Source organism: Amycolatopsis panacis (genome assembly GCF_003600245.1).
GTDB lineage: Bacteria > Actinomycetota > Actinomycetes > Mycobacteriales > Pseudonocardiaceae > Amycolatopsis > Amycolatopsis sulphurea.
On the sequence record NZ_QZFV01000060.1, the window covers coordinates 1 to 114,218 of the forward strand.

At 68.9% G+C, this 114,218-nt stretch carries 102 protein-coding genes, 2 tRNA genes, 1 other RNA gene and 2 pseudogenes (1 of these 107 running past the window's edge); 44 read left to right on the forward strand and 63 right to left on the reverse strand.

The window, feature by feature from the left end; genetic code table 11:
* Window positions 1-123: 123 nt before the first annotated feature.
* On the reverse strand, window positions 124-309 hold the full coding sequence (locus D5S19_RS04490) for a hypothetical protein (RefSeq protein WP_233573714.1): 186 nt from the start codon (window positions 307-309) through the stop codon (window positions 124-126).
* Window positions 310-470: 161 nt separating this feature from the next.
* Window positions 471-1,097 carry a TetR/AcrR family transcriptional regulator gene (locus D5S19_RS04495; RefSeq protein ID WP_120022059.1) on the reverse strand — a complete coding sequence of 209 codons (627 nt, stop codon included), beginning with the start codon at window positions 1,095-1,097 and terminating at the stop codon, window positions 471-473.
* 114 nt (window positions 1,098-1,211) lie between these two features.
* Here D5S19_RS04495 and D5S19_RS04500 point away from each other — a divergent pair, with 114 nt between their 5' ends.
* Complete coding sequence (locus D5S19_RS04500) at window positions 1,212-1,658, forward strand: YbaB/EbfC family nucleoid-associated protein (RefSeq protein ID WP_233573715.1); 447 nt, start codon at window positions 1,212-1,214, stop codon at window positions 1,656-1,658.
* Window positions 1,659-1,797: 139 nt separating this feature from the next.
* A complete protein-coding gene (gene helR / locus D5S19_RS04505) occupies window positions 1,798-3,990 on the forward strand; it encodes an RNA polymerase recycling motor ATPase HelR (protein WP_199730345.1) in 2,193 nt (730 codons plus the stop codon).
* A gap of 50 nt (window positions 3,991-4,040) precedes the next feature.
* On the opposite strand, the gene D5S19_RS04510 is transcribed toward helR, so the two are convergent.
* Window positions 4,041-5,063 (reverse strand): LacI family DNA-binding transcriptional regulator, encoded by a 1,023-nt coding sequence (locus tag D5S19_RS04510; protein ID WP_120022149.1) that lies wholly within the window; start codon window positions 5,061-5,063, stop codon window positions 4,041-4,043.
* A gap of 182 nt (window positions 5,064-5,245) precedes the next feature.
* Here D5S19_RS04510 and D5S19_RS04515 point away from each other — a divergent pair, with 182 nt between their 5' ends.
* From D5S19_RS04515 to D5S19_RS04535, 5 genes are read left to right on the forward strand one after another with little or no spacing between them, the layout of a single operon-like run.
* A complete protein-coding gene (locus D5S19_RS04515) occupies window positions 5,246-6,322 on the forward strand; it encodes an ABC transporter substrate-binding protein (RefSeq protein WP_120022061.1) in 1,077 nt (358 codons plus the stop codon).
* The gene (locus D5S19_RS04520; protein ID WP_120022062.1) at window positions 6,312-7,904 is read left to right on the forward strand and encodes a sugar ABC transporter ATP-binding protein; all 1,593 of its coding nucleotides are present in this window, start codon (window positions 6,312-6,314) and stop codon (window positions 7,902-7,904) included. The genes D5S19_RS04515 and D5S19_RS04520 overlap by 11 nt, the downstream gene beginning before the upstream one ends.
* Window positions 7,876-8,835, forward strand: coding sequence for an ABC transporter permease (locus D5S19_RS04525; protein ID WP_120022063.1), 960 nt, complete (start codon window positions 7,876-7,878; stop codon window positions 8,833-8,835). The genes D5S19_RS04520 and D5S19_RS04525 overlap by 29 nt, the downstream gene beginning before the upstream one ends.
* Window positions 8,832-9,812 (forward strand): ABC transporter permease, encoded by a 981-nt coding sequence (locus tag D5S19_RS04530; RefSeq protein ID WP_120022064.1) that lies wholly within the window; start codon window positions 8,832-8,834, stop codon window positions 9,810-9,812. The genes D5S19_RS04525 and D5S19_RS04530 overlap by 4 nt, the downstream gene beginning before the upstream one ends.
* A 32-nt stretch (window positions 9,813-9,844) precedes the next feature.
* A complete protein-coding gene (locus D5S19_RS04535; RefSeq protein WP_120022065.1) occupies window positions 9,845-12,337 on the forward strand; it encodes a LamG-like jellyroll fold domain-containing protein in 2,493 nt (830 codons plus the stop codon).
* Between the two features lie 52 nt (window positions 12,338-12,389).
* Here D5S19_RS04535 and D5S19_RS04540 read toward each other — a convergent pair whose 3' ends face one another.
* The 3 genes from D5S19_RS04540 to D5S19_RS04550 all read right to left on the reverse strand — a co-directional run bounded on the left by D5S19_RS04540 (window position 12,390) and on the right by D5S19_RS04550 (window position 14,573).
* A complete protein-coding gene (locus tag D5S19_RS04540; RefSeq protein ID WP_120022066.1) occupies window positions 12,390-12,797 on the reverse strand; it encodes a PGPGW domain-containing protein in 408 nt (135 codons plus the stop codon).
* 67 nt (window positions 12,798-12,864) lie between these two features.
* Complete coding sequence (locus D5S19_RS04545) at window positions 12,865-13,452, reverse strand: FMN reductase (protein WP_120022067.1); 588 nt, start codon at window positions 13,450-13,452, stop codon at window positions 12,865-12,867.
* Window positions 13,453-13,484: 32 nt separating this feature from the next.
* Window positions 13,485-14,573, reverse strand: a complete 1,089-nt coding sequence (locus D5S19_RS04550) for an LLM class flavin-dependent oxidoreductase (protein WP_120022068.1) — start codon at window positions 14,571-14,573, stop codon at window positions 13,485-13,487.
* A 244-nt stretch (window positions 14,574-14,817) separates the two neighbouring features.
* Between D5S19_RS04550 and D5S19_RS04555 the strand changes: the two genes are divergently transcribed.
* The 3 genes from D5S19_RS04555 (at window position 14,818) to D5S19_RS04565 (ending at window position 21,268) form a co-directional block, all read left to right on the forward strand.
* Window positions 14,818-16,869 carry a DNA gyrase/topoisomerase IV subunit B gene (locus D5S19_RS04555; RefSeq protein ID WP_120022069.1) on the forward strand — a complete coding sequence of 684 codons (2,052 nt, stop codon included), beginning with the start codon at window positions 14,818-14,820 and terminating at the stop codon, window positions 16,867-16,869.
* 32 nt (window positions 16,870-16,901) lie between these two features.
* Window positions 16,902-20,402, forward strand: coding sequence for a DNA topoisomerase (ATP-hydrolyzing) (locus tag D5S19_RS04560; protein WP_120022070.1), 3,501 nt, complete (start codon window positions 16,902-16,904; stop codon window positions 20,400-20,402).
* 86 nt (window positions 20,403-20,488) lie between these two features.
* A complete protein-coding gene (locus tag D5S19_RS04565; protein ID WP_120022071.1) occupies window positions 20,489-21,268 on the forward strand; it encodes a class I SAM-dependent methyltransferase in 780 nt (259 codons plus the stop codon).
* A gap of 6 nt (window positions 21,269-21,274) precedes the next feature.
* Here the strand turns inward: D5S19_RS04565 and D5S19_RS04570 are convergent, their stop codons facing one another.
* From D5S19_RS04570 to D5S19_RS04605, 8 genes and pseudogenes are all read right to left on the reverse strand, one after another.
* Complete coding sequence (locus tag D5S19_RS04570) at window positions 21,275-22,465, reverse strand: cytochrome P450 (protein ID WP_120022150.1); 1,191 nt, start codon at window positions 22,463-22,465, stop codon at window positions 21,275-21,277.
* On the reverse strand, window positions 22,465-24,951 hold the full coding sequence (locus D5S19_RS04575; protein WP_120022072.1) for an AMP-binding protein: 2,487 nt from the start codon (window positions 24,949-24,951) through the stop codon (window positions 22,465-22,467). The genes D5S19_RS04570 and D5S19_RS04575 overlap by 1 nt, the downstream gene beginning before the upstream one ends.
* Window positions 24,952-25,555: 604 nt before the next feature.
* Window positions 25,556-25,957 (reverse strand): annotated as a pseudogene (locus tag D5S19_RS04580) (YbaB/EbfC family nucleoid-associated protein); the annotation flags it as partial.
* Window positions 25,954-26,346 carry a YbaB/EbfC family DNA-binding protein gene (locus D5S19_RS04585; protein ID WP_120022074.1) on the reverse strand — a complete coding sequence of 131 codons (393 nt, stop codon included), beginning with the start codon at window positions 26,344-26,346 and terminating at the stop codon, window positions 25,954-25,956. The gene D5S19_RS04585 and the pseudogene D5S19_RS04580, both read right to left, overlap by 4 nt.
* A 3-nt stretch (window positions 26,347-26,349) precedes the next feature.
* Window positions 26,350-27,456 (reverse strand): C40 family peptidase, encoded by a 1,107-nt coding sequence (locus D5S19_RS04590; protein ID WP_120022075.1) that lies wholly within the window; start codon window positions 27,454-27,456, stop codon window positions 26,350-26,352.
* Window positions 27,453-27,767, reverse strand: coding sequence for a hypothetical protein (locus D5S19_RS04595; protein ID WP_120022076.1), 315 nt, complete (start codon window positions 27,765-27,767; stop codon window positions 27,453-27,455). Before D5S19_RS04595 ends, D5S19_RS04590 begins: the two co-directional genes overlap by 4 nt.
* A gap of 77 nt (window positions 27,768-27,844) precedes the next feature.
* Window positions 27,845-28,654 (reverse strand): DsbA family protein, encoded by an 810-nt coding sequence (locus D5S19_RS04600; protein ID WP_120022077.1) that lies wholly within the window; start codon window positions 28,652-28,654, stop codon window positions 27,845-27,847.
* Between the two features lie 5 nt (window positions 28,655-28,659).
* Window positions 28,660-29,190 carry a MauE/DoxX family redox-associated membrane protein gene (locus D5S19_RS04605; RefSeq protein ID WP_120022078.1) on the reverse strand — a complete coding sequence of 177 codons (531 nt, stop codon included), beginning with the start codon at window positions 29,188-29,190 and terminating at the stop codon, window positions 28,660-28,662.
* A gap of 86 nt (window positions 29,191-29,276) precedes the next feature.
* Between D5S19_RS04605 and D5S19_RS04610 the strand changes: the two genes are divergently transcribed.
* The 4 genes from D5S19_RS04610 (at window position 29,277) to D5S19_RS04625 (ending at window position 34,271) form a co-directional block, all read left to right on the forward strand.
* Entirely contained in the window at window positions 29,277-30,107 is an 831-nt protein-coding gene (locus D5S19_RS04610; protein ID WP_120022079.1) for a glutamate ABC transporter substrate-binding protein, read from the forward strand.
* Window positions 30,104-32,524, forward strand: coding sequence for an ATP-dependent helicase HrpB (gene hrpB, locus D5S19_RS04615; RefSeq protein WP_120022080.1), 2,421 nt, complete (start codon window positions 30,104-30,106; stop codon window positions 32,522-32,524). Before D5S19_RS04610 ends, hrpB begins: the two co-directional genes overlap by 4 nt.
* A 77-nt stretch (window positions 32,525-32,601) precedes the next feature.
* Window positions 32,602-33,516: an ATP-binding cassette domain-containing protein gene (locus tag D5S19_RS04620; protein ID WP_120022081.1), complete on the forward strand. Its 915-nt coding sequence runs from the start codon at window positions 32,602-32,604 to the stop codon at window positions 33,514-33,516.
* Window positions 33,513-34,271 carry an ABC transporter permease gene (locus tag D5S19_RS04625; protein WP_120022082.1) on the forward strand — a complete coding sequence of 253 codons (759 nt, stop codon included), beginning with the start codon at window positions 33,513-33,515 and terminating at the stop codon, window positions 34,269-34,271. The genes D5S19_RS04620 and D5S19_RS04625 overlap by 4 nt, the downstream gene beginning before the upstream one ends.
* 2 nt (window positions 34,272-34,273) lie before the next feature.
* On the opposite strand, the gene D5S19_RS04630 is transcribed toward D5S19_RS04625, so the two are convergent.
* A complete protein-coding gene (locus tag D5S19_RS04630; protein ID WP_120022083.1) occupies window positions 34,274-34,825 on the reverse strand; it encodes a TetR/AcrR family transcriptional regulator in 552 nt (183 codons plus the stop codon).
* Between the two features lie 49 nt (window positions 34,826-34,874).
* On the opposite strand from D5S19_RS04630, the gene D5S19_RS04635 reads away from it, so the two are divergent.
* Window positions 34,875-35,999: an FAD-dependent monooxygenase gene (locus tag D5S19_RS04635; protein ID WP_120022084.1), complete on the forward strand. Its 1,125-nt coding sequence runs from the start codon at window positions 34,875-34,877 to the stop codon at window positions 35,997-35,999.
* Between the two features lie 190 nt (window positions 36,000-36,189).
* On the opposite strand, the pseudogene D5S19_RS04640 reads toward D5S19_RS04635, so the two are convergent.
* Together D5S19_RS04640 and D5S19_RS04645 are read right to left on the reverse strand one after the other, a co-directional pair.
* Window positions 36,190-36,840, reverse strand: a pseudogene (locus D5S19_RS04640) (response regulator); the annotation flags it as partial.
* Entirely contained in the window at window positions 36,837-38,384 is a 1,548-nt protein-coding gene (locus D5S19_RS04645) for a sensor histidine kinase (protein ID WP_233573716.1), read from the reverse strand. The gene D5S19_RS04645 and the pseudogene D5S19_RS04640, both read right to left, overlap by 4 nt.
* A gap of 81 nt (window positions 38,385-38,465) precedes the next feature.
* On the opposite strand from D5S19_RS04645, the gene D5S19_RS04650 reads away from it, so the two are divergent.
* Window positions 38,466-38,675, forward strand: coding sequence for a hypothetical protein (locus tag D5S19_RS04650; RefSeq protein ID WP_098511095.1), 210 nt, complete (start codon window positions 38,466-38,468; stop codon window positions 38,673-38,675).
* Window positions 38,672-39,400 carry a hypothetical protein gene (locus D5S19_RS04655; protein ID WP_120022085.1) on the forward strand — a complete coding sequence of 243 codons (729 nt, stop codon included), beginning with the start codon at window positions 38,672-38,674 and terminating at the stop codon, window positions 39,398-39,400. The genes D5S19_RS04650 and D5S19_RS04655 overlap by 4 nt, the downstream gene beginning before the upstream one ends.
* Before the next feature lie 163 nt (window positions 39,401-39,563).
* On the opposite strand, the gene hutI is transcribed toward D5S19_RS04655, so the two are convergent.
* The 5 genes from hutI to hutH are packed head-to-tail and all read right to left on the reverse strand — an operon-like array spanning window position 39,564 to window position 46,375.
* Window positions 39,564-40,709 carry an imidazolonepropionase gene (gene hutI, locus D5S19_RS04660; RefSeq protein WP_120022086.1) on the reverse strand — a complete coding sequence of 382 codons (1,146 nt, stop codon included), beginning with the start codon at window positions 40,707-40,709 and terminating at the stop codon, window positions 39,564-39,566.
* Window positions 40,697-42,001: a formimidoylglutamate deiminase gene (locus D5S19_RS04665; protein ID WP_120022087.1), complete on the reverse strand. Its 1,305-nt coding sequence runs from the start codon at window positions 41,999-42,001 to the stop codon at window positions 40,697-40,699. The genes hutI and D5S19_RS04665 overlap by 13 nt, the downstream gene beginning before the upstream one ends.
* The gene (locus tag D5S19_RS04670) at window positions 41,998-43,194 is read right to left on the reverse strand and encodes an allantoate amidohydrolase (RefSeq protein ID WP_120022088.1); all 1,197 of its coding nucleotides are present in this window, start codon (window positions 43,192-43,194) and stop codon (window positions 41,998-42,000) included. Before D5S19_RS04670 ends, D5S19_RS04665 begins: the two co-directional genes overlap by 4 nt.
* Window positions 43,191-44,849 carry a urocanate hydratase gene (gene hutU, locus D5S19_RS04675; protein WP_120022089.1) on the reverse strand — a complete coding sequence of 553 codons (1,659 nt, stop codon included), beginning with the start codon at window positions 44,847-44,849 and terminating at the stop codon, window positions 43,191-43,193. The genes D5S19_RS04670 and hutU overlap by 4 nt, the downstream gene beginning before the upstream one ends.
* A complete protein-coding gene (gene hutH, locus D5S19_RS04680) occupies window positions 44,849-46,375 on the reverse strand; it encodes a histidine ammonia-lyase (RefSeq protein ID WP_120022152.1) in 1,527 nt (508 codons plus the stop codon). Before hutH ends, hutU begins: the two co-directional genes overlap by 1 nt.
* Before the next feature lie 148 nt (window positions 46,376-46,523).
* Between hutH and D5S19_RS04685 the strand changes: the two genes are divergently transcribed.
* On the forward strand, window positions 46,524-47,306 hold the full coding sequence (locus D5S19_RS04685; RefSeq protein WP_120022090.1) for an IclR family transcriptional regulator: 783 nt from the start codon (window positions 46,524-46,526) through the stop codon (window positions 47,304-47,306).
* Window positions 47,307-47,360: 54 nt separating this feature from the next.
* On the opposite strand, the gene ggt is transcribed toward D5S19_RS04685, so the two are convergent.
* The 10 genes from ggt to D5S19_RS04735 all read right to left on the reverse strand — a co-directional run bounded on the left by ggt (window position 47,361) and on the right by D5S19_RS04735 (window position 58,874).
* Window positions 47,361-49,151 carry a gamma-glutamyltransferase gene (ggt, locus tag D5S19_RS04690; protein WP_120022091.1) on the reverse strand — a complete coding sequence of 597 codons (1,791 nt, stop codon included), beginning with the start codon at window positions 49,149-49,151 and terminating at the stop codon, window positions 47,361-47,363.
* A 264-nt stretch (window positions 49,152-49,415) separates the two neighbouring features.
* Window positions 49,416-49,967, reverse strand: coding sequence for a (2Fe-2S)-binding protein (locus tag D5S19_RS04695; protein WP_120022092.1), 552 nt, complete (start codon window positions 49,965-49,967; stop codon window positions 49,416-49,418).
* Window positions 49,968-49,973: 6 nt separating this feature from the next.
* Entirely contained in the window at window positions 49,974-50,792 is an 819-nt protein-coding gene (locus D5S19_RS04700; RefSeq protein WP_158605489.1) for an FAD binding domain-containing protein, read from the reverse strand.
* Window positions 50,789-53,164 carry a xanthine dehydrogenase family protein molybdopterin-binding subunit gene (locus D5S19_RS04705; RefSeq protein ID WP_158605490.1) on the reverse strand — a complete coding sequence of 792 codons (2,376 nt, stop codon included), beginning with the start codon at window positions 53,162-53,164 and terminating at the stop codon, window positions 50,789-50,791. The genes D5S19_RS04700 and D5S19_RS04705 overlap by 4 nt, the downstream gene beginning before the upstream one ends.
* A gap of 126 nt (window positions 53,165-53,290) precedes the next feature.
* Window positions 53,291-54,238, reverse strand: a complete 948-nt coding sequence (locus D5S19_RS04710) for a fumarylacetoacetate hydrolase family protein (RefSeq protein ID WP_120022095.1) — start codon at window positions 54,236-54,238, stop codon at window positions 53,291-53,293.
* Window positions 54,239-54,256: 18 nt separating this feature from the next.
* Window positions 54,257-55,054 (reverse strand): cyclase family protein, encoded by a 798-nt coding sequence (locus D5S19_RS04715; protein ID WP_120022096.1) that lies wholly within the window; start codon window positions 55,052-55,054, stop codon window positions 54,257-54,259.
* 26 nt (window positions 55,055-55,080) lie between these two features.
* Entirely contained in the window at window positions 55,081-55,887 is an 807-nt protein-coding gene (locus tag D5S19_RS04720) for an enoyl-CoA hydratase/isomerase family protein (protein ID WP_199730347.1), read from the reverse strand.
* The gene (locus tag D5S19_RS04725; RefSeq protein WP_120022098.1) at window positions 55,880-56,344 is read right to left on the reverse strand and encodes a nuclear transport factor 2 family protein; all 465 of its coding nucleotides are present in this window, start codon (window positions 56,342-56,344) and stop codon (window positions 55,880-55,882) included. The genes D5S19_RS04720 and D5S19_RS04725 overlap by 8 nt, the downstream gene beginning before the upstream one ends.
* Complete coding sequence (locus D5S19_RS04730; protein ID WP_120022099.1) at window positions 56,341-57,771, reverse strand: aldehyde dehydrogenase family protein; 1,431 nt, start codon at window positions 57,769-57,771, stop codon at window positions 56,341-56,343. The genes D5S19_RS04725 and D5S19_RS04730 overlap by 4 nt, the downstream gene beginning before the upstream one ends.
* Window positions 57,768-58,874 carry a 3-hydroxyacyl-CoA dehydrogenase family protein gene (locus D5S19_RS04735; RefSeq protein WP_120022100.1) on the reverse strand — a complete coding sequence of 369 codons (1,107 nt, stop codon included), beginning with the start codon at window positions 58,872-58,874 and terminating at the stop codon, window positions 57,768-57,770. The genes D5S19_RS04730 and D5S19_RS04735 overlap by 4 nt, the downstream gene beginning before the upstream one ends.
* 165 nt (window positions 58,875-59,039) lie before the next feature.
* On the opposite strand from D5S19_RS04735, the gene D5S19_RS04740 reads away from it, so the two are divergent.
* The 8 genes from D5S19_RS04740 (at window position 59,040) to D5S19_RS04775 (ending at window position 65,760) form a co-directional block, all read left to right on the forward strand.
* Entirely contained in the window at window positions 59,040-59,789 is a 750-nt protein-coding gene (locus D5S19_RS04740; RefSeq protein ID WP_120022101.1) for a CoA transferase subunit A, read from the forward strand.
* Complete coding sequence (locus D5S19_RS04745) at window positions 59,789-60,445, forward strand: CoA transferase subunit B (protein WP_120022102.1); 657 nt, start codon at window positions 59,789-59,791, stop codon at window positions 60,443-60,445. Before D5S19_RS04740 ends, D5S19_RS04745 begins: the two co-directional genes overlap by 1 nt.
* On the forward strand, window positions 60,442-61,062 hold the full coding sequence (locus D5S19_RS04750) for a carboxymuconolactone decarboxylase family protein (protein ID WP_120022153.1): 621 nt from the start codon (window positions 60,442-60,444) through the stop codon (window positions 61,060-61,062). Before D5S19_RS04745 ends, D5S19_RS04750 begins: the two co-directional genes overlap by 4 nt.
* Entirely contained in the window at window positions 61,049-61,642 is a 594-nt protein-coding gene (locus D5S19_RS04755) for a TetR/AcrR family transcriptional regulator (RefSeq protein ID WP_158605491.1), read from the forward strand. The genes D5S19_RS04750 and D5S19_RS04755 overlap by 14 nt, the downstream gene beginning before the upstream one ends.
* 183 nt (window positions 61,643-61,825) lie before the next feature.
* Window positions 61,826-63,370, forward strand: coding sequence for a sugar ABC transporter ATP-binding protein (locus D5S19_RS04760; RefSeq protein ID WP_147397339.1), 1,545 nt, complete (start codon window positions 61,826-61,828; stop codon window positions 63,368-63,370).
* A complete protein-coding gene (locus D5S19_RS04765) occupies window positions 63,360-64,346 on the forward strand; it encodes an ABC transporter permease (protein ID WP_158605492.1) in 987 nt (328 codons plus the stop codon). The genes D5S19_RS04760 and D5S19_RS04765 overlap by 11 nt, the downstream gene beginning before the upstream one ends.
* 8 nt (window positions 64,347-64,354) lie before the next feature.
* A complete protein-coding gene (locus D5S19_RS04770) occupies window positions 64,355-65,389 on the forward strand; it encodes a sugar ABC transporter substrate-binding protein (RefSeq protein WP_120022106.1) in 1,035 nt (344 codons plus the stop codon).
* Window positions 65,390-65,466: 77 nt separating this feature from the next.
* A complete protein-coding gene (locus tag D5S19_RS04775) occupies window positions 65,467-65,760 on the forward strand; it encodes an antibiotic biosynthesis monooxygenase family protein (protein WP_120022107.1) in 294 nt (97 codons plus the stop codon).
* A 182-nt stretch (window positions 65,761-65,942) separates the two neighbouring features.
* On the opposite strand, the gene ssrA is transcribed toward D5S19_RS04775, so the two are convergent.
* Window positions 65,943-66,314, reverse strand: a transfer-messenger RNA (tmRNA) gene (gene ssrA, locus D5S19_RS04780).
* A 170-nt stretch (window positions 66,315-66,484) separates the two neighbouring features.
* On the opposite strand from ssrA, the gene D5S19_RS04785 reads away from it, so the two are divergent.
* Both D5S19_RS04785 and D5S19_RS04790 read left to right on the forward strand, forming a co-directional pair.
* A complete protein-coding gene (locus D5S19_RS04785) occupies window positions 66,485-67,183 on the forward strand; it encodes a sensor domain-containing protein (RefSeq protein ID WP_120022108.1) in 699 nt (232 codons plus the stop codon).
* On the forward strand, window positions 67,180-68,313 hold the full coding sequence (locus D5S19_RS04790; RefSeq protein ID WP_120022109.1) for a sensor histidine kinase: 1,134 nt from the start codon (window positions 67,180-67,182) through the stop codon (window positions 68,311-68,313). The genes D5S19_RS04785 and D5S19_RS04790 overlap by 4 nt, the downstream gene beginning before the upstream one ends.
* Window positions 68,314-68,325: 12 nt before the next feature.
* Here D5S19_RS04790 and D5S19_RS04795 read toward each other — a convergent pair whose 3' ends face one another.
* The 4 genes from D5S19_RS04795 to D5S19_RS04810 form a co-directional block, all read right to left on the reverse strand.
* Window positions 68,326-69,027 carry an ESX secretion-associated protein EspG gene (locus D5S19_RS04795; RefSeq protein WP_158605493.1) on the reverse strand — a complete coding sequence of 234 codons (702 nt, stop codon included), beginning with the start codon at window positions 69,025-69,027 and terminating at the stop codon, window positions 68,326-68,328.
* Window positions 69,028-69,103: 76 nt separating this feature from the next.
* Window positions 69,104-70,345 (reverse strand): hypothetical protein, encoded by a 1,242-nt coding sequence (locus D5S19_RS04800; protein ID WP_120022111.1) that lies wholly within the window; start codon window positions 70,343-70,345, stop codon window positions 69,104-69,106.
* A complete protein-coding gene (locus D5S19_RS04805) occupies window positions 70,345-70,962 on the reverse strand; it encodes a DUF3558 domain-containing protein (RefSeq protein WP_147397340.1) in 618 nt (205 codons plus the stop codon). The genes D5S19_RS04800 and D5S19_RS04805 overlap by 1 nt, the downstream gene beginning before the upstream one ends.
* Before the next feature lie 11 nt (window positions 70,963-70,973).
* Window positions 70,974-71,369 (reverse strand): PE domain-containing protein, encoded by a 396-nt coding sequence (locus D5S19_RS04810; protein WP_147397341.1) that lies wholly within the window; start codon window positions 71,367-71,369, stop codon window positions 70,974-70,976.
* Between the two features lie 336 nt (window positions 71,370-71,705).
* Between D5S19_RS04810 and D5S19_RS04815 the strand changes: the two genes are divergently transcribed.
* The 3 genes from D5S19_RS04815 to D5S19_RS04825 all read left to right on the forward strand — a co-directional run bounded on the left by D5S19_RS04815 (window position 71,706) and on the right by D5S19_RS04825 (window position 74,064).
* Entirely contained in the window at window positions 71,706-72,347 is a 642-nt protein-coding gene (locus tag D5S19_RS04815) for a response regulator transcription factor (RefSeq protein ID WP_120022114.1), read from the forward strand.
* 58 nt (window positions 72,348-72,405) lie between these two features.
* Window positions 72,406-72,642 (forward strand): hypothetical protein, encoded by a 237-nt coding sequence (locus tag D5S19_RS04820; RefSeq protein ID WP_199730348.1) that lies wholly within the window; start codon window positions 72,406-72,408, stop codon window positions 72,640-72,642.
* Between the two features lie 123 nt (window positions 72,643-72,765).
* The gene (locus tag D5S19_RS04825; RefSeq protein ID WP_120022115.1) at window positions 72,766-74,064 is read left to right on the forward strand and encodes an acyltransferase family protein; all 1,299 of its coding nucleotides are present in this window, start codon (window positions 72,766-72,768) and stop codon (window positions 74,062-74,064) included.
* Here D5S19_RS04825 and D5S19_RS04830 read toward each other — a convergent pair.
* The 7 genes from D5S19_RS04830 to D5S19_RS04860 form a co-directional block, all read right to left on the reverse strand.
* Entirely contained in the window at window positions 74,054-74,950 is an 897-nt protein-coding gene (locus tag D5S19_RS04830) for an amidohydrolase family protein (RefSeq protein ID WP_120022116.1), read from the reverse strand. The two genes, D5S19_RS04825 and D5S19_RS04830, sit on opposite strands and share 11 nt — an antisense overlap.
* Window positions 74,947-75,429 carry an SsrA-binding protein SmpB gene (gene smpB / locus D5S19_RS04835; protein ID WP_098514782.1) on the reverse strand — a complete coding sequence of 161 codons (483 nt, stop codon included), beginning with the start codon at window positions 75,427-75,429 and terminating at the stop codon, window positions 74,947-74,949. Before smpB ends, D5S19_RS04830 begins: the two co-directional genes overlap by 4 nt.
* A 164-nt stretch (window positions 75,430-75,593) precedes the next feature.
* A complete protein-coding gene (gene ftsX / locus D5S19_RS04840) occupies window positions 75,594-76,487 on the reverse strand; it encodes a permease-like cell division protein FtsX (RefSeq protein ID WP_120022117.1) in 894 nt (297 codons plus the stop codon).
* Between the two features lie 48 nt (window positions 76,488-76,535).
* Window positions 76,536-77,225 carry a cell division ATP-binding protein FtsE gene (ftsE, locus tag D5S19_RS04845; protein ID WP_098511115.1) on the reverse strand — a complete coding sequence of 230 codons (690 nt, stop codon included), beginning with the start codon at window positions 77,223-77,225 and terminating at the stop codon, window positions 76,536-76,538.
* 111 nt (window positions 77,226-77,336) lie between these two features.
* The gene (gene prfB / locus D5S19_RS04850) at window positions 77,337-78,440 is read right to left on the reverse strand and encodes a peptide chain release factor 2 (protein ID WP_120022154.1); all 1,104 of its coding nucleotides are present in this window, start codon (window positions 78,438-78,440) and stop codon (window positions 77,337-77,339) included.
* Window positions 78,441-78,504: 64 nt separating this feature from the next.
* Window positions 78,505-79,005, reverse strand: coding sequence for a PadR family transcriptional regulator (locus tag D5S19_RS04855; protein ID WP_120022118.1), 501 nt, complete (start codon window positions 79,003-79,005; stop codon window positions 78,505-78,507).
* Window positions 79,006-79,266: 261 nt separating this feature from the next.
* Window positions 79,267-79,340, reverse strand: a tRNA-Met gene (locus tag D5S19_RS04860).
* Between the two features lie 223 nt (window positions 79,341-79,563).
* Here D5S19_RS04860 and D5S19_RS34050 point away from each other — a divergent pair.
* Both D5S19_RS34050 and D5S19_RS04870 read left to right on the forward strand, forming a co-directional pair.
* Window positions 79,564-79,728 (forward strand): TetR/AcrR family transcriptional regulator, encoded by a 165-nt coding sequence (locus D5S19_RS34050; RefSeq protein ID WP_147397342.1) that lies wholly within the window; start codon window positions 79,564-79,566, stop codon window positions 79,726-79,728.
* Window positions 79,683-79,931 (forward strand): hypothetical protein, encoded by a 249-nt coding sequence (locus tag D5S19_RS04870; RefSeq protein ID WP_120022120.1) that lies wholly within the window; start codon window positions 79,683-79,685, stop codon window positions 79,929-79,931. Before D5S19_RS34050 ends, D5S19_RS04870 begins: the two co-directional genes overlap by 46 nt.
* Before the next feature lie 10 nt (window positions 79,932-79,941).
* Here the strand turns inward: D5S19_RS04870 and D5S19_RS33515 are convergent, their stop codons facing one another.
* The 3 genes from D5S19_RS33515 to D5S19_RS04880 all read right to left on the reverse strand — a co-directional run bounded on the left by D5S19_RS33515 (window position 79,942) and on the right by D5S19_RS04880 (window position 83,722).
* A complete protein-coding gene (locus tag D5S19_RS33515) occupies window positions 79,942-80,064 on the reverse strand; it encodes a hypothetical protein (protein ID WP_267901066.1) in 123 nt (40 codons plus the stop codon).
* A gap of 543 nt (window positions 80,065-80,607) precedes the next feature.
* Window positions 80,608-80,681, reverse strand: a tRNA-Met gene (locus D5S19_RS04875).
* Between the two features lie 68 nt (window positions 80,682-80,749).
* On the reverse strand, window positions 80,750-83,722 hold the full coding sequence (locus D5S19_RS04880; protein ID WP_233573719.1) for a UPF0182 family protein: 2,973 nt from the start codon (window positions 83,720-83,722) through the stop codon (window positions 80,750-80,752).
* Window positions 83,723-83,904: 182 nt separating this feature from the next.
* Here D5S19_RS04880 and D5S19_RS04885 point away from each other — a divergent pair, with 182 nt between their 5' ends.
* The gene (locus D5S19_RS04885; protein WP_120022122.1) at window positions 83,905-84,456 is read left to right on the forward strand and encodes a PPA1309 family protein; all 552 of its coding nucleotides are present in this window, start codon (window positions 83,905-83,907) and stop codon (window positions 84,454-84,456) included.
* A 23-nt stretch (window positions 84,457-84,479) separates the two neighbouring features.
* Here D5S19_RS04885 and D5S19_RS04890 read toward each other — a convergent pair whose 3' ends face one another.
* Complete coding sequence (locus tag D5S19_RS04890) at window positions 84,480-85,601, reverse strand: YlbL family protein (RefSeq protein ID WP_233573718.1); 1,122 nt, start codon at window positions 85,599-85,601, stop codon at window positions 84,480-84,482.
* An 89-nt stretch (window positions 85,602-85,690) separates the two neighbouring features.
* Here D5S19_RS04890 and D5S19_RS04895 point away from each other — a divergent pair, with 89 nt between their 5' ends.
* Window positions 85,691-87,106 (forward strand): zinc-dependent metalloprotease, encoded by a 1,416-nt coding sequence (locus D5S19_RS04895; protein WP_120022123.1) that lies wholly within the window; start codon window positions 85,691-85,693, stop codon window positions 87,104-87,106.
* A gap of 1,236 nt (window positions 87,107-88,342) precedes the next feature.
* Here D5S19_RS04895 and D5S19_RS04900 read toward each other — a convergent pair.
* On the reverse strand, window positions 88,343-88,852 hold the full coding sequence (locus tag D5S19_RS04900) for a M48 metallopeptidase family protein (protein ID WP_120022124.1): 510 nt from the start codon (window positions 88,850-88,852) through the stop codon (window positions 88,343-88,345).
* Between the two features lie 218 nt (window positions 88,853-89,070).
* Here D5S19_RS04900 and D5S19_RS04905 point away from each other — a divergent pair, with 218 nt between their 5' ends.
* The 5 genes from D5S19_RS04905 (at window position 89,071) to D5S19_RS04925 (ending at window position 94,113) form a co-directional block, all read left to right on the forward strand.
* Window positions 89,071-90,144 (forward strand): ThiF family adenylyltransferase, encoded by a 1,074-nt coding sequence (locus tag D5S19_RS04905; protein ID WP_120022125.1) that lies wholly within the window; start codon window positions 89,071-89,073, stop codon window positions 90,142-90,144.
* 60 nt (window positions 90,145-90,204) lie between these two features.
* The gene (locus D5S19_RS04910; RefSeq protein ID WP_120022126.1) at window positions 90,205-91,548 is read left to right on the forward strand and encodes an ABC1 kinase family protein; all 1,344 of its coding nucleotides are present in this window, start codon (window positions 90,205-90,207) and stop codon (window positions 91,546-91,548) included.
* A gap of 101 nt (window positions 91,549-91,649) precedes the next feature.
* A complete protein-coding gene (locus D5S19_RS04915; RefSeq protein ID WP_120022127.1) occupies window positions 91,650-92,588 on the forward strand; it encodes a hypothetical protein in 939 nt (312 codons plus the stop codon).
* A gap of 36 nt (window positions 92,589-92,624) precedes the next feature.
* A complete protein-coding gene (locus D5S19_RS04920) occupies window positions 92,625-93,674 on the forward strand; it encodes an AraC-like ligand-binding domain-containing protein (protein ID WP_199730349.1) in 1,050 nt (349 codons plus the stop codon).
* A 4-nt stretch (window positions 93,675-93,678) separates the two neighbouring features.
* Complete coding sequence (locus D5S19_RS04925; protein ID WP_158605496.1) at window positions 93,679-94,113, forward strand: SgcJ/EcaC family oxidoreductase; 435 nt, start codon at window positions 93,679-93,681, stop codon at window positions 94,111-94,113.
* Between the two features lie 568 nt (window positions 94,114-94,681).
* On the opposite strand, the gene D5S19_RS04930 is transcribed toward D5S19_RS04925, so the two are convergent.
* From D5S19_RS04930 to D5S19_RS04955, 5 genes are all read right to left on the reverse strand, one after another.
* The gene (locus D5S19_RS04930; RefSeq protein ID WP_120022129.1) at window positions 94,682-94,864 is read right to left on the reverse strand and encodes a hypothetical protein; all 183 of its coding nucleotides are present in this window, start codon (window positions 94,862-94,864) and stop codon (window positions 94,682-94,684) included.
* Window positions 94,861-95,733, reverse strand: a complete 873-nt coding sequence (locus D5S19_RS04935) for a class I SAM-dependent methyltransferase (RefSeq protein ID WP_199730350.1) — start codon at window positions 95,731-95,733, stop codon at window positions 94,861-94,863. Before D5S19_RS04935 ends, D5S19_RS04930 begins: the two co-directional genes overlap by 4 nt.
* A 1,224-nt stretch (window positions 95,734-96,957) precedes the next feature.
* Window positions 96,958-97,221, reverse strand: coding sequence for a hypothetical protein (locus D5S19_RS04940; protein ID WP_120022131.1), 264 nt, complete (start codon window positions 97,219-97,221; stop codon window positions 96,958-96,960).
* Window positions 97,218-97,571 carry a WhiB family transcriptional regulator gene (locus D5S19_RS04945; RefSeq protein WP_098511127.1) on the reverse strand — a complete coding sequence of 118 codons (354 nt, stop codon included), beginning with the start codon at window positions 97,569-97,571 and terminating at the stop codon, window positions 97,218-97,220. The genes D5S19_RS04940 and D5S19_RS04945 overlap by 4 nt, the downstream gene beginning before the upstream one ends.
* A gap of 612 nt (window positions 97,572-98,183) precedes the next feature.
* Window positions 98,184-100,283, reverse strand: coding sequence for an ATP-dependent DNA helicase UvrD2 (locus D5S19_RS04955; protein WP_120022158.1), 2,100 nt, complete (start codon window positions 100,281-100,283; stop codon window positions 98,184-98,186).
* A gap of 64 nt (window positions 100,284-100,347) precedes the next feature.
* Here D5S19_RS04955 and D5S19_RS04960 point away from each other — a divergent pair, with 64 nt between their 5' ends.
* Window positions 100,348-101,076: a DUF4191 domain-containing protein gene (locus tag D5S19_RS04960; RefSeq protein WP_120022132.1), complete on the forward strand. Its 729-nt coding sequence runs from the start codon at window positions 100,348-100,350 to the stop codon at window positions 101,074-101,076.
* A 76-nt stretch (window positions 101,077-101,152) separates the two neighbouring features.
* On the opposite strand, the gene D5S19_RS04965 is transcribed toward D5S19_RS04960, so the two are convergent.
* Complete coding sequence (locus D5S19_RS04965) at window positions 101,153-101,632, reverse strand: RDD family protein (RefSeq protein ID WP_120022133.1); 480 nt, start codon at window positions 101,630-101,632, stop codon at window positions 101,153-101,155.
* Window positions 101,633-101,804: 172 nt separating this feature from the next.
* On the opposite strand from D5S19_RS04965, the gene glnA reads away from it, so the two are divergent.
* Entirely contained in the window at window positions 101,805-103,229 is a 1,425-nt protein-coding gene (glnA, locus tag D5S19_RS04970; protein WP_120022134.1) for a type I glutamate--ammonia ligase, read from the forward strand.
* A gap of 300 nt (window positions 103,230-103,529) precedes the next feature.
* Here the strand turns inward: glnA and D5S19_RS04975 are convergent, their stop codons facing one another.
* Window positions 103,530-105,776 carry a 2OG-Fe(II) oxygenase gene (locus D5S19_RS04975; RefSeq protein WP_120022135.1) on the reverse strand — a complete coding sequence of 749 codons (2,247 nt, stop codon included), beginning with the start codon at window positions 105,774-105,776 and terminating at the stop codon, window positions 103,530-103,532.
* 45 nt (window positions 105,777-105,821) lie between these two features.
* Complete coding sequence (locus D5S19_RS33520) at window positions 105,822-105,944, reverse strand: hypothetical protein (RefSeq protein ID WP_267901067.1); 123 nt, start codon at window positions 105,942-105,944, stop codon at window positions 105,822-105,824.
* Between the two features lie 660 nt (window positions 105,945-106,604).
* On the opposite strand from D5S19_RS33520, the gene D5S19_RS04985 reads away from it, so the two are divergent.
* The gene (locus D5S19_RS04985) at window positions 106,605-108,311 is read left to right on the forward strand and encodes a plasmid pRiA4b ORF-3 family protein (RefSeq protein WP_120022136.1); all 1,707 of its coding nucleotides are present in this window, start codon (window positions 106,605-106,607) and stop codon (window positions 108,309-108,311) included.
* Window positions 108,312-108,458: 147 nt separating this feature from the next.
* Here D5S19_RS04985 and D5S19_RS04990 read toward each other — a convergent pair whose 3' ends face one another.
* From D5S19_RS04990 to D5S19_RS05000, 3 genes are read right to left on the reverse strand one after another with little or no spacing between them, the layout of a single operon-like run.
* Window positions 108,459-108,860: an arsenate reductase ArsC gene (locus D5S19_RS04990; RefSeq protein ID WP_120022137.1), complete on the reverse strand. Its 402-nt coding sequence runs from the start codon at window positions 108,858-108,860 to the stop codon at window positions 108,459-108,461.
* Window positions 108,847-109,944, reverse strand: coding sequence for an ACR3 family arsenite efflux transporter (arsB, locus tag D5S19_RS04995; protein ID WP_120022138.1), 1,098 nt, complete (start codon window positions 109,942-109,944; stop codon window positions 108,847-108,849). Before arsB ends, D5S19_RS04990 begins: the two co-directional genes overlap by 14 nt.
* The gene (locus D5S19_RS05000) at window positions 109,941-110,303 is read right to left on the reverse strand and encodes an ArsR/SmtB family transcription factor (RefSeq protein ID WP_120022139.1); all 363 of its coding nucleotides are present in this window, start codon (window positions 110,301-110,303) and stop codon (window positions 109,941-109,943) included. Before D5S19_RS05000 ends, arsB begins: the two co-directional genes overlap by 4 nt.
* Before the next feature lie 81 nt (window positions 110,304-110,384).
* On the opposite strand from D5S19_RS05000, the gene D5S19_RS05005 reads away from it, so the two are divergent.
* Complete coding sequence (locus D5S19_RS05005; RefSeq protein WP_120022140.1) at window positions 110,385-110,828, forward strand: ArsI/CadI family heavy metal resistance metalloenzyme; 444 nt, start codon at window positions 110,385-110,387, stop codon at window positions 110,826-110,828.
* On the opposite strand, the gene D5S19_RS05010 is transcribed toward D5S19_RS05005, so the two are convergent.
* The 3 genes in view from D5S19_RS05010 to D5S19_RS05020 are tightly spaced (each overlapping or abutting the next) and all read right to left on the reverse strand, a layout consistent with a single transcriptional unit that may run on beyond the window.
* Entirely contained in the window at window positions 110,800-112,974 is a 2,175-nt protein-coding gene (locus D5S19_RS05010) for a xanthine dehydrogenase family protein molybdopterin-binding subunit (protein ID WP_120022141.1), read from the reverse strand. The two genes, D5S19_RS05005 and D5S19_RS05010, sit on opposite strands and share 29 nt — an antisense overlap.
* Window positions 112,971-113,933 carry an FAD binding domain-containing protein gene (locus tag D5S19_RS05015; protein ID WP_120022142.1) on the reverse strand — a complete coding sequence of 321 codons (963 nt, stop codon included), beginning with the start codon at window positions 113,931-113,933 and terminating at the stop codon, window positions 112,971-112,973. Before D5S19_RS05015 ends, D5S19_RS05010 begins: the two co-directional genes overlap by 4 nt.
* A protein-coding gene (locus tag D5S19_RS05020) for a (2Fe-2S)-binding protein (protein WP_120022143.1) crosses the window boundary here: on the reverse strand, window positions 113,920-114,218 show its 3' portion. The gene runs 154 nt beyond the window's last position; 299 of the gene's 453 nt are visible here — the last part of the coding sequence; its start codon lies beyond the right edge, outside the window; the stop codon is at window positions 113,920-113,922. The genes D5S19_RS05015 and D5S19_RS05020 overlap by 14 nt, the downstream gene beginning before the upstream one ends.

Sequence of the window (114,218 nt, forward strand, 5' to 3'; positions counted from 1 at the left end):
GACCCGGCAGTGGGCGATGCGGAGGTGTGTGCGACCGCCTCGTGGCGTGCGCCGGACCGGTTTCGGGTCTGTGAAGGGACCCTTCACAGACTCAGAGTCCGTGAAGGGTCCCTTCACAGACCTCTACACCGACTTTGCCGGAACCCTGTCGTCGTACCGGGTGAGCAGCCACGGTTCACTGCCGTCCCAGATCTTCACCCTCGACACCGGTTCGTCGTGCAGCCGGCGGGTGAGTTCCGGTGGCGGATCGAACGGGCAGCGTCCCCGCGCCATCGGGTAGTCCAGCGCGTCGGACAAGCTCTCCGACATCCCTTCCTCCCTACAGTATGTTACAGAAAGTCACCAAACGATTGTTCGGATACTTACTGAACACATGTTAGGCATGCTGGTGAACTTTTCGCCACCAGCCGGGTCAAGATCACCGGGACGGCCCAGTAAAGGCCGGGCGAATCGGGAGAAACGCCCGTGGCTCAGGCGAAAACGAGGTCGACGAGTTCGTCGGCGAAGGCCAGCACGGCGTCCGGGCCGGTGTGCGCGGCGGAGGTGTGGAAGAGCGCGACCCGGCCGTGCGCGCCGACGAAGGCGATCACCCCGGCCCGTTCGACGGGCACCCGCAGCGGGACCCCGGCCTCGCCGCAGCGGGCGAACGCGGCGTTGAGCAGATCGAGGATCTCGACCAGTGGCCCGACTGGCCGGGCGTCCGGCCACTGGCGGCTCGAACCGTTGGCGGTCATCAGCCGGTAATGACCCGGGTGGTCCATGGCGAACCGGCAGTAGGCGTGGATGAGCGCACGGACGCGGCCCACCACGTCCTCCGGGCCGACCTGGGCCTCGGCGGTCTCCATGAGCACACGCAGCCGGGCGAACTCGTGCCGGATCAGCCCCGCGACGAGCGCGGCCCGATCGGTGAAGTGCTGGTAGATACTGGCCGGCGCGATCCCGACCGCCCTGGCGACGCCGCGGATGGTGAGCCCGTCCTCGCCGTCGAGTTCGGACAGCAGCCGGCTGGCCGCGTCGAGGATCTCCCCCCGCAGCCGATCACCCTCGCCCCACCGGTTGCGTGTGCGCGGGGCACCGACCTCGACTTCTTCCGGCATCTCCCTATTCTTACCGCCCTGCCGCCACACCCGCGCCCCGGCCCGGCCGGTTTCGTCACCGGGCGGCCATCTCGGATTCACCGTCCGGGACCGCCCGATGGATAGCTTTTCCTGGTGAGCGAGGATTGGCTGGCCGATTTCCAGCGCCAGATCGAGGAATTGCAGGCGAAAAGCCTGGTACTGCAGGAGAAACTGGCCACCGCGGAAGGCGCGGCCACCTCCCCGGACGGCCTGATCACGGTCCGGGTGAGCCCGAATGGAGCCATGAGAGCCCTGCGCATCGACGACCGGGCCTTGCGCTCCCGCGGCGGCGCGGCCCGGCTGACCGCCGCCATCATGCAAACCTACGGCAGAGCCCGGCGCCAAGCCTCCCGTGACCTGGCCGATGCGCTGGAACCGCTGGCGGGCGACTCGGAGATGATGGACGTGGTCCGGTCCTTCCTGCCACCCCAGGAGGACGACCCGGCCGCCGGGCCGCCATCGGGCACGAACCCGGGGTCGCCGCTGCCGCCGGGGATCGTGGTCTCGTCCCGCTCCGCGGCTCCCGGCTCGCCGGCCTGATCACCCGGATTCCCCGTCCGGAAAACGACCGTGTCCCGGCCACTTGACATCGGGTGGACAATAAAAAATCGGCGTGTCTTCCTGTGAACAATAGGAATACCCGCCGAACTAAGTACAGTTTAACCACTGTGAGGGGCACGTGTCAAATCACGGGTACGAAACGGAACTGCGGTCCGAACAGGAGCACGTCGCCGGGCTGTATGCGCGGCTGGACGGGGAGCGGGTGCGGGCGCGGCGGGAGTACCAGGCCGCGTTGGGAGACAACGGGGAGTCGCCGCTGGAGCGGGATGTACGGGTGCGTTCGCTGGGGCGGGAGGTCCGCCGGCTGGACGTCGCGGACAACGGGCTGTGCTTCGGGCGGCTCGACGCGGTTTCCGGAGAGCATTCCTATCTCGGCCGGATCGGGCTTTTCGATCAAGAAAACGACTACGAACCGGTGCTGCTGGATTGGCGGGCGCCGGCCGCGCGGGCGTTCTACACCGCGACCGGGGCGACGCCGGAAGGGATGCGGCGGCGCCGGCAATTCCTCACCCGCGGGCGGGCCGTGCTCGATTTCACCGACGAGGTGTTCGGCAGGCCGGGCGCGGACGAGCGCGGCGACGCGGCGTTGCTCGCCGCGGTCAACGCGCCGCGGGGCGAGGGCATGCGGGACATCGTGGCGACGATCCAGGCCGAGCAGGACGAGATCATCCGGCTCGACCATCCTGGCGTACTGGTGATCGAAGGCGGTCCGGGCACCGGGAAGACCGTGGTCGCCTTGCATCGGGTCGCCTATCTGCTCTACACGCAGCGGGAGCGGATGGAACGCCACGGCGTGCTCGTCGTCGGGCCGAATCCGGCGTTCCTGCACCACATCGGCCGGGTGCTGCCGTCGCTGGGCGAGAGCGACGTGGTGTTCATGACGCCCGGCGACCTCGTGCCGGGACGACACGTCACCGCCGAGGACGCGGCAGCCGGCGCCAAGGGCTCGCTGAAGATGCTGGACGTGCTGGGCAAGGCGATCGCCGATCGGCAGCGGCTCCCGCGGACGCCGGTGCCGATCGGGCTCGGCGACGTGTCCGTGCGGATCGACGCCGAAACCGCCGAATGGGCGAGAGACGAGGCCCGCGCGAGTGGCCTGCCGCACAACGAGGCGCGCGCGGTGTTCGTCGATATCGTCACCTACGTGCTCACCGAACGCGCCATCGCGCGGATCGGCCGCGGCTGGCTGACCCGTGACGACCGCGAATCCTGGGAGGACATGCGCCGGAACCTGCTCGACCAGCTGCAGGGTGACGACGTGTTCACGGCCACGATCGACGAGTTGTGGCCCGTCCTCACCCCGGAATCCGTGCTGTCCGGGCTCTACACCTCCCCGGAACGACTGGCCGCAGCCGGCGCCGATCCGGCGTTGCTGCGCGCCGACGGCGAGGCCTGGACCGTGTCCGACGTCCCGCTGCTCGACGAACTGGTCGACCTGCTCGGCAGTGACCCGGCCGTGGACAAGGCTGCCGAAGGGGCCGCCGCACAGGAGCGCAAGGCCGCGGCCGACTACGCGGCCGGGGTCATGGACGTACTGAAACTCGACCGGGAGGAGCTGGACGAGGATGTCCTGCTGACCGCCGAAAACCTGCTCTACGCCGAGGATCTGGCCGGTCACTTCACCGAACGCGACACCCGCGAGCTGGCCGAACGCGCCGCCGCGGACCGGGACTGGACCTACCGGCACGTGGTGGTCGACGAAGCCCAGGAACTGTCCGAAATGGACTGGCGGGTGATCATGCGGCGCTGCCCCGGCCGGTCCTTCACGGTGGTCGGCGATCTAGCCCAGCGCCGGAGCGCGGCCGGCGCCCGGTCCTGGGGCGAGATGCTCGACCGGTACGTACCGGGCCGCTGGGTATACCGCTCGCTCACGGTGAACTACCGCACCCCGGCGGAGATCATGGCCATCGCCGCGGCTTTGCTGGCCGAGTTCTCCCCCGACGTGCAGCCGCCGGATTCGGTCCGTGCGTGCGGGGTCCGGCCGTGGTCGCGGCAGGTCGGCGAAGACGAGCTGGCCGCCGCGGTCGAGCAGTTCACCCGGGACGAGGACGGCCGTGAGGGAACCTGCGTGGTGATCGGGCCGCCGGACGTGCCGGGCGCGGTGCCGCCGTCGGAGACCAAGGGACTGGAGTACGACGCCGTGCTGATCGTGGACCCGGGGAAGATCCTCGCCGAAGGCCCGCGCGGCGCGTCCGACCTGTACGTCGCGCTCACCCGCGCCACGCAACGACTCGGCGTGCTACACCGCGACCCACTCCCGCCCGTCCTCCACGCCCTCGCCCCCCTCACCCCCGCCGCCGACGCGCCCTAGCAGGGCTGTGAAGGGACCCTTCACGGACGTTGCGACCGTGAAGGGTCCCTTCACAGCCTTCCCGGAACCGCTCCCCCGGCGGTGCTTTCCCGGATCTCCAGGGAGAACGGAGGTTGGACTTCGTGCGGCGGGGTCCGCTCGGCGCCGGTGATCCGGGCGTGCACCAGGTCGACGGCGGCGTCCGCGATGGCCGCCTTGTCCGGGGAGATGGTGGTGATCGAGGGCAGGCTGAACGCGCTCTCCTCGGTGTTGTCGAACCCGACGATCGCGACGTCATCGGGCACCCGCAGGCCGTGTTCGGCCACCGAGCGCAGCGCCCCGACGGCGAGCAGGTCGTTGAAGCAGAACACCGCGTCCGGCGGTTCCGGCAGGTCCAGCAGCCGGTTCATCGCGGCCGCCCCGTTCGCCCGGTGGTACTTGTCCGCGGGCTCCAGCAGGGAGTCCACAACGGACAGACCGGCGTCGGTGAGCGCCGCGGTGTAGCCGGCGACCCGCAGTGAAGCCGTGCCACGGCGCGGGTTCACCCCGATCGCGGCGATCCTGCGGCGGCCGAGGGAGACCAGGTGCGACACCGCGACGTGCGCGGCCCGCACGTTGTCGATGGCCACCCGGTCCAGCGCCACGTCCACCGCGTGCTCGCCGAGCAGCACCATCGGGATTCCCGTTCCGGGGTCGGGAAAATCCCCGGCCTCCAGAGCTTCCGGATGCACGAGAGCGCCGTCCACCAGATGCGACCCGAGAGAGTCCACAGTGGCCCGTTCCCGGGTTCGCGTCCCTTGTGTCTGTTCGATCAGCACACTCCAGCCGCGCCGCTGTGCCGCGGTGATCACCAGCCCGGCCAGCTCGCCGAAGTACGGGATGCTCAGCTCCGGCACCATCAGCGCGAGGAATCCGGTACGGCCACGGCGCAGGTTGCGCGCGCCGACGTTCGGCCGGTACCCGGTCGCGGCCAGCGCTTCCTCCACTCGGCGCCGGTTTTCCGGCTTCACGAACGCGTAGCCGTTGACGACGTTCGAGACGGTCTTCACCGAAACGCCCGCCAGCGTCGCGACGTCCTTGAGTGTCACGGCCACGCCGACTCCCTCCACTTGCCACCGGCGCCCACTACGAGCCCCGGCGGACACGAAGTGTAGCGACCTTGTCCCTGTTTACAACGTTGTTCCAACGATGTAAAAATAGCGCGAGCTCGCCGGGGAGTGACTGCGATCACGCCGGCGAGCGGGTCACCTTAGCCGTCCGCCGTGAGGAGTCCGCAGTGTCCCCGACCGCCACCGCTCGCCTGGTCCTCGTCACCGGTGCCGCCGCGGCCCTCGCGCTGGCCGGCTGCACCAGCCGCGAAGAAGCCTCCTCGGCACCCGGCAACGGCGCGGGTCCGGCCGCGTCCGCCGCGTCCGCCGCGCCGGTCGTGGACGGCTGCACGATCGCCAAGACCGGCTACCCCAAGGTGGACCCGAAGACCGCGATCGTCGGCTTCTCCCAGTCGGAGAAGGAGGCCAACCCGTTCCGGATCGCGGAGACCCAGTCCATCAAGGACGAAGCGAGGAAACTCGGCATTCCGGAAGACCACCTGCTGACCACGAACGCGCAGAGTGACCTCAACAAACAGGTCAGCGACATCAAGTCCCTGCTCGACCGGGGCGCGCAGCTGCTCATCGTGGCACCGCTGAACTCCGACGGCCTGCAGCCCGCGTTCGACGCGGCGAAGGCGAAGAAGGTCCCGGTGGTCACCATCGACCGCCAGGTGAGTTCGAAGCCGTGCACCGACTACCTGACCTTCATCGGCTCCAACTTCGTGGAACAGGGCCACCGCGCGGCCGCCGCGCTGGCGAAGTCCACCGGCGGCACCGGAAAGGTCGCGATCCTGCTCGGCTCCTCGGGCAACAACGTGACCACCGACCGTACCCAGGGTTTCAAGGACGAGCTGAAGAAGACGCCCGGCCTGTCCGTGGTCGCCGAGCAGACCGGCGAGTTCGACCGGTCCAAGGGCCAGCAGGTGACCGAGCAACTGATCCAGAGCCATCCCGATCTGACCGCGGTGTACGCCGAGAACGACGAGATGGGCATCGGTGCGGTGAACGCGCTCAAGACCGCGGGCAAGAACCCGGGCAAGGACGTCAAAGTCGTGTCCGTGGACGGCACCCGCAACGCGGTGCAGCTGATCGCGGACGGCAGCTACAACGCGGTGATCGAGTCCAATCCGCGGTTCGGGCAGCTGGCCTTCCAGACCTTGCAGCAATTCGAGGACGGCAAGGCGATCGCGCCGAGCATTGTGATCAGCGACGACGCCTACGACGAGTCGAACGCGGCGCAGAAGGTCGGGAATGCGTTCTGACCGGCAGACCCTGGCGGATACCGGCCGATCCGGCACCACCGCCGCACCGGTGCTGGACGTGGCCGGGGTGACCAAGCGGTTCCCCGGCACGGTGGCACTGGACGACGTCTCGTTCACGCTGCGGCGCGGCGAGGTGCACGCGCTGGTCGGGGAGAACGGAGCCGGCAAGTCCACATTGATCAAGGTGCTCACCGGGGTCTACCGGCCGGACGAGGGACAGGTGCGGCACCTCGGCGAGCCGGTGGACTTCCGGCGCCCGATCGACGCGCAGCGGGCCGGGATCTCCACCATCTACCAGGAAGTCAACCTCGTCCCGCTGATGAGCGTCGCGAGCAACGTCTTCCTGGGCCGGGAACCCCGTACCCGCAGCGGGCTCGTGGACTGGTCCGCGATGAACGAACAGGCCCGCGAACTGCTGGCCGGGTACGGCATCGAGACCGATGTACGCCGTCCGCTGCACACGCTCGCGGTGGGTGCGCAGCAGATGGTCGCGCTCGCCCGTGCAGTGTCCACAAAGGCCGGTGTGGTGGTGATGGACGAGCCCACGTCCTCATTGGAGCCACGCGAGGTGGACACCCTGTTCGAGGTGCTCGCCCGGCTGCACGCGCAGGACATCGCGGTGCTCTACGTGAGTCACCGGATGGACGAACTGTATCGCGTGTGCGACAGCGTCACCGTGCTGCGCGACGGCAGAGTTGTCCATAGTGGAGCATTGAAGCCGTTGCCGCGGATCGAGCTGGTGTCGATGATGCTCGGCCGGGAGATCCGCGAGATCCGGTCCGAGGGCGTGACCGCGTTCGGCGAGGAGCACCACGCCGGGAAGGAACCTTTGCTGCGAGCGGAGAATCTCACCGGCGGACGCAAGCTGCACGATGTGTCGGTCACCGTCGCGCCGGGCGAGGTGGTCGGGCTGGCCGGGCTGCTCGGATCCGGTCGCAGTGAGACCGCCCGCGCGGTGGTCGGTGCCTTCCCGCTGGAGCACGGCACGGTGATGCTGGCCGGAAAGCCGTTGAAGCGCGGGAAGATTGCCACCGCGGTGCGGTCCGGCGTGGCGCTGCTGGCCGAGGACCGCAAGTCCGACGGCATCATCCCGAACCTGTCCGTGCGGGAGAACATCGTGCTCGCCGCGCTCCCCCGCTTGTCCACCTTCGGTTTCGTCAACCGGGCCAAACAGGACCGGGTGGTCAGGACCTTCATGGAACGCCTGCGGATCAAGGCTTCCAGCCCGGAACAGAAGGTCTCCGAACTCTCCGGCGGCAACCAGCAGAAGGTGCTGCTCGCACGCTGGCTGGCCACCGGTCCGAAGGTCCTGCTGCTGGACGAGCCGACGCGAGGCATCGACGTCGGCGCCAAGGCCGAAGTGCAGGCGCTGATCGACGAGCTGGCCAAGGAAGGTCTGGGCGTGCTGCTGATCTCCTCCGAGCTGGAGGAGCTGCTCGACGGCGCGGACCGCGTAGTCGTGCTGCGCGACGGCGCGGTGGCCGGCGAGCTGAGCGGCTCCGCGGTGACCGAAGACAACGTACTGGCCGCGATCGCCGCTGGGGGTGACGACGATGACGACCGCGACGCTGACCAGACCTGACCGTGCCCGCGTCACGAGCTGGCTGCAGAACTACGGCGTATACCTGGCCGTCGTGGTGCTGCTGTTGTTCAACCTGACGTTCACGGAGAATTTCCTGTCCCTGGCCAACTTCCGCACCCAGCTGGTGCAGGCGGCGCCGGTGTGCATCGTCGCGCTCGGCATGGCGCTGGTGATCGGCACCGAGGGCATCGACCTCTCCGTCGGCTCGGTGATGTCGATCGCCGCCGCGCTAGTGCCGCTCTACCTCGGCGCCGGACCGGTGACGGCGGTGCTGGTCGCGCTCGCGGCCGGGGTGGTTTCCGGGCTGTTCAGCGGGTTCCTGGTGGCCCGGCTGGGCATTCAGCCAATCATCGCGACACTCGCGCTGCTGGTCGGCGGACGCGGGCTGGCTCTGGTGATCGCGCACGGCCAGCTCGTCGGGCTGCACAACGCGGACTTCCTCGCGCTGGGCACCGGCGAGGTGCTCGGCATCCCGGTGATGGTGCTGGTCGCCGCGGTGCTCGCGGTGCTGGCCGGATTGCTGGTGCGGCGCACCACGTTCGGCCGGCAGCTGGTCGCGGTCGGCGGCAACCGCCCGGCCGCGACGCTCGCCGGGCTGCCGGTCAAGCGCGTGCTGATCGGGGTGTACGTGATCTCCGGCGCGCTGGCCGCGATCGCCGGAGTGCTGGCCACGGCCCGGCTCAGCGCCAGTGACCCCAACCAAACGGGGCTGCTGATGGAGCTGTCCGCGATCACCGCGGTGGTGGTCGGCGGAACTCCGCTGACCGGCGGCCGGGTACGCGTACTCGGCACCGTGTTCGGCGCGCTACTGATGCAGCTGGTGCACGCCACGCTGATCAAGCACAACCTGCCCGATTCCGCGGCGCAGATGGTGCAGGCCGCCATCATCGTCGCCGCGGTGTACGTCGCCAGGGAACGGAGCACGCGATGACCGCGACCACCGCCGCGCCGTCGGAACGCGGGGCGAGCGTGGCCACTGTGCTGCAGCGCCAGGGCGCCGCGGTGGTACTGGTACTCGGCATCGTCGTGTCGTGGTTCGCCTTCCCGCACTTCGGTACGGTGGACAACCTGCGCAACCTGGTGCTGCAGGGCTCTTTCCTCGCGGTGATCGCGCTCGGTATGACGTTCGTGATCATCTCCGGCGGGATCGACCTGTCCGTCGGCTCGGTCTACGCGCTCGGCGGCGTGCTGGCCGCGTACGGCTCGCGCTACGGGCTGGTCATGGCGATCCTGCTGCCGATTGTCGTTTGTGGACTGATCGGGCTGATCAACGGTCTGCTCATCGCGCGGACGCGAATGGCGCCGTTCATCGTCACGCTCGCTTCGCTGTTGTTCGCCCGCGGTCTCCTGCTGGCGCTCACCAACGAAGGCGCGACAACGTACAAAGTGGAGCCCGGCTCGGCGTTCCTGTGGCTGGGGCAGGGCACCGTCTTCGGCGTCGGCGTGCCGGTGTATCTCGCGTTGCTCCTTTTCGGACTCGGCGGGGTGCTGTTGCGCCGCACCAGGTTCGGCCAGTCCGTGTTCGCCATCGGCGGTTCGGAGCAGTCCGCGCTGCTGATGGGGCTGCCGGTGGCCCGCACCAAGGTCGCGCTCTACACGCTCAGCAGCGTGCTGGCCGGGCTGGCCGGCGTGCTCACCGCGGCGTACCTGCAATCCGGCGTCACGGTGCTCGGCGTCGGCACCGAACTCGACGCGATCTCCGTGGTGGTGATCGGCGGCACGCTGCTCACCGGCGGCGCGGGCACGATCATCGGCACCCTCGTCGGCGTCGGACTCAAAACACTGATCCAGAACATGATCAACCAGGTAGGCACCCTCGACGCCAACTACCAGACGGTGGTCAGCGGGGCTTTCCTGCTGGTCGTCGTCGTGATCCAGCGGCTACTGGCCCGTTCTCGCAAGTCCTGACCGGCTCATCCCCGCACCAGGAGGTACGACGAATGTTCCGCCCTGCCCGCAGACCCGGCCGATGGGCCACGGCGTTCGCGGCACTCGCCGTGGTCGTCGCCGGGCTGTCGAACGCACCCGCCGCCTCGGCGGCCGGCCCACCGCGGTGGCACCGGCTCACCCCGCCGCTGACCACACCGTGGACCGGCCAGGTCTCCCCGGACAACGCGCTGCCGGACTATCCCCGGCCACAGCTGGCCCGCGACCAATGGCAGAACCTCAACGGAGTCTGGGAGTTCTCCGCGGCCAAGCCCGGCGACTCCCCGCCGGTCGGCCGTGATCTGGCCGAACGCGTCCTCGTCCCCTACCCGGTCGAATCCGCGCTGTCCGGGATCATGCGGCACGAGACCTCGATGTGGTACAAGCGCACCTTTCAGGTGCCGAAGAACTGGCAGGTGGGCGGCCGCGGCCAGCGGCTCCTGCTGCACTTCCAGGCGGTCGACTACGACACCACGGTATGGGTCAATGGCCATCAGGTCGCCCACCACACCGGCGGCTACGACGCGTTCTCCGCGGACGTCACCAACGCGTTGACCACGGCGAAGGACCAGCAGATCGTGGTCGGCGTGCAGGACCCGAACGACACCGGCGGCCAGCCGCTGGGCAAGCAGCGCAAGCCGGGCGACGGGATCTTCTACACCCCGGCCTCGGGCATCTGGCAGACCGTGTGGCTGGAACCGGTGAGCCCGGCGCACATCGACCGGGTGGACACCACGCCGGACCTGGCTTCCGGCTCGGTGCTGGTGAACGCGGCCGTCGGCGGCCCGGCCCGCCAGCGCGTCGACGCGGTCGCCTACGACCACGGCAAGGTGGTCGGCCAGGTGTCCGGTGAAGCGAACAAACCGTTGCGGCTCAAGCTGACCAAGCCGCACCTGTGGACGCCGGACGATCCGTTCCTGTACGACCTGCAGGTGCGACTGTCCTCAGGGGACAGTGTGCGCTCGTACTTCGGCATGCGTTCGGTCTCGGTCGGCAAGACCGCGGACGGCAAGCAGCGGATGCTGCTCAACGGCAAGTTCGTGATGCAGCTGGGTCCACTCGACCAGGGCTTCTGGCCGGACGGCATCTACACCGCGCCGACCGATTCGGCGCTGAAGTTCGATCTGGAGCAGGAAAAGGCGCTCGGCTTCAACATGGTGCGCAAGCACATCAAGGTGGAGCCGGACCGCTGGTACTACTACGCGGACAAGCTCGGCCTGCTGGTCTGGCAGGACATGCCGGCGATGAAGGACGACGTCGAGCCGAGCCCGGCCGCGCAGGCCAACTTCGAATCCGAGATGCACCGGATGATCGACCAGCACCGCAGCTTCCCGTCCATCGTCACCTGGGTGCCGTTCAACGAGGGCTGGGGCGACTACGCCGTGGGCCGGATCGCCGATCAGGTCAAGGCCTGGGATCCGACCCGGCTGGTGGACGCCGAATCCGGGGTGAACTGCTGCCGGTCCGAACCGGACAGTGGCAAGGGCGACCTCTACGACGACCACACCTACACAGGTCCGGGCACGCCCGTCCCGGACGCCTCCCGGGCCGCGGTGGACGGTGAGTACGGCGGGCTCGGCCTCAAGGTCGACGGGCACCAGTTCGACCCGGCGGGCAGCTTCGCCTACGAGATGGAGCCGGACAGCGCCACGCTCATCCGCCGGTACGGCGAACTGCAGCAGAAGCTCCTGCTCGCCGGCCGCCGGTGCGGGGTGTCGGCCGGGGTCTACACCCAGACCACCGACGTGGAGAAGGAGGTCAACGGCTTCTTCACCTACGACCGTCAGGTGAAGAAGATGGACTTCGCGGCCGTGCGTGCGGCGACTCAGGCCGTGATCAAGGGCGTGGACGGCTCCGCGCAGCAAGGCCCGGTGATCCCGCCCGGCACACCGGGAATCGACGGTATCGCCGCCTATCCCTTCGACGAAAACACCGGCACCACGGCCGCGGACTCGGTCGGCAACCACAACGCGACGCTCGTCGGCGGAGCCTCCTGGACCGCCGGGCACCAGGGCTCAGCGCTCGCGGTGAACGGTTCGGGCCAGTACGCGGACACCGGTGCGTCGCTGCTCAAGACCGACGTCGGCTACAGCGTTTCGGCCTGGGTGAAGTTCACTCAGCTCGGCGACGGTTTCCAGACCGTGGTGAGCCAGGACGGCGGCGACCACAGCGGGTTCTATCTGCAGTACTCGGGACAGGACCACAAGCTGGCGTTCAGTTTCGTCGGTACCCGGGCACTTGCCCCGATGACGCCGGAAGCGGGCAAGTGGTACCACCTGGTCGGTGTCCGTGATGCGGCGACGGGCAAGTTGTCGCTCTACGTGAACGGCCAGGAGGCCGCGAGCAAGAACGCCTGCCTCGGCGAGGCGAGCACCGGGCACACCGTGATCGGCCGCGGCCAGTACGGCGGCAAGCCGGTCGACTTCCTCAACGGAGCCGTGGACCAGGTGCACCTCTACGACCGCGCCCTGACCCCAGCCGAGGTGAAGACCCTCTACGCCTCCTGACCCAAAGCTGTGAAGGGACCCTTCACGGACGCTGAGTCCGTGAAGGGTCCCTTCACAGCTGTTCCTGGCGCGCCTGCACCCGGCGATAGCTCCAGATCAGCAGGGCGAAGATGATCAGCCCGGACAGGATCAGGCTGGTTCCGGCACTCCAGCTGCTGAACGGGAGGCTGCGGACCGTCCCCCAGACGATCCCTGCGGCGATCAGGGCCAGCCCGGCCAGCGCCGAACCGGCGATCCGCAGAGGCGAGGCCACACTCTCCTCGGCGGCCTTCATCGCCTGCCTGCGGACCGGGTCCACGAACCGCTCCAGCGCCGGGAACTGCGAAGCCAGCACGACCAGCCCCGCGAGCACCAGCAGCATTCCCGGTCCGGGCAGCACCAGCAGCACCGCCCCGACGATCACCAGCAGACCACCGGCCACGGCCGCGATCACCTGCTTCACCGATCTGCCGACGCTCATCGGACCTCCTCCGCACTGTCCGTTTCGGCCCAGTGTGCCCGGTCCGGCCGGGAAACGCCCAGCGAGCTCAGTTTCCCGCGAGCAACTGTGCGAACGGGACCGACGTGAACTCGTCGTCCGGCTTGGCTTCGGGCATGGCGTTCACCAGCGCAGCCAGCTCCTTCGCGGCACGCTCCACTCGCTCCTGCAACGCCCCGCCCCAGTCCGACGACGCTGCGTACACGCCCGTCGCGACCGGATTCGCGCGAAGGTAAGCGAAGAGCGGCCGTAGCGCGAAGTCGAGTACAAGCGAATGCCGTTCCGTACCACCGGTCGCGGCAAGCAGCACCGGCTTGCCTTCCAGCGCTTCCTTGTCCAGCACGTCGAAGAACGACTTGAACAGGCCGCTGTACGAAGCGGTGAACACCGGCGTGACGGCGATGAGCCCGTCCGCGCGCGTCACGGTGTCGATCGCTTCGCGCAGCCGTGGGCTCGGGAAGCCGGCAATCATGTTGTTCGTGACGTCGAGAGCGAAGTCACGCAGCTCGATCACTTCGACGGTGACCTCGTCTGCGAGCGCGGCACGGGTGGCGTCGGCGAGCCGGTCGGCCAGCAGCCGTGTGGACGACGGCTGGCTCAGCCCCGCGGTGACCACGGCGATGGTGCGTACGGTCATGTCCGTCCTTCTTCCTGGAGAACTCGGCGGCTTCAGGCGAGTGACTCGGCTGGTACGGCCTTGAGCGATTCGTGCGTGGGCGCCTCCGGCACATGCGCCGGGCGCTTCGCGTCAAGTTCCTTACGCAGCACCGGAACGACCTGTTCGCCGAGCAGGTCGAGCTGCTCCAGCACGGTCTTCAGCGGCAGACCGGCGTGGTCCATCAGGAACAGCTGACGCTGGTAGTCGCCGAAGTGCTCGCGGAAGGTCAGCGTGCGGTCGATGACCTCCTGCGGGCTGCCCACGGTCAGCGGGGTCTGCTCAGTGAAGTCCTCCAGCGACGGTCCGTGTCCATACACTGGCGCATTGTCGAAGTACGGCCGGAACTCGTTCCACGCGTCCTGCGACTTGGGCCGGATGAAGGCCTGCCCGCCGAGCCCGACGATCGCCTGATCGGCCTTGCCGTGCCCGTAGTGCTCGAAACGCTGCCGGTAGAACGCGATCAGCTGCTGGAAGTGCGAAGTCGGCCAGAAGATGTGGTTGGCGAAGAACCCGTCACCGTAGAACGCCGCCTGCTCGGCGATCTCCGGGCTGCGGATCGAACCGTGCCAGACGAACGGGGGCACGCCGTCGAGCGGGCGCGGGGTCGAGGTGAAACCCTGCAGCGGGGTGCGGAACCTGCCCTCCCAGTCGACCACTTCCTCGCGCCAGAGCTTGTGCAGCAGCGCGTAGTTCTCGACCGCGAGCGGGATCCCCTCGCGGATGTCCTTGCCGAACCACGGGTACACCGGGCCGGTGTTGCCGCGGCCGAGCATCAGATCGAGCCGCCCGTCCGCGAGGTGCTGCAGCATCGCGTAGTCCTCGGCGAGGCGCACCGGGTCGTTCGTGGTGATCAGCGTGGTCGAAGTGGACAGCACGATCTTTTTCGTCTGCGCGGCGATGTGCGAGAGCAGCACCGGCGGGTTGGCCGGCGCCGCGAACGGCGGGTTGTGATGCTCGCCGACCGCGAAGACGTCCAGACCGACCTCCTCGGCCTTGAGCGCGATCCGCACCATCGCCTTGATGCGCTCGTGCTCCGACGGCGTGACGCCGGTGGTGGGGTCCGTGGTGACGTCACCCACCGTGAAGATGCCGAACTGCATGATGCGCTCCTCCGCCGCTCGTTCGTTGCTCCCAGCTTACTTGCCCGGTCAACTACTCGCGCGCAAGAGGTATTCCCGGGGTCCCCCGGCGTGACCCAGGCCACCTCCGGTCACCCGTTCCGGACCGGAGCCAGCGGTTCGTGTCGGTGGGTGCGGATATCCTGCAGTACGGTGTCGGCCCGGAGCCACGCTCCGGCGCCGGGCTCCCCCCTGTACTTCGCCTCGATCCGGGAGAAACGACCTCGTGACTGCTGAGACTCTGTACGGGGCCGACGACCTGACGCACCTCGAGGGCCTGGAAGCGGTCCGGAAGCGCCCCGGGATGTACATCGGCTCCACCGACAGCCGTGGCATCAACCACCTGTTCTCCGAGGTCGTGGACAACTCGACCGACGAGGGCGTGGCCGGGCACGCGGACCGCATCGTGGTCACCCTGCACGCCGACGGCAGCGTGCAGGTCGACGACAACGGCCGCGGCATCCCGACGGGCGTGCACGCCAAGTCCGGCCTGTCCGGGGTCGAACTGGTGCTCACCCGGCTGCACGCGGGCGGCAAGTTCGGCGGCTCCGGGTACAAGACCTCCGGCGGCCTGCACGGGGTCGGCGCCTCCGCGGTCAACGCGCTGTCGCACCGCTTCGACGTCACGGTGAAGCAGAGCGGCAAAGTGCACCAGATGTCGTTCGCGCACGGCGTGCCCGGCGAGTTCGACGGTCCCGGCCCGAAAGCCAGGTTCACCCGCCGCTCCGGCCTGACCATGGCCGGCAGGATGAAGCGCGGCGAACGCAGCGGCACGTCCATCCGGTACTGGTACGACGCGCGGTACTTCGAGACCGGCGCCGCGCTCGACGTGCAGGCCGTGCGGACGAAGCTGCGCAACACCGCGTTCCTGGTACCCGGCGTGACCTACGTCCTGCGCACCGCCCTCGACGACACGATCGAAGAGGAGACCTTCCACTTCCCGAACGGGCTGGCCGACATGGTCGAGTTCCTCGCCCCGTCCGGCGAGAAACCGGTGTGCGGCACGCTGATCATCACCGGCGAAGGCACCTACAAGGAGAACGCCGCCGACGCCAACGGGGTCATGCAGTCCAATGTGGAGCGCCACGCCGAGGTGGAGGTCGCGCTGCGCTGGGGCACCGGCTACGAGCGCACCGTGGAGTGCTTCACCAACACCATCCGCAACCTGCACGGCGGCACCCACCGCCGTGGCTTCGACCGCGCGGTCACCCGCGCGCTGCAGGACGCGATCGGCAAGACCCGCGGGCTGCTCAAGCCCAAGGAGGACCCGCCGACCACCGAGGACGCGCTCGAAGGCATGACCGCGGTGATCCACGTGCGGCTGCCGGAGCCGCAGTTCACCTCGCAGACCAAGGACGAACTGTCCACCGCCGGCATCACCCGCGTCATCCAGGGCATCGTGGACAAACGCCTGCGCGCCTGGACCGAGGACCGCAAGACCAAGTCCGAGGCCAAGGTCGTCCTGCAGAAGGTGGTCGACGCGGCCCGCGTCCGGCTGACCCAGAAGCAGCAGAAGGACGCCGCCCGCCGCAAGACCGCCCTGGAAGGCGCGGCCATGCCCCCGAAGCTGGTGGACTGCCGCACCACCGGCGTTTCCCGTAGCGAGCTGTTCCTTGTGGAAGGGGATTCCGCCCTCGGCTCGGCCAGAATGGCACGAGTTTCGGAGTATCAGGCCCTCCTCCCCCTGCGCGGCAAGATCCTCAACGTGCAGAAGGCGTCGCTGGGCGACACCCTGAAGAACGCCGAGATCGCCTCGATCGTGCAGGTGCTCGGCGCGGGGACCGGGCGCACCTTCGACCTGTCCACGATGCGCTACGGCCGGGTGATCCTGATGGCCGACGCCGATGTGGACGGTTCGCACATCCGGACCCTGCTGATCACCCTGTTCGCCAAGTACATGCGCCCGGTGATCGAGGACGGCCGGCTGTACGCGGCCATGCCGCCGCTGCACAAGATCACCACCAAGGGCCGCGGCGGCGAGACGGTCTTCACCTTCACCCAGCGTGAGATGGAGGCCAAGGTCGCCGAGCTGGAGGCGGCGGGCAAGCAGGTCGTCACCCCGGTGCCGCGGTTCAAGGGCCTCGGCGAGATGGACGCCGAGGAGTTGTGGGAGACCACCATGAACCCCGCCACCCGCTCGGTCCGCCGGATCACCCTCGACGACGCGGAAGCCGCCGAGCTGGCGCTGGAGCTGCTGATGGGCGAGAAGGTCGAGCCTCGCCGCAACTGGCTGGTCGAGTCCTCCGGCCGAGTCGACCGCGAAGCCATCGACGTCTGAGTTTTCCTTCGTTCCCAAGGAGTTTGTGAGCCATGGCCCGCCGAAACAAGGGCACCGCCACCAAGATCGACGCGACCGCGTTCGACCAGCCGGGGGCGCAGGTCTTCGACAATCCGCTGAAAACCGAGATCGAGGACTCCTACCTGGAGTACGCGTACTCGGTCATCCACTCGCGCGCCCTCCCCGACGCGCGGGACGGCCTGAAGCCGGTACACCGCCGCATCCTCTACTCGATGAACGAGAACGGCTACCGGCCGAACCACGCCTACGTGAAGTCCTCCCGCGTGGTCGGCGACTGTTTCGTCCGTGGCGCGCTGGTGCCGGCACCGGACGGCCTGCGGCCTATCGAAAGCATCGAGATCGGCGACCTGGTACTGGACAGTCACGGCACCGCCGTGCCGGTCACCGAGGTCTACCAGAACCCGCCTGCCGAACTTGTGCGCGTCACGTGGTCGAACGGCCACACGATGACCGTCACCCCGGGACAGCGGTTCCGGACGGTGACCGAGGATTCGACGTTGACCTGGACGGCTGCCCGCGACCTGACCGGGCGGCTGACGCTCGGCTACGGAAGCGGCCGCCGCGCCGCCGCGCCTGCCGGAGGAGATCGATACGCCTACCTCCTCGGCCTGGCGATCACCGAAAGTGGCCAGCACGGCGGCGCGAAGCGGGTTCCGGCGGAGATCCTCGCGGACCGATCGGCCTGGATTCCTTTCCTCGGCGGCCTTTTCGACGGAGGCGGTTACGTCCGGGAGAACCACCAGGCGATCACCTACGCCGCCATGAGCAGCGAACTGGTCCGGCAGGTCTACGCGATGCTCGCGGACCTGGGTATGCACAGTCGCCGTGAACCGGACGGTCCCGAGGCGCCGTGGGGCCTGTCCCTCAGCGGTTCCGACGCCGCGACTCTCGCACATGCGCTCCTTCCGTGGAGCACCGTCGACCACAAGAAAAACAGTCTCGAAAATCTCGCAAAAATGGCCTTCAAGGACAGCGGAAAATCAGAAGACAACCCATCCCACGCAGCACTGACAGCGGCGAGCGGAACGAAATTACGCTACGGCAACGACCGGTACGGAACTGCGCTGGCCGACCGCTCTTTTCCATTTTCCCGGGCGAGCCAGGACGGCTGGATCGAGAAGCTGCGCCACATCGGCTCTCCGCTCGCCGAACGGCTCGACACCCTCAGCGGGTTCTCACTCCTCAAGGTGGCCTCGGTTGAGCCGGTCGAGCCGAACGTCACCTATGACATCCAGGTAGGCACTGAAGAACACGAATTCGTGGTCGAAGGTTTCGTCGTCCACAACTGCATGGGCAAATACCATCCGCACGGCGACACCGCGATTTACGATGCCATGGTACGATTGGCTCAGGATTTCTCTCTGAATGCGCCCCTCATCGACGGGCATGGAAATTTTGGAAGCCCAGACGACGGACCGGCTGCGTCGCGCTACACCGAAGCCCGGATGTCCCCCGAAGCCATGCTCCTGGTCGGCGAACTGGGCGAGGACACCGTCGATTTCCGGCCCAACTACGACGGCTCCCTCCAGGAGCCCTCGGTGCTGCCCGCCGCCTACCCGAACCTGCTGGTCAACGGCACATCCGGGATCGCGGTCGGGATGGCCACCAACATGATCCCGCACAACCTCGGTGAGGTGATCGGGGCCGCGCGGTGGCTGATCAACCATCCGGCGGCGACTCTCGACAAGCTGATGGAGTACGTGCCCGGCCCCGATCTGCCCACCGGTGGCAGCCTGCTGGGTCTCGACGAGGTGCGCAAGGCCTACGAGACCGGCCGCGGGGTCGTGCGCATGCGTGCGATCGTGGAAACCGGGCCACTGGAGGGCAGCCGCGGGCGGCAGGCGATCACGGTCACCGAGCTGCCTTACGGGGTCGGCCCGGAGAAGGTGATCGAGAAGATCACCGACGAGGTCAACAAGTCCAAGCGGCTCACCGGGATCGCGGACGTCAAGGATCTCACCGACCGGGAGAACGGCACCCGCCTGGTGATCGAGTGCAAGGTGGGGGTGAACCCGCAGGCGCTGCTGGCCGATCTGTACCGGCTCACGCCGCTGGAGCAGTCCTTCGGCATCAACAACCTGGTGCTCGTCGACGGCCGGCCGCAGACGCTCGGGCTCAAGGCGCTGCTGGAGGTCTTCCTCAAGCACCGCTACGAGGTGGTCACCCGGCGCACCCGCTACCGGCGCCGCAAGCGCGAGGAACGGCTGCACCTGGTCGAGGGCCTGCTGATCGCGCTGCTGAACATCGACAAGGTGATCCGGCTGATCCGGGAGAGCGAGGACGCCGCGGCGGCCAAGGACGGCCTGATGCGGCGGTTCAGGCTCTCCGAGATCCAGGCCACCTACATCCTGGACACCCCGCTGCGCCGGCTCACCAAGTATGACCGGCTGGAGCTGGAGAGCGAGCAGGACCGGCTGCGCGCGGAGATCGCCGAGCTGACCACCATTCTCGAGGACGAGTCGGTGCTCAAGAAGCTGGTCTCCACCGAGCTGGCGAAGATCGCCAAGGACTTTCCGACCGAGCGGCGTACCCGGCTGATCGACGGGGACCTCAAGGAGGTGCTGGCCGCGTCCAAGCCGTCCGGTCCGCTGGAGGTCACCGACGATCCGTGTCAGGTGATCCTCTCCGCCACCGGGCTGGTCGCGCGCACCGCCGCCGAGTCCGAGGAGTCCGCGGAGGTCCGGCGCCGCAACGGGCGGGTGAAGCACGACACCATGGTCGCAGTGGTCCATACCACTGCCCGGGGTCAGGTACTGCTGGTGACCAGCCGCGGGCGGGCGTTCAAGACCGACGTGCTGCCGTTGCCGGTGCTGCCCGAGCAGGCGGGCACGGTCTCGCTGCGCGGCGGGATGGCCGCGAAGGAGCTGGTCCCGCTGGAGAAGGGCGAACGGGTGGTCGGCATCGCCCCGCTCGGCGAGCAGGCGGCGGGCTCGCCGGGGCTGGCGATCGGCACCCGGGCCGGGGTGGTGAAGGTGTGCTCGCCGGACTGGCCGGTCCGCTCGGACGAGTTCGAGGTGATCTCGCTCAAGAGTGGCGACGAGGTGATCGGCGCGACCTGGCTCACCGACGGCGGGGAGACGCTGGCGTTCCTGTCCTCGGATGCGTCCCTGCTGCGGTTCGCCGCCTCGCTGGTGCGGCCGCAGGGCATCAAGAGCGGCGGGATGGCCGGGATCAACCTGTCCGCGGGGGCGTCGGCGGTGTTCTTCGGCGCGATCCGCACCGATGACGAGGAGCACGGCGAGCCGATGGTGGTGACCGCCACCGGGCAGAGCGTGAAGGTGACCCCGTTCAGCGAGTACCCGGCGAAGGGCCGGGCGACCGGCGGGGTCCGGGCGCACCGTTTCCTCAAGGGTGAGCATCAGGTGCTGGTCGCCTGGATCGGCCCGCGGCCGGCCGGGGCGGCGAAGAACGGCGATCCGGTCGAGCTGCCGGAGATCGACCTGCGGCGGGACGGTTCGGGGCATGCCCATCCGGGCCCGGATGTGGTCGGGCACGTGATCGAACGGGACTGAGGCGGCCGGGCCGACGCTGTCGGCCGAAGATCGTTCCGGCCTACCATGCGGGTCCCGGTGACCTGGAAATCGAAGAGGAATGCTCCATGGCGCAGACGATCGGCTGGAACAACTTCGTCGACACCGCGGCGCAGGCCGAGCACCGGCGGCTGCGGTTGCTGGAGGAGAGCTTCGACCCGTTCAGTTTCCGGCAGCTGGACAGCGCCGGCGTGCGGCCGGGCTGGCAGTGCCTGGAGGTCGGCGCCGGGGCGGGTTCGGTGGCCGCGCGGCTGGCCGAGCTGGCCGGACCGGAGAACGTGGTGGCGACCGATCTCAGCCACGCCTTCCTCGGCCCGCTGGCCGAACTCGGGGTCCGCGTGCTGCACCACGACGTCACCACGGACGACGCGCCCGGCGAGTTCGACCTCATCCACACCCGGTTCGTGCTGGAGCATCTGTCCGATCGCGCGACGGTGATCAAGCGCCTGGCGTCGTGGCTCAAGCCCGGTGGCCGGTTGCTGATCGAGATCGGCACCACGCTGCCGGAGCTGTCCTCGCATCCGGCGACCCGCCAGGCGATGACGGTGCTGGCGCGGGTGATGACCGAACGTGTGGGCACCGCCCCGGAATGGGCTCGCACGCTGCCTGTCCCGCTGGAGGAAGCCGGACTGATCGACTGCGCCGCCGAAGGCCTGATCCTGCCCGCGCGTGGCGGGCAGCCGTTGGCGTCCTGGCTGAAGAACACCGTCAAACTGGTCGAGGACCACGCCCTCACCACCGGCCTGATCACCCGCGAAGTCCTCGACGAGGCCTACGCGGCGTACGACACGCCGTCCTTTGTGGACTACGCCTGGATGACCGTGGCCGCGCAGGGCCGCCGGGCCTGAGCACGATCACCGCGCCGGAACCAGCCGCACCGGCAAACTCCGGACGCCCCAGGTGAAGTTCGACGCGGTGTACTCCGGTTCGGCAAGCTGCTCGATCGAACCGACCTGGGTCACGAGTTCCTCAAGAAAGATCGATATCTCCAGCCGGGCAAGGCGGGCGCCGAGGCACTGATGCCGTCCACCGCCGAAGGCGAGGTGCTTGTTCGGGGTGCGGGTCAGGTCGAAGCGTCCCGGGTCGGGGAAGGCTGCTTCGTCGCGGTTGGCGGAGATGTTCCACACCGTGACGCGGTCACCGGCAGCGATCTCGGTCCCGGCGATGCGAGTCGGGCGGGTCGCCGTGCGCAGGACGTGCACGCCGGGAGTGGTCCAGCGGAACACTTCCTCCACCGCGGTCGGCAGAAGCGCGCTGCCGCCGGCGCGCAGGCGTGCCCACTCTCCCGGGTTCTCCAGCAACGCGAGCACCGCACCCGCGGCCGAGTACCGGGTGGTCTCGTTGCCACCGGCGAGCACCCCGTTGCAGTTGACCACGATCTCCTCGTCGGTCAGCGGACGGGTCTCCCCCTGGACCGACGTGAACCGCCGGTCCCGCGCGATCCGGCTGACGAAATCGTCCCCGGGCGCGGCACGGCGTTCGGTCACCAGTTCCGAGAAGTACAGGAAGATCTCCGCGTGCGCGGCGAGCCTGCGCTTCTCGTCCTCGCCTTCGAACGCGGCGTTCATGGTGCCGCCCAGCCAATCCCACTCCGCCCGCGGGACGCCCATCAGCGCGCAGACGACCCGCGTCGGCACCCTGCGGGCAACCTCGACGATGTCGACCTCGCCCGCGCGCAGCGCCTCGTCGAGCAATTCCCGCACCACCTGCCGGATCAGCTCCGGCGCATGGGGGATTTCGGACGGGGAGAATCCTTTGGCCAGTACGCGTTTGAGCTGGGTGTGCTCCGGCGGATCGGAGACGATCAGCATCCGCTGGGTGACCGCGGCGACCGCCGCCGGGTTGGTCTCCAGCCGCATGCCGTGGCGGGAGCTGAACCCTTCGGCGTCGTGGTAGACGCTCAGCGCGTCCCGGTAGCGGGTGAGCACCCAGAAGCCCGGCCCGGCCGGTTCGGGATGCCGGTGCACAGGGTCGTGTTCGCGCAGCCATGCCAGATGTTCGTGGAATCCGGTGCCCTCGAACATCCGGTCGTCGGTCAGATACATCAGCACGGCAGGTCCCCGGTGGTCAGCAGCCATGCCAGCGCGGGCACGGTGGTCTCGGCCAGATCGGTGCCGAAGGTGTGCCCGCCCGCGAACTGTCGACGGTCGAATTCCGTTGTGGTGTAAGCCTTCCACTCATCGAGCGCGGCCGAGGTGACCAGCTCGTCGGCATCCCCGCCCCAGGCGTGCACCGGCGCGGCCAGCCGCGGCTCAGCGGAGAGGGCGAAGGTCGAGGCGAGATTCCCGTCCCGGCGTAACAGGTCGACGAGGTAACCACGGCTGTCCTGGTCGAGTTCTCCTGCCGTCGCGGAATTGTGCGACAGCAGCTGTTCGATCACCGCGTCGCTGCCGTACTCCCGTTCCCCGGAAGCCCAGACGTGCGGTGGATCGCTGGCCGCGACGACGAAGGCCGACGGCGGACGACCCCGTTCGCCCAGGCGCCGGCTCACCTCGTAACCCAGCAGGCCCCCGAAGCTCTCGCCGAAGATCACCAACGGCGTCGTCGGGGAGATCAGCTCGGCGACTTCGTCCACGATGACTTCGGCCGCTTGGGCGAAAGTGGCCGGATGCCTTTCACTCCAGCGATTCTCACGGCCGGGCAGCTGGACTCCGACCACCGAGATCCGGTCGCCGAGCCGGCCCTGCCAGGATCGGTACCGTCCACAGCCCGCGCCGCCGTGCGGCAGGCAGAGCAACGTCGGCCGGTTCGCCGGCGCAGGATGCCAGGCAACCAGCCACGGCGCGACCTTCACAGGATCCACAGTGGACGAACCCCGCCGGTCGAGTTCCCTGGCGAGCGCGGCCGGGGTCGGATTGGCCAGCAGCGCGCTGATCGAGAACCGGATCCCGGTCGAGCGCCGCAGCGCCGCGACCACCCGCGCGGCAAGCAGCGAATGCCCGCCCAACTCGAAGAAATCCGCGTCGACGTCAGCGACCGGGCGTTCCAGCAGTTCACCGAACACCGCACACACCTCCACTTCACGCGGCGTACTCGGCTCACGCCCGGCCGGAGACCGCTCGGCCGCGGCACGGCACAACGCCACCCGGTCCACTTTGCCGTTGGCGGTCACCGGCAACGCCGGCACAAACTCGACAGTGGACGGAACCAGGTGCTCAGGCACTTTGACACGGCAGTGTTCGCGGACGATCGCGGCCCCGCCGGCAGGATCGTGCCCCGGCGCGAGCACCGCGGCCAGCCCGAGCGCCTCGCCGGACTCCAAGACGAACGCAGCCGACGCCGCGACCGCGGGGAGTTCCTCGACGACCTTCTCCAGCTCCGCGAGTTCGATCCGGAATCCGCGCACTTTCACCTGGTCGTCAAGCCGGCCGAGGTAGTCGAGCTGACCGTCCACTCTGGCCGAAACCACATCACCGGTCCGGTAGAGTCTTTCTCCGCCAAGGAGTTCCGGCACCGAGACAAACGCTTCGGCCGTCAGATCCGGCCGGTTGCGATACCCCCGGGCGAGCGCTCCGCCACCGATGTACAGCTCCCCCGGCGTACTCGCCGGCACCGGCCGGCGGTTCTCGTCGAGCACGAAGATCCGGTAGCCGGGCAACGGACGGCCGATCGTCGACACGTCGTCGCCGCGCGCGGTATCCGCCCAGGTCGCCGCGATGGTGGCTTCCGTCGGACCGTACACATTGAGCACCCTGCGACCGTTCGCCAGCACCTCGGCCAGCCCGCGCGGGCAACGTTCCCCCGCCACAACCACTAGCTCCACAGTAGACAGTGAACTGGTGCAAGTGGACAGCAGCGAAGGCGTCAGGCACACCGTGCGCGGCGCGATCGCCGCGATCCGACCGGCCAGATCAGCATGTTCCGGATCGTCTTCGGCGAGGTCGATCACCGCGGTTCCCTGCCCATGCAGCAAATGCAGCAGCGTGCACCACAACCAGCCGTCGAACGCCGGGGACAACGCGTTGATCCCGAGCCCGCCGGAGGGCAGGTCCAAATCGGCCAGTGCGGCAAGCAACAGCCCGAGGCCACGATAGGTGACCTCCACCCCCTTCGGCCGCCCAGACGTACCAGAGGTATAGACCACGTATGCGATCTCCCCGACCCCCGGAGCAGGCCAGTCACCTTCCCCCTTTTCGGGATCGACCCTCGGCAGCTCACCGGAACCGGGAAACGGCTTGTGCGCCAACACCACTTCCACCCCCGCATCGGCGAGGACGAAGGCGAGCCGTTCGGCCGGATGCCGCTCGTCGAGCAGCACCGCGGTCGCGCCGAGCCGCCACACCGCCAGCAACCCGGCCGCGGCGAGCCGGGACCGTCCCGTGGCGACCCCCACCACCGAACCCACGCCTGCCCCCACCGCAACCAGCTCGGCCGCGATCGCCGCGGCCCGGCGGGCCAGCCCGGAGAAGTCGAGAACGCCGTCCGGCGCGGAGAAGGCGGTTCCTGCCGGGCTTTGCGTGGCCCAGCGGTCCACAGTGGCGTACAAGTACGCCAGCCGGTCGGCACAATTCGCGGGAGCAGTGACGGACATCCGGGATTCCCCTTCGTGAGGGAGGAACAGAGCGGGCGGAACCGGCATCGCCGGCCCGGAAACCCGACCCGCACCAGCACCGGCGTCGGTCGCGCACAGGCTAGTGAGCACCCGCCCCGGCGACAACCGGACTTGACCGAACTTTGCCTCCCCCGGCCGTCTTCCGGGCGTTTCCGGGCCGGATCGCTTGGCGGGGAAAGGGAAATACGCTAGGGCCGCGATCCCCTGAGGGAACCTGCACAGTGGACCCTCCTGTCCGCCAGGACCGTGCCCCCAGCGGCACCCTACCGAAACCACATACGACTCACTCTCCGTGCGGTTCCGGAATGGACACCGCCTGGCCCGCCGAGACCCGGACCTCTTACGACGCGGTCGCCACCAGCTACGCCGCCCAGGTACGCGGCGCAATCGACGCCGACCGGTACCTGCGCGCCTTACCGGCAACTCCGGCCAACCGTCCCCGCAGGACCACCCGTCCCACCACCCACATCAGCAACCGCCCCCGCCGATCTCACCAAACCCCGCCGAACCCGCACCCCGCATCAACAACCGGCTCCACCCAGCACACTCGCCCTCACCCACAACCCATCCGCCCCTACCGACCGCCCCGCCGTTCCGCGCGACGCCGTTGGAATTCCTCCACCGTCATGCCCGGGTCGTCATCCTCCGCACGGGCCGGCGCCGGAAAACCGGAGAGCTGCTCGATCAGCAGCGTCACGTCCTCGCCGAGCTGGAGTGCGACCTTGTTGTAGCTGTCCTGCGTGGCCTCGGTCATCGCGACGCGGGTGACCTCCAGGATCAGCGTCGCGAGCCGGGCCGGGTCGGTCGTGGTGACCGAGGGGGCCAGCCAAAGCTGGTGCAGGGCGCCCAGCGCATCGACGGTCACTTCCACGGTGCCGTCGAGTGCGTGCGCCGAACCGCGGGCCGCGGCCATCAGCTCGGTGACCTTTCCGAGTGCCTCTTCCCGGGCGCGCGCCTGGTCGACGAGGGCACGAGTGCTGATCACGACAGCCCCGCACGGCGGTAGTAGTCGTCCGGATCGTCGTAGTCCGGATCGTCGGGGCGCAGCGGCCGGTAGCCGAGTTCGGCGAGCTGGTCCGGCGCCAGGACCGGCTCCAGCACCTCGTGCATCCGGTCACCGGCCCGGCGGGTGGCCCGCCGGGACAGCTCCATGATCTGCGCGGCGAGCGCATCGGATCCGGACCGCAGCGCGCCACGGGACAGGGTGAGCCCGGTCAGCAGCCCGCCGGGCGCGACCTCCACGGTCACCCCCGCCGATTCCGCCTTGCCCACCACCGGACCGGTCCGCGCGAACCGGGCCGCGGCCTCCTGCCCGGTGCGCTCCGCCTGTTCCGCGACCCTCGCCGCGGCGAGGTCCACGTCGAATTCCGCCATCTCTCACCCCGTCGGCCGGTAGAACCCGATGAACTGCTGCCCGCTGTTGGTCGTGCGGATCTTGCTCACCTGCACCGGATCCCCGGCTTCGATCATCTGCCCGTCGCCGATCACCATCGCCACATGTCCGGACCACACCACGAGATCGCCGGGCACGAGCTGGTCGATCGAGGGCACCTCGGCACCCACCGTCTGCTGCCGGGCGGTGCGCGGCAGCTGCAGGCCCGCATCCTGATACGAGGTCATGGTCAGCCCGCTGCAGTCCAGACCCTGACCACGCGAGGTGCCACCCCACACGTACGGCACGCCCAGCTGTGACAACGCGGCGCGCACCGCTTTGACCGCGGTCTCGTTGGGCGCTGTCACCGTTGTGCCGTTCGGCAGGTTGATCGCCACGCCGCTACCCGGCTGCGGCGGGATCGCGACCGGCAGCCGCGGTTTACCCGCGAACCCGCCACTGCCACCGCCGCCGTCTCCCCCGCCACCACCGCTGCCGGCGTGCGCGCCGTTGCTGTTGAACGCATGCGGCACGGTGGGTGCCGCGCTGCTGGTGGTGGTCGCGTCGGAACCGCCGAGCCGCCCGCCGAGTTCGGTGAGCCTGCCGAGGGTCTGCTCGCTGAACGTGGCCGCCTGCCCGGTGAGCTGCCCGATCTTCGCCTGCAGCCGCATCAGGACCTGCCGGGCCGCGGCAGCCCGGCTCTCGGGCGGCTGAATCCCGTTGACCGCCTGCAATGCCTTCATCGACGCGGCGATCTCCCGCACGGTCTGGTCGCGCACCTGATCGTTGCGGATCTCCCCGACGTGCAGTGCCTCGGCCGCCTCGGCGACCGCGCTTTCGATCTCCGCGCTCTCCTCAAGCAGGTCCCGCACATGCTTTTCCAGCTCCTGCGAGCCGGCCACGGCCCGCTCGGAGGTACCGCCGGAGCTGGCGTTCGCCAGGTTCACCCGCTGCGTCGCGGCGTGGTCGCCGGTCTGGCGCACCGAGTTCCGCAGCGCGACGTGCCCGTCGCGCGCGCCGTCGATGGCCGGGGAATCGTGCTTCAGCTTGGCCGCGAACTGGTTGGCGGTATCCAGGCCACCGCGGACAAGGTGGTCGACAGGAGTGCTCACCCGAGCCTGCGCACGATGTCGCTGTGTTCCTGCTCGACCGCGGCGAAATTGCCCTGCGTGGCACGGGCTGCCTCGCCGACCTGACGCCAGCTTCCGCCGAGTGCGTGCAACCGCTGCTGCAGCAAGCGCATCCGCTCGCCGTACGCACCGGCGAAACCGGATTCGTCCCCCATGGCGGAGAATCCGTCCCCGCCGAGTGTCACGTGCGGGCCGACATGCCGCTGCGCGGCCTGCCACACCTCGTCACCGAGTGGATCGACCTGCCGCGCGTACTTCTCGTACGCGCCGTCGTCGACATGAAAACCGGACAAGACCCGCCCCTCCCCTGAGCCGTACGGCCAGGGTAGCGGACGGGTCCTGCCCGGACAGGCGAATGACCGGATCGAGGTCAGCCCGCGGTCCCGCCCAGCACCTTGCTCAGCCAGTCCGGCGTGGTCGGGATGGCCTTGCCGTTCACCGCGAGCGTCGGCGTGCCGAAGCTGCGCTGGCCCTGGTAGTCCTGCTGGAGGTTCGGATCGTTCACGGCCTGCTGGTAGGCCGCCTGCAGCTGCTGGTCATTGGCGCCGGAGTTGATCGCCTCCGCGAACTTCGGGTCGGTGATGCCGATGTCCTGGCCGAGCTTGATCAGCTGCGCCTTGTCGTAGCCGCGGCCGCCCTCCTCGGGCTGATTCTTGAACAGCGCGTCGTGGAACGCGGTGAATTTCTGCGCGTCGGCCGCGGCCAGTGCCGCGTTCGCCGATTCCAGCGAGTACCCCGGCGGGTCGGAACGGTTGTTGAGCAGGATCATCATGTGGTAGCGCACGGTCAGCTTGCCGTCGTTGATCGCCTGTTCCACCTGCGACCCGTAGGTCTGCTGGAACTGGCCGCAGATCGGGCACAGGAAGTCCGCGTACAGGTCGACGGTCTTCGGCGCGCCCGGCTTGCCGACCGAGATCACCGCCCCGTCGCGCTTCTCCACCACGCCGGCCCCGAGCGTCGGCGTGGCGCCGGGCTTGATCGCGGTGTCCTGGGTCGAGTTCTTGCTCGCATTGATCCACAGCACCCCGCCGATCACGAGCGCGGCGATCACCACCACCGCGACCACGACCGCGATGACCCTCTTCCGGTCCCCACCGGCCTGCCCCCGAGCCTGGGCGACCGACCTCGCGGCCGCCGCCTGCTGCCGGCTCTTCCGCGCGTTGCGCGCAGCTCCACCCACTGTTCCTAGTTCCCTTCCGCGATGTTCGTGGAGTAGTCGTCCGGGGCGCCGGCGGAGTTCCCGCCCGCGTCGCCGTTCCCGCCACGGCCCCAGCCGAGCCAGCCGTCCAGGGAAAGCCACGTGCGCGGCCGCACCAGCAGCCACACGGCGAGCACGGCGAATCCGACGTCCCGCAGGATCTCCTGCGGGTACGCGGTCTGCCCCGTGGCCACCTGCCCGCCGCCGCCGAAGCAGCCGCAGTCGATGCTCAGGCCGCGGGCCCAGGACTGCGCGATGCCGGCGATGAGCACCGCCAGCAGCACCAGCGTGGCCCCCGCGACCCAGCGCGTGGCCAGCCCGACCAGCAGCAGCAGCCCGAGCACCAGCTCCAGCAGCGGCAGCGCGGTCGCGACCGGGCGCACCAGCGCGTGCGGCAGTACATCGTAGGCCTGCACCGCGAGGTAGGTCTGCCCCGGATCGGTGATCTTCAGACCCCCGGACACGAGCCACACGGCCGCCAGCCCGAGCCGGGCCAGCGTGCCGATCGTGTCCAGCACGGGTTGGGGCAGTCGTCGCACGAGCATAGGCTAGCCGCCTGACCTGAGAACTCTGTGAGCAGCGGACAGCACGATCGGAGGGGATCATGCGGGCTCGCCGACTGCTGGCGGTGCTCTTTCTGCTGGTCGGCTGCGTTTCCTGCGGGGTGGGCACGGCCTCGCCGGACGATCCGCTGACCACCCGGGCGCGTGAGGCCGGGCACCTGACGATCGGCATCCGGTTCGACGCGCCGGGGCTGTCGCAGCGCACCATCGACGGCCGGTTCACCGGCTTCGACGTGGACGTGGCCACCTACGTCGCCGGCGAACTCGGCGTACCGCCGGACCGGATCGCCTGGCGCGAGACCACCCCGGCCACCCGGGAATCGGATCTCGCCTCGGGCGCGGTGGACCTGGTCGTGGCGACCTACTCGATCACCGACAAGCGCAAGCAGCAGGTGAGCTTCGCCGGGCCGTACTTCGTCACCGGGCAGGATCTGCTGGTGCGCTTGACCTCCACCGACATCGTCGGGCCGGAAAGCCTCAACGGCCGGAAGCTGTGCTCGGTCAGCGGATCGACGCCCGCGGAGGCGGTCCGCGACCAATTCGCGCAGCAGGTGCGGCTGGTCGAGTACCCGCGTTATCCGGACTGCGTCACGGCGTTGCTGGCCGGGCAGGTGGACGCGGTCACCACGGATGCGGCGATCCTGGCCGGCTACGCCGCGCAGAACCCCGAGCTGCTGCGGGTGGTCGGGCGCACGTTCTCCGCCGAGCGCTACGGTATCGGCCTGCGCCGGGGCGATCCGGACGGACGGCAGGCGGTGGACGAAGCGATCAGGCGGATGATCTCCGACGGCGATTGGCAGCGTTCGCTGCAGGCCAACCTCGGCCCGTCGAACTATCCGCTGCCGCCGCCTCCGGAGATCACCGAGAAGTGACCGACCTCGAACGGCTCCCGAACCTGCCCGTCCGCGCCGTGCTCCCGGACGTGCTGAGCGCGCTGGACGACCATGGCACCGCGGTGCTCGTCGCGCCGCCGGGCACCGGCAAGACCACGCTCGTACCGCTGGCGCTGGATCGCGGCGAAGACCGGGTGGTCGTCGCGGAGCCACGCCGGCTCGCCGCTCGTGCCGCGGCGTCCCGGATGGCCGCGCTACTGGGTGAACCGGTGGGCGAGACGGTGGGGTACGCGGTGCGTGGCGACCGGAAGGTGTCCGCGCGGACCCGGATCGAAGTCGTCACCTCCGGCCTGCTCGTCCGCCGCGTCCAGCACGATCCGGAGTTGCCCGGAGTGTCCACTGTGCTGCTCGACGAATGTCACGAGCGGCACCTGGACGCCGATCTGCTGCTCGCTCTGCTCCTCGACGTCCGCGCCGGGCTGCGGGACGATCTGCGGCTGCTGGCCACCTCGGCGACTGTCGCGGCCGGACGGCTGGCCGAGCTGCTCGGCGACGCGCCGGTGGTGACGGCGCAGGCTCGCACGTATCCGGTCTCAGTCGGTTACCGGCCACCCGCCCGGGGACAGCGCATCGAGGCAGCGGTCGCCGCCACCGTCCGGCATGCACTGTCCGAAGGGGACGGTGACGTTCTGGCTTTCCTGCCTGGCGCCGGGGAAATCTCCCGCACAGCAGCACAGCTGGGCGGGCTGGACGCCGACGTGCTGCCTCTGCACGGCAGGCTTTCCGCGGCGCGGCAAGATGAAGCGCTCCGGCCTCGGGATCGGCGACGAGTGGTGCTGGCAACCGCCGTGGCGGAGTCCAGCCTCACGGTGCCCGGCGTACGCGCGGTCGTCGACTCCGGGCTTTCACGGGTGCCGCGAGTCGACCATCGCCGTGGTCTCGCCGGGCTGGCCACCGTGCGCGTCTCCGCCGCCGTGGCCGAGCAGCGGGCAGGGCGAGCCGGCCGCGAGGCACCGGGGCGGGCCTACCGGTGCTGGCCGGAACACGAGCAGGCGACGCTGCCCGCTTACCCGGAGCCGGAGATCCGCACGGCCGAACTCGCCCGGTTCGCTTTGGAGTTGGCGTGTTGGTCCACTCCGGACGGTAGCGGGCTGGCCTGGTGGGACCCGCCCGGCGAAGGTGCGCTCGCCGCAGCGCGCAGCCTGCTCGTCACCCTCGGCGCGACGACCCCGGACGGCGCGATCACGCCGCGCGGGCAACGGATGGCGGACCTCGGCCTGCACCCCCGGCTGGCCCGCGCGTTGCTGGACGGCGCGGCAGCGGCAGGCACGCGCACGGCGGCCGAAGTGGTCGCCCTGCTCGACGCCGGAGCAACGCTCACCGACGTCGAGGCCGAGCTACGCCGGCTGCGCTCCGCGCACGACGACGCGGCCCGCCGTTGGCAGCGGGAAGCCCGTCGGCTGGCCGGAATGGTCGATGGTCCTGGTGGTGCCGTCGCGGATCCCGCGATGGTGGTCGCGCTCGCGCATCCGGAACGGCTGGCGCGCAAGCGTTCCGGCTCAGCGCCGGTGTACCTGATGGCGAGCGGTACCGCTGCCGAGCTACCCGCCGGAAGCGGGCTGGGCGACGCGGAATGGCTCGCCGTCGCCGAGGCCACCCGTGATCCCGGACGAGCGCAGGGCACGATCCGGCTCGCCGCGACCGCGGACGAGGCACTCGCCGTCCGTGCCGCACCGGCGCTGTTGTCCGAAGTGGACGAAGTGCACTGGGACGGCGACGTGGTGGCGCGGAGGATCCGCCGGCTGGGCTCGATCGTCCTTTCGGAACGTCCACTCCGGAATCCGGACCCGGCGCTGCGCCAGGCCGCCCTGCTCGCCGGGCTCCGCGCCGAGGGGCTGGGCCTGCTGCGCTGGAGCCAGGACGCCACCAGGCTCCGGGAGCGGATGGCGTTCCTGCACCGGGCGCTCGGCCCGCCGTGGCCACCGGTGGACGACGACACACTGCTATCCGAAGTGGACAAATGGCTGGACCTGTCCGGAGTACGGCGGCGCAGCGATCTGGCCGGGATCGACGCCGGCGGGGCGCTGCGCGGGCTGCTGCCGTGGCCGGAAGCGGCCCGGCTGGACGAACTCGCCCCGGACCGGCTCGCCGTGCCATCCGGTTCGCACTACCGCGTGGACTACCGCGGTGACCAGCCGGTGCTCGCGGTCAAGCTGCAGGAGACCTTCGGCTGGACGCAAACCCCGGCGCTGGCCGACGGCCGGGTGCCGGTGCTGCTGCACCTGCTGTCCCCGGCAGGCCGCCCGGCCGCGGTGACCGCCGATCTGGCGTCCTTCTGGCGCACCGGCTACGCCGCGGTCCGCGCCGATCTCCGTGGCCGCTACCCGAAGCACCCGTGGCCCCAGGACCCGGCCACCGCCACGCCGACCCGGCACATCAGTCGCAGGTCCCGCTGACCCTGGCCGAAAGTCGGGGGAATCCCCGGCCGGTCAGCCGATGTCCGCGGAGCCATCGGTGGCGCAGACTCGGGGCTATGATCACGTTTCGTGGGTTGACGAAGCGCTACGGCGCGAAGACCGTGGTGAACGGCCTCACCTCGGTCGTCGCGCCTGGCTCGGTGACCGGCTTCCTGGGGCCGAACGGTGCGGGCAAGTCCACCACCATGCGGATGACGGTGGGGCTCGACCACCCCTGCTCCGGGGACGTGCTGATCCAGCGCAAGCCGTACGAGCAGCTGCGCTATCCGCTGCGGGAGGTCGGTGCGCTGCTGGAGGCGAAGGCCGTGCACCCGGGCCGGAGCGCGGGCAGGCATCTGCTCGCGATGGCGCGCAGCAACGGCATTCCGGCACGGCGCGTCGAGGAAGTGCTGGCCACCGTCGGGTTGAGCGACGTGGCGGGCAAGCGCGCCGGGACGTTCTCACTCGGGATGAGCCAGCGTCTCGGCATCGCGGGCGCGTTACTCGGTGATCCCGGGGTGCTGATGTTCGACGAGCCGGTGAACGGTCTCGACCCGGACGGCGTGCGCTGGGTCCGTCAGTTGATGCGGTCACTCGCCGAAGAGGGCCGCACGGTGTTCGTGTCAAGCCACCTGATGAGCGAGATGCAGCTGACCGCCGGCCACCTCCTCGTGATCGGCAAAGGCAAGCTGCTCGCCGACGCACCGATGGACGAGTTCATCGCCGGAAATTCGCGCAGCGGCGTGTCCGTACGGGTGCCTTCGCCCGGCGAACGCACGACGCTCGCCGAGAAACTGCGTGCAGCGGGGGCGTCCGTGAGTCCGGGCGAAGACGACGAACTGCTGGTCGATGACTCCACAGTGGACAAGGTGGGCGACCTCGCGCACGAACTCGGCGTACGGCTGCACGGTCTCGGCAAACGAACCGCCTCGCTGGAACAGGCGTACATGGAACTGACCGCGTCGTCGGTGGAATACGGAGTGTCGGCGTGACAAAGCTCGCGATCGCCTCGGAGTGGACGAAGTTCTGGTCTGTCCGCGCCACTTGGTGGTGTCTGGGTAGCGGGGCGCTGATGATGACGCTCTACGCGGTCGTTTCCGGGATCTCGCAACAACCCGATGGAGATCAGCCAAAGGCGGCCCACGGCATCGCCCTGACCGGCGCGGTGTATCTCGTCGAGTTCTTCGTGATCGCGGCGGCGACGTTGTTCGTGACGAGCGAATACGCCAGCGGCTCCATCCGGTCTACCCTGCAGTGGGTGCCGGTTCGCTCGCGGGTGGTCGTGGCGAAGGCAGCCGTGCTGGTGCCGGTGCTGTTCGCGTTCGGAGTGCTGGTTTCCGCTCTCGGGACAGGCGTTGCGACGCTGGCGATGAGCAGCGGAGGACTACCGTCGACGTTCGGCCAGACCACGTCGACCGCGCTGGGCATGGGCGCCTACTTCGCGCTGCTCGGCTTGCTGTGCCAGGGAATCGCGTTCATGCTACGCAGCGCTGCAGGCACTCTGGTGATGACAATCGTGCTGCTGCTGCCGTTGCCGCTGGTGCTCTCTCAGTCGGTGTTCCACGAAGCGAGCGACTACTTTCCTGCCTTCGCGGGAATCTATTCGATGGTGCCGTCTGGGGAAAACGAGCCGCTGTTCGGCGGCGTTCCACCGTACAGCCCCTTGATCGGCGTGCTGGTGTGTCTCGCGTGGGCCGCGGCGGGACTGTTCGGCGGCACGATGCTGCTGAAACGACGGGACGCCTAGGCTCAGGCGCCGGCCAGCCCCAGCCCGGTGAGCACGGCGCGGGCGCCCTCGATCAGCTCGTCCTTCGTGGGCGGCCGGCGAGAGCCCGTGCCGGCCAGGGCGTCGAAGATCGACCCGTCGAGCCAGCCGATGAGCACGCGAGTGTGCGCTTCCGGGGCGCTTGATCCGGCGATGGCCAGGACTTCCGCGCATCGGCGGCGCAGCAACCGGCCCCCGGCGTCATAGCTGACGCGCAGCTCGGGACGACGGGTAGCTTCGAGCGCGAACTGGTAGCGCGCCAGCATTCTCGTGCGGCCTTCGGTGATCGAGGCGTACACCACCGCGCCGAGGAATTCCGCGAGACTGCCCGGCGGCGGCGTGACCTCGACCTGGTCCAGCGCGATCATCCGCTCCGCGGCCAGGTCCAGCAGCGCGGAACGGGTGCGCGCGTAGTACGACGTGGACCCCGGGGGCAGCCCGGCCGCCCGGTCCACCGCGCGATGCGTGAGCCCCCGCATGCCGTCGGCGGCGATCACCTCGATGGCGGCGTCCCCGATCTTCGCTTTCCGATCCACTTCACCACTCTACAGGTGTAGAGTCCTCTACAGACGTAGAGGAGGGGTCATGGACGAAAAGCACGCCGTGGTGGTCGGCGGGGGTATCGGCGGGCTGGCCGCGGCCGTGGGGCTCTACCGCGCGGGCTGGCGCGTCACCGTACTCGAACGAGCAGCGGAGTTCACCGCCATCGGCGCCGGGATCTCGTTGTGGCCCAACGCCCAGCGCGCACTCGCCACGCTGGGCGTCGACCCGGTCATCTCCCGGCTGCGCGGCGGCGCACTGCTCGGCCAGGATGGCCGCCGCCTCGTCCGCTGGAACCTGGACGCGATGCTCGGCGACGAGGATCTCCCGATCGGCGGGATCCACCGCGCGAGCCTGATCGAGGCGTTGCGCTCGGCGTTGCCCGGCGAATGCCTGCGCACCGGCGTCGAGGTCACCGGGGCCGAGCCGGACGGCCTCGTCCACCACGGCCGGGATTCGACGCGCGCGGACCTGGTGGTGGCCGCGGACGGCATCACCAGCCCGATCCGCCAGTCGCTTTACCCGGCGGCGCGCGTGGCCTACAGCGGCGGCGCCGCGTTTCGCGGGGTCGCGAAACTGTCCACGCGGATGACCACGAGCTGGGCACCCGGCGCGGAGGCCGGCATACTCCCGTTACCGGACGACCAGGCGTACTGGTGGATTTCCGAAGCCCGCCCGGCAGGCATCCGGCACGAGGACAACCGGGCCTACCTCACCGAGCGGTACGCCGGGTGGCACGCGCTGTTGCCGGAGCTGATCGCCACCACCCCGGAGATCCTGCTGCACGACACCCACCACCTGGCCACCCCACTACCCGGTTACGTCCACGGCCGGATCGCCCTGCTCGGCGACGCCGCGCACGCCATGCCGCCGTTCCTCGGACAGGGCGGCTGCCAGGCCCTGGAGGACGCCGTGTCGCTGGCCGCCGCCTGTGCCGATTCGTCCACAGTGGAGGAAGCACTTCGGCGCTATGACGCGGAACGGCGTCCGCGCAGCCAGTTCGTGGCGAAGGCTTCGATTCGCACCGGGGCAGGAGGTCCGTTGCTGCGCAACCCGGTCGCGTTCGCCGCACGGTCGGCGCTGATCCGGATCGTACCGCCATCGCTCGTCGGGCGAATCAACTCACCGATCACCACCTGGCAGCCACCCGCGTTCACGCCGGTCCGGTAACCAGCCTCGTACGCGGTGATCGCCGCCTGGACACGATTACCGGCATCCAGGCAGCCGTCCATTGCTGGGCAATCCCTGCTGCGTTCACCGCACGGTCGGCGCTGATTCGGATCGTACCGCCGTCACTTGTCGGGCGAATCAACTCACCGATCACCACCTGGCAGCCACCCGCGTTCACGCCGGTCCGGTAACCATCACACCAGCCTGCCTCGTACGCGGTGATCGCCGCCTGGACGCGGTTACGGGCGTCCAAGCGAGTGAGGATCGTGCTCACGTGCGCCTTCACAGTGCCTTCCACCACGAACATCCGACCGGCGATGTCCGCATTGGACAGTCCACCGGCCAGCAGGGTGAGAACCTCGCGTTCGCGGAGTGTCAACGCCGCCACCCGCTCCCGCGCGGCCGACGCCCGGCCGAGCCGATCGCCGGAGAGCTGGGTGAGCACGCGGTGCGCCACCTTCGGCGACAGGAACGCCGCTCCGTCGGCCACCGCGTGCACCCCGGCGAGCAGCTCCCGCGGATCGCCCGACTTGAGCAGGAACCCGCTCGCGCCGAGGCCGAGCGCGCGCTCGATATAGGCGTCCTCGCCGAACGTGGTCAGCATGAGCACACCGGTGCCGGGCAATGCGCGCCGGATCTCCTCGGCCGCCGCGAGCCCGTCCAGCACCGGCATCCGGATGTCCAGCAGCACCACGTCCGGCCGGGTCGCACGGGCCTGCTCCACCGCCGCGCGCCCGTCCGCGGCCTGGGCGACCACCTCGATGTCCTGGTCGGCGGAGAGGATGGCCGCGACCCCGGCCCGGATCATCGCCTCATCGTCGGCCAGCAGTACCCGGATCACGGTTCGTCCTCACTGTAGAAGTCCTTGGTCACCAGCCGGCCGTCGGCGAAGCACAGCCGGTAGGCCGACCTGTTCAGGTCGAGCCAGGTCCGGTCGGTGCCGTAATACTCGCAGTTCGCTCCCGGCGGTCGCGGTGGTTCGTTGGCTGCGGGGAGCGAGGTGCGCTGCCGCGAAGGCAGCGAGGCGGCCAGCCTCTCGCGTGGCTCCCCTGGTTCGAGCCGGGCGTACGCCGAGCTGGACAGCTTGGATTCGTGCCACTGCACCAGGAACACCACGCCGGTCACGCCGAGGACGACGCCGAGCAAGGCCGACGGGACCAGGATCGCCTGTACCAGGCTGCGCCGCACATCGCGCCGGACCAGTTCACGCTGTCGCGCGGCCTGCCCGACCACCTCGTCGTCGCCGGGCTCGGGCGCGGGCGCGGCGGCGTGCGGCAGCCGTGCCTCGACTTCGAAGCCGCCGTCCACCGGTTCGGCGCGCAACGTCCCGCCGATCAGCCGCACCCGCTCCTGAAGGCCGATCAACCCGCGTTGGCCCGAGCTCCCGGGCAACGGCCCGGCAGGCGGCGCTGCGTTGCGTACCAACACTTCCGTGGTCTCCGCGGAGCTGGTGACGGTCACCGTCACCGCGGCGCCCGGGGCGTGCTTCGCCGCGTTCGTGAGGCCTTCCTGCACCACGCGATAGACCGCGCGCGCGACCATTTGCGGTGCGCCATCGAGATCGACCGGCTGTGCTTCGATCTCGATCCCGGACGAGCGCGCCCGGTCGATCAGCTCGCCGAGGTCTCCTTGCACCGGTTCGACCGGCGCGGCGTCCTCACGGAGCACGCCGATGATCTCGCGCAGCCGCTCGGTCGCCTGTGCGGCACCGGCCCGCAACTGCCCGGCGGCCACGCTCTGCTGCTTGTCGAGTCCGGCCGCCACCTCCAGCGCCGCGGCCCGCACCGCGATGAGGCTCAGCTCGTGGCCGAGGGAATCGTGCATGTCACTGGCGATCCGGGCGCGCTCCCGCATCCGCGTCTCCCGCGCCACGAGACGGTAGCGGCTCTCCAGCTCCTCGGCCCGCCGCCAGCCCTCCTGCGTCAGCTCCTTCCGCAGCCGCATGTGCCGCCCCACCAGGAACGGGGCGATGCCGGCGAACGCGAGTATGCCGAGCGCGGTGCCCAAGGCGTCGAAACCGTCCGGCAGCAAGGCCGCGGCGGCCAGCCCGGCCACCACGACCGTGCCCCAGATCGCGACCGCCGCGCGGGCCTTCGGCATCCGCAGCCCGGCCAGGTAGCACAGGGCGACCAGCAGGAAGAACTCCCACGTGGCGACCTTCGAGTGCCAGGCGAACGAGACGACCAGCGACGTTGCCACGGTCACCGCCAGCGACACGGCAGGCCAGCGTCGGGCAGTCATCACCGCCGCGGTCACCGAGACCAGGCCGTAGATCAGCTCCTGGTTGGTCGCCCAGAAGGTATCGTCGACCGCGATCAAGCAGAGCAACGCCCACAGCACGACGTCGAGCGTCACACGCCGCCATCGCCGGGCCGCCTCCTCCACCCCACTGACGCTACAAGGGCCGCGCACCTGGCGGCCACTGCCGAAAGTCAAGGTCCACCCATTGCGGCATGATGGGTCACCATGGCTGAGCGCACACTGGCCGATCAGCTCGGCGGTCCCCTGCCCGAGGGCATCGAAGCCCTGCCCGAAGAGCATCGGCAGGACCTCGCCGCCGCCCTGCGGGATGCCCGGCACCAGCAGGCGAACGCGCTCGCCCACGCCGGCGAGGAGGCCCTGAAGTACGTACCAGCCCTGCTGCGCGGCGCGGTTCGGAAGGCGGTCGGCCTGTGAACCCGGAGATCCTCAAACTCGCCAGGGCGCTCGACGTCGAGCCTGCCAGGCTGGCCTACCTCGCCGAAGTCGACCAGTCCGATGTACGCCGGTTCCGCGAACAGGTGACCACGACGCTGTTCGACGCGAACCGGGTGGTGCTGGAACGCATGGCCCTGGCGAGCAGACTGCTGCCCGCGCCGGTGCTCGCGAGGATCGCGGAGAAGGTGTTCGGGCCGCTGCTGTGCGCGCGAATCGCCGGGCTGGTCGACGTTTCCCGCGGCATCGACGTGGCGAAACGACTGTCGCCGAGGTTTCTCGCCTCGGTCGCCGCGGAACTCGATCCACGGCGGGCGACGGCGATCATCACCCGGATCCCGCTGCCGACCGTGCTGGCGGTGGCACGGGAACTGGCCGCCCGCGAGGATTGGATCACGCTGGGCCGGTTCATCGGGCACCTGCCGGACGACACCGTGCGGCGCAGTATCGGATTGCTCGACAGCGCGGGCCTGCTTTACACCGCATACGTGCTGGACGACAAGACCCGCGTCGACCACGTGCTCAGCCTGCTGCCCCGAGACCAGCTGCCGAAGCTGGTCCGCGCCGCGGCCATCGACGAATCGTTGTGGGATCCGGCGGTGGATCTGCTGGCCCATCTGAAAGAAGCCCGCCGAGCCGCAGTACGTCCGCTGCTCGACGAGCTTCCCGCGGAACTCCGTCGCCGTGTACAGGCGACGATCAAGTAGATCCCATGAGTATCCCCTTTCCGCACCTTAATAGGGCTAACCGGACAAACGAACACAGAATCGACACCGAGGGATACGGCCCGAATGCGCCTACCCCCCGGAGAGCCGACGCGCCGCCGGGGAATCGAGGGCGGCGCGGACGAGAACCACGCCGGTGCTGGAGTCAGCGCATTCGCTCCCCCTTCCGCCATACCGCCTGGGTCAACGGAACCCCCGGCCGATACGCGAGGTGGGTCGTGGACGGCGCATCGAGGACGTGCACATCCGCTCGCGCACCCGGCCGGAGGTAGCCGACGTCGTCCCGGCGGAGCGCGCGAGCGCCGCCGGCCGTCGCCGCCCACACCGCCTCGTCCACCGTCATCCGCATCTGCAGCACAGCCGTGGCCACACAGAACGCCATCGACGTGGTGTACGAACTCCCAGGGTTCGCGTTGCTGGCCAACGCAACCGTCGCGCCGGCATCGAGCAGCCGCCGCGCCGGGGCCAACGGCTGCCGAGTCGACAAATCGCACGCGGGCAGCAGCGTCGCGACCGTGCCGGAGGACGCCAACGCCGCCACGTCGGCATCGGTGAGGTAGGTGCAGTGGTCCACGCTCGCCGCGCCGTGTTCGACAGCGAGCCGCACGCCCGGTCCCTCTCCGAGCTGATTGCCGTGCACCCGGAGCCCGAGCCCACGCTTCGCGGCGGCCGTGAGCACCCGCGCCGACTGCGCCTCGTCGAACGCGCCGGTCTCGCAGAACACATCCGCCCACCGCACATGCGGTGCGACCGCGTCCAGCATCTCCCCGCATACGAGGTCCACATAGGACTCTGCGTCAGCGCCCGGCGGCACCAGGTGCGCGCCGAGATAGGTGACCTCGTCGGCCACCGGCCCGGCGAGCTTCGCCGACCGTTCCTCGTCGGTGACGGTCAGCCCGTAGCCGGTCTTGGTCTCCAGGCAGGTGGTGCCCTGCCGCGCCGCTTCGTCGAGATGCCGGCCGAGGTTCGCCGCCAGCTGCTCGTCCGAGGCCGCGCGAGTGGCCTCGACGGTGATCGCGATCCCGCCTGCCGCATAGGGTTTCCCGGCCATCCGCGCCTCGAACTCCGCGGTGCGGTCCCCGGCGAACACGAGGTGCGTGTGGCTGTCCACCCAGCCCGGCAGCACCGCGCGCCCGCCGACGTCCACCCGCTCGTCCGCCTCCGGCGCCTGCCCGGCCGGGCCGACCCACGCGACGGCACCGCCTTCGAGCACCATCGCGGCTTCGCCGAGTCTGCCCAGCTCGGGATCGTTCGTGGTGAGCTCGCCGATTCCAGTGATCAGGACTGCCACAATGCCTCGATTTCCCCGGCCAGTACGGTTTCCGGACGTTCGATCAGCAGGTGCACCCCGTCCCGGACGATCTCCCGGCCGGCCACCACGACCACCCGGACATCGGCCGCCGAGGCCGCGAAGAGCACCCCGGACGCCTCGATCCCGGCAGTCCGCACAGTGTCCACTGCGACCGTGACGAGATCCGCCCCGGCGCCGACGGCAATGGTTCCGGCTTCCGGCCAGCCGGTCGCCACGTGGTCGGTACCGGCGGCCAGCAGCTCGTCCGCGGTGAATCGGCCACGCTGCTCACTCGCCAGCCGCTCGTCGAGTTCCAGCGCGCGGGTCTCCTCGAACGCGTCGACCACCGCGTTGCTGTCGCTGCCGACCCCGAGCCGCACGCCTGCGTCGAGCAACGCCCGCGCTGGACCGATCCCATCGCCGAGATCCCGTTCGGTGGTCGGGCAGAAGCACGCTCCGGCCCGCGCTGTCCCCAGCCATTTCACGTCCTGCTCGGTGAGGTGCGTGGCGTGCACGGCGGTCAGCCGCTCGTCGAGCACGCCGTAATCCCACAAGAGACCGGTCGGCGTCCAGCCGTACGCAGCCTCGCACTGTTCGTTTTCCGCCCGCTGCTCGGACAGGTGAATGTGCAGCGGACGATTCTTCGGCACCGCCCGGTCCACGGCGGGCAGGTCGTGCTCGGGAACCGCGCGCACAGAGTGGATCGCTCCCCCGACGCGGAACAGCTCGTCCTCGGGCAACTCCGCGACCCGCTCCGCCCATCGTTGGGCAGTGCCGTCGGAGAACCGCCGCTGCACCTCGTTCGGCGGCACGCCGATTCCACCTGCCAGGTAACAAGTGTCGAGCAAGGTGAGCCGGATCCCGGCGTCCCGGGCGGCCTGCCGCAGCGCTTCCCCCATCGCGTTGGGCGAGGCATAGGGCTGGCCGCCCGGCGCGTGGTGCAGGTAGTGAAACTCGGCCACGCTCGTATAGCCGGCCAGTACCATTTCCGCGTACACGCCCCGCGCAAGTCGGTAGTACGAGTCGGGTTCGAGCCGAGCGGCGAGTGAATACATCCGCTCCCGCCAGGTCCAGAACGTTCCCCGCGCATGATGCGTCCGGCCGCGCAGCGCACGGTGGAACGCATGGGAATGCCCATTCGCGAACCCGGGCAAAGCGAGTCCACTGAGGACTGTTCCGGTTCGTGGCGCATCCTCGGTCACCGCAGTGATCCGGCCCTCGGCCACCTCGATCCGCACCGCCTCGGCGATCCCTCCGGGCAACCAGGCCCGCTCACACCAGTACGTGGTCATTTCGCGAGCCGCTCCAGCACCTCGGCGAGCGCCCGGGCACCGGCCGCCACGTCCGCTTCCTCCGCGAACTCGTCCGGCGCATGACTGATCCCGGTCGGATTCCGCACGTACAGCATTGCGGAGGGTACGAATCCGGCCAGTATCGCGGCGTCATGCCCAGCACCGGTGGGCAGTTCCGGCGGCGCACCGAGCCACTCCCCCAACGCCCGCCGCAACGGCTCGTCGAACACCACGTCGCCGGAATAGGACTCCCGCGAGATGATCAGCTCGCATCCCTCCCCTTCCGCAGCGTCCCGTGCGGCCACCGCGATCTCCTCGACCAGCGCGGGAGTCTCGACTCCCGGTACCCGCGCATCCAGCCACAAGTCCACAGTGGAGGCGATAACATTCGTGCCGCCCGGAGTGGGCACCAGACGGCCGACCGTGGCCCGCGCGTCGTCCCGGCCCTGGGCCAGCCGACGCACCGCCAGCACGGTCTCGGCCGCCGGGAGCATCGGATCCACCCGATCGGCCAGCCGGGTGGCACCTGCGTGATTGCCTTGTCCGGAAAAGGAAAACCGCCACCGGCCGTGCGCGATCACCGTGCTGCCCACCGCCACCGGTGACCCGAGGTCGATCAGCCCACTCCCCTGCTCCACGTGCAGCTCCACGAACTGCCCGATGAGCCCCAGCCGATCCGGATCGGCACCGACCCCGCCGGCGTCCAGCCCGGCCGCCGCAACCGCCTCGGCGAACGTCACCCCGTCCGGATCCCGCAAGCCCCGCACCCAGTCCGCGTCGACGGTCCCGGTCATCAGGCGGGACCCGAGGCAGGGCAGGCCGAACCGGCCCCCCTCCTCCTCGGCGAACACCACGACCGCCACCGGCTTGGCCGGCCGGAACCCCTTCGTCTGCAGCGATTCCACTGCGTCCAGCGCGCTGGCGACACCGAGCGGCCCGTCGAATGCGCCGCCGCCGGGCACCGAGTCGAGGTGGCTGCCGGTGACCACCGCCTCCGGGCCCGGCGAACCCCACCAGGCCCACAGGTTCCCGTTGCGGTCGGTCTCCACACCGAGCCCCAGCCGCTGCGCACGCTCCACGAACCAGGTGCGCAGCTCCCGTTCCGGCTCGTCGAACACGTGCCGCGAGTACCCGCCACGCCGGGCGTCCCGCCCGACGTCGGCGATCTGCCCGAGCAGCTCGGCCGCGCTCACGCCTTCTCCCGCATCGGCACGCGGACGCCGCGCTCGTCGGCAACCTCGGCGGCCCGGTCGTAGCCGGCGTCCACATGCCGGATCACGCCCATGCCCGGGTCGTTGGTGAGCACCCGCTCCAGTTTCTGCGCGGCCAGCGGGGTGCCGTCGGCCACGGACACCTGCCCGGCGTGGATGGACCGGCCCATACCGACCCCGCCGCCGTGGTGGATGGACACCCAGCTGGCCCCGGACGAGGTGTTGACCAGCGCGTTGAGCAGCGGCCAGTCGGCGATCGCGTCGGATCCGTCGGCCATGCCCTCGGTCTCCCGGTACGGCGAGGCGACACTGCCCGAATCGAGGTGGTCCCGGCCGATCACGACCGGCGCCTTCAGTTCTCCGCTGGCCACCATCTCGTTGAACCGCAGGCCGGCCAGCTGCCGTTCGCCGTAGCCGAGCCAGCAGATCCGCGCGGGCAAGCCCTGGAACGCCACCCGCTCCCCGGCCAGCTTGATCCAGCGCGCGAGCGATTCGTTCTCCGGAAACAGCTCCCGCATCGCCCGGTCGGTCGCGGCGATGTCCTCCGGATCACCGGAGAGCGCGGCCCACCGGAACGGCCCGTTGCCCTCGCAGAACAGCGGCCGGATGTAGGCGGGCACGAATCCGGGGAAGTCGAAAGCATGCTCGCAGCCACCGAGCTTCGCCTCGCCACGCAACGAGTTGCCGTAGTCGAAGACCTCGGCACCGGCATCGAGGAACCCGAGCATCGCGCCGACATGGTCGGCCATCGATTCCCGAGCCCGGTCGGTGAACTCGTCGGGCTTCTTCGCCGCGTAGTCCGCCCAGTCGTCCACGCTGACGCCCTTGGGAAGGTAGGACAGGGGGTCGTGCGCCGAGGTCTGGTCAGTGACGATGTCCACCTCCACCCCGCGGCGCAGCAACTCGGGCAGGATCTCGGCGGCGTTGCCCACCACGGCAACCGAAAGCGCGCGGCGCTCTCTCTTGGCCGCGGTTACCCGGTTGACCGCATCGTCGAGGTCGGCGGCCACCTCGTCGAGGTAACGGGTCTCCACGCGCCGGCGTGCCCGCTGCGGATCGCACTCGATCACGAGCACCACGCCATCGTTCATCGTCACGGCCAACGGCTGCGCACCACCCATGCCCCCGAGGCCCGCGGTGACCGTGAGCGTGCCACGGAGCGTGCCACCAAAACGCTTCTTGGCGACCGCGGCGAACGTCTCGTAGGTGCCCTGCAGGATGCCCTGTGTGCCGATGTAGATCCAGGAACCGGCGGTCATCTGGCCGTACATGGTCAGGCCCTGCTGCTCCAGCCTGCGGAACTCCGGCCAGTTCGCCCAGTCGCCCACCAGGTTCGAGTTCGCGATCAGCACCCGGGGCGCCCATTCGTGCGTGCGGAACACCCCGACCGGTTTGCCGGACTGCACGAGCAACGTCTCGTCCGAGTCCAAAGTGGTCAGTTCACGGGTGATCGCGTCGAAGCTCGCCCAGGTGCGCGCGGCGCGCCCGGTGCCGCCGTAGACCACCAGCTCGGCCGGCCGTTCAGCGACCTCGGGGTCCAGGTTGTTGTGGAACATCCGCAGCGCGGCCTCGGTCTGCCAGCTCTTCGCGGTGAGCGTGGTGCCGCGCGCGGCCCGGACGGTGCGTGGGGTGCTCATCAGACCTCCAGTTCGGCTGCGGTCAGGACAGCGCCCGACCGCACGAGTTCTTCGGCAGCCGCGATTTCGGGCGCCAGATGACGGTCAGGTCCCGGGCCCCCGACCCGGGTGCGCAGCAGGTCCCGGACCCGCCCGGTGACCGGAGACGGGGCCAGCGGTGCACGCAGATCGAGTGCACGGGCGGCGGTGAGCAGCTCGACCGCGAGCACCGTGGTCAGGCCGTCGATCGCCGTGCGCAGCTTGCGCGCGGCCGACCAGCCCATCGAGACGTGGTCCTCCTGCATGGCGCTGCTCGGGATCGAATCGACCGAAGCCGGCACGGCGAGCCGCTTCAGCTCGGTGACCACCGCGGCCTGGGTGTACTGCGCGATCATGTGCCCGGAGTCGACGCCCGGATCGTGTGCGAGGAACGGTGGCAGCCCGTGCGAACGCGCCTGATCGAGCATCCGGTCGGTGCGCCGCTCGGCAATGCTCGCGACGTCGGCCACCGGGATCGCGAGAAAATCGAGCACGTAGGCCACCGGCGCGCCGTGGAAGTTGCCGTTCGACTCGACCCGGCCATCGGCCAGTACCACCGGATTGTCCACAGCGGACTGCAGCTCCCGGCCGGCGACCAGCTCGGCATGCGCCAGAGTGTCCCGCGCGGCACCGTGCACCTGCGGCGCGCACCGTAGCGAGTATGCGTCCTGAACCCGGTTGCAGTCCGGACCACGATGGCTCTCGACGATCTCCGATCCGTCCAGCGCCGCCCGCATCCGTGCCGCGCTGACCGCCTGGCCCGGATGTGGGCGCAATGCCTGCAGATCGGCCGCGAACGCCCGGTCGGTGCCCAGCAGGGCTTCGACGCTCATCGCCGCGGTGAGGTCCGCGACGTCCAGCAGCCGGTGCAGATCGGCGGCCGCGAGCAGGAGCATGCCGAGCATCCCGTCGGTGCCGTTGGTGAGGGCCAGGCCCTCCTTCTCGGCAAGCACGATCGGCGTGATCCCAGCGGCCCCGAGAGCCGCCGCAGCCGGCTTGCGCGAGCCCTCGTGCACGACCTCGCCCTCGCCCATCAACGCGAGCGCGACCGCCGCCAAGGGGGCGAGATCACCCGAGCAGCCCAGCGAACCGTACTCGTGCACGATCGGCGTGATGTCCGCATTCAGCAACGCAGCAAGGGTTTTCGCCGTCTCCGGCCGCACTCCGGTGTAGCCACTGGCCAAAGTTCGCAAGCGCAGCAACATCAGCGCACGCACCACCTCCGGCTCGACTGCGGGCCCAGCGCCCGCGGCATGCGAGCGGATCAGGCTGCGTTGCAACGCGGTGCGGCTCTCCACCGGGATATGACGAGTGGCGAGCGCACCGAAGCCCGTGGAGACGCCGTACGTGGGTGACGTGGCGTCGGCGAGTTTCTCGATGTGCTGACGGGTGGCGACGAGGTTCATCTGGGCAGCTTCGGTGAGCCCGACGGGCGTGTGCCCACGGACGATATCGACGACTTCGGCCGCGGTCATCGACTGCGAGCCCAAGAGGACTGGTTCCGGCATGTCAGCCATTGCACTCCGCCCGGACCAGGCGGCACCAGGGCAGAGTTCCGGGTAGCGTCTGGTATCCAAGACAACAGGAGGCAGCAGCTTCACCGACCGGAGCGAACGGGCCGTTCGCTCCGCGCCCGACCTCCCCGAAGGAGTGACGATGAGCAGCTCGGACATCCCCGCGCTCCGCAACGGCCTGGCCGTCCTCCGGCTGCTCTCGACGCACGCCGGCCCGGTTTCCGCCGCCACTATCGCCCGCGACCTGCACCTGCCGCGCTCGACGACGTATCACCTGCTCAACGAACTCACCACGGCCGGTTTCGTCGTCCACCTGCCTGCCGAACGCCGATACGGGCTCGGCATCGCCGCGTTCGAGCTGGGCTCCGCGTACCTGCGTCACGACCCGCTGGAGCGGCTGGCCGGGCCGTTGTTGCGCAAGCTGGTCGACCGGGCCGGACACACCGCGCACCTGGGTGTGCTGCACGGCAACGAATCCCTGTACCTGATCAAGGAACGCCCGGCCCGTCCGGAAACCCTGGTGACCGACGTCGGGGTGCGGCTCCCCGGCCAGCTCACCGCATCCGGCCGCGCAATCCTGCGCCACCTGCCCGCCGCGCACGTCCGTGCGTTGTTCCCGGCGGCCGAATCGTTCGTGCTGCGGACCAGCCGTGGCCCGGACTCACTCGCTGCGCTTCGCCGGACCTTGGCCGCGGAGCAGCGGCTCGGCTGGTCGATCGAGGACGGCCACGTGACCGCTGGGTTCGCCTCGGTCGCCGCCCCGGTCTTCGACCACGGCGCCCGCCCGATGGCATCGATCTCGGTGACCCTGCGCCATCTCTGCCCGGACGACGGAGCGTGCGGCGAGACGTTCCCGGAACTGGCGACCGCGGTCGCCGAGACCGCCGCTGAACTCACCAGCCGCATCGGCGGTACCGCACCATGACGAACGGCCCGCTTCGCCGCCCTGGTCAGGACGGCGAAGCGGGCCGCAATCAGCTCAGCGATGCGCCGAAAGCACCATCGCCGAAGTGCCACCCCGGCGGACGGGTTCACCGGCCGCGAGGATCTTGCCGCCGGGCTTGAACTCCAGCCCCGCTGCGGCACCGATCGATCCGGTGCTGGTGAAGCTCTGCCCCAGCGCCTCCAGCCCAGCCGTGGTGGGCTGGGCGAGGAACGCTGCTTCCGCGTCGGAATTCTTGGCGTTGCGCTGCGACGCACGGGGCGCGGCGATCGCGTCCGGCAGGCTCATGCCCAAGTCGAGACGATTGACCAGGATCTGCAGCACGGTGGTGATGATCGTGGCGCCGCCCGGCGAACCGACCGCGAGCGCCGGCGTGCCGTCCTTGAGCACGATCGTCGGGGACATGCTCGACCGCGGCCGCTTGCCGCCTGCGGGCAGGTTGGGGTCCGGCGCGGTGCCCTGGGTGGGCGTGAAGTTGAAGTCCGTCAGCTCGTTGTTGAGCAGGAAACCACGACCGGGCACGGTGATGCCGCTACCGGCGAGCTGCTCGATCGTGTTGGTGTAGGAGACGACGTTGCCCCACTTGTCACTCACCACGAAGTGGTTCGTGTGCTGCTCGTTGCTGTCGGACGAGGCAGCCGGCGCGGTCTTGCAGCCACCGCCGGCGGCGTACGGGTCCCCAGGCGCCACCGGGCTCTGTCCGGCCTTCTTCGGGTCGATCTGGCACGCCCGCGTCGCCGCGAACTGCTTCGACAGGAGCTGCCGCTGCGGCACCTGGACGAAGCGGGAGTCGCCGACGTACCGGTTGCGGTCGGCGAAGGCGAGCCTGCTCGCCTCCAGGTAGTGGTGCAGTGCCTGCACTCGATCCATTTTGGACAGATCGAAGTTCCCGAGGATGTTCAGCGACTCCCCGACCGTGATGCCGCCGCTGGAGGACGGCGCCATGCCGTAGATGTCGTACCCGCGGTAGCCGATGTGCGTCGGCTCGCCGTCGAGCGCGCGGTAGGCGCGCAGGTCCGAAAGCTGCATCGGGCCGGACATCGGCTTGATCGGCGCCCCGGCGGCGACCGGCGGGTGCTGCACAGTCCGCACCACGTCCTGGCCGACGAGACCGCCGTAGAACGCACCGATGCCCTGCCTGCCGATCTGCCGGTAGGTGTCGGCGAGGCCGGGGTTGCGGAACGTCGAGCCGACCTTCGGGGCCTGCCCGCCCGGCAGGAACAGCGCCGCGCTTGGCGCGAAGTGGGACAGCTTGTCCTTGAGCGAAGTGGTCTGGTCGGCGAACGTCTGGTTCACCACGAAGCCGCGGTCGGCCACCTGCACCGCGGGCCGCAGGTTGTCGGCGAGGCTGAACCGTCCCCACCGCTGCAGTGCGCGCTGCCAGGTGGCCACCATGCCCGGTACCCCCACCGAACGACCGCTCTCGACCGCGGTTTCGAAGTCGTAGGCCTTGCCCGTCGCCGGGTCCACGAACATGTCGGACTTGTCCGCCGCAGGCGCCGTCTCCCGCCCGTCCAAGGTCGAGACGCGCATACTCCGCGCGTCGTAGTACACGAAGTACCCACCACCGCCCGGCCCGGCGACATACGGATCCGTCACCCCCAACGTCGCCGCCACCGCAACCGCCGCGTCCGCCGCCGTTCCGCCACGCCGCAACACGTCGATCCCGGCCTGGCTGGACTCGACGGTATCCGACACCACCGCCCCGCCAACCCCCTCCGCCACCGGCTGCGTCCCCCGCAACGGCACCCCCGCAGACGCCGGCGCCGCCGCTACCGCCGACACCCCCACCACCAACGCCGCCACAACACTCCGCCGTCGATACATGCCACTCCCGTCCTCGCCGGAACCCAACCGACGAGATTTACCACTCCCCACCCCGCCCCCACACCTACCTTGGCCCTGATTCAGCCCCCATACCCAGACAACACAACCTCCGTTACCTGGACGACTGACGGTGACCACCACCTGGTCACTCACCAGGCGACCCGTCTCGGATCCTCCGCAAAACCCGCGCATCACCGCGGCACACCCACGGGATCGCATCGATCGTTCGAGCCGACCGGCTGCGGCTGGTCGTCCATTCGACGATCAGGGCACCCGTGAGCTATCCGCCACGCTGCCCTGCGCTGCCGCAGAGGGGCGCTGTCCGGAGCCGCGTCGCTGCGCGGCGGCCTGCACCGACTTGACGATGTTGACGTATCCCGTACAGCGGCAAATGTTGCCGCTGATCGCCTGCCGGATATCCGCTTCGGATGGCTCGGGGTTTTCCGCCAGCAGATCCCGGGCCGCGAACAAGTGTCCGGGCAGACAGAATCCGCATTGGAACCCGTCCTTGTCCCAGAACGCCTCCTGGATCTCGTCGAGCTGCCGGCTGCCGGAGAACCCTTCGATGGTGGTGATCTCGGCACCATCTGCGCTTGCCGCGAGCATCAGGCAGGACTTCACGATCTTTCCGTTCACCGTGATCGTGCAGGCCCCGCAGTCGCCGTTGTAGCAGCCGACGTGGGTGCCGGTGAGTCCGAGGCGCTTACGGATCGCGTCGACGAGCAGGTCGCGATCTTCGATCGCGGTGGTGTGCTCAACCCCGTTGACACGCACCGTGATCGTGCGGCCGGGCGGGGCGGGTTCGGTCGCGGTCATGATCTTTCAGCCTTCCTGCAGCTCGGCGACGGCCCGGCGGACGACGGCGCCGGAGACGTCCTTGCGGTAGTTGCCGTCGGCCAGTACGTCGGACCAGGGGTCGCCGACGTTGTCGCGGACGTATTCGTCCACTGTGTCCTTGTCAGCGTCCAAATAGGACGTCAGCTCGAACCGGCGCGGTGTCACGGTGGCCGCGCCGATGGTCGCCATCGCGCGGCCACCGTGCCGCACGACCGCCGCGGTGACGATGGGCCAGCTTCCCTCACACAGTTTCAGCTTGTGGTAGCCGGCCGCGATCACACGCCGCGGTACCTCGATCGACATCAGGAATTCCCCCGCACCGACGGCGGTCCGGAACGCGTCCACGAAGAATTCGGCGGACGGCACCCGCCGCTCACCCGCCGGGCTGTGCAGGCACATGGTCGCCTCCAGCGCGACCAGAACCGCGGGTACGTCCGAAGACGGGTTGCCGTAGCAGGCCGATCCTCCCGCGGTCGCGAGATTGCGCAACTGGTTGCCTCCGGTGATACCGCTCGCCATCCGCCGCAGCAGCGGCACCTCCCGCGCGATCAGGTCGGAGCACAGCAGGTCGTTGTAGGTGGCCATGGCGCCGACGCGGACGTTGTCGCCGGCCACGGTGATCTTGTCCAGGCCGAGGCCACGAAGATCGACGATGTGACCGGCGTTGACCTCGGCCCGGTTCATCATCGGCAGCAGCATCGTGCCTCCACCGAGGACGACGACGTCTCCGCTGTGCTCGGTGAGAATCGCGCTCGTTTCCTCCGGCGTGACCGGACGGTGGTAACGCAGGCTGGTACGGATCACGGCTTTCCTCCTGAGCGGATCGCCCGCAGCACGGTGGGCGGGGACAGCGGCATCTTGGTGATGCGGACACCGAGCGGCAGCAGCGCGTCGTTGACCGCGTTCGCCAGGCACGCGATCGCGCCGCCCACACCGCTTTCACCCGCGCCCTTGGTGCCCAGCAACGTGTACGGCGAGGGAGTGCACTGGTGGCCGAGCCGGATGTCCGGGAGGTCGTTGGCCCGGGGCACGAGATAGTGCTTGAGGGTACGCGCCACCGGCTGCCCGGCGGCGTCGTACGGCAGATCCTCCGACATCGCTCCGCCGATGCCCATCGCGATTCCGCCGTAGAGCTGTCCCGCGACGAACGTCGGGTTGATCTGCACCCCGCAGTCGTCGACACACGTGTAGTCGAGCAGCCGTACTTGACCGGTCTCGGCGTCCACGTCGACCACGGCGACGTGCGTCGAATACGGGTACGTCGGGTACGCCGACATCCGGCCGTGCTCGTCCGGGGCATGGTGGAAGTTTCCCGGACCGCCCACTTTGGTCGCTTCGAGCAGCGGCTGGTCGAGCCCGGGGATGGCGTAGGCACGACGGTAGACCTGCTCGGCGACCTCGGCGAAGGACATCGAACGCTCGCCGTCGGTGGAATGGAAACGGCCCGCGCGCAACACCAGGCTCTCGGGCGTCGTGTCCAGCAGGACCCCCGCGGCCAGCGCCATCCGCTCCCGCACCTCGCGAGCGGCGAGGACCGCGGCTCCCCCTCCGGCGGCGAGGCTGCGGCTGGAAAAATTGCCGAAGCCGTACGGGCAGGAGTCGGTGTCGCCCTGCACCACCGACACCTCGGCCACGCTCACCCCGAACTCCCGCGCGACGACCGCGGCGATGCTCGTCTCGTTTCCCGTGCCCGGACTGGTGACGCCGGTGAGCACGGTGATCGCGCCGGTGGGGCTCACCCGCACCGTGGAGGTGTCGAAGCCACGCACGAAACTGCCCGCGAAGTCGCCGCCTTCGGGGGTGAGCTCAAAGGCCACACCGATGCCTCGCAACCCGCCCCCCGCACGTGCTTCGCGCTGCAGCTCGCGTTGCCGGTGATAGCCGGACAGCTCGACGACCTGGTCCAGTGCGCCCAGGTAGTTCCCGCTGTCGAGATGTTTCGCTGCTGTCCAATGTGGAAAGTGCTCGGGCGGGATGAAGTTGCGGCGGCGCACCTGCGCCGGATCCAGGCCGAGGTCCTGCGCGACAAGGTCGACCATCCGCTCGAGCGCCAGCGTCGCGGACTCCTTGCCATAACCGCGCGCGCCATTCCAGGGTGCCTTGTTGGTGACCACCGCGATCGACTCGATGTTGTAGTCGGTCACGAGGTAGGGGCCGGGGAACGTCATCCCTGCCGGGTAGGTCATGCTCCAGCCGCCCCAGGTGGCGAGGCAGCCGACGTTGCCGACGATGCGGTCGGTGATGGCCAGGATGCGGCCGTCATCGTCGAACCCCACGGAGAAGCTGTGGCTGAACTCGCGGGCACCGACCAGCAGCGCGTCGGCCCGGGTCTCCACCCATTTCACCGGTGCGCCGGTCATCCTGGACAGCAGGCAGACTAGCGGTTCCTCCGGGTAGCCGTTGAACTTGTGGCCGAAGCCGCCGCCCAGCCGGGTGGCGATCACGCGGATCCGGTCCTCGGGTAGCCCGAAGATCGTGGACAGGTTGGTGCGCAAAGGGTGCGGGTTCTGGGTCGAGGCGTAACAGGTCAGCTTGCCCGTGGGCGCCCAGTGCGCGAGGTAGCCGCGAGGTTCCATCGGCATGGTCTGATACCGCTGGATGTGCACCTCGCCGGTGACCACCCGGGGGGCGGCGGCAAGTGCCGCGGCCGCGTCACCTTCGGCGAACGGCAGCCGGATCAGGACGTTGTCGTCCCACTCGTCGAACACCTTGGGAGCGCCTTCGGCGAGTGCTTCCCCGGCCTCCACCACGGCGGGGAGCACCTCGTAGTCCACCTCGATCGCCGCCAGCGCGGCCTCCGCATCGGCGAGCGACTCGGCGACCACCGCGGCGACCGGATCGCCGACGTATCGCACCTTGTCCACCGCGAGCACCCGCACGGTCGTCGTCCGACCACCCACAATGGACGGTTCGAAGAAATGCGGCAGCGGCCCGGCGAGCGTCAGTGCCTCTTCGCCGGTCACCACCGCCCGCACGGACCGGCACTGCCTGGCCGCCGTCGTGTCCACCGAAAGGATGCGGGCGTGGGCGTGCGGGCTGCGCAGGATCGCGCAGTGAAGCGTGCCCGGGATGGTGACGTCGTCAAGATAGGTGGCACGACCGGCAAGAAGCTGGTCGCCGTCTTTGCGCCGGGTCTGTTCCACCGCGTCGGCGGGCGTCGGCACCGTTGCCGTCACGTTCGTCTCCAGCCAGTCGTCATGATCTGCATCACACTGTCTACCGTCCAGACGGTAGGTGTCAAGGGGCACTTCGCTTCGTGTCCGGTTCGGTGCGTACCGTGCGCGACCGAGGGGCCTCGCTGGTCAGGCTCCGCTCACCACACGGTTGCGGAGCACCCCCAGCCCGGTGATCTCCAGTTCGACGACATCGCCGTGCCGGAGGTACTTGCCCAGTTCGAGCCCGCAGCCGAAGGCGACGGTGCCCGAGCCGAAAATCTCGCCGGCCCGGAGGGGCTCGGCATCGGCCATGCGCGTGATGATGTCGGCGAAGCTCCAGTGGATCTGGCCCGAGTTGCCCCGTGACCACTCCTCGCCGTTGACCCGCGCGACCATCTCCAGGTCGTACAGGTCGCGGATCTCGTCCATGGTCACCAGCCAGGGGCCGATACCGGTGGCGAAGTCCTTCGCCTTGGCCGGCCCCAGCCCGATCGAGATCTCCTTGCGCAGTACGTCACGGGCACTGAAGTCGTTGAAGCAGGTGAGGCCATAGATGTGCGACTCCGCTTCATCCTTGGCGACATTGTGCGCACTCGGCCCGATCACCACGCCGAGCTCCAGCTCGTAGTCCCACTCCTTGCTGTAGCTCGGCCACGGCACGTCTTCGCCCGGACCGACCACAGTGGACGGATTGCCCTTGTAGTAGACCGGGATCTCGTAGAAGGCCGGGGGGACCTCCTTGCGGTTGATGTTCTCGTAGAAGTTCTTCAGATGCGTCTCGAACGCGATGCAGTCGCGCAGGGCGACCGGCCTCAGCGGGGCGCGCAACGTCACCTCGGCGAGGGGTAGCCGGTGCGGCCCGCCCCGTGCTTGCCCGGCCGCGGCGCGAGCTTCGTCCTTGCCCCATTCGCCGAAGCCGATGAACGTCACCATGTCACGGAAGATCGTCTCGCTGAGCGCGTCCGCCTGCGCGGCCTCGATCCCGCGCGAGCGGAGCAGGTCCGCGTAGGCCGGGCGCAGCGCGACCACGTGCTCCTCGCCGTCGATCACACCCACTTCGGGCACCGGCCCGCGGGTGAAGGTCACCAGTTTCATGGATCTTCCTTTCCGATGTCAGGCGGGTTCGGTGTACAGGGCGACGACGCGAGCCCAGCCGCCGCTCGCGCCTTCGATCTTGGCCGGGAAACACGAGACCCGGAATCCGTGGGGACGTGGCAGGTCCGCGAGCGCGCTGAGCTTCTCGATCTGGCAGTACTCCTGCGTGATTCCGAAGTAGTGGGACTCCCACAGCTGTTCGGTGTCGCCGTCCTTCGCCTCCTCGACCATGACGTCGAACGCCCGGTCCAGCGTCCAGGCGTCGATGCCGATCATGCGTACCCCCTGCTCGGTGAGCCACTGGGTCGCCGAAGCGCGCAATCCCGTGTGCTTGTACTGATAGCCCGGCTCGCCGAAATAGCGGGAGGCGTCGGTGCGGATCAGCACGATGTCGAACGGCTGGAGCCGGTATCCGATGCGATCCAGCTCCCGCTGCAGGTCGTGCTCGTCGGCACCTTTGCGGCGATCGACGCCGGTCACATCCAGCACCACACCAGGGCCGAAGCACCAGCGCAACGGGACCTCGTCGATCGTCTTGGCCGGCCGCCCACCCGAGGCGGGGCCGTAGTGATACGGCGCGTCGAGATGGGTACCGGAATGCGTGGTCAGCGTGATGCGCTCGATCGCCCAGCCACGGCCGTTCCGCCACATGTCCTTGCCGATGCCGAAGAGCTTTTCGGAGTCCTCGATCGTCTTGTCATGCGGGATGTAGTCGATGTGGTGCGGGTTGGGCTCGAACTCGCTCGTCGCGTTCGACAGGCGGGAACTCAGGTCGTACGCCGAATACCTGATGTCTCCGTCGACCCAGGTCTCCATGGGATGACACCTTCCTCGTCAGAGGGCTAGATCGCGTCGAGGGGTACGACGGCCGGCACAGTGACCGGGCCGCCGTCGTGGTTCGCGCCGCGCTTTTCCCGGAACGCCGCGACACCTTCGGTGTGCTCCGCCGTCGCCGCCGCGACACCCTGGCTCAGCGCCTCCCGTTCCAGCATCGCGCCGGCTCCGGCGTGCGCCGCCGCGGTGAACAGCCGCTTCGTCAGCGCCAGCGCGAGCCCGGGGCCTCGCGACAGCTGCTCGGCCAGCTCGGCCGCCTCCCTCACCAGCGACTCCCCTGGCACGACCCGGTTTACCAGTCCGTGCTGCTCCGCTTCGACAGCGCCGATGGCACGGCCGGTCACGGCCAGCTCATAGGCGCGCGCGTGCCCAAGACGCCGCACCAGCTCATAGGACAGTCCCGTGTCGGGTACCAGCCCGACTTTACTGAAGGAACAGGCGAAGTACGCCGTGTCGGCCATCAGCCGCAGATCGCAGGCCAGCGCCAACCCCATACCCGCGCCCACGGCAGGCCCGTTGACCGCGGCGACCACCGGTTTGTCCAGCTCTTTCAGCGCTCGCACCAAGGGGTTGTACGTGTCGCGCACCGTGACGTCGGCCTGCGCCAGCTCATCGGTGGCCGCGAGGTCCTGGCCGACACAGAAGGCACGCCCGGCACCGGTCAGCACGACCGCGCGCACCGCCGGGTCGGTCGCGGAGTCCAGCGCGGCCAGCAGCTCGGCCCGGCAGGACCCGGTGAGCGCGTTCAGGGACCGGGGCCGGTCCAGGATGACGGTCAGCACCGAGCGGTCGCGGACGCACGTCACTTCAGGCACGGTAGTCCTCCTGTCCTGAGTGGACGGTGCTGCTTTCCCGAGCCGGCACGGAATAACCGCGCTCGGCGTAACCGAACCCGTCCAGCTCGGTCGAGCGTTCCCGCTGCTGATAGTACGAGCGAATCTCGCTGATCAGCCCGCCCGAGAACACGAACCACTCCGCGCCTCGGGTGACGACCCGCTCCGGCGTGCCTTCCGGCCGCCAGAACATCGACCACTCGATGACGGCCTCGTCGGCGCCTTCGACAATGTGGTCGACGATCCATCGGGCGTCGATCACGCGATGCACCTTGCGCCAGTACCGGGCCAGGTGCTCACGGCCGCGGACGGGCGCCGAACCGGGGTTCGGGGCGAGGAAGTAGTGCACGACGTCGTCGGTCAGCGTGCCGCGCATCAGCTCGATGTCCCCGGTGCTGCAGCCGTCGTAGTAGCGCCTGATCGTGTCGAGGCGGGTCACGACTGCACCGACTTGATCTCGACGAACTCGTCGATACCGAACGTCCCGAACTCGCGCCCCAGTCCCGACTTCTTGTAGCCGCCAAAGGGTGCGGCGGGGTTGAACGCGCCGCCGTTGATGTCCACCTGCCCGGTGCGCATCCGCCTGGCCACAGCCCACGCGCGGTCAGTGTCCGCGCTCCACACACCACCGGCGAGGCCGTAGTCGGAGTCGTTGGCGATCCGGATCGCGTCCTCCTCGTCGTCGTAAGGCATGATCGCCAGGACCGGGCCGAAGATCTCTTCCCGCGCGATCCGCATCGCCGGCCCGACATCGGCGAAGATCGTGGGCTCGACGTAGAACCCCTTGCTCAGGCCCGCCGGCGGCTCCGTCCCGCCGCACACCAGCCGCGCACCTTCCGCCCGGCCGGCGTCAATGTAGCCACGCACGTTCTCGCGCTGCCCCGCGGACGCCAGTGGGCCGAGGCGTGTGTTCTCGTCGAGCGGATGCCCGACGGTGAGCCGTTTCGCCGACTGCACCGCCAGATCCACGACTTGGTCCTGCAGCCGTGCCGGGACGAGCATCCGGGTCCAGGCCGAGCAGGTCTGTCCCGAGTTGAGGAACGCGTTGCCGACGCCGGTTTTGACGGCCCGCGCGAGATCCGCATCGTCGAGGAGCACGTTGGCGGACTTGCCGCCCAATTCCAGCGCGACCTTGGTGATGGTCGCCGCGGCCAGCCGCGCGACCCGCGTACCTGCCTCGGTGGATCCCGTGAAGGAGACGACGTCCACCCCGGGGTGTCCGGCGATGGCCTCGCCGACGACGCCCCCGCTTCCCGGCACCAGGTTGAAAACCCCGTCCGGCAAGCCGGCGCCCGACACCGCTTCGGCGAGCGCGAAGGCCGACAACGGCGCCACGCCGGCAGGTTTCGCCACGACGGCGCAGCCGGCCGCGATCGCGGCGCCGACTTTGGCTACCAGCTGGTGAAGTGGGTAGTTCCACGGAGTGATCGCGCCGATCACTCCGGCCGGCTCGCGCAGCACCGTCGAGTTGCCCACCGTGGTCTGCCACTCGTAGCGGCCGGCCGTCTCGGCGAACGCATCCAGCACCGCAAGCGGCAACCCGACCTGGATCCGCCGGGAGATCTTCGCCGGGGTACCCACCTCGAGGCTGATCAGCTCGGCGATCCGGTCCTGTCGCTCGGCCAGCGCTTCCCGCACTGCTCGAAGTGCCGCGATCCGGGCGGCTGGGTCGGCGAGCGCACCGGAGTCGACGGCCGCACGTGCGGCGGCGACCGCAGTGTCCACGTCCTGGGCGTCGCCCTGGCACACCGTGGCCAGAACGGTTTCGTCGGCCGCGTTGATCACTTCCGCCTCAGCGCCCTGGTGGGCGGATACCCAGTCGCCGCCGATGAAGAGCTTGTCGTACTGCACGCATTCTCCGTTCATCGATAGGTGTAGAAGCCCTGGCCGGCCTTCTTGCCGAGGTGCCCGGTCTCGATCAGCCGCCGCAGGGGCGCCGCCGGTGTCAGTCGCGGATCGGGGTACGCCTCGGCCATCGCCGAAAGCGCCGCGACTGTCACGTCCGCACCGATCAAGTCGATCAGCGCCAGCGGCCCCATCGGATGTCCCGCGCCGGTGGTCATCACCTCGTCCAGGTCCGCGGCCGTGACGTCACCGTCGCCGAGCCGCCGGGCGGCGTCGTTGAGGTAGGGGATGAGCAGCCGGTTGACCAGGAACCCACGCTGGTCGCCACACCGGATCGCGGTCTTTCCGATCGCGCCCGCCCAGGCGGCGCCCGCAGCGGCCAGCGTGGGCGAGGCACCATCCGGCACGACGACCTCCACCAGCTTCATTGCGGGAGCGGGATTGAAAAAGTGCAGCGCGAGCAGCGGCCGGTCCGGCCCCACGGCCAGCTCGCCGACGCGGAACGACGACGTGTTGGTCGCGATCGGGGTGCCCGGTGGCAGGACCGCATCAAGTCGCGCACAGACCTCGTATTTGACGTCCAACCGCTCGGACACCGCCTCGATGACCACCGCACAGTCCGCCAGTTCCGCTTCATTGAGTCCACAGTGGACCCGGTGGCGAATATCGCCGGCCTCGCCTGGTCGCCGCCGCCCGCGCTTGACGGCGCGCGCGAGGCTGGCCGCCACCGCGGCATCGAGTCGTTCCGCTGAGGCAGCCGACCGGGCGAGCACCCGCACGGGCGTGCCCGCGGCGGCGATGGCCTCGGCGATTCCTGCGGCCATGGTGCCCGTGCCCACGACACCGACCGGACCCGACCACGACGGCACCTCGGCTGCCGCGTCCACATCGGACAGTTCCGCCGCCGGGATCTCGGACAGCCCCAGCAATTCCCGATCGACCGGAGCCAGCTCCCGCAGCACTGTCAACGGCCCCACGGGATGACCGGCGCCCAGCCGCATCGCAGTGTCGATATCGGCGGCCGTGGCGAAACCCGAGCGCAGCATGGCCACCGCGTCGATCAGCATGCCGCGCAGCAGCGACAGGTGGGCGGGCAACGACGGAGCCGTCACCGGATCGACCATGTTCTCCTCCTCGAGACTGGGCTACCGTCCAGACGGTAGGTAGACTAGAGTGGGAGCATCGTTACCGTCAACCCACGTCACTACCGTCCAGCCGGTAGTGTGACCGTGGTCAGCCCTGTGGAGGAGTCAGTGGAAGCAACCCGACCACGGCCGCGGAGCAAGGTGATGGCCGATGCGGACGAGGCCGTCGCCGATGTGCCCGACGGCGCCAGCGTCGCGGCCGGTGGCTTCGGTGCCTGCGGGATCCCCAGTGCGCTCATCGACGCGCTGTACCGCCATGGAGCCGTTGACCTGCACGTCATCTCCAACAACTGCGGCACCGACGGATGGGGGCTCGGCATCCTGCTGGAAGCGAGCCGCATCCGGCGGGTCACCGCCTCCTACGTCGGCGACAACGAAGAGTTCGCGCGCCGGTACCTCGGTGGTGAACTCGAGGTCGAACTCTGCCCGCAGGGCAGCCTGGCCGAACGGCTGCGCGCCGGCGGCGCCGGTATCCCGGCGTTCTACACCGCGGCCGGAGTCGGCACCCCGATCGCCGAAGGCGGGATGCCGTGGCGTTACGCGCCCGACGGAACCGTGGCCGTGGCCTCCCCGCCCAAGCCGACGGAGCTCTTCGACGGCGTCGAGTACGTACGGGAAAAGGGGATCACGGCCGACTTCGCGATCGTCCACGCCGCGCTCGGCGACACCGAGGGTAACCTCGTCTTCGCCAAATCGGCCCGCAACTTCAACCCGCTGTGCGCGATGGCGGGCCAGGTGACCATCGCCGAGGTCGAGGACCTTGTCACCCCCGGCGAGATCGATCCCGATGCGGTGCACGTGCCCGGAATCTTCGTGCAGCGCGTGCTGCACACGCCGGCCGTCGAGAAGCGGGTCGAGAAACGCACGGTGCGCGAGCCGATGGGGGTGTCGTGATGACCCTGTCCAGGACCGAGATGGCGGCCAGGGCCGCCCGCGAACTGGCCGACGGAACCTACGTCAACCTCGGCATCGGCCTGCCGACGCTGATCCCGAACCACCTTCCGCCGGGCGTGCATGTCGTGCTGCACAGTGAAAACGGCATCCTTGGCACCGGACCCTATCCGGCTGCCGGCGAGGTGGACCCCGACCTGATCAACGCCGGCAAGGAGACCGTGACGGTGGTGCCCGGCGCCTCGTTCTTCGACTCGGCGCTGTCGTTCGGGATGATCCGCGGCCGCCACATCGACACCGCGGTACTGGGCGCGATGCAGGTCTCGGCCACCGGGGACCTCGCCAATTGGATGGTGCCCGGTGCCATGGTGAAAGGCATGGGCGGCGCGATGGACCTGGTCCACGGGGCCCGCCGGGTGGTGGTGCTGATGGAGCACACCACACGGCGCGGCGAGCACAAGATTCTCGGCGAGTGCACGCTGCCCCTGACCGGCCGCCGCGTGGTGGACCGGATCATCACCAATCTCGCCGTTCTCGACGTGACCGCCGCGGGGTTGGTACTGCGGGAACTCGCTCCGGGCGTCGGCCTCGAGCAGGTGCGGGCCGCGACCGGCAGCGCCTTCGCTGTCGAACTCGAACCTGCGGTGGCGGACGGATGACGAGGATGGCCCGTGTGCCGCCCGCTCCGCTGACCGCCGAGCGGGCGGAAGCCCTGCGCCCGTACCGGCTTCCGGACGGGACAACGATCCCGATCTTCGCTGTGCTCGCGCACTCCCCGGCGGCACTCGGCGATCTGCGTCGCGCCACCAGGGCGTGCCTTGCGGAGACGGAACTTCCCCTGCGGTACCGGGAAATCGTGATCCTGCGGGTCTGCGCGCTGACCGGAGCCGAACCCGAATGGGCGGTGCACGCCGGGCTGTTCGCCGGGGAAGCCGAGCTGGGGCCACGGGAATTGGCCGCGACGCTGGTTCCCGCGGCCGGCTCGGCGTGCTGGACGCCGGTGGAAACCCTGCTGCTGCAAGCCGTCGAGCAGCTGTGCGAGCAGCTGACGATCGATGACGACCTATGGCCGCGGCTGTCGGCTGTGATGCCGCCGCGGCAGCTCATCGAGCTGCTGACGATGTCCGCGCAGTACCACAAGGTCGCTATGCTCACGAATGCGTTACGCCTGCCGGTGCCCGAGGGACTCCCCCGATTCCGTGATCACCCCCACGCGGAAGTCCGCAACGATGAGGAGAATGTCGATGGCCACGCCTGCCCCCGTGAACACCAGTAGCCGGGGCGCCCAACGCAAAATGCAGATCATCAGCGTGGCCGCCGGCCTGTTCAACGAACGCGGCTACCACGAGACCTCGATGGATCTCATCGCGGCACACGTGGGCATCCGGAAAGCGTCGCTGTACCACTATTTCTCCAGCAAGGACGAGATCCTCATCGTCATCCACGAAGAGATGATCGACCTCATCATCGAGCGGCAGGAAGACCGCGTGGCCGCGGCCACGCTGGGGCCACGGGACATGCTGCTGGCGGTGATGACCGACCTGGTCACCCTGATGGAGAGCCACCCCGGGCACCTGCGCGTGTTCTTCGAGCACTACCGGGAACTGCCCGAAGAGGCCCGGCAGGCGATCGCCGGGAAACGAGACCACTACCACGGGATGCTGATCAAAATCCTCGACGACGGGGTGCGCGCGGGCGACTTCGGCCCCATGGACACGCGCATGACCAGCTTCGCCATTCTCGGCATGTGCAACTGGACATACCAGTGGTTCCACCCCGGCGAGGGCTGGACGGCCGAACAGGTCGCCCGCCACTTCTGGCAACTGTTCATCGACGGCACGGCCCCGAAACCCTAGCGGGCGGCGCGAGCGCGCGCCTGCATCGATAGCCGATCCGTCACCGGCGAGGTCTTGACGGATCGGCTTTCGTGGAGATACTTGAGCCTACCGACTAGACGGTAGATCACTCTCGGTCATCGCCGATCCGGCACCGAGGGCGTCCCACCCGGCTTCCACAACGACGTGACAGTCGAGGTCCCGATGACAGATCCCACCCCTGTGTTCTCCGAACCGCCCGCCCTCGCGGCCGACGCGGTGTCCAAGCGGTACGGCGCGACCGCGGCGCTGGCCGGCGCCTCGCTGTTCGTGCGTCCGGGCGAAGTGCACGGCCTCGTCGGCGCCAACGGCGCAGGCAAATCCACCTTGATCAAGATCCTCTCCGGCTCGGAACAGCAGGACAGCGGCCGCCTCCGGCTGGGTGCCTGGAGCGGAGCCGCGCTCACCCCGCGGACGGCGCAGGCTCGCGGGCTGGAGACGATCTACCAGGATCTGAGCCTCGCCCCGTCGCTCGATGCCGTGGCGAATGTGATCCTCGGGCAGGAACACTCCCGGCTCGGCATGCTCAGGTCGCGCCGTCAGCGCCACGAGGCGCTCGGCATCTTCGCCAGGCTCGGCTTCCGGGCGGACCCGAAGGAGCCTGTCAACCGTCTGAGCCCGGCCGACCAGCAGCTCGTCGCCATCGCCAGGGCGATCTACCGGCGTGCGTCGGTGGCGCTCATGGACGAGCCGACCTCGAGCCTCGGTGTCGCCGAGCGCGCGCGGCTACTCGACATCGTGCGCGAACTGAGCCGCGACGGCGTGGCCGTCGTCTACATCTCCCACGATCTCGAGGAAGTCCTCGCCGTCGCGGACCGGGTCACCGTGCTGCGCGACGGCCGGACCGTGGACACCGTGGCGGCCGGCCAGCTCACCCCCGACGATCTCGTCCTGCGCATGGTCGGTGGCGCGTTCGAACGCCTCCGCCGGACCTCCGGCACAGCCGGTGACGTCGCCCTGGAGCTGCGCGGGATCGGCCGGCACGGGCGACTCACCGACGTCGACCTGCGCCTATGCCGTGGCGAGATCGTCGGCCTCACCGGGCTGGTCGGCTCAGGCCGCACCCAGCTGGCGAACGTGCTGGCGGGGCTGCACCCGACGACGACCGGTGAGATGACCGTCGACGGCACGCCCTACCGGCCCAGAACTCCCGGCGACGCCCTGCGGGCCGGGGTGGTCGTAGTTCCCGAAGACCGCAAGCGCGACTCACTGCTAATGGACCTGCCGTGCACGCACACGGTCATGCTCGCCCGCCCCGAGTCCCGGCTGGGCATCCTGCGGGGCCGGTCCGAACGCACCGCCACACAGCGCCTTTTGGATCGCCTGCACGTGAAACCGGCGAGCCCGGCCGCCACACCCCGTGCGATGTCCGGGGGCAACCAGCAAAAGGTGTCGATCGCGAAGGCATTGCAGGCCCGCCCCCGCGTGGTCGTGCTCGACGAGCCGGGACAAGGCGTCGACATCGGCGCGAAACAGCAGATCCTCCACGCCATCAGGGAAATCGCCCGCAACGGCTGTGCCGTCCTGATGATCTCCTCCGAACTGCAGGATCTCGTGCCGGTGGTCGACCGTCTGCTCGTGATGCGGCGCGGGCGCATCACCGGCGAGCTGGCCGCCGCCGAGATCGATGAGCACCGCGTGCTGGAACTGGCAGTCACCGGTGCGCAGTCACCGGCCGGACGAGATGAGGACCCCACCCATGTCCAGTAGCACTGCCACGCCGGCTTCGACCGAACCCGGCGCGCCGACGGCCCGGGGCCGGATACGTGGCCTGGTGACCACCAGGCGTTCGCACCTGGCTCTGCTGGCCGTGATCGTCGTGCTGGTTGTCATCACGTCGTGGCGCTCCCCCGTGTTCCTGTCCTGGGGGAACTTCGCGAACATCCTGCAGCAGATGGCGATCTTCGGGATTCTCGCCGCGGGCACGACCGCACTGATGGTCTCCGGCGGGCTCGACCTGTCCATCGGCTCGAACGTCTCGTTCAGCGCGATGATCATGGGATCGCTGATGGTGCACCATTGGCCGCCAGGCGTCGCGGTGCTGCTCGGCGTCCTGGCCGCCATCGGTGTGGGGCTGTGCAACGGCGTGCTGGCGGCGTTCTCCCGCTCCCACCCGTTCATCCTCACGCTCGGCATGCTCACCTTGTTGCAGGGCGCCGCACTGCTGATCTCGAACGTGCCGATCACCGCGATCCCCGACTCCGTCCTGGCCATCGGCCTGCAGCGGTTCGGCGGGCTCCCGCCGCTGGTGTGGGCGCTGTGCATCACGCTGCTCGCGGCGCACATCCTGTTGCGGTACAGCAAAATCGGCCGCTGGATCTACGCACTCGGCGCGTCCTCGTCGGCCGCCTACCGGGCCGGGATCCCGGTGCGCACACTGAAGATCTGCCTGTATGCCGGCAACGGGCTGCTCGTCGGCGTCGCCGCGGTCCTGTTCTTGATCCAGCTCGCGTCAGCGCAGGCACAGATGGGGACCGGCCTTGAGATGACCGCGATCGCGGCAGTCGCCGTCGGCGGCACCCCGCTTGCCGGCGGCCGCGGCGATATTCCGGGCACGATCCTCGGAATCATCCTGCTCGGCCTCATCGGCAACGCACTCAACCTCATGTCGATCCCCGGAGAACTGCGCTACGTCCTGCAGGGCGCGGTGATCGTCGTCGCTGTCATGGCTCAACGAGAGAAGTGAGACCTCCTATGACCACCCGTCGCCGCGTAGCGGGCGCATCCGCCGCTGCCCTCCTGATCATGCTCACCGCCTGCTCCACCGCGACCACGACCGGCGGGAGTGGACCTTCCCAAGGCCGGAAGACCTCGCCCGGCGTGCCGTTGAAGGGCAAGACCATCGCCTACATCCAGACCGGCGGCATCCCGTACTACGAGTACACGAAGCAGGGTTTCGAGAAGGCGGTGACGCTCCTCGGTGGCACACCCAGGACGTTCAACTCGAACTTCGACGCCTCGGCCGAGGTGGCGAATGTCCAGAACGCCATCACCAGCAAGGTCGATGGTGTCGTGCTCGAACCGCTCAGCAACGCCACGGTCAAAAGCGACCTGACCGCGCTCGGCCAGGCGGGCATCCCCACTGTCGTGCTGTATGGCTACGACCAGTCGCTGGAGAGGGACGCCGTCGGTTTCCAGGGCACCCGCTACCAGGACACCGGCGCCGCCGCCGGTACGCAGCTGAAGGCACTGGCACCCGGCGGCCAGGTCGCGATCATCACCGGCACACCCGGCCGGGCCGACGTCGACGGTTTCAACGCCGGATTCCGCCAGGCACTCGGGGACGACTCGCGCGTCGTCGAAACGCTCAACGGGGACTACGACCGCCAGAGCGCCATCAAGGCGACGCAGGACCTGATCACCAAATACCCGCAGATCTCCGGCATCTTCGTGCACAACGAAGACATGGCGATCGGCGTGATCCAGGCCCTCGGCAACCGCGCCGGCCAGGTCGCGATCGTCACCCAGAACGGCTCCCCCGACGGCGTCCCTTACCTGCAGAAGGGCCTGATCAAGGCCAGCGTCGGCTGGTCGCCCACCCAGGAGGGCGTCATGTCGGCCCGCCGGCTCGGTGACTACTTCAGCGGCGCGCCCGCGGCGGCCCCGCTGTGCCTGACGCCGTTCGTAGTGGACACTCCCACCGAGCCGACGAAGTCCGTGCGCTGGGACGCGACGGACGACGTCATCAAGGGTTCTCTGCAGACCCCCTGTGCCACTGCCCGCCCGTAGGCCGTCGCACGGGGTGCCGCCCTGGACGGCCGGCACGATGCTCCGGCCGTCCAGGCCACAATCAGAAAGGGACTGCCTTGGTCACCGAGATCGCACAGATCGAAGTCGAAGCCGGCCAGGAGAAATCCTTCGAACGCGCCGTCGCCGATGCGCTGCCGCTGTTCGACCGGGCGGAGGGCTGCCACGGGGCCCGCCTGTGCCGCAGTGTCGAATTCCCTCAGCGCTACCGGCTCCTGGTGGACTGGGAAACCGTCGAGCACCACATGGTGAGGTTCCGCGAGTCACCAGACTTCGCCCGCTGGCGAGCACTGGCCGGCCCCTTCTTCGCCACCCCACCCGCCGTCGAGCACGTCTCCACCGTGGTCCCCTAATCACCATGGTCCCCACCAACGGCTTGGAGAAGCACGCGGGGTCAGCAGGCACCCACACCGTAGGGCGCTTGGCAAAGCACGCTGGATCAGCAACGCTCGCACCGTAGGGGGCTTGGGGGACTCGGTCCCCCAACACAATCCGGAACGACCCGGTCCGCGCTTTCCGCGGACACGGGTCGCCAGAGTGGAGGTGCCGGGAATTGAACCCGGGTCCTCTAGCGCTTCATCAGGGCTTCTCCGTGCGCAGTCCACTGTGTCTCTGCTTGACCCCTTCAGTCACGTGAACGAGCTGAAGTGACGGGCCCAGCCGCTGTTTGCTTCCCTACCAGGCTCCGCGGCCGGGACTGGCGGTAAGCCTCCTAGCTGATGCCGGCTACCGGGTCGGAGGCGATCCCGGGCCGACAGACTCGCTCGCTACTCAGGCAGCAAGAGCGAAGTCGCGCTGGCTATTGGCCTTGGCGCTTATTGGTTTGCGATGACGCTTGCGGTGGTCTCTCGCCTGCACCGGCACGCTTCCCCTGACTCAACGTCCAGAGTCGAAACCGTTCACCCCCTTGTCGGTGTTTCCTAACCTATCCATCATAGCGCTTCGGGCAACCTGGTTGTTCCGCACCGGGCCGGGGTAGGGCTGGCCCCACCTCGCAGATGCCCGTGGCCCCCCTGGCGGCCGGACTTGCCCGGCGGGATGCTGAGCTGGTCAGATCAGTCGTGAGGAGCACCGCCGATGACCACTGCCACCGTCTCTGCCGAGAAGTCCCGCCGCCGCGGCGCACCGCTGGGTGGTTCGCTGCTCTTCCTGCTGGTCAGCCTGCCGCTGGGGACCTTCACCTTTTCGCTGATTCTCACCCTGGGCCTGTCCGGGATCGCCACCGTGGTGGTGTGGGTCGGGATTCCGCTGCTCGGCGCGCTGTTGCTGCTGGTGCGCTCGGTCGCGCGGATGGAGCGGGCGAGGGTGTACGCGCAGCTGGACGCCTACATCGACCGGCCCTACCTGCCGTTGTCGGAGAAGGGGCTGCGGCAGCGCTGGACGGCCCGGCTGCGGGACACCGCGCACTGGCGTGACCTCGCCTATCTCTTCCTGTTGTTCCCACTCGGCCTGATCGAGTTCGTCCTGGTGACGACGTTCTGGGCGGTCGGGGCCGGAATGGTCGCGCTGCCGATCTACTTCCGTTTCCTGCCGGACGGCGCGTGGTTCTTCCCGGGTCCCGAGATGCGATGGATCACCGTGGACTCGACCGTGTCCGCGCTGCCGTGGGCGGCGCTGGGGGTGCTGGTGGTCGCGTTGGCCGCGGCGCTGACCAAGGCACTGGGCACGATGCACCGCAGCTTCGCGGTGGCGATGCTGCGGCCGACGGTCGCCCAGCGCCGGCGGATGGAGCGCTCGTGGCAGTCGGCGGACGAGACGAGCATGGTGACCGGATGAATTCCCCGCAACCGCCGCTGGAGCAGCCCCGGCCGAATCCCGCGCGCACCATTGTCTACATGGTGACCGGGTTCGTGCTCCGGCTCGCCCAGTTCATCCTGATCGTGGTCGGCGCGGTGGTCGGCGGGGCCACCGTGGTGGTGTGGATCGGCTTCCCGATCCTGATCGCGGTCACCGGGTTCGTCCGGTGGTCCGGCGATCTGGAACGACGCTGGGTGCGCCGGATGCTCGGCACGCCGCTGCCGCCGGCGCAGCGGCTGCCGCTGGAGGGCCAGTCACTGAGCCGCCGCTGGCTGAGCAGGCTCACCGATCCGACGACCTGGCGGGATCTCGGCTACCTGATGGTGGCGTTCCCGCTGGCCATGCTCGAGTTCCCGATCGCGCTCGCGTCCGTCGTCCTGCTGCCCATGGCGATCTGGGTGACGCCGTGGGTCGGCTGGCTGCACGGCAATCTGGCGCTGACCATGCTCGGGCCGAACCGGGCCAAGAAGCTGGAGGAGAAGGCCGAGCACCTGCAGGCCTCGCGGGCCCGCGGGGTGGACGCCGCCGAGGCCGAACGCCGCCGGATCGAACGCGACCTGCACGACGGCGCGCAGCAGCGGCTGGTGGCCGTCGCGATGAGCCTCGGCCGGGCGAAGTCGAAGTTCGACCAGGACCCGGCCACGGTGCGAAGCCTGATCGACGAGGCGCACGCGGACGCGAAACTGGCCGTGTCGGAGCTGCGGGATCTCGCGCGCGGGATCTATCCGGCCGTGCTGGGTGATCGCGGGCTGGACGCGGCACTGTCCGCGCAGGCAGCGAGGTCGCCCATCCCGGTGGACGTGCACGTGGACATCGAACCGAGGCCGCCGGCCGCGGTGGAGACCACGGCGTACTTCATCGTCTGCGAGACGCTCGCCAACATTGCCAAGCACTCCGGCGCATCCGAGGCGACGGTGAAGCTGTGGCGCAGCGACACGCATGTGATCGCGGAGATCACCGACAACGGCCACGGCGGCGCGGAGGTCCGCCCCGGCGGCGGCCTGGCCGGGCTGGCCGACCGGGCGGCGACGATCGACGGCGTGATCACCGTGGTGAGCCCGGCGGGCGGGCCGACCGTGATCCGGGCGGACCTGCCCTGTCAGTGGTGAGCAACTCGGGCTTCACCCGTCGAGAGCCGCTCGGTGCGCGGCCACTTTTCGGGCGAGCGCTTGATCCTCGCCGGACGTGACGGTGACATACCGATTCTGCTCTGGTCCGGTGACCTCGAACGCCACCCGGCCCGCCGTGAGGTCCCGGTAGGTCAGGATCCCGTCGGCGACCCGTCGGCCCCCTCCGGGGCCACGGACCGACACGTTGATCTCGCCCCGCCCGAAAGCAGGCTCTTCGAGCAACAGGTCGACGCTTCGGGCGAGGCGGCTGCGATCGGCCGGGAAGTCGCTGTCGTCACCCCGGAATTCTTCCTGCGGCAGCGAAATCCTCGGCAGCTGCGCGGGAGGACAGGCCGGAAGATTCGCCACGAGGACGGCCGCCGGAGCCTGCCTGCCGTCCTCGGCCTGCACACGTACCCGATCTCCGTTACGCACTGCCGTGACAACAACGCGCCCGCGCACCCCGACGAGGACGGTGTAGTGCTCGCCTCGGTTGTCCACGCAGGCCACGTACTCGGTCTCAGGCTGCGCCAACGCGTAGACCACGTCCTCGAACTGGTCGGAGACACGACCACGGTCGAGCAGCCCGAGCCGGGACAGCTCGCCGTGCGCCGCGTCTTCCAGCTCTCCCGCCAACGACTCTGGTGTATGCCGCGTGCCGACCGCGAACATCGGATGCGAACCGACCAGCCCGGCTTGACCGAATGCACTCACCAAGGCACTCAGCGTGATCTCCACACTGCGTGATCGCACTGCTGTCATCCCCTCCCCTGAACCGCCGAACTGCGCGTTATCGCCGTGGAAGTTCGCCGATCACCGGCGGTGTCGGCTTCAGGTCACTGCCGCCGAACAGCCCGTCCGGATCGGCCTCCCGCAAGTAGGACGCGGCCTTCTTCTCCTTGTCCTCCTCGCCTTTCCCACCCTTTCCGGGCATGCCACCACCCATCGCGGCACCGTTCTTCCCAGCCACTCCCGGTACTCCGGCCGCGCCGCCACCCCGCGCCTGCATCGGCTCACCCGGAGCGCCCACGCCGGTACGGCTGCCGGCTCCGACCCCACCGCGAGAACCTGGCTCACGGCCAACGCCACCGGAGCCGGTCCCGACCGGCGAGTAGCCCACCGGACCGGACCCGCCATCGCTGCGCTGCCCCAGGTCGATCGGGATCAGCGGCGGTCCTGGCCGATAGCGAGGACCCGGAGCGGGTGGAACCGGCCCCGGCGACGGCCACGAGTCCTTCCGCGTGGTGTCGTCGCCCCGATCGATGGGACGGAGCCCGCTGCCAGGTGGGGGAATCGGCCGTCCAACCGGCTGCCGGACCGGACCCGGCGTCGGGGCCGGACCCGGCGCGGGGACCGGATCTGGCGTCGGAGCGGGGCCTGGCGTGACCGGCATGGCCCCGGGCGACCCAGTGCCATGCCCCGTCCGTGGCTTACCGTCCCCGCCGCCCGGCCCGGGGCCCGCGACGGAGTCCGCCGATGAGCCGTCGGCACCGGCGAGACTGACCTGCGCCCCGGTGTCCTGCAACTGCGAGTACCGAGCAGGCACCCGGATGTTGTTCGATCCGGTCGACGAACTGTAACCGTCGAACACCTGCACGTTGTGTTGCGAATCCGCCTGCCACTGCGACATCCGGTCGGTGTACTTCCGGCCCTCACCGCGCAGTAGATCGACCACATCCTGGTCGGTGAATACCGGCTCCTCCGCAGCCACCGGATGCACGCTGTTCTTGGCATTCTGGAAAGCCGACAACTGATCGTCGGCCGCTCCTTGGGCAATGCCCAGATGCAGAGAATCGTCCATGGCCGCGCGCATCAACGGCGTGCACGAGTTCGCGGAGGCCTCGTTCGCGGACTCGCCGTGCCACGCCGCACGCTGGTACTGGGCCAGACCGGCAACCCGTTCGGCCACCCCCTGGAGACGCTCGCTCAGCCTGAGCGCCGCCCGCTGGGTGGAACCCAGCGATTCCGCCCCCGCTCCGCCCGTCAGCTGCTGATAGATCTCAGCCGCGGTCAGACACCGTTCCGCTTCCATCACTGTCCCCCTCGGATATTGCCGATGATCGCTACTGCCACATCATGCAGGGAAACGCAAGGGTCTTTCTTCTCCTTGCGCGAGTCCGGCTGCTCGACGAAAATTTCAATCGTCTGATCATCACGCACCCCCAGCGAACCACTACATTCGCCGAAGGTCCTCTTTTCGCCGAAATCGTCAGACACCAGCGGGTACCCCTCGACTGGGGCGAGGGGTTGAAAGAATTTCAGCCGCTTCCCTTTGCTCGCGTAAACCGATGTTAACCCGCGTTTACTGACGCCATTGATAATGATCCCGATGCTGGCATGCTCGTATTCATCGCCGCCAAACCAGTCGCAGGCAGGCCCGGCAGCACCATCCCGAGTTTTCGGCGCGACCGGCGCGCCGATGAAGCCCTTGATCTGGTCGGCCGTGAGCACCCCGCACGGATCCTTCGCAGCCCTGGTGGTGTCGATCGGGTTCTGCACCTTCGGCACCCCCGGCCCGGGCAACTGACCAGCCACACTGCCGACCGGCGCGGACGAGGCCGGCTGGCCGGCCTGCGCGACCGGAACCGCCTGCCCGCCAGTGGTTTCGGAACACCCGGCCAAGCCGAACAGCACGACCGCCGACACCATCACCGCCCGCCTCACAAGGTGCCCCCGACCTTCTTCGCCTCGGTCGAATGCGTGTCCTCCGCGGTCGCGTACCTACCCCTCGCCGCTTTGAACTTGGCAGCCTGGTCACGGCAGTACTTCATTCGGTCCTGAAGCGACGAAACCAGCTCGTCCCCGGAGTTGCGAAAAACCTCCGCGTTGTTGCCACTGGCGTAGTCAAAGGCCGGCGACTCGGTCTGGGCGATGGTCCGAGCGTCCCTGATGCCCGCTTGAATCTCCTCGGCGAGCGCCTCGAACTCCTTCGCGACATGCTCCAGCCCCGCTGGGTCGAGCGAGTAGCCCTCGCCCGTGATCGGCGCCACGACCATCGCACTGAACGACGGCCCGCCGTAACTACCGGGTTCCGGTCCCTGGCGACCATCAGTCATCTCGTACGCCCTCCCAGCGTAGATCGGCAGACCCCAGTGGCTCACCCATCCGGAGTACCCGCGGGACAACCCGGGAAGGCGCTCCGAAACCATCCTGAGGACACCTGTTGCCAACTGCCGGACAATGTATACCAGGCAGAACTCCTGGGTGGCACAGATTTGGATCTTGCGGAGCACGGTGACCTTGCCCGGGTCGTGAGCATCTCGACCCCGCACGTGCCGGGTACCCGCCCGGCCGGTAGAACCGGCAGCCCGAGCCGACCTGCCGTACCCATGGTGACCCGTTCGTGAGTGAATAGGTTCCGGGAGCCGTTCACTCACGAGTTGGGGAGCCTGATGCGGGTTGTGATCGCCGAGGACGCCGTGCTGCTGCGAGCCGGGGTCACCCGGTTGCTCGCCGACGAGGACATCGAGACCGTCGCCGCGGTGGACAACGGGGACGAGCTGCTCGGTGCCGTTACCGAGCACCGTCCGGATCTGGCGATCGTCGACGTGCGGATGCCGCCGACGTTCACCGACGAGGGCCTGCGGGCCGCGCTCGCCGCGCGCAAGGCGATCGCCGGGCTGCCTGTGCTGGTGCTCTCGCAGTACGTGGAGGAGAGCTACGCAGTCGAGCTGCTCTCCGGCGGTACGGGCGGGGTCGGCTACCTGCTCAAGGAGCGCGTCGCCGACGTGGCGGAGTTCCTCGACGCGGTCCGCCGGGTGGCGGGCGGGGGCACCGCGATCGATCCGGACGTGATCGCCCAGCTGATGGCCCGCGGGCGGCGCAATCCGCTCGATTCGCTCACTGCGCGTGAGTCGGAGGTGCTGGGTCTGATGGCACAGGGCCTGTCGAACACCGCGATCGCGAACTCGCTGGTGGTCTCGCACGGGGCGGTGGAGAAGCACATCGGCAACATCTTCGCCAAGCTCGGGCTGGAGGCCAGCGCGGAGGAACACCGGCGGGTGCGGGCGGTGCTGACCTACCTGGGCCGCTGATCGGTCTCACCCGATTCGAGGGCAGCCCCGCGGTCCCGGCCTCGCCTACGATGGGTTGATGCCGAGCGAGGAGGACCCGATGATCACCGACCGCAGTGTCCGCTTCTTCGGCGGACCGCTGGACGGGCGGGTCCAGGAGCTCACCGACGAGCAGCCGGTGCCGGGCACCGTGGTGCGGCACATCCATCTGCACGGCGGCCCGAAAATCGAGACGCTGTACGAACTCGGCCTGACCGAGGACGGCTGGGAGTACCGGCTGTGCGCGCACGAAACGGAGCCGGACGGCCTCCGCTAGCACGCGAGCCGCGTTTCCCACCGGAGGTAGGGCCAGCCCCCGGTAAGGGGCACGGCTGACCCGAAGCCGGATTCGGCGGTCTGCCCCGCTGTGGCGAAGCGCCGCAGCCGACAGGCTTTCCCCATGACGACGAGCCTGCCGCGGATCGGCACCAGCACGGCGGTACCGACCCGCCGAGACGCTTTTCTCGACGTGGTACGGGCCGGGGCGATCCTCGCGGTGGTGGCACAGCACTGGATCATGCCGGTGCTGTCCTATTCCGACGGCACGCTGGCCACCGGCAACGCACTGGCCACCCCCGGCTGGTGGGTGATCACCTGGCTCTCGCAAGTGATGCCGCTTGTCTTTTTCGCCGGAGGTGCGGCGAACCTGATCTCCTTGCGCCGCGCGGAATCCACCCGGGCCTGGTTCGCCGGCCGGGTGCGCAGGCTGCTGGTTCCGGTGCTGCCCCTGCTGGCGGTCTGGCTGGTCGTGCCGGATCTGCTGGCCGGCTTGGGAATTCCGCCCCAGCCGGTCGAAGTCGCCGGGTCGATCGCGGCGCAGTTGCTCTGGTTCCTTTCGGTCTATCTGCTGACCGTGCTGGTGACCCCGTTGATGGTCGCCGCGCATCGTCGCTGGGGGCTTGCGGTTCCGGCGGTGCTCGCGGGGGCCGGGGTACTCGTCGACGTCGCCCGGTTCTCCGATGTCGGCCTCATCGGCTACGCGAACGCCGTGATCGTGTGGGTGGCCGTGCACCAGCTCGGCTTCCACTATGCCGACGGGCGGCTCGGCAACCTCGGACGCCGAGGCGCGCTGGGGCTTTCCGCCGCCGGGTTCGGGATCACCGCGCTCCTGGTCGCTTTCGGCCCGTACCCGGCCAGCATGATCGGGATGCCCGGCGCACCGGTGTCGAACATGAGCCCGCCGACCGTGCTCCTGCTGTTCCTCGCGCTCGGGCAGATCGGTTTGCTGCTGGCGTTCCGGCAGCGGCTGGTGAGGCTGCCCCGGATCGGCACCGCTCTAGGCTGGCTCGGCTCGCGGTTCATGTCGGTGTACCTGTGGCACATGCCCGCGCTGATCGTGGTGTCCGGTATCACCGTGTACGGCCTCGGTTACGCGACTCCGCGGCCCGGCTCGACGATGTGGTGGTTCATGGTGCCCGCCTGGGCCGCCGTGTGCGGTGCGGTGTTGTTCGGCCTGCTCCGGCTGTTCGAACGTTTCGAAACCCAGCCAGACACGATGGTGGTCACCGCACGCACCCCACAGCTCGTATTCGCCGGGCTACTCGCCTCCGGCGGTCTGCTCGGCTTGGCCGCGAACGGGTTTCACCCGATGCGCGAAGGACTGCTGCACGGGCCGGTGCCCTGGGTGGCGCTCACCGTGGCCGGCTTCGTACTGGCCGGACGGCAGCTGCGCCGCGGCCCGGCCGTGCTCACACGCTGAGCAGCTTCGCCGGGGTGTCGTGCAGCACGGCCCGTAGGAATGGCTCACCAAGGCGATCGTCGGCCGCCCAGCCTGCGATCGCCTGCAGCTGTGTGACGTACGGGTACGGAATGTTCGGAAAGTCAGTACCCAGCACGATCCGGTCCGCCACCTCGGCGACGCGCGCGGTCCATCCGGCGGGCAACGGCGCATTCCGTTCTGTGAACGGCACGCCCACCATGGTCGTGTCCAAGTACACCCGTGGATACCGCGCCATCAGCTCGAACGCCGTGTCGTACTCGGGCATCGCGGCGTGCGCCAGCACGGCGGTGAGCCGCGGATGCCGCTCCAGCACCTCGGCGAACACGGACAACCCGGTGTACTCGCCCCGCAACGGGCCGTGTCCACAATGGATCACGACGGGCACTCCCGCTTCGGCGAGCGAGCCCCACACGGGGTCCAGCAACTCGCCACGCGGATCGTAGGCACCCACTTGCACATGTGCCTTGAAACATCGCGCACCGGCGCGCAGCGCCGCCTCGACCGAGGACGCCGCCGCGGGCTCCGGGTAGAAGGTGCCGGTGGGCACCGCCTCAGGTACCTGCTCAGCGAACTCGATAGCCCACGACGTAAGCCATTCCGCCATACCCGGCTTGTGCGGATACACCAACGGCGCGAAATGCTGTACGCCGAGTGCACGCAGCGTCTCGATCCGGTCCACCTCTGGCATGCGGTAATGCACCGGCCACGCTGTGCCGTAATGCTCTTCGGCCTGGTCGAAATACGCCCACACCTTGTCCATCACGGGCTTTGGCAGGAAGTGCACGTGCAGGTCGATGAGCCCGTCGATCCCGAGCGACGCGGTCCACCGAGCGACGTCGGCGTCCGAGGCGGGACCGGGCGTCACTCGGTGAACCGGCCCTTGAGCGCCCGGCCCATCGCCCGGCTGATGTCCCGATCGGCGTCGCGCTTGGCCAGCGACTGCCGCTTGTCGTAGGCCTTCTTGCCCTTGGCCAGCGCGATCTCGACCTTGACCTTGCCGTCCTTGAAGTACAGCGACAGCGGGACCAGCGAAAGCCCGCTTTCCTTGGTCTTGCCGATCAGCCGCTCGATCTCCCGCCGGTGCAGCAGAAGCTTGCGGGTGCGCCGCGGCATGTGGTTGGTCCAGGTGCCCTGGGTGTACTCCGGGATGTGCACGTTGCGCAGCCACACCTCGCCGTCGTCGACCGTGGCGAACGCGTCGGCGAGCGAAGCCTTGCCCGCGCGCAGGCTCTTCACCTCTGTGCCCTGGAGCACCAGCCCTGCCTCGTAGGTGTCCAGGATGGAATAGTCGTGCCGAGCCTTGCGGTTCGACGCGATGACCTTCTGTCCACGTTCCTTGGGCATACCGACCACTCTACGTGGCCTGCGGGTGGCTCGGCACTCCGGTTTCCGGGCGGGAAGCCGCAGCTCCGCGCGAGGTTTTCCGGCTCGGCGAATCCTCCTGCGTGCTCAGTCCACTCCGGACACCCGCAGTGCCGCGCGTACCAAAGCACGCGCGGCACTTACCGCTAGTGGCGCACGTACAGACGCAGCGTCACGTACCCGGTGATCGCCGAGATCACCACGGACACCGCGAGCAGGATCGGCGCGACCGGGAACAGCACTTCCAGCGTGGTGATCTGCGGGAAGACCTCGCCAGTGAACACCGAATCGAGGAACGACAGCTTCGTCAGCAGCAGGAACACCGTGCCGAGCACGGCACCGACCACGCCGGCGACCACCGCCTCCAGCAGGAACGGCAGCTGGGTGTACCAGCGGGTGGCGCCGACCAGGCGCATGATGCCGACCTCGGTACGCCGGGTGAAGGCCGAGACCTGGATGGTGTTCGCGATCAGCAGCAGCGCGGCCACGGCCATGATGAGCGCCATCACGAAGGCGATGTTGCGCACGCCGTTGAACACGTTGAACACGCGGTCGAGGAACTTCTTCTGGTCGTCGACCTTCCGCACGCCGGGCTGGCCCGAGTACTGCTTGATGATCGCGTCGGACCGGTCCGGGTCCTTGAGCTTCACCTGCAGCGACGCGGGCAGCGCGTCCGGCCCGGTCAGCTCGAGCAGCTCCGGCTGGCTGGCGAAGATCTTCTGGAACCTCTGATAGGCCTGGTCGCGGTTCTCGTAGACCACGGATTCCACACCCGGGTTGTTCTGCAGCGATTGGCGCAGCGAACCGCACATCTGCTGACTGCAGTTCTTGTCGTTGGCGCTGACCTGGTCGACCAGGCTGATCGAGACTTCGACCTCGGCGAGGAAGTTCGCCTTCATCTTGTCGATCGTGCGCACGGCGAGCAGGCCGCCGCCGAGCATGGCGAGCGAAACCGCCGTGGTGAGGACCATCGCGATGGTCATCGTCACGTTCCGGCGCAACCCGGTGACGACCTCGCTGAAGACGAAACTGGCACGCATCGCTGGTGTCTGTCCTTGGAATCGGGGCTGGAGTCGGGCGGGGTGGCGTCAGCGGCCGATGCCGTAGACGCCGCGGGAATCGTCGCGGATGACGCGACCGAGCTGCAGCTCGACGACCCGGCGCCGCATCGAGTCCACGATGGAGTGGTCGTGGGTCGCCATCAGCACGGTGGTGCCCGTGCGGTTGATCCGTTCCAGCAGCAGCATGATGTCCTGGCTGGTGTCCGGGTCCAGGTTCCCGGTCGGCTCGTCGGCGAGCAGCACCAGCGGCCGGTTCACGAACGCCCGGGCGATCGCCACCCGCTGCTGCTCCCCGCCGGAGAGTTCGTTGGGCAGCCGGTCCGCCTTGCCGTCCAGGCCGACCAGTTCGAGCACCTCGGGCACGACCTTGCGGATGGTCGGCCGGGGTTTGCCGATCACCTCGAGCGCGAAGGCCACGTTCTGGGCGACGGTTTTGTTGGCCAGCAACCGGAAGTCCTGGAACACGCAGCCGATGGTCTGGCGCAGCCGGGGCACCCGGCGCCGGGCGAGCTTGGCGACGTCGAAGTTCGACACCATGACCCGCCCCTTGCTGGGCACTTCCTCCCGCAGCAGCAGCCGCAGGAAGGTGGACTTCCCGGAGCCGGACGGACCGATGAGGAAGACGAACTCACCCTTGTCGACCTCGACCGACACCTGTTCCAGGGCAGGCCGGGTCGAGGTCTTGTAGACCTTGGAAACCTCTTCGAGCCGGATCACGATTCGGCATCCTACCCATGAGCCTTGTAAAGGCGGGGTTGCCGGTGCCCGGACGGGCACCCGGGGACCCGCGGGCAGGGGTCCCCGGCTGTCCGAAGTGGAGGAAGTGGATCAGGCGGACTCGGTCTGCCGGCGCCAGCGGATGCCCGCTTCGAGGAACCCGTCGATGTCGCCGTCGAGCACCGAGGAAGGGTTGCCGACCTCGTGCTCGGTGCGCAGATCCTTGACCATCTGGTACGGGTGCAGCACGTAGGAGCGCATCTGGTTGCCCCAGCTGGAACCGGCGTCCTTGAGCGCGTTCATTTCGGCGCGCTCTTCCTCCTTTTTCCGCTGCAACAGCCGCGCCTGGAGGACCTTCATCGCAGCCGCGCGATTCTGCAGCTGCGATTTCTCGTTCTGACAGGAAACGACGATGTTCGTCGGAAGGTGGGTGATGCGCACCGCGGAGTCGGTCGTGTTGACGCTCTGTCCACCGGGACCCGACGATCGGTAAACGTCGACGCGGATGTCCTTTTCCGGAATGTCGACGTGATCGATCTCCTCGACCTCCGGCAGGACCTCGACGTGGGCGAAGGAGGTCTGGCGGCGGCTCTGGTTGTCGAACGGCGAGATCCGCACCAGCCGGTGGGTGCCCTGCTCAACCGAGAGCGTGCCGTACACGTAGGGCGCGGACACCTTGAACGTGGCGGACTTGATGCCGGCTTCCTCGGCGTAGGAGATGTCGTAGACGTCCGTGGGATAGCCGTGGCGTTCGGACCAGCGCAGGTACATCCGGAGCAGCATCTCGGCCCAGTCGGCCGCGTCCACGCCACCTGCTTCGGAGCGGATGGTGACCACCGCGTTGCGGTCGTCGTACTCGCCGGAGAGCAGGGTGCGGACCTCGAGCCCGTCGATCTCCTTGACCAGGTCGCCGAGGTCGGTCTCCGCCTCGTGCATGCTGGCGGAGTCGCTCTCGGCGGAGGCCAGCTCGTAGAGCACGCCCAGATCGTCGAGGCGCTGACGCAGCTCGGAGACCCGGCGCAGCTCACCCTGGCGGTGCGACAGCTGGCTGGTGACCTTCTGCGCCTCCTCCGGGTTGTCCCAGAGGGTGGGGCTGGAGGCCTGTTCCTCGAGCGTGGCGACCTGTGCCCGCAGTGCGTCGAGGTCCATCACCGACTCGATCTGCGTCAGCTTGCCGGTCAGGTCCCGCAACGAGGCATCGAACTCATCACTCACGTTGGCCAAGGTTACGGCAAAACCCACGACCGGTTGCGCACCGGTCGTGGGGTCGGCCGTGATATCAGGCCTGCGGAATCGCGTCGAGCAGCTTCAGCGCGGCTTTGGCCTGCGCCTGAGCGAACTCCGCGACGGCCTTGGCGTAGGGCCCGTCGGCCGCCTTCGTGGCCACCTTGGCCTCGTCCAGCCTGCCCTGATAGGAGGTACGCGCCGCCTCCAGCAGCCCGGACCGCTGCTTGGCGGTCAGCGATCCCGCGTGCACCAGCCGCAGGATCAGCGGGCTGCGCAGGTGATCGGGACCGGCCTCGGAGGCCAGCCACGTCTTGAACGCCTTCTTGCCGGCGGCCGTCAGTACGTATTGCTGGCTGGAGCGTGGTCCCTGCTTGCCCAGCCGGACAAGCCCTTCTTTGGACAACGCGGGCAGCTCGCGATAGACCTGGCTGCGAGTGACACTGAAAAAGGCGCCGAACCGCTCGTCGGCTCCAGCGACCAACTGCCCACCCGTGGCGGGACCGTCGTGCAGCAAACCGAGCAGCGCAGCTGCCGTAGCATTCAATTCGGACACGCTCTCTACCGTCCCACTTCACCGCGGCTATGTCCACAGTGGCCAGCAATCTGTCCACAATGGCTGGTCAACAACCCTCGTTCAGCCCAACCCGAAGGCATGTCCTTTGTGGACCCGAACACCCTCCGCAACCCCCCGCGCACTTTTACCCCCTGCCGCAACCACCACCCGAGCGACCCGCGCTGGCGAACAGCGAGCGGGGCCGCACGCACAAAAAGGCACCCGGCCTGCACATTCGTACAGGCCGGGTGCCTTGACAAGTAGCGGGGACAGGATTTGAACCTGCGACCTCTGGGTTATGAGCCCAGCGAGCTACCGAGCTGCTCCACCCCGCGTCGTTGTAAGGAGAACACTACACACCCCCGTTCCGCCCCCGGACGGCACCCCCCGCTAAAGCCATTTCCCCAGCCCACACGTCCGGAGGAGGTCGGGAGGTGCCGTGCGGGGTAACTCCGGACGTGCCGGGGCAGCAGCAGGCGCCACGGACCCGGCGAGGCCCCAAGCCGCGCCGACGCTGTGCTCGACGCCGCCCGGACGCTGCCTTGCGAAGAACTCACCATGGCCGCGGTGGCCGCACGAGTCGGCGTCTCCACACCCACCCTCTACGGGTACGTCGCCGGCCGAGACGCACTCCTGTCGGCCCTGGCGCAACGGATCTCATCACCGCCGGCCACCGCGTGCTGCGGCGCGACGGCTTTTCCGATCAGCAGGCCCGGGTGCTGATCGGGGCAACGCTCAATCTGTCCCATTCCCACGCGGTGCACTCCCTCATGCCTCGGCCGGACGATGCCGGAAACACGGAACTCGACGAAGACACCATCACGTTCGTGACGGCCACGTACGGCGGTGCGGCGCACGAGCAGTTCCTCGACGAACAACTCGATCTCGTGATCAGAGGAGCCAAACCGGGCGACGATGCCGAATAGTGCTCGCGCTTTACGAGACGAAACCCATAAGGGTGTGGTTACGGACGTCGAACACCGTGAAGGACAGTCCACCCCCGGTGTCCTGCCAGGGGCGCACGACGGCTTCGGGTTGCGCGGCACGCAGGTTCTGCATCGTCAGCTCTCCTCAAGGGTGCTCTCGGGTCAGAGGACATGCGACGTGACCGAACTCCAGCGATGAGGTGGCGGCGCCGGGACTCCTGGTCACCACTCCCAAACTCTGAACATGCTTCGGAGTTTTGGCAAGGGGATCGAATCACTGCGCTCACAACGGCCCACCCCGGGGTGTCGGCAAAGTCGGTGTGGAGGTCCGTGAAGGGACCCTTCACAGACTCAGAGTCCGTGAAGGGTCCCTTCACAGACCCGAAACCGGTCCGGCGCACGCCACGAGGTGGTCGCACACACACCTCCGCATCGCCCACTGCCGGGCCCCCGACCAACTTTGCCGGGGCCCTGACGGCCCACCCCGGGCTTGCCGCCCCGTGGCACCACGGCTGAGCGCCCTCCGTCGAGCCACCAGACCGGCGCCTGCCGCCGTGCGGTCAACGCCGATGGGTACCTGATGCCGGATGTGAAATCTGTTTCCGAACAAATCCGGAGTGAACATAAAAAAGGCCACGATCGGTGTGATCGTGGCCTTTTTTGCAGTCTTGCATTGTAGCGGGGACAGGATTTGAACCTGCGACCTCTGGGTTATGAGCCCAGCGAGCTACCGAGCTGCTCCACCCCGCGTTGGTGACACCTACCTTACGCCGGGGTTTACCCCGGGCGCAAAGGGGGTGCCTTTTCCGTAACGGAGGTCACCCACCAGGCTGCGGAGGTGCCGCGCTGGTCGGTGCCGGACTGGGTTTGGCAGCCTCGTATTCCTTGGTCGCCGCGTCGAGCGCGGTGAGTGCCGCGCCCTGGTCGGTGAAGTTCCCGGACTGCTGCGCCGCCTTGAGCTTGGCCAGCGCCGACTGGATGTCGGCGACGGCCTTGTCCAGCGCCGGATTGCTGCCCTGGTTCGGCGGCGGGGTGGCCGGTGCGCTCGGCGTGCTCGGTTTGGCCGGCTGGGTGCTCGGTGTGCCGTCCGCGGGCGGAGTGGTCGCCGCGACGCCGGTGCCGGTGCCGAACACCTGGTCCAGTGCCTCGTTGAGCGTGGAAGCGAACCCGATCTTCGAGCCGTAGGACACCAGCACCCTGGCCAGCTGCGGATAACTCAGCTGGTTGCGCTGGCGGATGTAGACCGGTTCGACGTAGAGGAACCCGTCGGCCACCGGCAACGTGATGAGGTTGCCGTAGATGGGAATGACGTTGGGGTTGTTGAGCAGGGTGCGGTCCTGGGCGACCCTGGGGTCGCTCTGGAATCTGTTCTGCACCTGCACCGGTCCGTCGACCTGGTTCGCCCCGCTGGCCGGGGGTAATCGGAGTACCCGGATGGTGCCGTAGTCCTGCGGATCGGAGGAGACCGACATCCAGGCGGACAGGTATTGCCGTTGCAGCCCGGTCAGCGCGCTGGTCAGCTGGAACGTGGCCCGGCCCTCGCCGGCCGCGTTGGCGAGCACGTAGTACCCGGGCTGGTTGGCCACGTTGGCCGCGGTCGTGGTGGAGCTGCCGTCCTCGGTCGGATCCTGCGGCACACTCCAGAAGGCCTGCTGCGCGTAGAACTCCTGCGGACTGTCCACATGGTACCGCGCGAGCAGTTCCCGCTGGATCTTGAACAGGTCCTCGGGATAGCGGAAGTGCGAACGCAGTTCCGGGGAGATTTCGGAACTGGGTTTGACCAGCCCCGGGAACACCTTCTCCCAGGCCTTCAGCACCGGTTCGTTGTCGTCGACCGAATACAGGCTGACCGACCCGTCATAGGCGTCGACGGTCGCTTTCACCGAGTTCCGGATGTAATTGATCGAATTATTGGCCTGTTTCGCGACACCGTTGAGGGAATCGTTGGTGGCCTCGCCGAGCTGGGTCTGCTGGGCGTACGGGTAATTGTTGAGTGTGGTGTATCCGTCGACGATCCACTGGATCCGGCCGTTCACGACCGCCGGGTACGGGTCGCCGTCGAGGGTGAGCCACGGGGCGACCTTGCTTACCCGGTCGCGTGGTTCGCGGTTGTACATGATCTTCGAGCCGTCGCCGATGGCGTCGGAGAAGAGGATGTTGCGCTCACCGTACTCGGCGGCGAACGCGAGCCGGTTGAACCAGTTGTCCAGCGAAACGCCGCCCTTGCCCTGGTAGATGTACCCGCGCTGGCTGTCGGTGTCGTATTCGCCGGGTGCCTGCCCCGGCGTGCCGCCGACGATGGCGTAGTCGTTCTCGTTGGTCAGCTCGCCGTAGTAGATGCGAGGCTGCTTGACCTGGATGCCCGGCTGGCTGTTGACCGAGCCCGCGCCGGACGGGTTGGTCGTGTCGCTGGTCGTGGCGAGCGGGTAGCCACCGTCGGAGTTGGAGTCCTTGACCGCGCGGTCGATGGTGTTGGCCGGCGCCGCGACAAACCCGTTTCCGTGCGTGTAGACCAGGTGCTTGTTGATCCAGTTGGTCTGGTTGCCGGTGAGCCCGTCGGTCTTGATCTCCTTGGCGGCCACGATGTAGTCCTGCACGGTGCCGCCGACGTTGTACCGGTCGATGTCCAGCTTCGCCGGGAAACCGTAGAAGTTCTCCCGGCCGACGCGCTGGGTGAAGGTGTCGCTGAGGATGTTCGGGTCGAGCAGCCGGATGTTGGACACCGTGCCGGTGTCCGCCTTCACCGCTTCCGGCGTGGCCTCGGTCTTGCCGGGATACTGCTCGTATTTCACCTGGGTGAGCCCGAACGCGGACCGGGTGGCGTCCATGTTGCGCTGAATGGACGTGGCTTCCTTGTCGTTGGCGTTCGGCTTGACCGAGAACTGGTCGAGGATGGCCGGCCAGGCGACGCCGATCAGCACCCCGGACAGGATCAGCAGCACGAGCGAGATGGCCGGCAGCTGGAGATTGCGCAGGAACGCGCCGGCGAAGAAGGCGACCGCGCAGATCACCGAAATGCACAGCAGGATCAGCTTGGCGGGCAGGACCGCGTTCAGATCGGTGTAGGTGGCACCGTTGAACAGCGGCATGTCCCGGTTGGACAGCAGCAGGTTGTACCGGTCGAAGAAGTACTCGGCCGCCTTCAGCAGCACGAAGATGCCGACGGTGATGGCCAGCTGTGCCCGGGCGGGCCCGGCGAGCTGTCCGCCGCGGCCGGCCAGCCGGATGCCGCCGAAGAGGTAATGCGCGATCAGCGCGCCGAAGAACGAGACCACCACGGTGATGAACAGCCAGCCGAGCAGCCAGTTCACGAACGGCAGGGTGAAAGCGTAGAAGCCGATGTCGATGCCGAACTGGGGGTCCGTCTGGCCGAAGGAGGTCCCGTTGAGGAACAGCTGGACGGTCTGCCAGTCGCCCATCGCGGACACGCCCGCGATGATCCCGGTGAGCACCGGGATGCCGATGCCGAACAGCCGGATCCGCGCGACCACCACCGAGCGGTAGCGCGAGAGCGGATCGTCGCGGCCGGACACCGGCACGAACACCGGGCGGGTTCGGTAGGCGATGATCAGGCTGACCGCGAGTGCCCCGCCGACCAGCAGCCCGACCACGAGGAAGAGCACGATCCGGGTGAGCAGCTCGGTGGTGAACACCGAACGGGCCTGCACCTCGCCGAACCACAGCCAGTCCACGTAGGTGTCCAGCAGCCGGACGCCCAGCAGCAGCCCCAGCACGATCACCGCGGCGATGATGAGGAGGATCCGGCTGCGGCGGGACAGCTTCAGGCTCACCGGGGGCCGAGTCGCCACGGCAACGCTCCTGTCTTCGTCAACACGTACGCAGGGTGCCGGAACGGGCGGGCCGCACTGGTCCCCTGATGCTCTAACTCTACGGAGGGTGTCCGAGTTCCCTCGCCCCGCCCGAACTCCGAGGCGCGGCGGCGGCCCCGGCGGCGGCCTGCGACGATGTCGCCATGCCATCGAGTGAGCCCTCCGCCGCACACCCGGTCGCCGGTCTGGCGCGGGAAGTCGAAGAGTTCGTCGCCGCCGGGGGCTGGGATCAGCCGCCGCAGCTGTTCGCGCTGGTCCCGACCGCGGCGCTGCTGGACGAGCAGCCCGAGCTGGCCGGTCAGCTGGACCGGGCGAACCCGCTGACCCCGGTGGCGCAGGACGCACTGCCCGACGGCGACCTCGGTGAATCGCTCGGCCGGATCGCCTGGCCGGAAATCGTCGTCGGCTGCGCACTGGCGCAGGAGATCATCGTGCTGCCGCCCGACGTGGAGGCCGAACTCGAAGGCGTCGCCGAGGCGGACGGCGACCGGCTGCGCCGCGCGGCCGCGGACCACCCCCGGCGCACCGAGGCCCGGCTCGTCGCCGCGGTCCTGCGGGACGGCGGGCAGGCCTGCGTGATGCGGCTGCGCGGGATCTGCGCCGAGAGCGGCGAGGAGGCCGTGGACGAACTCGTGGAAAGCCCGGACCTCGCACCGAACCTGATCGAGGCGCTGACCACGACCCTGCATCCCTGATCCGGACCGGGCCGTCCTCGCGCTCAGCAGTGCGCGACCGGACGGCCCGCCTTCAGGTTCTCCAGCTGGGTCAGCGCATCGTCCAGTGTGGACACCTTGATCAGGTTGAGCCCGTCCGGCCGCGCGGAGACGGCCTCCGCGCAGTTGTGCGCGGGCACGAGGAAGTCGGTGGCCCCGGACTCCCGGGCGCCGACCACCTTGAACGAGATTCCGCCGATCGGGCCAACCTGCCCGGTCTCGCTGATCTCGCCGGTCCCCGCGATATGCCGTCCGGCGGCGAGGTCGCTCTCTGACTTTCCGGGCGGGGTCAGCCGGTCGATGATCGCCAGGGTGAACATCAGCCCGGCGGACGGGCCGCCGACGTCCTGCAGCGAGATCGCGACGTTGAACGGTGCGTTCACCCTGTCGACCGCGGTGAGCCCGAGGAAGCCCTGCGCGCGGTCGTCGCGGTGGGCCAGCGTCAGCTCGGCGGTCTGCTCGGCCCCGCCGGAACGCTGGAAGACGACCGGCACGCGCTGCCCCGGCTTGGTCCCGGTGAGCGCCGCGGCGACCTCAGTGGATTCCTTGATCTGCTTGCCGTTCACGGTGATCAGCCGGTCGCCGGGGGCGAGCACGTGGTCGGCCGGGCTGCCCGAGACGATCTCCTTGGCCACCACCTGTACCGGGTGGCCGAGGTGCCGCAACGCGGCGACCTGCGCGGCGGTCTGCGAGTCCTGCAGCTGCTGGATGTTCTCCTGTTTCACCTGTTCGTTGGTTTCGCCGGGCTTGTAGTACTCCTCACGCGGGGCGAGCGCGTACCGCCCGCTGGCCCACAGGCCGAGCGCGGTGAACAGGTTCAGCCCGTCGTTCAGCGAAACGGTGGTCATCCGCAGCTCGCCGCTGGTGCCGTAGGTCTGCTGCCCGTTGACCTGGATCACCGGGTTGCCCGCGGCGTCCTTGCCGAGCGTGTCGTAGGTCGGCCCGGGGCTGATCGCGACGTAGGGCACCTGGACCAGGAACCCGACCACCACGAACACCAGGAACAGTGCCCCGCTGACCAGCAGCGTCCAGCCGCGCCGGGTCATCCGGCGGTCCGTGCGGGCCGGTTCGCGGGACGTGGCCGGGCGCTGACTCGGGGTCGCGGTCTCCTCGTCGGGTTTGGTCACGTGCGACAGCGTACGGTGACGGAGTTCGCTTCACGGTGAAGGCCATGGTTGACGCGCTGAGTGGGTCCGTACCCGCGTACGGTGGTCCTATGAGCAAAACCCCGTTCGGTTTCGGACCGCCCGATCCCGACAAGCGCGGCGACGGTGATCCCTCGGACCCCTCGGAGCAGCCATCCGGCGCCGAGGCGTTCAACCAGCTCGGGCAGATGCTGAGCCAGCTGGGCCAGATGCTCAGCCAGGCGGGCACGTCGAGTGGGCCGGTCAACTATGACCTGGCGAAGCAGATCGCGCTGCAGAACCTGAGCGGGCGGGACGACGCGAAGGTCGGCTTCACGACATCGGGGTCCGAGGATTCCTCGTCCGCGGTACGCGACGCAGCACATCTCGCGGAACTCTGGCTGGACGCGGCGACGATCCTGCCCGCCGGCGCGACCAGCACGGTGTCCTGGTCGGCGCGAACCTGGGTGGAGAAGACCCTGCCCACGTGGCAGCGGTTGTGCGATCCGGTGGCGCAGCAGATGTCCGGCGCGTGGATGCAAGCGCTGCCCGAGGAGGCCAAGCAGGCCGCAGGCCCGCTGCTGTCGATGATGGGCCAGATGGGCGGGATGGCGTTCGGCTCACAGCTGGGCAACGCGCTGGCGCAGCTGGCCCAGGAGGTGCTCACCTCCACCGAGGTCGGCCTGCCGCTCGGCCCGTCCGCGACGTCCGCGCTGCTGCCCACGAACATCGAGAAATTCACCGAGGGCCTGGAGCTGCCGAGCAGTGAGGTGCTGGTGTTCCTCGCCGCGCGCGAGGCCGCGCACCAGCGCCTGTTCACGCACTTGCCGTGGCTGCGCCAGCGGCTGCTGGCGACGGTCGAGGAGTTCGCCCGCGGGATCACTGTGGACACTTCGGCGCTGGAGTCGCTGGCCGGCCAGATCGACCCGGCCAACCCGGCGAGCATCGAGGAAGCGATGTCCTCCGGGCTGCTGGAGCCGCAGACCACCCCCGAACAGCAGGCCGCGCTGAAGCGCCTGGAGACGTTGCTGGCGCTGGTCGAAGGCTGGGTGGACGTGGTCGTCGCCGAAGCCATCGGCGACCGCCTCCCGGGCGCGGAGGCCTTGCGCGAAACCCTCCGCCGCCGCCGCGCGACCGGCGGTCCGGCAGAGCAGACATTCGCCACCCTGGTCGGCTTGGAACTGCGCCCCCGCCGCATGCGCGCCGCGTCGTCCCTGTGGAAGCTCATCGGCGACCGCCACGGCTTGGAAAAGCGCGACGACCTGTGGTCCCACCCGGACCTCATGCCGACCGCGGAGGACCTGGACGAACCACTGGACTTCGCCGAGCGCCTGGCCACGCCCACCACCCTCCCCGCCGACCTGGACCCGATCGCGGAGCTGGAACGCACCGAACGCGATTCCAAGAACAAGCCCGCGTCCACCGACACCTCCCCCACCACGGGTGGAGACACCGACGAGGACAAGGGCGACAAGGGAACCGGCTCGGGCAACACCGACCCGTCCTGACCCCTTCACCGGGTCCCGTCTGGTCGGGATCAGCTCTGCCCTGGCCTGATCCCGGCCGATCCGGGTTGTCCACGTCCAGAACGGACGGGCTCGGCTACTCCGGGACGTACTACTGCTCTGCCAGTCCGGCTTGGCACCACCCGAGACAGCTCAGCTCTGGCCGATCCGGGTTGGACGTGGCTCCGCCACTGCCGGTCCGGGCTGGCCTCTGCCAGTCCGGATTAGCTCTGTCCGGGCCAGATCGGCCCCGCTTGATCCGGGGTTTGCCCCGTCCGGGCGGACTCGGCCCCTGCCGGACCCGGGTTAGCCACTGCCGGTCCGGGCTGGCCCTTGCCAGCCCGGAATAGCTCCATCGCTCGGCCCTGTCCAAGCGGGGTTAGCGCCGTCCGAGCCGGCTCGGCCCGTGTCCGACCCGGACCGGCTCCATCCCGGCCCAGGTCGACTCCGTCCACTCCGGACTGGTACTGACCTGGGTCGGCTTGGCCCCTGCAGGTCATCAGGACTGGATTTACCGCAGTTGGTCTGGCCCGGTCCGGGTTGGCTCCGCCCGACCCGGATCAGCTCCGCCCAGTCCCGGACCGGCCCGCCCGAGCAGGGTTGGCCCGAGCCGGATTGACCCCAGCCCGAGCCCGAACCGGCGCTACCCGTGCAGGCTTGGCCCGCCCTGCCCCCAAACACGACTCCGTCCAGTCCACCTACGCCCTGCACACCCCGGCTAGGGCCACATCCAGTTCGGATCGGGTGAGGCCAAGCCCGATCCGAATCGGCTCCAACCGGTCCCCATGGCTCAGCCATCCACGAACCACCACCTCAAGTGACCGCGCACCCATCCGTGCGTGGCCACTTCGCGCATCAGCGACCGGCGAACCAGCATCACTCGCCCAGCTTCACCCCCTGCCCCCGGATCCCGATCGCTTGGCTCCCTCCCACCGACCGTCCCGACAACCAACCCGGACACCCATCACCAACCGACCGGCCCACACACGCAATCCGGCGAACCGCCCGGCAACCACCCACCGACCTCATCCGCCCAACCACCGAACGCAATCCGCCATCCCCTCCGAAACCACCCGCTGCCCCTCCGCCGCAAACAACCCACCCCGCTCCCCCAACACCCGCCAATCCCTCACCCCACCCGGCCAACGACCGCCGCACACCCGGCCGGCAGCCCCTAGCCCACCCGGGGCGACCCCACCTCACCCAGCCACAGCCCCACCACCGATCGCCCCCAGAAACTCATTCCTCCACCGAAATACCCCACCCCGCCGCCGCCGAGAGCCCCTCGAGATATCCGATGGCCCGCTCCGTTTTCGGGTACCGGTTCACCAGCTCCCAGAACGCCGCGTCGTGTCCCGGCTCGCGCAGGTGGGCCAGCTCGTGCACCAGCACGTAGTCCAGGACCCACGACGGCACCTGCTGAAGCCGCTCGCTCACCCGGATCGTCGCGTCGACCGGCGTGCACGACGCCCACCTGGTGCGCATCGGCGGCACCCACCGCACGCTCGCAGGCAGCGCCTTGCTCCGGAGGTACTTGCCCGCAAGCAGCGCACACCGGGCGAGCAGCGCCTCGTCCGATGCTTTCGGCGGCGGGGCCTTGCGCGACCCGGGGCGCTGCAGCTTGCGCTCCATCTCCGCGACCCAGTGTTTCTCTTCCGCCCGGGTCATCCGCGCCGGGATGAGCACCACCAGGGTGTCCTCGTTCCAGTACGCGGTGACCGTCCGGTGCCGGCGCGCGCTGCGCCGCACCTCGACCTTGTGCTGAGGAGTGTCCGGTGGGGCGCTCCCGCCCCTGCCCCGCAACGCGGGCATCCGTGCTTCGACCACCCCCCAACGGTAAGGCCCGGCACCGACAACTTGGGAGCGCTGAATGGTCACAGCCCCGAGTTGTCCACAACTGACCACACCTGTGGACAACTCGGTTTTTCGTCCTACGGGGGAGACCGGTCCGTGCCAAGCTGACCGGCATGACGTTGTCCGCCATCCCGCCGCCGAATGTGCTCCTTCCGGCGTATCCCACCTTGCTCCCGGGCATCCACGTGCTCGACCGTGACGAAGACGAGGTCCAGTTCGGCCTCGACCCCCGGCACGGTGTCGTGGCCGGTGGGCTGGCGCCGCAGGTCCTGGAGGTCGTCCGGCACCTCGACGGCAGGCGCGGGCTCGAAGACGTGCTCCTCGCGGTCGGTGAACACCGGGACCAGTGCCACCTGCTGCTCAAACAGCTCACTACGCTCGGTCTGGTCACCGAAGCACCCCGGCCGGCGGCCAAACGCGTCGAAACCGGGCTGTGGTCCCTGCGCGCCCGCCACCACCAGACCGCGCTCACCGATCGCCGCCGGCAGAGCCTCGTCGCCGTGCACGGCAGCGGGCGGCTGGCCGTGGCAGTGGCCCTGCTGCTGGCGAACGCCGGTGTCGGGCACCTCGACATCCGCTCGGGCGGCATGGTCACCGAAGCCGACATCGGATCCGGGCTCACCGCCACTGAGCTGGGACAACCCCGCCGGCGCGCGATACTGGCCATGCTCGCCCGGCTCGCGCCCGACGTGTCCACCGCGCGGAACCACCGCCGCACTCCCGACCTCGTCCTGGTCACCGACGCCATCGTCCCGGCCCCGGAAGAGATCGCGGAGCTGGTCGAGGAGGGCATCCCGCACCTGCCCGTCCTGGTCCGCGAAGGCACCGGCGTCGTGGGTCCGCTGGTCGTACCCGGTCGCAGTGCCTGCTTGCGATGCTGTGACCTGCACCGGACCGATCTGGATTCCTCGTGGCCGCGGGTGGCGAGCCAGCTTGTCGGCAAGTCGCCCCGGCCGGATCTCGGCGCAGTGCAGTCGTGCGCGGCGCTCGCCGTCGCGCAGGCCATGCGTTTGCTGTCCCCCAGCGCGGAGCCGCCGCCCACCTGGAACACCTCGCTGGAAATCGACAGCTTCGACGGTCGGGTCCACCACCGCGGCTGGGAGCCGCACCCCGGCTGCGGATGCGGAGCACCCGTTGCGCCGGAACAACTACTGCCCGAGCCGGAGGAGGTACTGCAGGAGAGGTAGCCCACATCGTCGCGCTCTGCAGGCTGCGGAAGCCAAGCCCGTCAAGGCAGAATCATCACCGTGACCGACTCCCGCGACCGCACCGGAGAACGCGAGTCCGCTTTGCCTCGGCGGGGCGCCGCGCGTACCGCGAAGCTGGCCAGTCTTCCGCTCGGTATCGCGAGCCGAGCCGTCGGTGGCTGGGGCAAGCGGCTTACCGGACAGAATGCCGAACAAGTCAACGCGGTGCTGTCGGCCAAGGCCGCCGAGCAGCTCTTCGAGGTCCTCGGCACGCTCAAGGGCGGCGCGATGAAGTTCGGCCAGGCGCTGAGCGTGTTCGAAGCTGCCGTGCCCGACGACCTGGCGAAACCGTACCGAGACGCGCTCACAAAGCTGCAGTCGGCGGCGCCGCCGATGTCGGCCCGGCAGACCCACCGGGTACTCGCCGAGCAGCTCGGGCGGTCATGGCCGGGCCGGTTCGCCCACTTCGACGACGAACCGGCGGCATCGGCGAGCATCGGCCAGGTCCACCGTGCGACCTGGCACGACGGTCGTGAGGTGGCGGTCAAGGTCCAGTACCCCGGTGCGGACGAGGCTTTGCGCAGTGATCTGCGGCAGCTGCAGCGATTCAGCAGGCTGTTTCAGGCATTCGTACCCGGCACGGACGTGAAACCGCTGCTCTCCGAGCTGGCCGAGCGGATGGACGAGGAACTCGACTACCTCGCCGAGGCCGACCACCAGCGTGCCTTCGCGAAGGCCTTCGAGGGTGATCCTGCCTTTCTCATCCCGCGGGTCGTGGCGAGTGCGCCGAAGGTCGTGGTCACGGAGTGGGCCACCGGTACGCCCCTGGCGCAGATCATCGCCGGCGGGGACAAGGGGACCCGGGATCTGGCCGGCCGGCTCCTCGCCGAGTTCCACTACTCCTCACCGGCCCGCGTGCACCTGCTGCATTCCGATCCGCACCCGGGCAACTTCATGCTGGCCGCGGACGGCCGCCTGTGCGTGATCGACTTCGGCGGCGTCGCCAAGCTGCCGAACGGGATCCCTCGGCAGCTCGGCGAGATGACCCGGCTGGCGCTCGACGGCCATTCGGACGAACTGATGCGGCTGCTGCGGGAGAACGGCTTCGTCCGCGAGGGCTCCGAGCTGTCCCCGGCCGAGGTGCTGAGCTACCTCGCGCCGTTCACCGAACCGCTCGCCACCGCGACGTTCCACTTCACGCGTCGCTGGATGCAACGCCAGGCCGACCGGCTCGGAGACACCCGGGGGCCTGATTTCCGGGTCGGCCGCTCGCTGAATCTGCCGCCGGAGTACCTGATGATCCACCGGGTCACCGCCGGGTCCACCGGCATCCTCTGCCAGCTCGACGCGGACATCCCGGCACGCGGCATCGTGGAACGGTGGCAGCCCGGTTTCGCGGCCTGAGTTATCCACAGAATGGGGCGTTTTCGGTTTGGTGGCAGGAAGTTGTCCACAGATCCGCGGCGGCTGTTCCACTCGAATGGCAGAGCCGTCATTCTCGATGCATGACGACTACCACTGGTTCCGATCCGGTCGCTTTCAGTGACCTGGTGACCAACGGCGTGCTTGTGCGGAGCCATCTCCGCGACGCGGGGATCTCGGAGCGAAGGATCGCGAAGCTCTCCGGGCCCGGCGGGCCGTGGCAGCAGGTCTATTCCGGAGTGTTCCTGGTGCACGACAAACCTCCGAGCCGGGAGCAACTCCTGCACGCGGCAATCGCGCGTTGCCGCCCGCACGCCGTGATCACCGGCGCGGACGCGCTCCGTGCCCACGGGGTCAACCACCCGCTCACCGCCCAGATCCACCTACTCGTGCCGCACTACCGCCGGCTCGCCTCGGAGCCGGGGCTCATCGCGAGCCGCACGGCACGGATGCCGGAGCCGGTGATGGTCGACGGCCTGCCCTACGCCACGCCGGCGCGCGCCGCGCTGGACATGGCGCGCCGGGAGAACGAACCGGACACCGTCGCGCAGCTTGTTTCGCTGCCGTTGTACTGGGGACTCTGTGACCGCGCCGAGTTGGCCGCCGAGCTCGACGCAGGCAACCAGCGCGGCTCCGCGGCGGTGCGTTCCGTCCTTCGCGGTCTGGACGACCGGGAAACGTTCGCCCACGGCCAAGCCCTCCACGTCCTCCGGCAGACCCCGTTGCCCGCGCCGCAATGGAACGTGGCCCTCTGCGATCGCCGCGGCAGGCGAATCGGCACCGCGGACGCCTGGTGGGACCAGGTCGGGATGGCCTGGCGCTACCGGACTTCCGCAGGCCCCACCGACTTCAGTCACCTGTCGCTCGCCGCCACCGGCACCGTGCTGTTCCGCTGCACCCCGCGGCAACTCGTCGACACGCCCGACGAGATGAGCCGTGAACTACTGAGTGCCTACACCCAGGCCGCCCGCACCCCACGGCCCAAGGTCCGCGCCGTCTACCACGCAGGAAACGCGGCTTGAGGCCGGATTGACACAGAAACAAGGAGGTGAATCGCCATGTCGACTGAAGTTCTCGTACCCACGCCAGGCAGTCGCCGAAGCCCTGCCACCAACGCCGTGTGCGCGTCTACTGTGGACGCTGTGTTCCTCGATGTCGCGGCCTTCCAAGGGTCGATGGCCGCCAGCGGGTTGCCGCCCTTGCACAGCCGCCGGCTCGACGCGGCGGAGTTCCGGGCCAGTGTCGTCACCCGCGATCTCGGTCCGCTCAAGATGATCGAGCTGGCCACGCCAGGTGGTGAATGCTTCCGGAATCCTCGGGGGATCCGCGCCGGCGACGAAGCGCTGTGGCAGATCGACCTGGTCACGAAGGGCTCCGCGCGGGTCGAGCAGGGCAGCGAGGTCGCCGAGCTGGGGCCGGCCGATCTGGTCCTCATCGATCCGGCCAGACCGGTCCGGTACATCAGCACCGACTGCACGCACGTGAGCATGCTGGTGCCCCGGAACGAGCTACGGCTCCGCCCGGCCGACGCCGCCCGGTTGGCCGGTGTGCGTATCGACGGCGGCCGAGGACCTGGGGCATTGGTGTCCTCGCTGGCGCGGGACATGGCCCGATCGCTGACCGGGTTCCGTGCCGGGGAGGCGGATCGCTCGGCGGCCGCGGTGACAGAGCTGATCGCTGTCGCACTGGGAGCGCAGCTGGGCGACGAACGCCCAGTCCCCGATCAAGCGTTGCGTGAACGCATCGTCGGCTTTGTCGAAGCGCGACTGTCCGAACGGGACCTCTGCCCGGCCGCAATCGCCTCGGCGCATCACATCTCGGTCCGGCGGCTCCACAAGCTCTTCGAGGATCAACCGCTGACCATTGCGGCGCTGATCCGGCAGCGCCGCCTGGAACGCTGCCGCGCCGACCTGACCTTGAGCGACCGAACGGTCTCGGCCGTCGCTGCGCGTTGGGGATTCGCGGACCCGGCGCATTTCAGCAGGCTTTTCAAGAAAACGTACGGCTACAACGCATCGGCGCTGACGGACAGCAACCGTGCACGGACAGTCAAGGCGCCCGCAGCGCAATCTCGAGAAGATGGTGGTGCACAGCGCGCAGAAAGGTGATCACATGGAACAAGCGGTCGAGGCGATGAGCACCATCCCGTTCCGGATGTACGAGGCCTGGAACCGAGGGGACGCCTCCGGCTTCTTCGCTGACTTCGCCGAGGACGCCCTGTCGGTCGAACTCGAAGGCACGGTCTACCGCAATCGCGCGGACATGATCGCCGCGCAAGAGGCCCTCTTCGACACGGCGTTGAAGGGCTCACAGCTGGTCAACGGCGAGGTCGTGTTCGCCAGGATCATCAGTCCCGGAGTCGGGGTCGTGCACAGCCGCGTCGGCCTCCTCATGCCGGGCGAGTCAGAGCGGCCGTCGACTCGTTTCTCCATGCAGCTCTTCGTCGCGGTGTGGCAGAACGAACGCTGGACAGTCGTGACGCTGGAAAACGCGCGCATGCTCTCGCTGGAGACCATGCAAGCACTGGAGTCCCTGCCCGTCGCTTGACGGAACCCCGACAGACAAGGAGGAAATCGCACCAATCGTTCCCAGCCCGGTCGGCCGAACGCATACTCCGGACCGAGTAGACCCGCTGACGCTGCGCGACCCGCAAATCCGAACAACCAGCGTCGGTCGCATGATCGGGTTTCCTCGGGCCGTACTGCCGCCCTTGCGACCTTGGCTACCACGCACCCCTACCCCACTTTAAGACCCTGCTCGCCGCACGAGCCCGCGTCACGGCGCAACCTGCCCTTGCCCCGCAACCTTGCCCACCACTCAACGCCGGCAGGCCCGCAACCTTGCCAACCGCACGATCTTGCCTCACCGCACAACCCGCTCTTGCCTCACCGGGCGACCTTACTCAACCGCGCAACGTTGGCTTGCCTGCAACATTGGTTCGCCGAAGGGTTGGCCTCGTCACGGTCTTGGCTGCTCGCTTGGTGACGCTTCCGCGCTACGGTCACGCCTCGGCATCTAGGCCGGTCGATCCCTGACAGCGGCGCGATATCGGCAGCGCGGGTGGAGCAGGTCGTACGAGGTAGCTGTTCGTGAAAGGTCGCTGGAGTGCTCTCGTTCACCAGTATTCGTCGGGCAGTTTGCCTTCGATGTCGCGGGTGTGAGTGCGGGCGCATTCCGGGCAAAGCCAGCGTTCGGTGCCGTTGTCTTTGGTACAAGCCCAGGCCAGGGCGGCGAGTGCGTCGGTCTCCGTGGCGCGGAGGCGGCCACAGCGGGAGCAGGCGGCGTTCGGAGTGGTCATGCGCGACGTCCGTAGTGCACGGTACGGGCGCCGAGGAGGTACAGGTCTCGGCGGTTCGCGAGGTGGTGCGGGCCGGCCGGGTCGAGGAGCGCGGCGAGGGTGCTGCGGTCGTCGTCGGTGAGGAGGTCGGCGGCGTGTTCGGCGAGTTGGGAAAGGTGGTGGTGCAGGTAGCCGGGCAGAGTGTCCGGGCCTGGCGCGGGGTGGTCCACCAGCACGCTGAACGAGCCGATCCCGGTGAGCCCGGCGTGCTTGAGCGCGATCGGCCAGCCGTAGGGCATCGGCACCGAGCCGTCGATACCTTCTCGCATTCCGGCGAACCATTCGGCCTGGGCTGCGCGCAACCGGTCTTCGAGCCCTGGACGTCCAAGCCCGAGATCCCAAGGGAGGCAAGCGAAACTCAACCCGCCCTCGGCCAGCGCGACGATTCCACCCGGCCGGACCGTGGCGGCGAGCGTCGCGACCGCGGCCTGCTGGTCCGGCAAGTGGTGCACCACCCGCGAGGCCCAGACCAGATCGGCGGCAGGCAACCTCGCCGGCAGTTCGGCGTCGGCAAGATCGGCACGCACCGCCCGCACCTCGACGGGCGGACCCGCCACTGCTCGGACCGCTCGTTCGGCTTCGCCGAGCAATTCCGGCGTCGCGTCGGCCAGCACGATCGTGCCGCCGTCCCGAGCCGCGAGTTCCCGGGCGAAGTGCGTGCTCACCCCACCGGCGCCGCAGCCGAGATCGACTACTGTCGGGCCGTTGGGAAGCTGCGCGACGAGCCGCGCGACCGCGGCTGCTTGCGCCTCGGAATCGAGACCGTCGGCGGCGCGGAGCACCGCGAGCCGGTCGGCCCAGTCGATGTGATCGTGGGTATGCGCGGACATGGCCCCCATTGAACACCCGGCAACGACCATCGTCCGGATGGCTCTCCCGCAGGCCCACCGAACGTGCCGCTCCCCGATACACACGCGAGTGCTCCGGAGTCCGCAAACACCCACGTGCCCGCAAGCCTCCAGCACCAGCGGAAACGGCAATGCACGCCAAGATGCTTACGAATGTCGAGCACGCACGATGGCAGAATGGCTCGAAACGGAACCCCCGCGCGGGTCGCGCCGGGAAGCGAAGTCCACCCGACCGGAGGCCACCGGGCAAGCCGAAGGTGCCGCGGCAAGCGCCGGGGTCACCTGATGACTCCGTGCCGACCCGACCGGAAGTCACCGGCAAGTGCCGAGTCACCAGGTGACTCCGTGTCCGCCGACCGGAGATCACGGGGCGGGCGCCAGGCCACCTGGCGACCCCGTGCCCACCGAACCGGAGCAGCTCGGGCATGTATCAAGCCACCTGGCGACTCCGTCTCCGACCGAAGGTCACCGGGCGAGCGCGCTACGCCACCCGACGAACCCACGCCCACCCAACCGGAAATCGCCGGGCAAGCACTGGTCACCTGCCGACTCCGCGTCCACCCGACTGGAAGTCACCGGGCAGGCACCGGGTGACCTGGTGACTCCGTCGTCTCGACCGTCAGGTGCCTGTTGTCGGCCTCAGTTTGTCGGCCCCGGGACGGGACTTGGCTGCCACCAAAATCTGCCGCAGCCGCGGACGGACAAGCCGAGCCTCAACGAGTTCGCGAAGTCGCATTCGCTTGGTCTGCGGACGACGGGCGCGTCCGCTTCACGTCTCCATCGATACCTCGCTGAGCAACGGCTTGTGTACACGAAACGCCCCTAGACGGGGAATGGTTCCGAGTGACATCCCGGTCCCCCGAAGCCGGAAAACAAAGCGGGCCAACGAAATCCACCAGTCCGGACCGGGAACGACGCCGGGTACCGGGCAGCTCGCGGGCTTGAGTACCGCAAGCATGGCCTGGAGCCTATGACCCGGAACCCTGCGGAACGACCCGGAAACCTTGCGAGTCACCAGCGCCGATGGAAACCTTGCGAGCCACCGGCGCCCAATGGAATCCCTACGGGACGCCGCGGAAACCTTGCGAGCCACCGACAGCCAATGAACCCCTGCGAGCGACCGGCGCCCATGGAGGCGCTGCAAACCACTGGTCGCCAGGGAACCCCTGCGGGCCCGAAGGTTCGGGCCCGCAGGGAGAACCGTGGTCAGTCCTGAATCAGATGGCGTTTCGCGTGGTTGGCCGCCCAGCGGGCCAGGCGGGTCCAGCGGCGGGCGGCTCGGGCGCGGCGCCAGGGGCGCTGCGCCTCCGCCTCGGTGTGGAAGTCCCGTATTCGGGCACGGGACAGTTCTTCGTGCAGCAACATCGTGGTGGTCTCCTGAGTCTTGCTCTGCTTCGGTTTCGGCTGCGCGCGGGCGATTTCCCCGGTGCGGGCCTCGTAATCGCGGGTGGTCAGCAGGTCGGCGGTCATGCGGCGGCGCTCCGGGCGGTTGTGGTGGCGGCGGGCTCGAGGGTGGCGTTCTTGCGCGGGCGGCCGCGGGGCCGCTTGCGCGCGATCACTGCGCCACGCTCGAAGATCTCACCGCCCCAGACTCCCCAGGGCTCACGCCGGGCGAGGGCGCCGGCCAGGCAGGCCTCGCGGACCGGGCAACCGGCGCAGAACGCCTTGGCCCGCTCGAGTTCGGCGGGCGATTCGGCGAACCACAGGTCGGCGTCGCGCGAGCGGCAGGGCAGCTCGGGTTCGGCGACGCCGCCGAGCAGATCGCCGAGGTCGAACCCGTCGGGCACGACACTCTCGGCGAGTGCGATGGCGGATGACATTTCCGTGCTCCTTTGCGAAGTGGTGGTCGGGACGGTGATCGGACTGGACACCTTGTTCCTCAGGGTTGAGCAGCCAAAAAAACACGAAGGCCGCGGATCCGGTTACCGGTTCCGCGGCCTTCGTGAGCCTCGTGTCCTGACTCAGGTCAGGAACTTCGCTCCCGTAACGACAACGGAACACGGAACTGCTTGACGATCGGCAGATCGGCACCAACTCGCGGGTACGCGACGACGGTCGCGAACCGGTGAGTGCTGCCATCTGGGCTCCACGTGCGCTCAGTCCGACGGAGGTCTCCTCCGAAGCGAGCAGCAGCGGACACACCGGTGCCCGGACGCGGGGCAGGGGTCACACCAACGGACAGACCGGTGCCAGGGCACATGATCATCGGATTGCCGTTCACGTCGCTGACACCACCTCTCGCTGTCCGGACGCTCGCCGCACCGGGCGGCACTCGTCACATGGTCCCCAGGCCGGGCGCGCTCCGCCCGGACGTACCAGCAGGTTATTGCTCCGGGGAGAGCGGAGCAACCGATTTTCCCAAATCTCTTCCGAAGAGACGAAGATCGCCCCTGAGCAGCGGGTTCGCCGCATCGATCACGGAGACGACGCGGTCAAGACCGCATCGAGGCACGCACCACGTCGAGCACTTCCGAGCCGAAGCGGGCCAGCTTCGTGGCCCCGATGCCGGAGATCGACACGAGCGCACCGTCGTCGGTCGGCCGCTGTTCGGCAATGGCCATCAGGGTAGCGTCGGTGAACACCACGAACGCCGGCACCTTCAGCTCCCGCGACCGTTCGCCCCGCCAGGCCTTCAGCTTCTCCAGCAGATCTTCATCCACTGTGGACGGGCACCGTCCGCACCGGCCCAGCTTCACTTCCATGGTCTGCACCAGCGGACCGTCGCACAGCCGGCAGCGGTTCACCTTCGTGGCCGTCTTCGGCGCCTGCTGTGCCCGCGCGATCCGCGCCGCCGGGTGATCCTCCGGAATCAGCCCGTAGAGAAACCGGCTGCGCCGGCGGTTGCGACGGCTGCCCGGGCCACGCGAGAGCGACCACGACAACGACAGGTGCTCCCGCGCCCGCGTGACCCCGACGTAGAACAGCCGACGCTCCTCCTCGATCGCCGAGTCGTCACCGTCGGCGTGCAGGATCGGCATCGTGCCCTCGGACAGGCCGACGAGGAACACGGCGTCCCACTCAAGCCCCTTCGCCGCGTGAAGCGACGCCAGCGTGACGCCTTCGACTGTCGGTGGATGCTGCGCCGCCGCGCGCTGTTCGAGGTCCGCGACGAAACGTGACAGGTCGGCGTCGTCGACTGCAGCGGCCAGCTCCTCGGCCAGCTCGACGAGCGCTAGCAGCGCGTCCCACCGCTCCTTCGCCGCGCCGCCCGCAGGTGGCTGCTCAGTAAGGCCAACCCGCGCGAGAACCGAACGCACAGCGGTGACCAGCTCGGGGCCTGACGGCTCCATAGCCGCCGTACGCAGCGCCGACATCGCCTGCCGCACCTCGGTGCGCTGGAAGAACCGCTCACCGCCACGAACCAGGTACGGGATCCCGACCTCGGTAAGCGCTTGCTCGTACGCCTCCGACTGCGCGTTCACGCGGAACAGCACCGCGATCTCACTCGCTGCCACGCCGCCGTCGAGCAGCTCGCGGACACGGCCCGCGACCGCAGCGGCCTCGGCGGCTTCGTCCTCATGCTCGGCGAACAGTGGGTCCGGCCCTTCGGGCCGCTGGCCGATGAGCTTCAGGCGCGAACCGGCCGGACGGCCACGGGCCGCGCCGATCACCTGGTTCGCGAGCGACACCACCTGGGGCGTCGACCGGTAATCACGCTCCAGCCGCACCACGGTCGCTTCCGGGAAGCGCCGCGTGAACTCCAGCAACGACCGCGGCGAAGCACCGCCGAACGAGTAAATGGTCTGGTTGGCGTCGCCGACCACCGTGAGGTCGTCGCGACCACCGAGCCAGGCGTCGAGCAGACGCTGCTGCAACGGGGTGACGTCCTGATACTCGTCGACAACGAAGCAGCGGTAACGATCGCGAAACTCGACAGCGACCGCTTCGTGCTTTTCGAGCACTGCGGTGGTGTGCAGCAGCAGATCGTCGAAATCGAGCACCTGCGCGGCCGTCTTCAGCTCTTCGTACTGCCGGTACACCTCGGCCACCTGTGCGACCGGCGCCGGCGTCTCACGCTGCGTACGCGCCGCGACAGCCGCGTACTCGTCCGGCGAGACCAGCGAAGCCTTACTCCACTCGATCTCACTGGCGAGGTCGCGTACCACCTCGGCCTCGGTGCTCAGCCGAAGACGCTGCGCGGCCTGCGCGACGAGACGGAACTTGTTGTCGACCAGGTCCCACGGCCGGTCCCCGACGACCCTTGGCCAGAAGTAACGGAGCTGTCGCCGCGCTGCCGCGTGAAAGGTCAGCGCCTGCGCAGCGTCGACGCCGAGCCCGCGAAGCCGCGTACGCATCTCACCCGCCGCGCGCGCGGTGAAGGTGACCGCGAGCACCTGACCAGGCGCGACGTGTCCAGAGCGAACCAGATGCGCGATACGGTGCGTGATCGTGCGCGTCTTCCCCGTGCCCGCCCCGGCGAGGACGCAGACCGGCCCGCGAGGTGCGGCCGCGGCGGCACGCTGCTCCGGGTCGAGCCCGTCGAGCAAGCTGGGACGGCGTGGACGGCTCTGGGGAGACGATGCGGTGGCCACTGCGCGATCCTCGCAGAGGGGGCCGACGGATTCGTGGCCGGGCACGCGGCCGTATCCTGGTCATATGGCGGGTAAGCAGGACAAGGAAGCGGCCAAGGAGGCCAAGCGGGAGAAGCGCGCGGCAGGTAAGGCGCGGCGCGGGCAGTTCTTCGAGGCGTTCAAGATGCAGCGCCGCGAAGATCCGCTGCTCATCCCCTGGATGGTCGGTTCGATCGTGGTCGTCGCCGGTGCCCTGTTCGGCATCGGGTTCCTCTTCGACATGCAGTGGGCGCTGTTGCCGCTGGGCGTTGTGCTCGGGCTGCTGCTCGCCGTGATCATCTTCGGCCGCCGGGTGCAGCGCACCGTCTTCGCGAAGGCCGATGGCCAGCCCGGCGCGGCCGCGTGGGCGCTGGAGAACCTGCGCGGCAAGTGGAAGGTCACGCCGACGGTGGCCGCCACGACGCAGCTCGACGCCGTGCACCGCGTGCTCGGGCACCCCGGCGTGGTGCTCGTCGCGGAGGGCGCGCCGCACCGGGTGAAGACGCTCCTCGCGCAGGAGAAGAAGCGCGTCGCCCGGTTGATCGGCGAGACCCCGATCTACGACTTCACGATCGGGCACGAGGACAACCAGATACCGCTCAAGAAGCTGCAGAGCCACCTCACGAAGCTGCCGCGCAACCTCAAGCCGGCCCAGGTGGACGCGCTGGAGGCGAAGCTCGCCGCGCTCGGCTCGCGTGGCGCCGCGATGCCGAAGGGCCCGATGCCGGCCGGCGCGAAGATGCGCAACGTACAGCGCACCATCCGCCGCCGCTGACACCATCCGACGCAATGCCGTGAAGGGCACCTTCAGTCCGTGAAGGTGCCCTTCACGGCTTTCCGGGGGCCGGTTGTCAGCGCATCCGGATGACGACGGTGCCGGTCGCCCGGTCGAGCCAGTTGCGGCTGTCGACGTTGCGCACCAGCGGCGGCAGGATCAGCACAGTCAGCACCATCCGGACCAGCGCGCGCCAGGGGCCGACCATGGTCGCACCGTCGAGCCGCGCGACGCGGATACCGAGCGCGCCCATGCCCGGTGTGAAGCCGAAGAAGGTCACGGGGAACACGGTGAGCACCGCCCACACCCCGCCCGCCCACAGGTTGAACGTCTGCATCGCGGCCACGTTCTGCAGGTCGTAACGTACGAACAGCCCCGTGATGAGCGCGGCGAGCACCAGGTCCACGATCAGCGCGAGCACGCGCTGCCCGCCACTCGCAACCGCGCCGACGCCCGTCTCGGGCAGCCCGAACCGCTCCCCGGGCCACTTGGGTGCGTCCTGCCGCGTCGTGGGGTCGCCGGTGCCCGGCAGCCATTCACCCGTCCATCTCGCCACCCGTCCAGGGTATGCCGGTGGCGGACGCCACATTCTGCCTGGTCGACTAGCTGCGCCCGGCGACCCGTTAACACCCGCGAAACATTCGGGTGACGGTCGGGCAACACCGCGCTCTTAGCGTGAGCCGAAGAGAGTACTGCCGCCGGTAACGAACGAGAAGGAGTCACCGAGGGTGCCCACTACTCCAGACGACATCCAGCGCCTCATCGCCGACGAGAAGGTGGAGTCCATCGACGTCAGGTTCTGTGACCTGCCGGGCGTCATGCAGCACTTCACGGTGCCCGCCAAGGCGTTCGACCTCGAGGCCTACGAAGAGGGTCTGGCCTTCGACGGCTCCTCGGTACGCGGCTTCCAGTCGATCCACGAGTCCGACATGCTGCTGCTGCCGGACCCCGAGACCGCCCGGATCGACCCGTTCCGCAAGACCAAGACGCTGTCGCTCAACTTCTTCGTGCACGACCCGTTCACGCGCGAGGCCTACAGCCGCGACCCGCGCAACATCGCGCGCAAGGCCGAGCAGTACATCGCCGAGTACGGCGTCGCCGACAACGTGTACTTCGGCCCGGAAGCCGAGTTCTACATCTTCGACTCGGTCCGCTTCGAGGACGCTGAGCACCTGTCGTTCCACGAGATCGACTCGGTCGAGGGCTGGTGGAACACCGGCGCCGACACCGAGGGCGGCAACCAGGGCTACAAGACCCGGTTCAAGGGCGGCTACTTCCCGGTCCCGCCGGTCGACCACTTCGCCGACCTGCGCGACGACATCGTCCGGCAGCTGCAGGGCCAGGGCTTCGAGATCGAGCGCGCACACCACGAGGTGGGCACCGCGGGCCAGACCGAGATCAACTACAAGTTCAACACGCTGCTGCACGCTGCGGACGACCTGCAGCTGTTCAAGTACATCGTGAAGAACACCGTGTTCGCCGCAGGCAAGACCGCGACGTTCATGCCGAAGCCGCTGTCCGGGGACAACGGCTCGGGCATGCACTGCCACCAGTCGCTGTGGAAGGACGGCCAGCCGCTGTTCCACGACGAGTCCGGGTACGCGGGCCTGTCGGACACCGCGCGCCACTACATCGGCGGCCTGCTCAAGCACGCCCCGAGCCTGCTGGCCTTCACCAACCCGACGGTGAACTCCTATCACCGCCTGGTACCGGGCTTCGAGGCGCCGGTCAGCCTGGTGTACTCGCAGCGCAACCGCTCGGCCTGCGTGCGGATCCCGATCACCGGCAACAACCCGAAGGCCAAGCGCGCCGAGTTCCGCTGCCCGGACTCCTCGGGCAACCCGTACCTGGCGTTCTCCGCGATGATGATGGCCGGCCTCGACGGCATCAAGAACAAGATCGAGCCGCCGGAGCCGATCGACAAGGACCTCTACGAGCTGCCGCCCGAGGAGGCCAAGAACGTCAAGCTGGTCCCGGGCGACCTCGGCACCGTGCTGGACACCCTGGAAGCCGACCACGAGTTCCTGCTCGAAGGCGGTGTCTTCACCTCCGACGTGATCGAGACGTGGATCCAGTTCAAGCGCGAGAACGAGATCGACCCGCTGCGGCTGCGTCCGCACCCGTACGAGTTCTCGCTGTACTACGACGTGTGATCCTGGGAGTCTTCGAAGTGGCCTGAACAGAGGAAACACCATTCAGGCCACCCTCCCAGGCCGTCCGACGGCAAAGATCATGGCCCGCCAGCATTTGCTGGCGGGCCATGATCGTGGTGGGCAGAACACGCTCAACACGGCCAATACCTGACCTGGCCGGCGAAGATGCCCCATTCTCGCGGGCCGGCAAACTCCGGCACTGCTCAAGCCGCACCCCGTGGAGGAGCCGTTCGAGTCGAAGCCCGTCCAGGACGGTGCGATATTACCGTGTGTAATCGGTACCGCTGTCTCACTTCATGGTCACGTTACGTCATCCCACGTCGCGGTCAACCATGCCAGGTCGGCCTCGGCGTTGCGCCGCGCCGTCGCTGCGCGGGTGAACAGCTCGTCGGTTTTCGTCAGCACGAGGGTGTAGGGCCGGCCCTGTCGCCGGGTCTGATGCCGTACCGTCAGGTCGGCTGAGTCGATCTGGGTGTGCACGTGGCGGCGTCCGTCTTTCGCGAGCGGCCATTCGAAGGTCCGCTGTGTCCGGGAGCCGAGGAACGTGCCCAGCATGTCGCACAGCTCGCACCGGCACCCGGTCCATGCGATCGACCAATCGTCGTCTTCCCGTTGCGGTTGCGCGAGGATCGCGGCGAGCCGTTGCGCGCAGTCTCGCGCGATCTCGTCGAAGCCCGATGTTCGCCGCGAGGCCACCGAACGCAGCGCCGGCATCAGGCACTCCACCACCGTGTCCGCGCATCCGCGCAGTGCTGCGCTGATCTCCTCGCGCTGCGTTTCGCCTGCCGCATCGAGCAGCCGCACCAGCGGTGAACTGAGCTGCTCCAACTGCGGTCGACGGATGTCGGTGCGCGCGGTCGCGGTCCAGGTCCGCAACTCGTCGTGCAGCCAGCGCCACGTTCCGGCGGTTAGCAGCCGCGCCACCTCCGGTCTCCCGGCAACGCGCAGCGCCTCGCACAGTCCCGGCAGCCCCTCGACCCACTCGCGCCGGTCGGTTCCGTATTGGCGCCTCTGTCCGAACCAGCCGTTGATGACGTCCTGTGTCCACTTCTCGCCGTAGCGCCCTGCCGCTGCCGCCAGTCCTGCCGCGTGCTCCTGGGTGAGTGTCTCCACACGGAACGGCTCCAGCAGCATCGTGGCCGTCCCGGCGGCACGCAGGCCCGCGGCCACGCCCAGCACGTCGAGCAGTCCCGCCTGTGGCGCGGCCCGGTGCCAGAACGGGGCCAGTAACTCCGCCGCAGCGCGGGCCCCCGCCCAATCACCGGCCTCGATGCGATCGTGAAGCTCGTGCAACGCCCACTGTGATCCGGCCTCGGCACGCGCCGCGAACGCCCGCTCCCGGGGCCACATGACGATTGCGGCCCGCCGGTACCACCGGTCCAGCGTGTTGCCGTAGTTGCCCATGTAGCCCTCGTACTCGGATTCGTAGGGCTCCAGAGCCTTGCTCGGGGTGGTCGCGCAGACTTCGTGGTCGCGGACATGCAGCGAGATCGACTCGCCTCCCATGCTGTCCGGGCGGGTCCACCAGCCGAGAGTGATCTCGTCGTCGATCAGGTCGGTGAGCTGATAGTCGTCCGGATCCGTGTCATCTTCGTCGTAGTAGCCGTTCCACTGATAGCCGCCGGACGGTTCGACATCCCAGGTCTCCTTCACCTCGGCGAGCGCCAGCACCGTCTCGCAGCCTGCCCGCTCGGCCGCGGCCCGCAGCGACGCGGCCCGGTCCGCGTCGACGCCCTTGAGCCGGCGCCAACCCAGGCCTCGCTGGGTGTACTCGTGGTCGAGCAGGAAGACCAGCCGGTTCGGCGGGTCGAGGTCGCGCCCGCCGAACCGCGAGGTGGCCGGTGTGGCGAAATGTTCGGCCAGGCAGTCCGCCATCTCGGTGACCGGACCAGCGTCCGGCGCCGAAGTCCCGGTGTCGGCGAGCAGGTTGAACGTGAGCGTCAGCCTGTACCCGGACCGCACCGGCGTGACCTCGTGCCGGCAGTCGGAATAGAACGCCACGAGCGTCAGGTCCTCCCTCGACGCACGGTAGCTCCTGCTCTCCCCGGCGTGGTCGATGACCAGCTCCCCACCGGTGTGCACCGACGGCAGTGACACCACCAGCGTGGCTATCATCGCGTCGTGCTTCTCCGAGTCCTGGTGGGGCAGGAAGAACTGCCCTTTGCCGTACACCAGCATCGAGTGCGGCTCGGCACGCAGCCGTGTCCTCCGTGGAAGCCCGAGCTCGTCACGGAAGTGCTCCAACACACCGTCCAGCAACGCCGTCCAGCCGGACCCGCCGAGCGTGAACTGATCCGGGGTCAGTTCCCAGGTGTCACGCACGCTGGTGTCGGTCAACGTCTTCTCACCCCGGCCGAACATCGCCGGACGTGCCACCGCGATCAGCTTCTTGGCCATGGGCGCGCGAACCGGAAGGCGGACCCGCCCGGCCCCGGATACCTCAAGCTCCAGCACTTGTGCCGGAGCCGTCATCTGGGCACTGAACGACCCAGCCGGCTCGGCACCCGCGAACAGCCGTGCCAACCGCTCCCGCGCTGTCGTCTTCATATATCCCCTCATGTGCTTTCCGGGCCCGCTCGCGTGCAGCCGGACTCACCCGTCGTCTGGACGCCCGTTCGTCTTGGGCGGCAACCAGTGGGTGCGGTAGGCGCGCTCGATGTCCGGGTCACCCGATGTGGAGAACCGCAGCCGGTGGCGATCCCTCGTCCAAGACATATAGACAGTCTCGCTGGGGCGCGTGCCTTCGCTCTCGGCCAACTCCGGACGATCTGCATAGCCGTACTGATCTTGGGCAGGCTGGCGACCACCACCCGCTCCAGGTACGGCACGCGGGCACGCCGCCAGTCCTCGACCTGATCCGGGCGAAGCCAACCGGTGGCGAGCAAGACGTCGACCGCGCTGACACCGTTCCTGGCGACAACGGCCTTGCCTTCAGCAGCGATGTTGCGGCGGAGTCTCGCCTGATTCTGAGTGTTCATCAACGGTGTGGAATTTACCAGTCGCCGCGCCCGCTAAAACCTGCTGGCCATCCGTAGAGCCATGCCCTCCCTGCAGAGACGCCTCCAGCTCAGCGACACCCGCCAACTGGTGAACCGCGCGGCAGACGCGTCGTCCGCTGGCACGCCTCATCCAGCACGCGCAGCTTGTCGACAGCCCTTCGGTAGCGCATGCCGCGTTGTCCCCGCGCGGTCAATCGTCCGGCAGCGCGGTGGCCGGAGCCCGTGTGACCGACGCACGTAGGGTGACCCCATGGAACATCAGTCGGCTTCCTCACCGGAGCAGTTGGTTTCGGCGGCTCGCGCTTGTCGGACGCTCAGCGACGCAGAAAAGCTGGCCGGATGGGTTGGGTCCGGTCGGCCACTGACCACTCGTGGCGTGCCCAAGCCCGCCGCCGTCGTCGAGGTATGTGACCTGCTCGGGATCGAACTGCGCACACGCAAGCCCCGCAGCGCGCTGGACATCGACCGGCTGATGATGGTGTGGACGGTCGCGCTGGCGGCCGGGTTCGTCGAGGTGGACCGCGGCCGGGCGACGGCAGGCGCTGCACTGGGGACCTGGACCGGCGGGACCGCGGACGCCGTTCTGGCCGTCTGGACCCAGTGTGTTCTGGGGTGTTTCGGGCTGGCCGGCGAGTCGGACGAGCCCGATCCGCAGGTGCTGGGCGGGTTGGCCGTCCTGCATGAGGCGGACAGCGCGGTTTCCCTGGATGACTTGGGCGAACACATATCGGATGTGCTCGAGGGTGGCACAACGGGTTGTTCCTGCCCGTCCTGCGCGTCCTCGATGATGACGCCGCAGGACATGTCCGGCCTTCCCGATGAGCTGGACGGCATGCTGGGGATCGACGAGGTCAAGCTGGTCGAAGCTCTTGGCGAGTTCGGCATCGCGAGCCTGCGCGACGGGGAGGCCGAGCTGACCCCGCTGGGTCGCTGGTTCACCGACGTCCTCTTCCGCCAGGGGGCACCGGCGGCCGATGCCGACGCGATCACGCTGGTGAGCGCGGTCGCGGGACTGCCGGATGGGGTCGCCCTGCTGATGGCCCGTCCGTGGCTGTCCGCCCGTAACCCGGTGACGGCCGCCCGCGAATTGCTCGCTGCCGGTGAATCCGGCTCGGGAAAGCAGCGACTCACCGCCCTCACGCTGGCCCGGGCGTGCGGTCCGGACGCGGCCCCCGCTTGGCGGGAGCGAGCGGCCCAAGGCGGGTCCGGCGCCTACGCGCGAGTCTGGCTGGCCGAGCAGGAGGACACGGAGCCGGCCGAGGCCGACATGGCATGGATCACCGTGGACTCCGTGGATATCCTGCTGGACGGGTTACCACCCGACCTGCCCCCGCGGTTGGTGGCCGCGCTGCTGCGGGATCAGGTCGGCGACGCGCTGTCCGAGATCCTGCCGGTATTGAACGACTCGGACCACCCGGCAACGTCCCGGCTGGTCGCGCTGCTGACCGGCCGGCCGGTCGTGACGCCCCGGATTCCCCTGCCGCACCCGGCCACCGCGATGCCGCCCGGTGCCCGCTACCAGATCAAGGTCACCCTGCGCGGCGTGACGAAACCACCGGTGTGGCGGCGCCTCGAAGTACCCGCTGATCTCGACCTCGGCAGCCTCCACGAGGTGGTCCAGGCCGCGATGGGCTGGGATGATTGCCACCTGCACGTATTCTCCCAGAGCGGTGCCGACTACGGGATCCCCGACCCGGACCTCGGTCACGCCGACGAGCGGGCGGTCCGGCTGTTCCAGCTGCTGACCGATGTCGGCGACCGGCTGGACTACACCTACGACTTCGGGGACTGGTGGGAGCACGACATCACGTTGGAGAAGGTCCTGCCCGATGACAACGGTGGGACCGGGGCGATCTGCACCGCAGGCAAGGGGACGTGCCCGCCGGAGGACTGTGGCGGTGTCTGGGGTTACCGGGAGCTGAAGGCGACGCTGGCCGACCCGGGCGCAGAGAGCCACGAAAGCCTGCTCGACTGGCTCGGCTTGGCCTCGCCTGACGACTTCGACCCGCATGCGTTCTCCGCCGAGGATGTCAATCGCCTGCTCGGCCCCTCCACCGGGCGTCGTCTGCGCAGCGTGCGCTGATCCGGGGAACCCCGGCTTCGCTGGCGGGCCGTCGCGTGCGGCAGCGGGTCAGCACGCTCCTCCGGCTCGTGAGCTGAACGGGGCTTTGCTCCCGGCCTCGAGAAATGGCAGACGACAGCTCAAACGGGACGGTGGTCAAGGAGTTTCCTACGCGGGAACGAGTTCGGCCAGCAGAGCCGCGACTCGCCGGTCGATCTCGTCGCGGATCCGACGGACCTCGTCGATCGGCAGACCCGCCGGGTCGGCAAGCTGCCAGTCGAGATAGCGCTTGCCCGGAAAGACCGGGCAGGCGTCGCCGCACCCCATCGTGATGACGACGTCGGCGGCTTGGACGGCCTCGGTGGTCAGGGGTTTGGGGAACTCCTGCGACAGGTCGATACCGAGTTCTTCCATCACCGCAACGACGGCGGGATTGATCGTGTCGGCAGGAGCGGATCCGGCGGAACGGACCATGACCTGTCCGGCGGCCCGGTGGTGCAGCAGACCAGCGGCCATCTGGGAACGACCTGCGTTGTGGACACAGACAAAGAGCACTTCAGGAACGCTCATGGGAGACCTCCGCGGACATGGTTGCGGATGATGTCGTGAAACGGCGGCGCACTGCGAGGGAGACGTAGACCAGAGCCACGAGCACGGGGACTTCGATCAGCGGGCCGACGACGCCGGCCAGTGCTTGCCCGCTGGTGGCGCCGAAAGTAGCGATCGCCACCGCGATGGCAAGTTCGAAGTTGTTGCCCGCCGCGGTGAAGGCGAGAGTGGTGGTTCGTTCATACGACAGGCCGATCCCCTTGCCCAGTGCATAGGATCCCGCCCACATCAGTCCGAAGTAGACCAGCAGCGGCAGCGCGATCCGTGCGACGTCGAGCGGGCGATCGGTGATCTGCTTGCCTTGCAACGCGAACAGAACCACGATCGTGAAGAGCAATCCATACAACGCTACCGGCCCGATCCTCGGCAGGAATCGCGATTCGTACCAGACACGTCCTCGCGTCCGTTCCCCGAGCCGACGCGAGAAGTACCCGGCGACCAGTGGTACACCCAGGAAGATCAGTACGCTCTTCGCGATCTGCCAGCCGGACACGCTCAGCCCGGTCTGCGGGAGACCGAGCCAGCCGGGAAGCACCACCAAGTAGAACCAGCCGAGCACGCCGAACATGACGACCTGGAACACCGAGTTCAGCGCGACGAGCACGGCCGCGACCTCCCGGTCACCGCACGCGAGGTCGTTCCAGATGATCACCATCGCGATACAGCGGGCGAGCCCGACGATGATCAGCCCGGTGCGGTACTCGGGCAGATCCGGCAGCAGCAGCCAGGCCAGCGCGAACATCAACGCCGGGCCGAGCAACCAGTTCAGCGTCAGCGAAAGCCACATCAGCCGCCGGTCGGTGGTCACCGCACCGAGCCGGTCGTAGCGAACCTTCGCCAGCACCGGGTACATCATCACCAGCAGACCGAGCGCGATCGGCAACGAGATCCCGTCCACCGACACCGCGTTCAGCAGCCCGCCGAGCCCGGGAATCCACCGGCCGGCCAGCAGCCCCGCCCCCATCGCGGCGGCGATCCACACCGGCAGGAAACGGTCCAGCGCGGACAGCTTGCCGACCACCCCCACGGACGCGTCCGTGATCACGCCGGCACCGTCTCGCCGCCGGGGACCAGCACGGCCGAAAGCCGAGCCAGCACCTCGGTGTGCACGCGGTAATACACCCAGGTTCCCCGCCGCTGCCCGGTGATCAACCCGGCCTCCCGCAGGACCTTCAGGTGATGCGAAATCGTGGGACCCGTCAGGTCGAACGGCTCGGTCAGGTCGCACACGCACGCCTCACCGCCGGAGTGGGACGCGATCAACGACAGCAACCGCAGCCTCACCGGATCGGCCATCGCTTTGAACAGTTTCGCCAGCTCGACGGCCTGATCCTCGGACAGCGGGTCTCGCGCCAGCGAGGAGCAGCACTCCTCTGTCGCGACGACCGGCAGTTGCTTCGACATCCGTCTATATTGACATATCTCTACTTAGACAGCAACCTAGATACAGTTCTGCCTCGATGAACGTCTGGTCAAGGAGGACCCATGTCCCGCGTTCAGCTCGCACTCCGCGTCGGCGACCTGCCGGGCTCGGTCGGCTTCTACACGAAGCTGTTCGGCACCGAGCCCGCCAAACTCCGGCCCGGCTACGCCAACTTCGCCATCGCCGAACCGGCGCTCAAGCTCGTGCTGCTGGAGGGCGAACCCGGCCAGGCCACCGTGCTGGATCACCTCGGCATCGAGGTCGAGTCCACCGACCGGGTGGACGAGGCCGCCCGGCGCCTGACCGGCACAGGACTCGAAACCCTGACCGAGGACAGCACGACCTGTTGCTATGCGGTCCAGGACAAGGTGTGGGTCCACGGGCCCGGGCAGGAGCCTTGGGAGGTCTATACCGTCAAGGCTGATTCCCGGACTTTCGGTGCCGACGCTTGCTGTTCGGACGCCGGCGAGGACGCGCTCAGTCGACCAGCAGATCCTCAAGGGTGATCGGGATGTGCCGGACGCGGATCCCGGTGGCGTTGTAAATCGCGTTGGCGATGGCCGCGGCCACGCCGACGATGCCGATTTCGCCGATACCGCGAGCGCCGACGGGGTTGTGGAACGTGTCCGGGTATTCGACGAAACGGACGTCGATTTCCGGGATGTCCGCATTGACCGGGACCAGGTAGCTCGCCAGGTCGGCATTCGCCAGGCGGCCGTTGGGTTCGAGTTCCAGTCCCTCGTGCAGGGCCGCCGAGACGCCCCAGATCATGCCGCCGGAGAGCTGGCTGCGGGCCAGTGTGTCGTTGATGATCCGGCCGGCGTCGAACACGCCGAGCATCCGCGACACCCGTGCCTCGCCGGTCAGCCGGTGCACGCGGACCTCGCAGAACTGGGCGCCCCACGAGCCGAACGAGTGCTTCGTGCGCTCCTCCCCCGGGCCGGCCGAGCCGCTGACTGACAGGGCATCGCGACCCACGGCGCGCAGGAGCTCGCCGAAGGTCAGGGAGCCGGTTTCGCCCTGAACGCGGCCGTCGGCGTAGGTGACTTCCTCGCCCTCGAACGGTGCGCCCGGGGACGCGGCCAGCGCGACCAGTGCGTCCAGGACCTCGTTGGCAGCGACCACGATCGCCGCGCCGACGCTCGCGGTGGCGGTCGAGCCGCCGGACATCCCGCCGGCCGGGTACCGCGAATCACCCAGCCGCGGGGTGACTCGTTCCGGTGCGAGGTCGAGTGATTCGGCGCTGAGCGCGGCGAGCATGGTCAGCAGGCCGGTGCCCGGGTCGGCACCACTGGTCGAGACCACTGCGGTGTCGTCCTCGTTGAGCGTGATCCCGACCGTGGTCGGGAACAGCAGGGCGGGGAACATCGCGGTCGCGGCGCCCATGCCGACCAGCCAATCACCGTCGGTCCGCCCGTTCGGTACGCGGTCGGCCCAGCCGAATTCCCGTGCGCCGACCGAGTAGCACTCGTCCAGGTGCTTGCTCGACCACTGCAGATCGTTGCCCGGCGGCGCGTTCGAGCTGTTGCGCCGGCGCAGTTCGATCGGGTCCATCTTCAGCGCCACGGCCAGCTCGTCCATCGCGCTCTCCAGCGCGAACGAGCCGGGCGCCTCACCCGGCGCCCGCATGAACGTGGTCTGCGGAATGTTCAGCGGCACCATCTTCTGGCTGATCGCCATGTTCGGCGTGGCGTACCACTCGCGCGAGGTGCCGTGCGAGGTGGGTTCGACGAACGTCTTGGAAATCGGCGTGCTCGACCAGGAATCGTGCCGCACCGCGACCAGGGTGCCGTTCTCGTCCGCGCCGAGCGAGACCTGCTGGACGGTGGCCGGCCGGTTCGCGGTCACGGTGAAGACCTGTTCCCTGGTCAGCGCGCACTTGACCGGACGGCCCAGCGCCCGCGCCGCACCCGCGGCCAGGAACGCGGGCACCGAACAACGTGCTTTCCCGCCGAACGCACCGCCGACGTACGGGCTCACCGCGTGCACCGACGACACCGGCAGGTCCAGCGCACCGGCCAGCTCCATCGCCTGAAGGTTGCTCCCCTGGTTTCCACTGTAGACGGTCATGGTCTCGTCCGCCCAGACCGCGACCGCGGAATGCGGCTCCATCGCCGCGTGATTCTGGGCAGCCGTGCGATAAGTCGCCTCGACCACGACCGCACTGGCCGCCAGCGCGTCCTCAATGGACTCGACGCCGGGGGCGAGCACCGAGATCTCGGCATCGTTGCCCATGATTCCGCCCGCGACGACCTCTGCGTCGGCAAGACAATCCTCAAACGACGTACGCGCCGGCGTGCGCCGGTAGGACACCCCGACGAGCGCGGCGGCGTCGCGCGCCTGCTCGAACGTCTCCGCCACCACCATGCCGATCGGCTGGCCGTAATACTCGACATCATTGTTACGCAACGGAGTCCACGTCTCTCCGGCAATCGGCGAGGAGGTGGCGGACAGGTTCAGCGAATCGAACGGCGTGTAGACCGCGAGCACACCGGGCGCGCCCTTGGCCGCGGTCACCTCCATCGCCTCGACCGAACCGCTGGCGATCGTGCTGAGCACGACGTAGCCGTGGACCAGACCGGGGAAGTTGTTGTCCGTCGCGTACTTGGCCCGCCCGGTGGCTTTGGGCTCGCCGTCCAGCCTGGCGGTCATCGGCCGTTCCCTTCGGTCAGTTCCAGCAGTGCACGGACGATGGTTCGCCGCAACAACGCGGGCTTGAACCCGTTGGCGGACAACGGGCGTGCTCCTTCGCCGGCGATGGCGGCAGCGTCCGCAAAGGACTCCTCGGTCGCCGCCTTGCCGCGTAGCGCGGCCTCGACCGCGCGCAGTCGCCACGGCACAGTCGCCACTCCGCCCGCCGCGACCCGTGCGTCCACGATCTGCCCGTCCTGCACGTCGAGCGCGACCGCGGCGGAGCACAGCGCGAACTCGTAGGACTGCCGGTCGCGAACCTTGACATAGGTGGAATTCGCCGCCCAGTCGAGCCGGGGCACGCGCACCTCGGTGATCAGCTCACCGGGGCGCAGGTCGTTCTCCACCTCCGGGGTCGAGCCCGGTTCGCGATAGAAGTCGTTCAGCGCGACGGTGCGGGTACCGTCCGAATCGGACAGTTCGACTTCCGCGTCGAACGCGACCAGCGCGACCGCGACATCACTGGCGTGCGTGGCGACGCACGCGTCGCTTGTGCCGAGGACTGCGTGCATCCGGTTGGCCCCGTTGATCGCCGGGCATCCGCTGCCCGGAACCCGCCGGTTACACGGCATGGTCACGTCCCGGTAGTACGAGCACCGCGTGCGCTGCAGCAGGTTCCCGCCGATGCTCGCCATGTTCCGCAGCTGCTGCGAAGCGCTCAGCAGCAGTGCCCGGGAGATCGCCGGATAGACGCCCGGGTACGCGGCGACGTCGGCCATCCGTTCCAGTGCACCGAAACGCAGGCCGTCACTCGTGTCGATGCCGTGCAGCGGGAGGCCGTTGATGTCCAGTACGTGGCGCGGGGTCAGCACGTCCAGCTTCATCAGGTCCACCAGCGTGGTGCCGCCGGCCAGGAAGGTGCCGGCCGAGCCGAGCGCGTCCTCGACGGTGGTGGGTGCGGTCAGCTCAAAGGGTCGCATCGGCCTGCCTCGCCTGTTCGATGGCCTTGACGATGTTCGGGTACGCCGAGCAGCGGCAGATGTTGCCGGACATGAACTCACGCACGTCCGGCACGTCCTGGCGCACCGCGGCGACCGCGGACATGATCTGCCCGGAAGTGCAGAATCCGCACTGCAGTGCGTCCTGTTCCAGGAAAGCCTGCTGTACCGGGTGCAGCTCATCCTCGGCGGCGAGCCCCTCCACGGTGGTCACGGGGCCGCGCACGGTGGCGGCGAGGGTGAGACAGGACAGCACCGGCCTGCCGT

Bases quoted from the DNA above. Each gene is read 5' to 3' on its own strand.
- D5S19_RS04490 (WP_233573714.1), bottom strand. From the start codon at position 309: ATGTCGGAGAGCTTGTCCGACGCGCTGGACTACCCGATGGCGCGGGGA.
- D5S19_RS04495 (WP_120022059.1), bottom strand. From the start codon at position 1,097: ATGCCGGAAGAAGTCGAGGTCGGTGCCCCGCGCACACGCAACCGGTGG.
- D5S19_RS04520 (WP_120022062.1), top strand. From the start codon at position 6,312: ATGCGTTCTGACCGGCAGACCCTGGCGGATACCGGCCGATCCGGCACC.
- D5S19_RS04525 (WP_120022063.1), top strand. From the start codon at position 7,876: ATGACGACCGCGACGCTGACCAGACCTGACCGTGCCCGCGTCACGAGC.
- D5S19_RS04530 (WP_120022064.1), top strand. From the start codon at position 8,832: ATGACCGCGACCACCGCCGCGCCGTCGGAACGCGGGGCGAGCGTGGCC.
- D5S19_RS04535 (WP_120022065.1), top strand. From the start codon at position 9,845: ATGTTCCGCCCTGCCCGCAGACCCGGCCGATGGGCCACGGCGTTCGCG.
- D5S19_RS04540 (WP_120022066.1), bottom strand. From the start codon at position 12,797: ATGAGCGTCGGCAGATCGGTGAAGCAGGTGATCGCGGCCGTGGCCGGT.
- D5S19_RS04545 (WP_120022067.1), bottom strand. From the start codon at position 13,452: ATGACCGTACGCACCATCGCCGTGGTCACCGCGGGGCTGAGCCAGCCG.
- D5S19_RS04550 (WP_120022068.1), bottom strand. From the start codon at position 14,573: ATGCAGTTCGGCATCTTCACGGTGGGTGACGTCACCACGGACCCCACC.
- D5S19_RS04560 (WP_120022070.1), top strand. From the start codon at position 16,902: ATGGCCCGCCGAAACAAGGGCACCGCCACCAAGATCGACGCGACCGCG.
- D5S19_RS04565 (WP_120022071.1), top strand. From the start codon at position 20,489: ATGGCGCAGACGATCGGCTGGAACAACTTCGTCGACACCGCGGCGCAG.
- D5S19_RS04570 (WP_120022150.1), bottom strand. From the start codon at position 22,465: ATGTATCTGACCGACGACCGGATGTTCGAGGGCACCGGATTCCACGAA.
- D5S19_RS04575 (WP_120022072.1), bottom strand. From the start codon at position 24,951: ATGTCCGTCACTGCTCCCGCGAATTGTGCCGACCGGCTGGCGTACTTG.
- D5S19_RS04585 (WP_120022074.1), bottom strand. From the start codon at position 26,346: ATGGCGGAATTCGACGTGGACCTCGCCGCGGCGAGGGTCGCGGAACAG.
- D5S19_RS04610 (WP_120022079.1), top strand. From the start codon at position 29,277: ATGCGGGCTCGCCGACTGCTGGCGGTGCTCTTTCTGCTGGTCGGCTGC.
- D5S19_RS04620 (WP_120022081.1), top strand. From the start codon at position 32,602: ATGATCACGTTTCGTGGGTTGACGAAGCGCTACGGCGCGAAGACCGTG.
- D5S19_RS04635 (WP_120022084.1), top strand. From the start codon at position 34,875: ATGGACGAAAAGCACGCCGTGGTGGTCGGCGGGGGTATCGGCGGGCTG.
- D5S19_RS04650 (WP_098511095.1), top strand. From the start codon at position 38,466: ATGGCTGAGCGCACACTGGCCGATCAGCTCGGCGGTCCCCTGCCCGAG.
- D5S19_RS04665 (WP_120022087.1), bottom strand. From the start codon at position 42,001: ATGACCACGTACTGGTGTGAGCGGGCCTGGTTGCCCGGAGGGATCGCC.
- hutU (WP_120022089.1), bottom strand. From the start codon at position 44,849: ATGAGCACCCCACGCACCGTCCGGGCCGCGCGCGGCACCACGCTCACC.
- hutH (WP_120022152.1), bottom strand. From the start codon at position 46,375: ATGCCGGAACCAGTCCTCTTGGGCTCGCAGTCGATGACCGCGGCCGAA.
- D5S19_RS04685 (WP_120022090.1), top strand. From the start codon at position 46,524: ATGAGCAGCTCGGACATCCCCGCGCTCCGCAACGGCCTGGCCGTCCTC.
- ggt (WP_120022091.1), bottom strand. From the start codon at position 49,151: ATGTATCGACGGCGGAGTGTTGTGGCGGCGTTGGTGGTGGGGGTGTCG.
- D5S19_RS04695 (WP_120022092.1), bottom strand. From the start codon at position 49,967: ATGACCGCGACCGAACCCGCCCCGCCCGGCCGCACGATCACGGTGCGT.
- D5S19_RS04710 (WP_120022095.1), bottom strand. From the start codon at position 54,238: ATGAAACTGGTGACCTTCACCCGCGGGCCGGTGCCCGAAGTGGGTGTG.
- D5S19_RS04715 (WP_120022096.1), bottom strand. From the start codon at position 55,054: ATGGAGACCTGGGTCGACGGAGACATCAGGTATTCGGCGTACGACCTG.
- D5S19_RS04730 (WP_120022099.1), bottom strand. From the start codon at position 57,771: ATGAACGGAGAATGCGTGCAGTACGACAAGCTCTTCATCGGCGGCGAC.
- D5S19_RS04735 (WP_120022100.1), bottom strand. From the start codon at position 58,874: ATGGTCGATCCGGTGACGGCTCCGTCGTTGCCCGCCCACCTGTCGCTG.
- D5S19_RS04740 (WP_120022101.1), top strand. From the start codon at position 59,040: ATGGCCGATGCGGACGAGGCCGTCGCCGATGTGCCCGACGGCGCCAGC.
- D5S19_RS04745 (WP_120022102.1), top strand. From the start codon at position 59,789: ATGACCCTGTCCAGGACCGAGATGGCGGCCAGGGCCGCCCGCGAACTG.
- D5S19_RS04750 (WP_120022153.1), top strand. From the start codon at position 60,442: ATGACGAGGATGGCCCGTGTGCCGCCCGCTCCGCTGACCGCCGAGCGG.
- D5S19_RS04760 (WP_147397339.1), top strand. From the start codon at position 61,826: ATGACAGATCCCACCCCTGTGTTCTCCGAACCGCCCGCCCTCGCGGCC.
- D5S19_RS04765 (WP_158605492.1), top strand. From the start codon at position 63,360: ATGTCCAGTAGCACTGCCACGCCGGCTTCGACCGAACCCGGCGCGCCG.
- D5S19_RS04770 (WP_120022106.1), top strand. From the start codon at position 64,355: ATGACCACCCGTCGCCGCGTAGCGGGCGCATCCGCCGCTGCCCTCCTG.
- D5S19_RS04785 (WP_120022108.1), top strand. From the start codon at position 66,485: ATGACCACTGCCACCGTCTCTGCCGAGAAGTCCCGCCGCCGCGGCGCA.
- D5S19_RS04790 (WP_120022109.1), top strand. From the start codon at position 67,180: ATGAATTCCCCGCAACCGCCGCTGGAGCAGCCCCGGCCGAATCCCGCG.
- D5S19_RS04800 (WP_120022111.1), bottom strand. From the start codon at position 70,345: ATGGAAGCGGAACGGTGTCTGACCGCGGCTGAGATCTATCAGCAGCTG.
- D5S19_RS04805 (WP_147397340.1), bottom strand. From the start codon at position 70,962: ATGGTGTCGGCGGTCGTGCTGTTCGGCTTGGCCGGGTGTTCCGAAACC.
- D5S19_RS04810 (WP_147397341.1), bottom strand. From the start codon at position 71,369: ATGACTGATGGTCGCCAGGGACCGGAACCCGGTAGTTACGGCGGGCCG.
- D5S19_RS04815 (WP_120022114.1), top strand. From the start codon at position 71,706: ATGCGGGTTGTGATCGCCGAGGACGCCGTGCTGCTGCGAGCCGGGGTC.
- D5S19_RS04820 (WP_199730348.1), top strand. From the start codon at position 72,406: ATGCCGAGCGAGGAGGACCCGATGATCACCGACCGCAGTGTCCGCTTC.
- D5S19_RS04825 (WP_120022115.1), top strand. From the start codon at position 72,766: ATGACGACGAGCCTGCCGCGGATCGGCACCAGCACGGCGGTACCGACC.
- smpB (WP_098514782.1), bottom strand. From the start codon at position 75,429: ATGCCCAAGGAACGTGGACAGAAGGTCATCGCGTCGAACCGCAAGGCT.
- ftsX (WP_120022117.1), bottom strand. From the start codon at position 76,487: ATGCGTGCCAGTTTCGTCTTCAGCGAGGTCGTCACCGGGTTGCGCCGG.
- D5S19_RS34050 (WP_147397342.1), top strand. From the start codon at position 79,564: ATGGCCGCGGTGGCCGCACGAGTCGGCGTCTCCACACCCACCCTCTAC.
- D5S19_RS33515 (WP_267901066.1), bottom strand. From the start codon at position 80,064: ATGCAGAACCTGCGTGCCGCGCAACCCGAAGCCGTCGTGCGCCCCTGG.
- D5S19_RS04885 (WP_120022122.1), top strand. From the start codon at position 83,905: ATGCCATCGAGTGAGCCCTCCGCCGCACACCCGGTCGCCGGTCTGGCG.
- D5S19_RS04895 (WP_120022123.1), top strand. From the start codon at position 85,691: ATGAGCAAAACCCCGTTCGGTTTCGGACCGCCCGATCCCGACAAGCGC.
- D5S19_RS04905 (WP_120022125.1), top strand. From the start codon at position 89,071: ATGACGTTGTCCGCCATCCCGCCGCCGAATGTGCTCCTTCCGGCGTAT.
- D5S19_RS04915 (WP_120022127.1), top strand. From the start codon at position 91,650: ATGACGACTACCACTGGTTCCGATCCGGTCGCTTTCAGTGACCTGGTG.
- D5S19_RS04920 (WP_199730349.1), top strand. From the start codon at position 92,625: ATGTCGACTGAAGTTCTCGTACCCACGCCAGGCAGTCGCCGAAGCCCT.
- D5S19_RS04925 (WP_158605496.1), top strand. From the start codon at position 93,679: ATGGAACAAGCGGTCGAGGCGATGAGCACCATCCCGTTCCGGATGTAC.
- D5S19_RS04930 (WP_120022129.1), bottom strand. From the start codon at position 94,864: ATGACCACTCCGAACGCCGCCTGCTCCCGCTGTGGCCGCCTCCGCGCC.
- D5S19_RS04935 (WP_199730350.1), bottom strand. From the start codon at position 95,733: ATGTCCGCGCATACCCACGATCACATCGACTGGGCCGACCGGCTCGCG.
- D5S19_RS04940 (WP_120022131.1), bottom strand. From the start codon at position 97,221: ATGACCGCCGACCTGCTGACCACCCGCGATTACGAGGCCCGCACCGGG.
- D5S19_RS04945 (WP_098511127.1), bottom strand. From the start codon at position 97,571: ATGTCATCCGCCATCGCACTCGCCGAGAGTGTCGTGCCCGACGGGTTC.
- D5S19_RS04960 (WP_120022132.1), top strand. From the start codon at position 100,348: ATGGCGGGTAAGCAGGACAAGGAAGCGGCCAAGGAGGCCAAGCGGGAG.
- D5S19_RS04975 (WP_120022135.1), bottom strand. From the start codon at position 105,776: ATGAAGACGACAGCGCGGGAGCGGTTGGCACGGCTGTTCGCGGGTGCC.
- D5S19_RS33520 (WP_267901067.1), bottom strand. From the start codon at position 105,944: ATGTCTTGGACGAGGGATCGCCACCGGCTGCGGTTCTCCACATCGGGT.
- D5S19_RS04990 (WP_120022137.1), bottom strand. From the start codon at position 108,860: ATGAGCGTTCCTGAAGTGCTCTTTGTCTGTGTCCACAACGCAGGTCGT.
- D5S19_RS05000 (WP_120022139.1), bottom strand. From the start codon at position 110,303: ATGTCGAAGCAACTGCCGGTCGTCGCGACAGAGGAGTGCTGCTCCTCG.
- D5S19_RS05005 (WP_120022140.1), top strand. From the start codon at position 110,385: ATGTCCCGCGTTCAGCTCGCACTCCGCGTCGGCGACCTGCCGGGCTCG.
- D5S19_RS05010 (WP_120022141.1), bottom strand. From the start codon at position 112,974: ATGACCGCCAGGCTGGACGGCGAGCCCAAAGCCACCGGGCGGGCCAAG.
- D5S19_RS05015 (WP_120022142.1), bottom strand. From the start codon at position 113,933: ATGCGACCCTTTGAGCTGACCGCACCCACCACCGTCGAGGACGCGCTC.